The organism is Streptomyces sp. Z26 (assembly GCF_003665095.1).
Lineage (GTDB): Bacteria > Actinomycetota > Actinomycetes > Streptomycetales > Streptomycetaceae > Streptomyces > Streptomyces phytohabitans.
The window spans coordinates 877501-990959 of record NZ_RCHV01000002.1; the positions used below are offsets into that span (position 1 = coordinate 877501).

General features: G+C 74.5%; 102 protein-coding genes, 2 pseudogenes and 1 riboswitch (2 of these 105 only partly in view). Of the genes and pseudogenes, 42 read left to right on the top strand and 62 right to left on the bottom strand.

Annotated elements, in window-relative coordinates; translation table 11 throughout:
- Positions 1-219: the beginning of a DNA-3-methyladenine glycosylase gene (locus tag D7M15_RS03820; protein WP_121516182.1), read on the bottom strand. The gene continues 477 nt to the left of window position 1, outside the view; the window shows 219 of its 696 coding nt (coding positions 1-219); the start codon lies at positions 217-219; the stop codon falls past the left edge of the window.
- 127 nt (positions 220-346) lie between these two features.
- Here D7M15_RS03820 and D7M15_RS03825 point away from each other — a divergent pair, with 127 nt between their 5' ends.
- Entirely contained in the window at positions 347-1129 is a 783-nt protein-coding gene (locus D7M15_RS03825) for a sporulation protein (protein ID WP_121516183.1), read from the top strand.
- 138 nt (positions 1130-1267) lie between these two features.
- On the opposite strand, the gene D7M15_RS03830 is transcribed toward D7M15_RS03825, so the two are convergent.
- Complete coding sequence (locus D7M15_RS03830; RefSeq protein ID WP_121516184.1) at positions 1268-1699, bottom strand: barstar family protein; 432 nt, start codon at positions 1697-1699, stop codon at positions 1268-1270.
- Positions 1700-1972: 273 nt separating this feature from the next.
- Between D7M15_RS03830 and D7M15_RS03835 the strand changes: the two genes are divergently transcribed.
- Entirely contained in the window at positions 1973-2512 is a 540-nt protein-coding gene (locus tag D7M15_RS03835) for a YbhB/YbcL family Raf kinase inhibitor-like protein (protein ID WP_121516185.1), read from the top strand.
- Positions 2513-3014: 502 nt separating this feature from the next.
- Positions 3015-3596, top strand: a complete 582-nt coding sequence (locus tag D7M15_RS03840) for an HNH endonuclease (RefSeq protein WP_121516186.1) — start codon at positions 3015-3017, stop codon at positions 3594-3596.
- A gap of 87 nt (positions 3597-3683) precedes the next feature.
- Here the strand turns inward: D7M15_RS03840 and D7M15_RS03845 are convergent, their stop codons facing one another.
- The 4 genes from D7M15_RS03845 to D7M15_RS03860 form a co-directional block, all read right to left on the bottom strand.
- On the bottom strand, positions 3684-4451 hold the full coding sequence (locus D7M15_RS03845; protein WP_121516187.1) for a sulfite exporter TauE/SafE family protein: 768 nt from the start codon (positions 4449-4451) through the stop codon (positions 3684-3686).
- 120 nt (positions 4452-4571) lie between these two features.
- The gene (locus D7M15_RS03850) at positions 4572-5498 is read right to left on the bottom strand and encodes an SPFH domain-containing protein (protein WP_121516188.1); all 927 of its coding nucleotides are present in this window, start codon (positions 5496-5498) and stop codon (positions 4572-4574) included.
- 97 nt (positions 5499-5595) lie between these two features.
- Entirely contained in the window at positions 5596-6018 is a 423-nt protein-coding gene (locus D7M15_RS03855; protein ID WP_121516189.1) for an NfeD family protein, read from the bottom strand.
- A gap of 21 nt (positions 6019-6039) precedes the next feature.
- Positions 6040-6831 carry an ABC transporter ATP-binding protein gene (locus tag D7M15_RS03860; protein WP_121516190.1) on the bottom strand — a complete coding sequence of 264 codons (792 nt, stop codon included), beginning with the start codon at positions 6829-6831 and terminating at the stop codon, positions 6040-6042.
- Positions 6832-6951: 120 nt separating this feature from the next.
- Between D7M15_RS03860 and D7M15_RS03865 the strand changes: the two genes are divergently transcribed.
- Entirely contained in the window at positions 6952-7785 is an 834-nt protein-coding gene (locus tag D7M15_RS03865) for a hypothetical protein (protein ID WP_121516191.1), read from the top strand.
- A 156-nt stretch (positions 7786-7941) separates the two neighbouring features.
- Here D7M15_RS03865 and D7M15_RS03870 read toward each other — a convergent pair whose 3' ends face one another.
- From D7M15_RS03870 to D7M15_RS03890, 5 genes are all read right to left on the bottom strand, one after another.
- Positions 7942-8193, bottom strand: a complete 252-nt coding sequence (locus D7M15_RS03870) for a chaplin (protein WP_121516192.1) — start codon at positions 8191-8193, stop codon at positions 7942-7944.
- Positions 8194-8386: 193 nt separating this feature from the next.
- On the bottom strand, positions 8387-8629 hold the full coding sequence (locus tag D7M15_RS03875) for a chaplin (protein ID WP_121520168.1): 243 nt from the start codon (positions 8627-8629) through the stop codon (positions 8387-8389).
- A gap of 138 nt (positions 8630-8767) precedes the next feature.
- Entirely contained in the window at positions 8768-9412 is a 645-nt protein-coding gene (locus D7M15_RS03880) for a response regulator transcription factor (RefSeq protein WP_121516193.1), read from the bottom strand.
- Positions 9405-10544, bottom strand: a complete 1140-nt coding sequence (locus D7M15_RS03885; protein WP_121516194.1) for a GAF domain-containing sensor histidine kinase — start codon at positions 10542-10544, stop codon at positions 9405-9407. Before D7M15_RS03885 ends, D7M15_RS03880 begins: the two co-directional genes overlap by 8 nt.
- Positions 10545-10664: 120 nt before the next feature.
- Positions 10665-13373 carry an FHA domain-containing protein gene (locus tag D7M15_RS03890; RefSeq protein ID WP_121516195.1) on the bottom strand — a complete coding sequence of 903 codons (2709 nt, stop codon included), beginning with the start codon at positions 13371-13373 and terminating at the stop codon, positions 10665-10667.
- A 345-nt stretch (positions 13374-13718) separates the two neighbouring features.
- On the opposite strand from D7M15_RS03890, the gene serB reads away from it, so the two are divergent.
- Positions 13719-14939: a phosphoserine phosphatase SerB gene (gene serB / locus D7M15_RS03895; RefSeq protein ID WP_121516196.1), complete on the top strand. Its 1221-nt coding sequence runs from the start codon at positions 13719-13721 to the stop codon at positions 14937-14939.
- Positions 14940-15038: 99 nt separating this feature from the next.
- On the opposite strand, the gene D7M15_RS03900 is transcribed toward serB, so the two are convergent.
- The 4 genes from D7M15_RS03900 to D7M15_RS03910 all read right to left on the bottom strand — a co-directional run bounded on the left by D7M15_RS03900 (position 15039) and on the right by D7M15_RS03910 (position 17551).
- The gene (locus D7M15_RS03900) at positions 15039-15557 is read right to left on the bottom strand and encodes a histidine phosphatase family protein (protein ID WP_121516197.1); all 519 of its coding nucleotides are present in this window, start codon (positions 15555-15557) and stop codon (positions 15039-15041) included.
- Positions 15558-15684: 127 nt separating this feature from the next.
- A complete protein-coding gene (locus tag D7M15_RS03905) occupies positions 15685-15897 on the bottom strand; it encodes a hypothetical protein (RefSeq protein WP_121516198.1) in 213 nt (70 codons plus the stop codon).
- A gap of 183 nt (positions 15898-16080) precedes the next feature.
- Positions 16081-16197: an SGM_5486 family transporter-associated protein gene (locus D7M15_RS29340; protein ID WP_276314421.1), complete on the bottom strand. Its 117-nt coding sequence runs from the start codon at positions 16195-16197 to the stop codon at positions 16081-16083.
- A gap of 16 nt (positions 16198-16213) precedes the next feature.
- The gene (locus D7M15_RS03910; protein WP_121520170.1) at positions 16214-17551 is read right to left on the bottom strand and encodes an MFS transporter; all 1338 of its coding nucleotides are present in this window, start codon (positions 17549-17551) and stop codon (positions 16214-16216) included.
- A 105-nt stretch (positions 17552-17656) separates the two neighbouring features.
- Between D7M15_RS03910 and D7M15_RS03915 the strand changes: the two genes are divergently transcribed.
- Entirely contained in the window at positions 17657-18349 is a 693-nt protein-coding gene (locus tag D7M15_RS03915) for a FadR/GntR family transcriptional regulator (RefSeq protein WP_121516199.1), read from the top strand.
- Between the two features lie 51 nt (positions 18350-18400).
- On the opposite strand, the gene D7M15_RS03920 is transcribed toward D7M15_RS03915, so the two are convergent.
- From D7M15_RS03920 to D7M15_RS03935, 5 genes are all read right to left on the bottom strand, one after another.
- Complete coding sequence (locus tag D7M15_RS03920; protein WP_121516200.1) at positions 18401-19420, bottom strand: Gfo/Idh/MocA family oxidoreductase; 1020 nt, start codon at positions 19418-19420, stop codon at positions 18401-18403.
- Between the two features lie 115 nt (positions 19421-19535).
- A complete protein-coding gene (gene fabI / locus D7M15_RS03925; RefSeq protein ID WP_121516201.1) occupies positions 19536-20297 on the bottom strand; it encodes an enoyl-ACP reductase FabI in 762 nt (253 codons plus the stop codon).
- Positions 20298-20302: 5 nt separating this feature from the next.
- Positions 20303-21022, bottom strand: coding sequence for a 3-oxoacyl-[acyl-carrier-protein] reductase (gene fabG / locus D7M15_RS03930; protein WP_121516202.1), 720 nt, complete (start codon positions 21020-21022; stop codon positions 20303-20305).
- Positions 21023-21489: 467 nt separating this feature from the next.
- Positions 21490-21711, bottom strand: coding sequence for a helix-turn-helix transcriptional regulator (locus tag D7M15_RS29495; protein WP_346428783.1), 222 nt, complete (start codon positions 21709-21711; stop codon positions 21490-21492).
- A complete protein-coding gene (locus D7M15_RS03935) occupies positions 21611-24352 on the bottom strand; it encodes an ATP-binding protein (RefSeq protein ID WP_346428784.1) in 2742 nt (913 codons plus the stop codon). The genes D7M15_RS29495 and D7M15_RS03935 overlap by 101 nt, the downstream gene beginning before the upstream one ends.
- Positions 24353-24576: 224 nt before the next feature.
- Between D7M15_RS03935 and D7M15_RS03940 the strand changes: the two are divergent.
- Both D7M15_RS03940 and D7M15_RS03945 read left to right on the top strand, forming a co-directional pair.
- Positions 24577-25515 (top strand): annotated as a pseudogene (locus tag D7M15_RS03940) (MBL fold metallo-hydrolase).
- Positions 25512-27059: a carboxylesterase family protein gene (locus D7M15_RS03945; RefSeq protein WP_121516203.1), complete on the top strand. Its 1548-nt coding sequence runs from the start codon at positions 25512-25514 to the stop codon at positions 27057-27059. The pseudogene D7M15_RS03940 and the gene D7M15_RS03945 overlap by 4 nt, the downstream one beginning before the upstream one ends.
- 358 nt (positions 27060-27417) lie before the next feature.
- Here the strand turns inward: D7M15_RS03945 and D7M15_RS03950 are convergent, their stop codons facing one another.
- Entirely contained in the window at positions 27418-27909 is a 492-nt protein-coding gene (locus D7M15_RS03950) for an SRPBCC domain-containing protein (protein WP_121516204.1), read from the bottom strand.
- An 81-nt stretch (positions 27910-27990) separates the two neighbouring features.
- Positions 27991-28716, bottom strand: a complete 726-nt coding sequence (locus D7M15_RS03955; protein ID WP_121516205.1) for a class I SAM-dependent methyltransferase — start codon at positions 28714-28716, stop codon at positions 27991-27993.
- Positions 28717-28959: 243 nt separating this feature from the next.
- Here D7M15_RS03955 and D7M15_RS03960 point away from each other — a divergent pair, with 243 nt between their 5' ends.
- Together D7M15_RS03960 and D7M15_RS03965 are read left to right on the top strand one after the other, a co-directional pair.
- Positions 28960-30543, top strand: a complete 1584-nt coding sequence (locus tag D7M15_RS03960; RefSeq protein WP_121516206.1) for a TldD/PmbA family protein — start codon at positions 28960-28962, stop codon at positions 30541-30543.
- A complete protein-coding gene (locus D7M15_RS03965; RefSeq protein ID WP_121516207.1) occupies positions 30540-31922 on the top strand; it encodes a metallopeptidase TldD-related protein in 1383 nt (460 codons plus the stop codon). The genes D7M15_RS03960 and D7M15_RS03965 overlap by 4 nt, the downstream gene beginning before the upstream one ends.
- 171 nt (positions 31923-32093) lie before the next feature.
- Here D7M15_RS03965 and D7M15_RS03970 read toward each other — a convergent pair whose 3' ends face one another.
- Entirely contained in the window at positions 32094-32381 is a 288-nt protein-coding gene (locus D7M15_RS03970; RefSeq protein ID WP_121516208.1) for a GlsB/YeaQ/YmgE family stress response membrane protein, read from the bottom strand.
- Positions 32382-32618: 237 nt separating this feature from the next.
- On the opposite strand from D7M15_RS03970, the gene D7M15_RS03975 reads away from it, so the two are divergent.
- Complete coding sequence (locus tag D7M15_RS03975; protein ID WP_121520172.1) at positions 32619-33029, top strand: DUF3099 domain-containing protein; 411 nt, start codon at positions 32619-32621, stop codon at positions 33027-33029.
- Between the two features lie 184 nt (positions 33030-33213).
- Positions 33214-33453: a hypothetical protein gene (locus tag D7M15_RS03980; RefSeq protein WP_121516209.1), complete on the top strand. Its 240-nt coding sequence runs from the start codon at positions 33214-33216 to the stop codon at positions 33451-33453.
- A 105-nt stretch (positions 33454-33558) separates the two neighbouring features.
- On the opposite strand, the gene moaA is transcribed toward D7M15_RS03980, so the two are convergent.
- From moaA to D7M15_RS03995, 3 genes are all read right to left on the bottom strand, one after another.
- Positions 33559-34548: a GTP 3',8-cyclase MoaA gene (moaA, locus tag D7M15_RS03985; protein WP_121516210.1), complete on the bottom strand. Its 990-nt coding sequence runs from the start codon at positions 34546-34548 to the stop codon at positions 33559-33561.
- A gap of 168 nt (positions 34549-34716) precedes the next feature.
- The gene (locus D7M15_RS03990; RefSeq protein WP_121516211.1) at positions 34717-36342 is read right to left on the bottom strand and encodes a cation acetate symporter; all 1626 of its coding nucleotides are present in this window, start codon (positions 36340-36342) and stop codon (positions 34717-34719) included.
- Positions 36339-36686, bottom strand: coding sequence for a DUF485 domain-containing protein (locus D7M15_RS03995; protein WP_121516212.1), 348 nt, complete (start codon positions 36684-36686; stop codon positions 36339-36341). Before D7M15_RS03995 ends, D7M15_RS03990 begins: the two co-directional genes overlap by 4 nt.
- A 239-nt stretch (positions 36687-36925) precedes the next feature.
- On the opposite strand from D7M15_RS03995, the gene D7M15_RS04000 reads away from it, so the two are divergent.
- Positions 36926-38488, top strand: a complete 1563-nt coding sequence (locus D7M15_RS04000) for a S8 family serine peptidase (protein WP_121516213.1) — start codon at positions 36926-36928, stop codon at positions 38486-38488.
- Between the two features lie 27 nt (positions 38489-38515).
- Here D7M15_RS04000 and D7M15_RS04005 read toward each other — a convergent pair whose 3' ends face one another.
- Positions 38516-39505, bottom strand: a complete 990-nt coding sequence (locus D7M15_RS04005; protein ID WP_121516214.1) for a sterol desaturase family protein — start codon at positions 39503-39505, stop codon at positions 38516-38518.
- A gap of 277 nt (positions 39506-39782) precedes the next feature.
- Between D7M15_RS04005 and D7M15_RS04010 the strand changes: the two genes are divergently transcribed.
- The 3 genes from D7M15_RS04010 (at position 39783) to D7M15_RS04020 (ending at position 42567) form a co-directional block, all read left to right on the top strand.
- Positions 39783-40763 carry a DEDDh family exonuclease gene (locus D7M15_RS04010; RefSeq protein WP_121516215.1) on the top strand — a complete coding sequence of 327 codons (981 nt, stop codon included), beginning with the start codon at positions 39783-39785 and terminating at the stop codon, positions 40761-40763.
- Positions 40764-40795: 32 nt separating this feature from the next.
- Positions 40796-41722 (top strand): SURF1 family protein, encoded by a 927-nt coding sequence (locus D7M15_RS04015; RefSeq protein WP_121520174.1) that lies wholly within the window; start codon positions 40796-40798, stop codon positions 41720-41722.
- Positions 41723-41811: 89 nt separating this feature from the next.
- Complete coding sequence (locus tag D7M15_RS04020; RefSeq protein ID WP_121516216.1) at positions 41812-42567, top strand: SDR family oxidoreductase; 756 nt, start codon at positions 41812-41814, stop codon at positions 42565-42567.
- 120 nt (positions 42568-42687) lie between these two features.
- Here the strand turns inward: D7M15_RS04020 and amaP are convergent, their stop codons facing one another.
- From amaP to D7M15_RS04045, 5 genes are all read right to left on the bottom strand, one after another.
- Positions 42688-43293, bottom strand: coding sequence for an alkaline shock response membrane anchor protein AmaP (gene amaP, locus D7M15_RS04025; protein ID WP_206337452.1), 606 nt, complete (start codon positions 43291-43293; stop codon positions 42688-42690).
- A gap of 2 nt (positions 43294-43295) precedes the next feature.
- Positions 43296-43889, bottom strand: a complete 594-nt coding sequence (locus D7M15_RS04030; protein WP_240649571.1) for a DUF6286 domain-containing protein — start codon at positions 43887-43889, stop codon at positions 43296-43298.
- A 68-nt stretch (positions 43890-43957) separates the two neighbouring features.
- Positions 43958-44314 (bottom strand): hypothetical protein, encoded by a 357-nt coding sequence (locus D7M15_RS04035; protein WP_240649119.1) that lies wholly within the window; start codon positions 44312-44314, stop codon positions 43958-43960.
- 8 nt (positions 44315-44322) lie between these two features.
- Complete coding sequence (locus D7M15_RS04040) at positions 44323-44526, bottom strand: hypothetical protein (protein WP_121516219.1); 204 nt, start codon at positions 44524-44526, stop codon at positions 44323-44325.
- Positions 44527-44557: 31 nt separating this feature from the next.
- Positions 44558-45073: an Asp23/Gls24 family envelope stress response protein gene (locus D7M15_RS04045; RefSeq protein ID WP_121516220.1), complete on the bottom strand. Its 516-nt coding sequence runs from the start codon at positions 45071-45073 to the stop codon at positions 44558-44560.
- Positions 45074-45284: 211 nt separating this feature from the next.
- Between D7M15_RS04045 and D7M15_RS04050 the strand changes: the two genes are divergently transcribed.
- Positions 45285-46031, top strand: coding sequence for a hypothetical protein (locus D7M15_RS04050; protein ID WP_121516221.1), 747 nt, complete (start codon positions 45285-45287; stop codon positions 46029-46031).
- Here the strand turns inward: D7M15_RS04050 and D7M15_RS04055 are convergent.
- The 6 genes from D7M15_RS04055 to D7M15_RS04080 all read right to left on the bottom strand — a co-directional run bounded on the left by D7M15_RS04055 (position 46028) and on the right by D7M15_RS04080 (position 53195).
- Positions 46028-46813 (bottom strand): enoyl-CoA hydratase/isomerase family protein, encoded by a 786-nt coding sequence (locus D7M15_RS04055; RefSeq protein ID WP_121516222.1) that lies wholly within the window; start codon positions 46811-46813, stop codon positions 46028-46030. The two genes, D7M15_RS04050 and D7M15_RS04055, sit on opposite strands and share 4 nt — an antisense overlap.
- 73 nt (positions 46814-46886) lie before the next feature.
- Positions 46887-47108: a helix-turn-helix domain-containing protein gene (locus D7M15_RS04060; RefSeq protein ID WP_240649120.1), complete on the bottom strand. Its 222-nt coding sequence runs from the start codon at positions 47106-47108 to the stop codon at positions 46887-46889.
- Positions 47109-47526: 418 nt separating this feature from the next.
- Positions 47527-49125: an ABC-F family ATP-binding cassette domain-containing protein gene (locus D7M15_RS04065; protein WP_121516223.1), complete on the bottom strand. Its 1599-nt coding sequence runs from the start codon at positions 49123-49125 to the stop codon at positions 47527-47529.
- A 180-nt stretch (positions 49126-49305) separates the two neighbouring features.
- A complete protein-coding gene (locus D7M15_RS04070) occupies positions 49306-50763 on the bottom strand; it encodes a hypothetical protein (RefSeq protein ID WP_121516224.1) in 1458 nt (485 codons plus the stop codon).
- 359 nt (positions 50764-51122) lie between these two features.
- On the bottom strand, positions 51123-52349 hold the full coding sequence (locus D7M15_RS04075) for an alpha/beta fold hydrolase (protein ID WP_121516225.1): 1227 nt from the start codon (positions 52347-52349) through the stop codon (positions 51123-51125).
- A 168-nt stretch (positions 52350-52517) separates the two neighbouring features.
- Positions 52518-53195: a class II aldolase/adducin family protein gene (locus tag D7M15_RS04080; RefSeq protein WP_121516226.1), complete on the bottom strand. Its 678-nt coding sequence runs from the start codon at positions 53193-53195 to the stop codon at positions 52518-52520.
- Between the two features lie 184 nt (positions 53196-53379).
- Between D7M15_RS04080 and D7M15_RS04085 the strand changes: the two genes are divergently transcribed.
- From D7M15_RS04085 to cobC, 9 genes and pseudogenes are all read left to right on the top strand, one after another.
- On the top strand, positions 53380-54810 hold the full coding sequence (locus D7M15_RS04085) for an inorganic phosphate transporter (protein ID WP_121516227.1): 1431 nt from the start codon (positions 53380-53382) through the stop codon (positions 54808-54810).
- A 33-nt stretch (positions 54811-54843) separates the two neighbouring features.
- The gene (locus D7M15_RS04090; protein WP_121516228.1) at positions 54844-55056 is read left to right on the top strand and encodes a hypothetical protein; all 213 of its coding nucleotides are present in this window, start codon (positions 54844-54846) and stop codon (positions 55054-55056) included.
- Between the two features lie 305 nt (positions 55057-55361).
- A riboswitch (cobalamin riboswitch) is annotated at positions 55362-55491 on the top strand.
- Between the two features lie 148 nt (positions 55492-55639).
- On the top strand, positions 55640-56680 hold the full coding sequence (locus D7M15_RS04095) for a cobalamin biosynthesis protein (RefSeq protein WP_121516229.1): 1041 nt from the start codon (positions 55640-55642) through the stop codon (positions 56678-56680).
- Positions 56677-58266, top strand: a complete 1590-nt coding sequence (locus tag D7M15_RS04100) for a cobyric acid synthase (RefSeq protein ID WP_121516230.1) — start codon at positions 56677-56679, stop codon at positions 58264-58266. The genes D7M15_RS04095 and D7M15_RS04100 overlap by 4 nt, the downstream gene beginning before the upstream one ends.
- A 133-nt stretch (positions 58267-58399) precedes the next feature.
- Entirely contained in the window at positions 58400-60679 is a 2280-nt protein-coding gene (locus D7M15_RS04105) for a putative cobaltochelatase (RefSeq protein WP_121516231.1), read from the top strand.
- A complete protein-coding gene (gene cobO / locus D7M15_RS04110) occupies positions 60679-61278 on the top strand; it encodes a cob(I)yrinic acid a,c-diamide adenosyltransferase (protein WP_121516232.1) in 600 nt (199 codons plus the stop codon). The genes D7M15_RS04105 and cobO overlap by 1 nt, the downstream gene beginning before the upstream one ends.
- Before the next feature lie 100 nt (positions 61279-61378).
- Positions 61379-62827: a cobyrinate a,c-diamide synthase gene (locus tag D7M15_RS04115; RefSeq protein WP_121520180.1), complete on the top strand. Its 1449-nt coding sequence runs from the start codon at positions 61379-61381 to the stop codon at positions 62825-62827.
- Positions 62824-63501: pseudogene (locus tag D7M15_RS04120) on the top strand (cobalamin biosynthesis protein); the annotation flags it as partial. The gene D7M15_RS04115 and the pseudogene D7M15_RS04120, both read left to right, overlap by 4 nt.
- 244 nt (positions 63502-63745) lie before the next feature.
- The gene (gene cobC / locus D7M15_RS04125) at positions 63746-64807 is read left to right on the top strand and encodes an Rv2231c family pyridoxal phosphate-dependent protein CobC (RefSeq protein ID WP_240649572.1); all 1062 of its coding nucleotides are present in this window, start codon (positions 63746-63748) and stop codon (positions 64805-64807) included.
- Positions 64808-64947: 140 nt separating this feature from the next.
- On the opposite strand, the gene D7M15_RS04130 is transcribed toward cobC, so the two are convergent.
- Positions 64948-66051, bottom strand: a complete 1104-nt coding sequence (locus tag D7M15_RS04130; protein ID WP_121516234.1) for an amidohydrolase family protein — start codon at positions 66049-66051, stop codon at positions 64948-64950.
- 649 nt (positions 66052-66700) lie between these two features.
- Here D7M15_RS04130 and ectA point away from each other — a divergent pair.
- From ectA to thpD, 4 genes are all read left to right on the top strand, one after another.
- Positions 66701-67231, top strand: a complete 531-nt coding sequence (ectA, locus tag D7M15_RS04135; protein WP_121516235.1) for a diaminobutyrate acetyltransferase — start codon at positions 66701-66703, stop codon at positions 67229-67231.
- Between the two features lie 178 nt (positions 67232-67409).
- The gene (gene ectB, locus D7M15_RS04140) at positions 67410-68678 is read left to right on the top strand and encodes a diaminobutyrate--2-oxoglutarate transaminase (RefSeq protein ID WP_121516236.1); all 1269 of its coding nucleotides are present in this window, start codon (positions 67410-67412) and stop codon (positions 68676-68678) included.
- Between the two features lie 147 nt (positions 68679-68825).
- The gene (locus D7M15_RS04145) at positions 68826-69221 is read left to right on the top strand and encodes an ectoine synthase (protein ID WP_121516237.1); all 396 of its coding nucleotides are present in this window, start codon (positions 68826-68828) and stop codon (positions 69219-69221) included.
- Between the two features lie 83 nt (positions 69222-69304).
- Positions 69305-70204 (top strand): ectoine hydroxylase, encoded by a 900-nt coding sequence (gene thpD / locus D7M15_RS04150; RefSeq protein ID WP_121516238.1) that lies wholly within the window; start codon positions 69305-69307, stop codon positions 70202-70204.
- 113 nt (positions 70205-70317) lie between these two features.
- Here the strand turns inward: thpD and D7M15_RS04155 are convergent, their stop codons facing one another.
- On the bottom strand, positions 70318-71397 hold the full coding sequence (locus tag D7M15_RS04155) for an aminotransferase class V-fold PLP-dependent enzyme (RefSeq protein ID WP_240649121.1): 1080 nt from the start codon (positions 71395-71397) through the stop codon (positions 70318-70320).
- Between the two features lie 114 nt (positions 71398-71511).
- A complete protein-coding gene (locus D7M15_RS04160) occupies positions 71512-73056 on the bottom strand; it encodes an aldehyde dehydrogenase (NADP(+)) (protein ID WP_121516240.1) in 1545 nt (514 codons plus the stop codon).
- A 128-nt stretch (positions 73057-73184) separates the two neighbouring features.
- Here D7M15_RS04160 and D7M15_RS04165 point away from each other — a divergent pair, with 128 nt between their 5' ends.
- The 3 genes from D7M15_RS04165 to D7M15_RS04175 all read left to right on the top strand — a co-directional run bounded on the left by D7M15_RS04165 (position 73185) and on the right by D7M15_RS04175 (position 76770).
- The gene (locus tag D7M15_RS04165; protein ID WP_121516241.1) at positions 73185-73955 is read left to right on the top strand and encodes an IclR family transcriptional regulator; all 771 of its coding nucleotides are present in this window, start codon (positions 73185-73187) and stop codon (positions 73953-73955) included.
- A gap of 116 nt (positions 73956-74071) precedes the next feature.
- On the top strand, positions 74072-75331 hold the full coding sequence (locus D7M15_RS04170; protein WP_240649122.1) for a hypothetical protein: 1260 nt from the start codon (positions 74072-74074) through the stop codon (positions 75329-75331).
- Positions 75328-76770 carry a histidine kinase gene (locus D7M15_RS04175; RefSeq protein WP_121516242.1) on the top strand — a complete coding sequence of 481 codons (1443 nt, stop codon included), beginning with the start codon at positions 75328-75330 and terminating at the stop codon, positions 76768-76770. The genes D7M15_RS04170 and D7M15_RS04175 overlap by 4 nt, the downstream gene beginning before the upstream one ends.
- Before the next feature lie 27 nt (positions 76771-76797).
- Here D7M15_RS04175 and D7M15_RS04180 read toward each other — a convergent pair whose 3' ends face one another.
- The 3 genes from D7M15_RS04180 to D7M15_RS04190 form a co-directional block, all read right to left on the bottom strand.
- Complete coding sequence (locus tag D7M15_RS04180) at positions 76798-77358, bottom strand: carboxymuconolactone decarboxylase family protein (protein ID WP_121516243.1); 561 nt, start codon at positions 77356-77358, stop codon at positions 76798-76800.
- A 113-nt stretch (positions 77359-77471) separates the two neighbouring features.
- Positions 77472-78794 carry a hypothetical protein gene (locus D7M15_RS04185; protein ID WP_121516244.1) on the bottom strand — a complete coding sequence of 441 codons (1323 nt, stop codon included), beginning with the start codon at positions 78792-78794 and terminating at the stop codon, positions 77472-77474.
- Positions 78794-79816, bottom strand: coding sequence for a 5-dehydro-4-deoxyglucarate dehydratase (locus D7M15_RS04190; RefSeq protein ID WP_121516245.1), 1023 nt, complete (start codon positions 79814-79816; stop codon positions 78794-78796). The genes D7M15_RS04185 and D7M15_RS04190 overlap by 1 nt, the downstream gene beginning before the upstream one ends.
- 163 nt (positions 79817-79979) lie before the next feature.
- Here D7M15_RS04190 and D7M15_RS04195 point away from each other — a divergent pair, with 163 nt between their 5' ends.
- Positions 79980-80798 carry an NAD(P)-dependent oxidoreductase gene (locus tag D7M15_RS04195; protein ID WP_121516246.1) on the top strand — a complete coding sequence of 273 codons (819 nt, stop codon included), beginning with the start codon at positions 79980-79982 and terminating at the stop codon, positions 80796-80798.
- Here the strand turns inward: D7M15_RS04195 and D7M15_RS04200 are convergent.
- Positions 80795-82147, bottom strand: coding sequence for an MFS transporter (locus D7M15_RS04200; RefSeq protein ID WP_121516247.1), 1353 nt, complete (start codon positions 82145-82147; stop codon positions 80795-80797). The genes D7M15_RS04195 and D7M15_RS04200 overlap by 4 nt on opposite strands.
- 55 nt (positions 82148-82202) lie before the next feature.
- On the opposite strand from D7M15_RS04200, the gene D7M15_RS04205 reads away from it, so the two are divergent.
- The gene (locus D7M15_RS04205; protein WP_121516248.1) at positions 82203-82961 is read left to right on the top strand and encodes a helix-turn-helix transcriptional regulator; all 759 of its coding nucleotides are present in this window, start codon (positions 82203-82205) and stop codon (positions 82959-82961) included.
- A gap of 101 nt (positions 82962-83062) precedes the next feature.
- Positions 83063-84415 (top strand): TerD family protein, encoded by a 1353-nt coding sequence (locus D7M15_RS04210; RefSeq protein WP_165906355.1) that lies wholly within the window; start codon positions 83063-83065, stop codon positions 84413-84415.
- A gap of 133 nt (positions 84416-84548) precedes the next feature.
- Here D7M15_RS04210 and D7M15_RS04215 read toward each other — a convergent pair whose 3' ends face one another.
- Positions 84549-85619: an amidohydrolase family protein gene (locus D7M15_RS04215; RefSeq protein ID WP_121516250.1), complete on the bottom strand. Its 1071-nt coding sequence runs from the start codon at positions 85617-85619 to the stop codon at positions 84549-84551.
- 433 nt (positions 85620-86052) lie between these two features.
- Here D7M15_RS04215 and D7M15_RS04220 point away from each other — a divergent pair, with 433 nt between their 5' ends.
- Positions 86053-87342, top strand: coding sequence for an MFS transporter (locus D7M15_RS04220; protein ID WP_121516251.1), 1290 nt, complete (start codon positions 86053-86055; stop codon positions 87340-87342).
- A 32-nt stretch (positions 87343-87374) separates the two neighbouring features.
- Here the strand turns inward: D7M15_RS04220 and D7M15_RS04225 are convergent, their stop codons facing one another.
- The 4 genes from D7M15_RS04225 to D7M15_RS04240 all read right to left on the bottom strand — a co-directional run bounded on the left by D7M15_RS04225 (position 87375) and on the right by D7M15_RS04240 (position 92506).
- Positions 87375-88436 (bottom strand): MerR family transcriptional regulator, encoded by a 1062-nt coding sequence (locus tag D7M15_RS04225; protein ID WP_121516252.1) that lies wholly within the window; start codon positions 88434-88436, stop codon positions 87375-87377.
- A 46-nt stretch (positions 88437-88482) separates the two neighbouring features.
- Entirely contained in the window at positions 88483-89187 is a 705-nt protein-coding gene (locus D7M15_RS04230) for a HEAT repeat domain-containing protein (RefSeq protein ID WP_121516253.1), read from the bottom strand.
- A gap of 100 nt (positions 89188-89287) precedes the next feature.
- Entirely contained in the window at positions 89288-90766 is a 1479-nt protein-coding gene (locus D7M15_RS04235; RefSeq protein ID WP_121516254.1) for an alkaline phosphatase PhoX, read from the bottom strand.
- Positions 90767-91003: 237 nt separating this feature from the next.
- Positions 91004-92506 carry a hypothetical protein gene (locus tag D7M15_RS04240; RefSeq protein ID WP_121516255.1) on the bottom strand — a complete coding sequence of 501 codons (1503 nt, stop codon included), beginning with the start codon at positions 92504-92506 and terminating at the stop codon, positions 91004-91006.
- Between the two features lie 337 nt (positions 92507-92843).
- Here D7M15_RS04240 and D7M15_RS04245 point away from each other — a divergent pair, with 337 nt between their 5' ends.
- Positions 92844-94688, top strand: a complete 1845-nt coding sequence (locus D7M15_RS04245) for an endonuclease/exonuclease/phosphatase family protein (RefSeq protein WP_121516256.1) — start codon at positions 92844-92846, stop codon at positions 94686-94688.
- Positions 94689-94692: 4 nt separating this feature from the next.
- Here D7M15_RS04245 and D7M15_RS04250 read toward each other — a convergent pair whose 3' ends face one another.
- The 5 genes from D7M15_RS04250 to D7M15_RS04270 form a co-directional block, all read right to left on the bottom strand.
- Entirely contained in the window at positions 94693-95562 is an 870-nt protein-coding gene (locus tag D7M15_RS04250) for an EI24 domain-containing protein (protein WP_121516257.1), read from the bottom strand.
- Between the two features lie 291 nt (positions 95563-95853).
- On the bottom strand, positions 95854-96843 hold the full coding sequence (dapD, locus tag D7M15_RS04255; protein ID WP_121516258.1) for a 2,3,4,5-tetrahydropyridine-2,6-dicarboxylate N-succinyltransferase: 990 nt from the start codon (positions 96841-96843) through the stop codon (positions 95854-95856).
- An 84-nt stretch (positions 96844-96927) separates the two neighbouring features.
- On the bottom strand, positions 96928-97473 hold the full coding sequence (locus D7M15_RS04260; protein ID WP_121516259.1) for a TetR family transcriptional regulator: 546 nt from the start codon (positions 97471-97473) through the stop codon (positions 96928-96930).
- The gene (locus tag D7M15_RS04265) at positions 97473-97793 is read right to left on the bottom strand and encodes a multidrug efflux SMR transporter (RefSeq protein WP_121516260.1); all 321 of its coding nucleotides are present in this window, start codon (positions 97791-97793) and stop codon (positions 97473-97475) included. Before D7M15_RS04265 ends, D7M15_RS04260 begins: the two co-directional genes overlap by 1 nt.
- A 70-nt stretch (positions 97794-97863) precedes the next feature.
- Positions 97864-98850, bottom strand: a complete 987-nt coding sequence (locus D7M15_RS04270) for a helix-turn-helix transcriptional regulator (protein ID WP_240649123.1) — start codon at positions 98848-98850, stop codon at positions 97864-97866.
- Between the two features lie 197 nt (positions 98851-99047).
- Between D7M15_RS04270 and D7M15_RS28160 the strand changes: the two genes are divergently transcribed.
- The gene (locus D7M15_RS28160; RefSeq protein WP_127201710.1) at positions 99048-99248 is read left to right on the top strand and encodes a hypothetical protein; all 201 of its coding nucleotides are present in this window, start codon (positions 99048-99050) and stop codon (positions 99246-99248) included.
- A gap of 344 nt (positions 99249-99592) precedes the next feature.
- Positions 99593-101464: an AfsR/SARP family transcriptional regulator gene (locus tag D7M15_RS04275; protein WP_121516262.1), complete on the top strand. Its 1872-nt coding sequence runs from the start codon at positions 99593-99595 to the stop codon at positions 101462-101464.
- 73 nt (positions 101465-101537) lie between these two features.
- Here D7M15_RS04275 and D7M15_RS04280 read toward each other — a convergent pair whose 3' ends face one another.
- The 6 genes from D7M15_RS04280 to D7M15_RS04310 all read right to left on the bottom strand — a co-directional run bounded on the left by D7M15_RS04280 (position 101538) and on the right by D7M15_RS04310 (position 111424).
- The gene (locus tag D7M15_RS04280) at positions 101538-103367 is read right to left on the bottom strand and encodes an ABC transporter ATP-binding protein (RefSeq protein ID WP_121516263.1); all 1830 of its coding nucleotides are present in this window, start codon (positions 103365-103367) and stop codon (positions 101538-101540) included.
- The gene (locus D7M15_RS04285) at positions 103364-105316 is read right to left on the bottom strand and encodes an ABC transporter ATP-binding protein (RefSeq protein ID WP_165906192.1); all 1953 of its coding nucleotides are present in this window, start codon (positions 105314-105316) and stop codon (positions 103364-103366) included. The genes D7M15_RS04280 and D7M15_RS04285 overlap by 4 nt, the downstream gene beginning before the upstream one ends.
- Positions 105313-107340: a condensation domain-containing protein gene (locus D7M15_RS04295; protein ID WP_121516266.1), complete on the bottom strand. Its 2028-nt coding sequence runs from the start codon at positions 107338-107340 to the stop codon at positions 105313-105315. The genes D7M15_RS04285 and D7M15_RS04295 overlap by 4 nt, the downstream gene beginning before the upstream one ends.
- A 97-nt stretch (positions 107341-107437) precedes the next feature.
- Positions 107438-108640: an acyl-CoA dehydrogenase family protein gene (locus D7M15_RS04300; RefSeq protein ID WP_121516267.1), complete on the bottom strand. Its 1203-nt coding sequence runs from the start codon at positions 108638-108640 to the stop codon at positions 107438-107440.
- On the bottom strand, positions 108633-109895 hold the full coding sequence (locus D7M15_RS04305; protein WP_121516268.1) for a type III PLP-dependent enzyme: 1263 nt from the start codon (positions 109893-109895) through the stop codon (positions 108633-108635). Before D7M15_RS04305 ends, D7M15_RS04300 begins: the two co-directional genes overlap by 8 nt.
- Positions 109892-111424, bottom strand: coding sequence for an AMP-binding protein (locus tag D7M15_RS04310; RefSeq protein WP_240649124.1), 1533 nt, complete (start codon positions 111422-111424; stop codon positions 109892-109894). The genes D7M15_RS04305 and D7M15_RS04310 overlap by 4 nt, the downstream gene beginning before the upstream one ends.
- A gap of 920 nt (positions 111425-112344) precedes the next feature.
- On the opposite strand from D7M15_RS04310, the gene D7M15_RS28355 reads away from it, so the two are divergent.
- Together D7M15_RS28355 and D7M15_RS04320 are read left to right on the top strand one after the other, a co-directional pair.
- Positions 112345-112596: a phosphopantetheine-binding protein gene (locus tag D7M15_RS28355; protein ID WP_165906193.1), complete on the top strand. Its 252-nt coding sequence runs from the start codon at positions 112345-112347 to the stop codon at positions 112594-112596.
- Positions 112589-112960: an inorganic pyrophosphatase gene (locus D7M15_RS04320; protein WP_206337316.1), complete on the top strand. Its 372-nt coding sequence runs from the start codon at positions 112589-112591 to the stop codon at positions 112958-112960. The genes D7M15_RS28355 and D7M15_RS04320 overlap by 8 nt, the downstream gene beginning before the upstream one ends.
- Before the next feature lie 30 nt (positions 112961-112990).
- Here D7M15_RS04320 and D7M15_RS04325 read toward each other — a convergent pair whose 3' ends face one another.
- Positions 112991-113459, bottom strand: partial view of an aminotransferase class I/II-fold pyridoxal phosphate-dependent enzyme gene (locus D7M15_RS04325; protein ID WP_165906194.1) — the final stretch only. The gene runs 527 nt beyond the window's last position; the window shows 469 of its 996 coding nt (coding positions 528-996); its start codon lies beyond the right edge, outside the window — the gene reads right to left on this strand; its stop codon occupies positions 112991-112993.

Sequence of the window (113459 nt, forward strand, 5' to 3'; positions counted from 1 at the left end):
CGTCTTCCCCCGGTACGCGTGCGACCCGGGGTCGACCTCCCCGGCGTACGCCTCGACCTCCGTGAGTCGCACCTCGACCGGTCCGGCGGGTGTGGACCGTACGAGGACCCGCCCGAGGAGCTCCGGGGCGACGTGGAGGACGGGGCGGTCGAAGAAGGAGCGTGGGAGCGGGGTACGGCTGTCCGCGGGGTCCCGCGTACCGTGTCGGCCGTCGATCATGCCGCCGGAGCCTAGTGGAAGTGTGGAACCGCGGACGCGGCTACGGCGTTTGTTCAAGTCAAGGTGTGACCGCGGGGCGGTTCGCGTACGCGGTACGGATGCAGGGCTGACCCGGAGAGGGAAGAGCATGGGCTTCAAGAAGCTGCTTGCGAGCGTGGGTGCCGGAGGCGCCTCGGTGGAGACGGTGCTGACGGAGCCGAACGTGGCGCCGGGCGGCGTCGTCCAGGGCGAGGTGCGTATCCAGGGCGGGTCCGTGGCCCAGCAGATCGAGGGGCTCTCGGTGGGTCTCCAGGCCCATGTCGAGGTGGAGACGCAGGACAGCGAGTTCAAGCAGAACATCGTGTTCCACAAGCAGCAGCTTGGCGGTGCCTTCGAAGTGCAGCCGGGCGTGGTGCACGCGGTGCAGTTCGGGCTGGAGATCCCGTGGGAGACGCCGGTCACCATGTTCATGGGGCGGCAGCTGACGGGGATGAACATCGGGGTGGTGACGGAGCTGGCGATCGCCCGCGCCGTGGACTCGGGTGACCTCGACCCGGTGAACGTGCACCCGCTCCCGGCGCAGCAGGCGCTGCTCGACGCGTTCGGGGCGCTGGGCTTCCGCTTCAAGAGCGCCGACATGGAGAAGGGGCACATCCGCGGCACGCGGCAGAAGCTGCCCTTCTACCAGGAGATCGAGTTCTTCGCCCCGGAGCAGTACCGCGGGCTGAACGCCGTGGAGCTGAGCTTCGTGTCCGACGACCGCGAGATGGACGTCGTACTGGAGATGGACAAGAAGCCGGGTCTGTTCAGCGAGGGCAGCGACTCCTACCGCTCGTTCCGGATGAGCCTCGACGGCTACCAGAGCACCGACTGGGCGGCGTACCTCAACCAGTGGCTGGCGGAGGTCGGCGGCAAGCGCAACTGGTTCTGAGCACGCGGCGGCGCCGACGACAGGCGCCGTGCGTGCGGTACGTGCCGCACGCGGCCGACGGACGGGGTCCGCTCCCTGGGGGCGGGCCCCGTCCCGTGTCGTGCGCGGCGGGACGCCGGGCGGTGGTGCGGGTGCCCGTCAGCCCAGGAGGGCGGTGAGGGAGGCGTCCCGTACGGCCCAGTACCCGACGGCCGCGGTGAGGACCTCGGCCGCCTGGGCGGCGGTCTCGGGCGCGGCCTGTTCGAAGGCGGGCCAGCCGCTGGTTAGGATCAGGTAGCCGCCGGGCTCGCCCCACCACGACAGGTCGGTGAGGCAGTCGGCGAGGGCGTCCCAGTTGCGGCCGAACCAGTCGGGCAGTTCGAGGCCGGAGGCACAGGCGTCGAGGAAGCCCGCCTTGTCGGTGACGTCGCCGAGGTCCAGTACGGCCGCCTGCCAGTCCTCGGCCTGCGCGCGGAGCAGGGCGTCCGGGCCCACGGAGGGCACGCGGTACACACCGGGAGGGACGGTGCCGTCGAAGATGCCGCTCAGGCCGTCGTCGGGGAGTTCGGGCAGTTGCACAGGGCTGGTCACGTTTGCACCACCGCTTTTGTGGTCTCGTAGTGGTCAGTGGGCTGGGAGCGTCCGCCGCGTCCGCCACCCCGGCCGGTGACGGGCCGTCGGGTCGCGGCCGTCGGAGCCCGTACGGCGTCGGCGCACTCCCGCTCCTACCCGCGGCTCGGCGGCGGCAGCCGCGTCGCGGATGCGGGCGGTGTCCTGCCTAGCACCCGGTCATGCTGTCAGCCCGGCACTGCGCCGCTCGTTAGGCTGGCCGGTGCAGTGATTCGCACGACGAGGAGGACCGACGTGACCGAGCAGAAGCGCCGCCCGCTCCCGCACGACTTCCACCCGGAGGTGCCCGCGTTCACCGTGGTGAGCGACGAGGTGTCGGAGGGTCGCGGGCTGGCGTCCGCGCAGGTGTACGCGGAGGGGAACGTCTCTCCGCACCTCCGCTGGGAGGGCTTCCCGGCGGAGACCCGGAGCTTCGCCGTGACGTGTTTCGACCCGGACGCGCCGACCGGCAGCGGGTTCTGGCACTGGTCGGTGTTCGACATCCCCGCCGACGTGACGGAGCTGCCCACGGGCGCCGGCTCGGGTGACATGAAGGGGCTGCCCGCGGGCGCGACGCACGTACGGAACGACTACGGCACCCGGGACTTCGGGGGCGCGGCGCCGCCGCCCGGCGACGGGTCGCACCGCTACGTGTTCACCGTGTACGCGGTGGGCGTCGACGAGCTGGGTCCCGACGCGGACGCGTCGCCCGCGGTCGTCGGCTTCAACCTGCGTTTCAAGGCGCTGGCGCGCGCGCAGCTGGTGGGCGAGTACGAGGTGCCCGCCGAGGGCTGAACCGCCGGGCCGTCACGGGCGGGTGCCGCGAGGAGAGCCACGGGAAGAGCCGCGGCACCGCCTCAATGCGTTGCGCCGCCCGTGACGTCGCCCGCACCCTGTTCCCCGGGCGGTCGGCACCGCTGCGGCGGGGACGGCGGGGCGCCCGTGTCCGTGCCCCCGTCCGCCGGAGTCCAGCCTGGTGCCGGACGTCCGCGCCGACTGCCCCTTCGCGTACCCGCCGCTTCGCACGCCTGTCCGGCATGGGCCTCCGGCATGTTCCGTTCCGCCGCTCCCCCGCGTTCCGCTTCGCCACCGCCTTTCGACGCCTCTGCCCCCTACCTCCGGTGCCGGTACGGAATCGGCGGCGGTCCGTCCCTCCCCGTGGCGCCGCGCCCCGGTTCCGTTCCGGTTCGGCGCCGGACGAGATCGGGTAATTGCGTTGTTCGCGTGATCGGGCGGCGGCACAGTGGAGCCACCCCGTCAGCCGGACGGGGAACGACGGACCGGGGAGGTGGCGGGGATGCGCGAGACACTCGTCCTCAACGCGAGCTTTGAGCCGCTGTCGACAGTGGCGCTGCGGCGCGCGGTGGTGCTGGTCATGCAGGACAAGGCCGTCGTCGAACACGCGCACTCAGGGCTGCGGGTGCGCGCCGCGAACATCGACCTCCCGGTGCCGTTGGTGATCAGGCTCTGCCGGTACGTACGGGTGCCCTTCCGACAACGCGCGCCGTGGTCACGGCGGGGTGTGCTCGTACGGGACCAGCACCGGTGCGCGTACTGCGGGCGGCGGGCGACCACGGTCGACCACGTCGTGCCGCGTTCGCACGGCGGCGGGGACACCTGGCTCAACACGGTGGCGGCGTGCGCGCCGGACAACCACCGCAAGGCGGACCGTACGCCCGCGCAGGCGGGGATGCGGCTGCTGGTCAGACCGTTCGAGCCGACTCCGGCCGACGCGCTGCTGCTGGCGCTGCGCCTGCGGGACGGCGGGCCGCGCGACGGGGCGCGGGGTGACGGGTTCGGCGGCGCGGAGGCGCTGCCGGAGTGGCTGACCGTGCCGGGGCGCCCGCTGCCGGGGCCCGCGCCGGCGCCCGCGGCCTGACCCCGGGGGCGTACGGGCGCGGGCGTACGGGCTCACGCCAGGGGTGACGTACGGCGTGCTGACGGCGGGGGCGGACGGCTCCCGCCGTCAGCGCGCCACGAGTTGGACGATCGCCACGATGCCGACGGCGACGATGACGCCCCGCAGCGCGGCCGGTGGCAGCTTGCGCCCCAGCCGGGCGCCGATGACGCCGCCGACGGCCGAGCCGACGGCGATGAGCAGCACGGCCGTCCAGTCGAAGTCCGCGACGAAGAGGAAGACGACGGCCGCGGCGCCGTTGACCACCGCGCCGAGGACGTTCTTCACCGCGTTCAGGCGCTGGAGTCCCTCGTCGAGCAACAGGCCCATGAGGGCGATGTAGATGACGCCCTGGGCCGCGCCGAAGTAGCCCCCGTACGCGCTGGACAGCGCCATTCCGACGAGCAGCACCGGGCCGCCGTGCGGGCGGGGCGTACCGCCGTCGCGCGTACGGCGCTCCTGCACCGCCTTGGCGAGGCGGGGCTGCGCGACGACGAGGACGAGCGCGAGGCCGACGAGGACCGGCACGATCAGGTCGAACGCGCCGGACGGCAGCGTGACCAGCAGCAGCGCCCCGGCCATGCCGCCGACGAGGGCGACGCCGACGAGCCGGAGGACCAGGTCGCGCTGTCCGGTGAGTTCGCGGCGGTAGCCGATGGCGCCGCTGACGGAACCGGGTACGAGGCCGAGGGCGTTGGAGACGTTCGCGGTGACCGGCGGCAGGCCCACGGCCAGCAGCACGGGGAAGGTGACGAGCGTCCCGGAGCCCACCACGGAGTTCAGCCCGCCGGCGATCATGCCCGCCGCGCAGACGGCCACGGCCTCCCAGATGCCCACGTGTCAGCGCCCCTCGGATGTGGTTCGGTGCTCCGTGCACGCATCATGCCCGAGGGGCGTACGGACGGCGCGGCCGGGGTCGGGCCCCGGCCGCGCGTCAGGATCGGGCCGGGCGCCCGGTCAGTCGGCCTTGGTGAGACCGCCGCCGCTGTTGCCGCCGCCACCGCCGCCGCCCGGACGGAAGCCGTCGAGGGCGCCGCCGAGGCCCTTGAGCGCGTCGCCGATCTCGCTGGGCACGATCCAGAGCTTGTTGGCGTCGCCCTCGGCGATCTTCGGCAGCATCTGGAGGTACTGGTACGACAGCAGCTTCTGGTCCGGGTCACCCGCGTGGATCGACTCGAAGACCGTACGGATCGCCTGCGCCTCACCCTCGGCGCGCAGCGCCGCGGACTTGGACTCACCCTCGGCCCGCAGGATCGCGGACTGCTTCTCGCCCTCGGCGGTGAGGATGGCGGACTGCCGGACGCCCTCGGCCTGGAGGATCGCGGCGCGCTTGTCGCGGTCGGCGCGCATCTGCTTCTCCATCGAGTCCTGGATGGAGGTCGGCGGCTCGATCGCCTTCAGCTCGACGCGGTTGACGCGGATGCCCCACTTGCCGGTGGCCTCGTCGAGGACGCCGCGCAGGGCCGCGTTGATCTCCTCGCGGGAGGTGAGCGTCCGCTCCAGGTCCATGCCGCCGATGATGTTCCGGAGGGTGGTGACGGTGAGCTGCTCGATCGCCTGGATGTAGCTGGCGACCTCGTACGTGGCGGCGCGGGCGTCGGTCACCTGGTAGTAGATGACCGTGTCGATGTTCACCACCAGGTTGTCCTGCGTGATGACCGGCTGCGGTGGGAACGGCACGACCTGCTCGCGGAGGTCCACGCGGTTCCGGATGGTGTCGATGAACGGGACCACGATGTTCAGTCCGGCGTTCAGCGTGCGCGTGTAGCGCCCGAAGCGTTCGACGATGGCGGCGCTCGCCTGCGGGATGACCTGGATCGTTTTGATCAACGCGACGAAAACCAGAGCCACCAGGATGATCAGAACAATGATGATGGCGTCCATGGCCAAGCCCCCTGCGGATGGATGGAGTTGCGTTGTGGCGGTTCGCTCGGTGCGGCCGCTGCGCAAGAACCCTCTGTCGTCCGGCCGTTACCGGCCATCACATCACGACAGCCGTCGCGCCGTCGATCTCGGCCACGTCGACCTGTGCCCCCGGCTCGTACGCCGCGCCCGGGTCGAGTGCGCGCGCCGACCAGACCTCGCCCGCCAGTTTGATCCGGCCGCCCTGGCCGTCGACCCGTTCCAGTACGGTCGCCTGCCGTCCCTGGAGGGCGTCGACGCCGCTGCGGTGCACCGGCTGCCGGGCGGCGGAGCGTCTGGCCAACGGGCGTACGACGGCGATCAGCGCCGTCGACACGACGGCGAAGACGACGACCTGGACGACCAGCCCGCCACCGAGCCCCGCGACGACCGCCCCGGCCACGGCGCCCACCGCGAACATGCCGAACTCCGGCATGGCGGTGAGCACGAGCGGGATTCCCAACCCTGCGGCGGCGACCAGCCACCAGACCCATGCGTCCACGCCTCCATGGTAGGCGCGGGATCAGCTGAGCGGCAGACCCTGAGCGGTCCAGCGGTCGCCTCTGCGCTCGACGACGAGCGGCAGGCCGAAGCACACGGAGAGGTTACGGGGCGTCAGTTCGGTCTCCACGGGCCCCGCGGCGAGCACCCGCCCCTGACGGATCATCAGGACGTGCGTGAAGCCGGGCGGGATCTCCTCGACGTGGTGCGTCACCATCACCATGGAGGGCGCGTACGGGTCGCGGGCGAGCCGACCCAGGCGCCGTACGAGGTCCTCGCGGCCGCCGAGGTCGAGACCGGCGGCGGGCTCGTCGAGGAGCAGCAGTTCGGGGTCGGTCATCATGGCGCGGGCGATCATGGTGCGCTTCCGCTCGCCCTCGGAGAGGGTGCCGAACCTCCGGTCCAGGTAGTCGCTCATGCCGAGCCGGTCGAGGAACGCGAGGGCGCGCTCCTCGTCGACGGACTCGTAGCTCTCGTGCCAGCTCGCGGTCATGCCGTACGCGGCGGTGAGCACGGTCTCCAGCACGGTCTGCGTACGGGGCAGCTTCTCCGCGAGGGCGACACCCGCGATGCCGATGCGGGGCCGGAGTTCGAAGACGTCGACGGCGCCGAGGCGGTCCCCGAGGATGGTCGCGGTCCCGGTGCTGGGGAACAGGTAGCTGGAGGCGATGTTGAGCAGGGTCGTCTTCCCCGCGCCGTTGGGTCCGAGGATGACCCAGCGCTCGCCCTCCTTGACCGACCAGGAGACGTCGTCCACCAGAGCACGGCCCTCGCGGACCACGGATACGTCCACCAGCTCCAGTACATCGCTCATGAGCGCGCGTCTCCCATTGCAGTCGCAGCCGTCGTCTGTGCCTGCCGGCACAGTCCCCAGGGAAAACCTACGCCACACGGGCGGGAGCGCGTTCCCTAGGCCGTTCCTTAGGCTGGGGTCATGCTGGAGGAACCACGCGCGGGGCGGCTGGCCGCCTGGGGCAACGCCCTGCTGGCCGGGGAGGTGTCGCCCGACGAGGCGGCGGAACGGATCGTCGGCGACGACGACGTGCACCGGGTCGCCGGGCTGCCCGACGGCGCGGGCGGTGAGGAGCCGCCCGCGGGACTGACGTGGGCGCTGGGGCGGTTGCGCGCGCTGGGCGCGCGGGGGCTGCGGGTGGCGCTGCCCGCGCCGGGGCATCCGCTGGGGCTGAGCGGGCCGCCGGAGTTCAACTCGTGGGCCCTGGAGGCGGGTGAGGCCGTGCTCGTCGCCGGTGCCGCGCTCGGTCTGGTGCCGGAGGCGTACGAGGCGGGACCGGACGGCGGCGGGGTGCACCGGGACGACGTGCACACGGAGGTGGTGTGGCGCTGCCTGCCCGTACGGGAGGCGCCGCCCGCGGACGTGCCGTCGCTGTCCGAGGCGGAACGCGAACTGGCCGAGGCGATGCGGGACACCACGGAGCTGCTGACGCGGCTGGACGTGGCCGGGTCGGGGCCGGTGGCGGACGCGGCGCTGGCGGCGTACCGGGGGCGCGCGGAGGCCGGGCGGCGGCTGTTGGCGCCGGGCTATCCGGCGCGGGCGGTGCGGGTGCTGGAACTGGCCCAGCGGGTGGGCGCGTTGGTCGCCATCGCGCAGCAACGGGGCGGTGACGGGCGGGAGCACGGCGCGGCCGTGAGCGCGTCGGAGATCGCCGTACGGCAGGAGGCGCTGCGGCCGCTGGAGCGGACGGCGCGGCGGGCGCAGGTGGCGGCGTACAACGCGTACGCGGAGGAGTGGGAGCGCGGGCGGCCGTAGGGGCGTGCGCGGCGGGGCGCGGGCGTACGGGGGCGGCGCGGGGCGCGCGTACGGCGTCGGGGCGCGGGCGTACGGGCGGCGCGGGTGCGCGGACATGGCGGAGCCCCGCGCCCTTGGTGGCCGCGGGGCCCGTCGGTCATGACGACCTCGCCGAGGTCAGCTGTTGACGCACGTGTTCCCGAAGGTGGGGTTCAGCAGCCCGATCACGTCCACCGTGTTGGAGCACGCGTTCACCGGAACGTGCACGGGCACCTGCACCAGGTTGCCGGAGATGACACCGGGCGAACCGGCGGCGACGCCGTTGGCGTTGGCGCCGTCGATGCCGTGGGCGAGAGCGGAGCCGGCCGAGGCGCCAGCGGCGACACCAGCGGCAGCGAGGACCAGTGCGGCCTTCTTCGCGGTCTTCATCGGGTTGTTCCTCCTGTGTGGTCGGCGACTCCAGCAGCGGAGCCGCACGTTGAGCAACGCCCGACCGGCCCGCGCGGCACGGCAGTCGTACGGATGCCCCCCGTTCGGCGCACACGAAGGGCCCCGACCCACCCCGTGGAGGGGGTGGGTCGGGGCCCGGCAGCCCGGGTGCACGCGGTGCGTGCGGGGCGCGTCAGACGTTGGCGCAGTGGTTCCCGAACGCCGGGTTCAGCAGGCCGACGACGCTGACGGAGTTGCCGCAGATGTTGATCGGGATGTCGATCGGGATCTGGATCAGGTTGCCGGAGGCGACGCCGGGCGAGCCCACGGCCGTGCCCTGCGCGTCGGCGGAGGGGCCGTCGGTGGCGAGCGCCGAGCCGGCGCCGGCGAGGACGAGGCCCCCGGTCGCGATGGTGACGGCGGCGATCCTCTTCATCTTCTGCACTTTCCAAACCCTCCTCGTGAGCAGCCGCGGCCTGTTCACCGCGGCTCGCACGGAAGAACGTCACCGTGACGCCGTGGGATACGCCGCGTGGGTGAGGTGCACCCGACTGAACGAATATCGGCCCGGGGCTCAACCGGCCAGACCGTGCCGTACCGCCCAAAGCGCCGCCTGCGTACGGTCCGCGAGGTCGAGCTTCATCAGGATGTTCGACACGTGCGTCTTCACCGTCTTCTCCGAGAGGACGAGGGCCCGCGCGATCTCGCGGTTCGAGCGGCCGTCCGCGATCAGGCCCAGCACCTCCCGTTCCCGTTCGGTGAGCGCGGGGCCGCGGGCCGGGCCGCCGCTCTCGGCGTCCGGGAGCAGCGCCCCCGCCACCTCGGGCTGGAGCAGTACGTGTCCGGCGTGCACGGAGCGGATGGCGCCCGCGAGGGCGTCGGGGTCGATGTCCTTGTAGACGTAGCCGGTGGCGCCCGCCCGCAGCGCGGGGACGACGGTGCGCTGCTCGGTGAAGCTGGTGACGACCAGGACGCGGGCCGGGTTGGCCAGTTCGCGCAGCCGCCGGAGCGCCTCGACGCCGTCGGTGCCGGGCATCCTGATGTCCAACAGGACGACGTCCGGCCGGAGTTCCTCGGCGCGCGCCACGCCCTCGTCCCCGTCGGACGCCTCCCCGACGACCACGATGTCGTCCTGCACCTCCAGGAACGTGCGCAGCCCGCGCCGTACGACCTGGTGGTCGTCGACCAGCAGGACCCTGATCGGCTCCGGTTCAGCCACCGGGCACCTCCATCTCGATCGTCGTGCCCGCGCCGGGCGCCGAGTCCACCGTCAGCCGTCCGCCGACGCCGCCCGCCCGGTCCCGCATCGACACCAGTCCCAGGTGCCGCCCGGCCCGGCGAACGGCCGTCGGGTCGAATCCGGCCCCGTCGTCCGCCACGCGCAGTACGGCGCCGGTGCCGCTTCGGGCGAGGGTGACGGCGACGGTGCGGGCGGCGGCGTGCCGCAGGGCGTTGTGGAGGGCCTCCTGGGCGACCCGCAGCAGCGCCTCCTCCTGGGCGGAGGGCAGGGCGCGTACGCCGTCGCAGGCGAACGTGACGCGGGCCGAGTGCGCACGGTCCAGCACCTGGGCCTGCGAGCGCAGGGCGGCGACGAGGCCGTCCTCGTCGAGGGCGGCGGGGCGCAGTTCGACGACGGCGGCGCGCAGTTCGTCGGAGGCGTCGGCGGCGAGCCGGGCGACCTCGTGCAGTTCGGCCTTGGCGCGGTCCGGGTCGCGGTCGACGAGCGCGGCGGCGGCCTGGGCGGTGAGCCGCAGCGAGAACAGCTTCTGGGAGACGGCGTCGTGCAGTTCGTGCGCGATACGGGCGCGCTCCCCCGCGATGGTCAGCTCGCGGCTGCGTTCGTGGAGGCGGGCGTTGGTGAGGGCGAGTGCGGCGTGTTCGGCGAGGACGTACAGCAGGTCCTCGTCGGCGGCGGTGAAGCCGCACTCGCCGGACGCCCTCGGGCAGCGCTTGTTCGCCAGGAACAGCGCGCCGAGGATCTCGCCGTCGTCGGTGATCGGCATGCCGAGGAAGTCGGCGAGCGGCGGGTGCCGGGCGGGCCAGCCCTCGAAGCGCGGGTCGTCCCGTACGTCCGCGAGGCGCTGCGGGGTGCCCTCGTGCAGCATCGCGGCGAGGATGCCGTGCTGGCGGGGCAGCGGGCCGATGGCGCGCCACTGCTCGTCGCTGACGCCGTCCACGACGAACTGCGCGAAGCCGCCGTGGTCGTCGGGCACGCCGAGGGCGGCGTACTCGGCGTCGAGGACGTGGCGCGCGGAGGCGACGATCGTCTGGAGCACGTCGCGCACCTGGAGGTGGCGGTTCATCGCGAGCAGGGCCGCGCTGACGGCGGCCAGCCCGGTGCGGGGGACCATGGCGGCCACGCTACGGCGTCGGGGGCGGCCGCGGATCGGACCGGCGGCGCGCGGGGGCGGGACGGGGGACGTAGGTCCGCGGGCGTACGAGGGGCCTTCCCCGTACGCCCGCGGGGGCCGCTACTTCCGCATGACCTCCGGCTCGTGCCGCCGGAGCAGCTTGATGACGAGGAAGAGGCAGGCGACGCCGATCAGGATCAGCATGACCATGTCCAGCACATAGATCCCGCTGCTGTGCTCCCACAGGGGGTCGAGGTCGTTCCGCTTGTCCGGGTCCCAGGGCGGCATGACGTGCGCCAGGTCGATGGAGGCGCCCGCGGCGCCGACGGCCCAGCGGGACGGCATCAGGTACGCGATCTGCTCCACGCCCGGGGAGTTGTAGAGCTGGAACAGCGTGCCGGTGAAGACCACCTGCACGATCGCGAACATCACCAGCAGCGGCATGGTCTTCTCGGCCGTCTTCACCAGCGCGGAGATGACCAGCCCGAACGCCATGGACGTGAAGCCGAGCGCGACGACCGCGATGCCCATCTCCAGGGCGGGCGGCATGAACAGGCCCTCGTCCGGCATCTCGCGCGGGGCGAAGCCGATGCCGCAGATGATCAGTCCCTGGAAGGCCGTGATCACGCTGAGGACGATCACCTTGGACATCAGGTACGCGGAACGCGAGAGGCCGGTGGCCCGTTCGCGTTCGTAGATCACCCGTTCCTTGATCAGTTCACGTACGGAGTTGGCGGCGGCCGAGAAGCACATGCCGACGGCGATGATCATCAGGATGGGTCCGGCGGACGAGTTGAAGCTCGTCGGGTCCTTCGCGTGCAGCGCGCTCTGCCGGAAGCCGTAGTCCGACGGCATCAACGTGCTGACCACGCCGAGGACGACGGGCAGCAGCACCGTCAGCAGCAGGAAGCCCTTGTCGGACGCGATCACCGAGACGTAGCGCCGGATCAGCGTCCACAGCTGGGAGCCCCAGCTCTGCGGCTTCCGCACCCGGCTCGGGAGCTGCGGCATGATCTGCTGCGCCTGCGGCTCGACGGCGTCGATGTCCGCCGCGTACATCTGGTAGTGCTGCGAGCCCTGCCAGCGGCCCATCCAGTCGTAGTCGCGGTAGTTCTCGAAGGCGGAGAAGACGTCGGCCCAGGTGTCGTAACCGAAGAAGTTGAGCGCCTCCTCCGGCGGGCCGAAGTACGCGACGCCACCGCCCGGCGCCATCACCAACAGCTTGTCGCACAGCTGGAGTTCGGCCACGGAGTGGGTGACCACGAGGACCGTGCGGCCGTCGTCGGCCAGCCCGCGCAGCAGCTGCATCACGTCGCGGTCCATGCCCGGGTCGAGGCCCGACGTGGGCTCGTCCAGGAAGATCAGCGACGGCTTGGTGAGCAGCTCCAGGGCGACGGAGACGCGCTTGCGCTGGCCGCCGGAGAGGGAGGTGATCTTCTTGTCCGCGTGGATGTCGAGCTTCAGCTCGGCGAGGACCTCGTCGATCCGGGCGTTGCGCTCGGACTGCGCGACGTCGCCGGGGAAGCGGAGCCGGGCCGCGAAGCGCAGCGCCGTACGGACCGTCAACTCCTTGTGCAGGATGTCGTCCTGGGGCACGAGGCCGATGCGCTGGCGCAGTTCGGCGAAGTGCTTGTAGAGGTTCCGGTTGTCGTAGAGGACCTCGCCGATGTCGGCGGGGCGGTAGCCGGTGAGGGCGCGCAGCAGCGTCGACTTGCCGGAACCGGACGGGCCGATGACGGCGACGAGGGACTTCTCCGGGAGGCCGAAGGTGACGTTGTTGAGGATCACCTTGCCGTTGTCGACCTTGACGGTCAGATGGCGGGCCGAGAACGAGACCTCGCCGGTGTCGACGAACTCCTCCAGCCGGTCGCCCACCAGCCGGAACGAGGAGTGGCCGACGGAGACCGTGTCCTGCGGCGTGATGACGGCGGAACCGGACTTCGGGAGCGGCATCCCGTTCACGTAGGTGCCGTTGTGGCTGCCGAGGTCGTGGATCTCGAAGCGGCCGTCGGGCGAGGCGCGGAACTCCGCGTGGAGCCGGGACACCTGGAGGTCGGAGACGACCAGCTCGTTCTCCAGAGCACGGCCGATCCGCATCACGCGGCCGAGCGCGACCTGGTGGAACGTGGTCGGGCTGCGGTGGTCGCCGTGCGGCTGCTGAGGCGGCGCGCCACCCTGCTGCGGCATGTGCGGCTGCTGGTGCTGGTGCTGCGCCTGGCCCGGGTGCTGGGCCTGGTGGCCCGGGTGCTGCGGGTGGCCGTGCTGCGGGTGCTGGCCCTGCTGGGGCATGTGGTGCTGCGGCGCCTGGGGGGCCATCTGCTGCGGTGACTGCTGCCAGCCCGCCTGCGGCTGCTGCTGCCACCCGGCCTGCGGGGCCTGCGGCTGCCGCGCCGGGGGCTGGTACGGGTCCTGCCGCGGGTGCCGGCCCTGCTGCGGCGTCTGCTGCGGCTGCCCCTGGTGCGGCGGCGCCTGGTGGGTGACCTGGCCGGTCTGCGCGCTGTACGCGGCCGGCCCCGGTCCCGGCGCCGTACCCGAGAGGGCCATCCGGGGGCCGTCCGTGGCGTTCCCCAGGTGGACGTCCATCCCCGGGGCCAGTTCCAGCTGCTGGACCCGCTGCCCCCGCACGAACGTGCCGTTGGTGCTGCCGTGGTCCTCGATCAGCCAGGACTGCCCGCCCCAGCGCACCGTGGCGTGCCGCCACGAGACCCGGGCGTCCTCGATCACCACGTCGCCCTGCGGATCACGTCCCACGTGATACGCCCGGGACGGGTCGAGCGTCCAGGTTTGTCCGTTCAGTTCCAGTACGAGTTCCGGCACTCCATGCCCCACAAAATAGTCCCCCGAGTTGCCCCTTGCGAAGGGAGTCTAGGGAGGGTCGAACATCGCGGGGAACTATTCCAGGCTCCCCGCCGCGGCCGGTAGCCGACCCGGAGGCAGCGCCCCGGCCGGGCTCCCGGACGTCGACCGACGTCCCCGTGGGGGCCGCGGCGTCCCGGCCCCTTCGCACAGCAGCACGGCGGCCCTCGCCGCCGAGGGCGAACGATACGGAGCACCGCCCGCCCCCGTCCAGCTCGTTCGGCCCGCCGCCGGGCCCGCCACGGCCCCGTACGCTGCCGGTCCACCATGCGGCCCGCGCGGGAAACCTCGCGGGCGCGGCGTTATCTTGGGCCCACCATGACCTCACCACAGGCCATTCCCGGCGGACTCCCAGCAGACACCCCGACCGTCCTCGTCAAGATCTTCGGCAAGGACCGCCCCGGCATCACGGCCCGGCTGTTCGAGACGCTCGCCCCGTACGGAGTGGACGTGGTCGACATCGAGCAGCTCGTGACCCGTGGCCGCATCGTGCTGTGCGCCCTGGTGACGTCGCCGACGCACGGCGACGAGGGCGAGATGCGCGCCACCGTCCACTCGTGGGCCGAGTCGATGCGCCTGGAGGCGGAGATCATCTCCGGTAAGGGCGACAACCGGCCGCGCGGCACGGGCCGTTCGCACGTCACCGTCCTCGGGCACCCGCTCACCGCCGAGTCGACCGCGGCCATAGCGGCCGGGATCACGTCGCACGGCGGGAACATCGACCGTATCTTCCGGCTCGCCAAGTACCCCGTGACCGCGGTGGAGTTCGACGTGTCCGGCATCGCCACCGAGGCGCTGCGCACGACGCTCGCGCAGGAGGCGGCGCGGCACGGCGTGGACGTGGCCGTCGTCGCGTCCGGGCTGCAACGGCGCGCGCAGCGCCTCGTCGTGATGGACGTCGACTCCACGCTCATCCAGGACGAGGTGATCGAGCTGTTCGCCGCGCACGCCGGGTGCGAGGCGGAGGTCGCCGCGATCACCGAGCGGGCGATGCGCGGGGAGCTGGACTTCGAGCAGTCGCTGTACGCCCGCGTCGAACTGCTCGCCGGGCTCGACGCCTCCGTCGTCGACAAGGTGCGCGCGGAGATCCGGCTGACGCCCGGCGCCCGTACGCTCGTCCGCACCCTGAAGCGGCTCGGCTACCAGGTCGGCGTCGTCTCCGGCGGCTTCACCCAGGTCACCGACGCGCTCCAGGAGCACCTCGGGCTGGACTTCGCCTCCGCCAACACCCTGGAGATCGTGGACGGGAAGCTGACCGGCCGCGTCACCGGCGAGATCGTCGACCGGGCGGGCAAGGCGCGGCTGCTGCGGCGGTTCGCGGCGGAGGCCGGGGTGCCGCTGGTGCAGACGGTGGCCATCGGGGACGGCGCGAACGACCTGGACATGCTGAACGCCGCCGGGCTCGGCGTGGCCTTCAACGCCAAGCCGGTCGTACGGGAGGCCGCGCACACGGCCGTGTCGGTGCCGTTCCTGGACACCGTGCTGTACCTGCTGGGCGTCACGCGCGAGGAGGTCGAGGCGGCGGAGACCACGGGCTGACGCGAGAGGCTCACGCGCGACGGGCTGAGACGCGACGCGGCGGGCGGCGTACGGGAGTTCGTACGCCGCCCGCCGCGTCCGCGCGGGTCGGGCGCGCGGTCAGTCGTGCGGCGCCCAGTACGCGTCGAGGGAGCCGACCCCGGGCTCGACGGACTTCCACGGGCCGGTGAAGCGGACCACGGCCAGCGCCGAGGTCGGGAAGTCCCCCCGGGACAGGCGCTCCAGGGCGTCGCCGTCACCGCCGCCCGCGAGGACGTTCGCCACCGACTGCACGCCGGGGTTGTGGGCGACGACGAGGAGGTCCGTCACGTCGTTCGGCACCTCGTTGAGCACCGCGACGATCTCGCCGGTGGAGGCTTCGTAGAGCCGGTCCTCATAGACCGTGCGGGGCCGCTCCGGGAGCTGCGGGACGACCAGCTTCCAGGTCTCGCGGGTGCGGACCGCCGTGGAGCAGAGGGTGAGTTGGGGGGTGATGCCGTGCGCAGCGAGCCACTCACCGGCGGCCGGGGCCTCCTTGCGACCCCGGTCGGCGAGCGGGCGGTCGTGGTCGGCCACGTCGGGCCAGTCTGCCTTGGCATGCCGGAGAAGAACGATCCTGCGGGGCACGTCGACGCTCATGCGTCCAAGCTTCGCACGAAACGCGCCACCAGGCGCGGGCGGTTGGGAACACGTCCCGCACCGGGGGAACGGCCGCGGGGCGCGCGGCGGCCCGGGTCCCGGCACGGCGGGCCGGGGATGCGGGGGGTCAGCCGCGCAGCAGCTGCGCGGCGGTCGCCAGCAGGCGGGCGGCGGACTCGCCGTCCTTCGCCGCGCCGGACCCGCCGCCGTCGACGATCAGCGTGAGCAGCAGCGTGAAGGCGACCGCGGGCAGCGCGACGGCCCACCACGGCAGGCGCGCGCCACCGCCCTGGAGTGCCGAACGCCGCCGGGGCCGGGTGGTGTTCGCAAGTGCCGCCATGGGACTCGCCTCCGTGGTCACGTGATCTTCGAGCGGTGTCCTACGAAGTTACGGCGGGAGGAGGGGAGTTCCCATCCGGTGACCCACCCACTCGACCCTGAGCCGTACCCCCTAGGGGACGGTGGGGGAATCCCCACCACGGCGGGGCGGCAGGCGGGACACGGGGGCCGGGGCGGCCCGCGGTCAGGGCGCGGCGAGGGTGGCGACGACGCCGATCAGGACGAGGATGCCGAGGATCACGCCGAAGACCATCAGCAGCTTCCTCTGGCCGTCCTGCGGGTGGGGGTCGAGTACGGGCATGCGCCCAGTCTCGCACTCAGCGACCGTCCTCCACGCACCGGTCCCGACCGGCGACGACGCCCACGGCGATCTGCGCGAGCATCAGCCCGGTCATCAGGGCCAGCGACGCGTGCCAGCCGCCGGTGTGCTGCTGGAGGGCGCCCACGAGGAGCGGTCCGGGGATGGCCAGCAGGTAGCCGGTGCTCTGTGCGAACGCGGACAGCTTGACGACGCCCGCGCTGCTCCGCGAGCGCATCCCGATCATGGTGAGGACGAGCGGGAACGCGCAGTTGGAGACGCCCAGCAGCAGCACCCAGGCCCACGCGCCGCCGGACGGCGCGAACCACAGCCCGGCGTACCCGGAGAGCCCGCACACCCCCAACGCCACGACCAGCGGCCCCTGGTGGCTCATCCGGGCGGCGACCCGCGGCAGTACGAACGCCAGGGGCACGCCCATGCCCATCGTGACGGCGAGCATCAGGCCGGCCGTGGACGCGGCGACGCCCGCGTCGCGGAGGATCTGCGGGAGCCAGCCCATGGTGATGTACGCGGCGGACGCCTGCATGCCGAAGAAGACGCCGAGCGCCCAGGCGGTGGGCGACCTGGTGATGCGGAGGGCGGCGGGCTCCGTACGGTCGCCGGGACCCGTACGGCCCGAGCCGTGCGTCCGCCCCGCGCGCGCCCCGTGCCCCGTGCGCTCCCGGCCTCCGTCGCGGCGTTCGGCGCGGAACACCAGGGCCCAGGAGACCGTGGCGAGGACGCCGACGAGGGCCCAGGCGGCGAGGCCGACCCGCCAACTGCCGCCCAGCGCCTCGGTCATGGGGACGGTGACGGCGGCGGCCCCGGCGGTCCCCAGGGAGAGGCTCATCGAGTACAGGCCGGTCATGGAGCCGATCCGGTCCGGGAACCAGTGCTTCACGACGACCGGCATCAGCACGTTGGTGACCGCGATCCCGGCGAGCGCGACCGCGCTGGCCACCAGGAAGAGCACCGTGCCGTTCGCGAGCGACCGGGCCGCGAGGCCGACGGTGACGGTGGCCATGCCCGCGAGCACCACGGCCGTCGCGCCCCAGCGGCGGGCCAGCCGGGGCGCCTGACTGCCGAAGACGGCGAAGCACAGGGGCGGCACGGAGGTGAGGAGTCCGGCCACGGTGCCGTTCATGCCGAGGCCGTGCTGGACCTCCTCCAGCAGCGGGCCGAGCCCGGATATCGCGGGGCGGAGGTTGAGCGCGGCGAGCACCAGTCCGGCGACGACGAGCCGCCCGGTCCACCGGGACGCGCCGTTCTCCTTACCCGCGCCGCTCCCCGAACTCTCCGGGCCGGAGGCGGAGGACGGCGTTCTACGGGTGGTCACGAATTCCTCTGCCCTAGCCATGCCGCCCATCATAGAATCATGGGACGAATGAACGCCAGCGCGTTCCCGGCCCCCTCCTGCCCACGCACCTCCCTCATCCCGCGCCCCTCCCGCACCTGGAGTGCCATGCCCCTCAACTCGCCCCAGCGCTCCGCCCTCGCGGACCAGGTGATCGACGCGCTGCGGTCCCAGATCACCTCCGGCGACTGGCCCGTCGGCTCCCGCATCCCCACGGAACCGGAGCTGGTCGAGCAGCTGGGTGTGGCACGGAACACCGTGCGCGAGGCCGTACGGGCCCTGGCCCACAACGGGCTGCTGGACATCCGGCAGGGCTCGGGCACGTACGTCGTGGCGACGAGCGAGCTGGCCGGGGTGATGCAGCGCCGGTTCGCCGGGGCGGACCTCGGGCACGTCGCGGAACTGCGGACGGCGCTGGAGACCTCGGGGGCCCGGCTGGCCGCGCGGCGCCGTACGGAGGCCGACATGGCGCAGCTGGAGTCGCTGCTCGCGCGGCGGGAGGCGGCCTGGGAGTCGGGCGACGCGGAACGCTTCGTGGAGGCCGACGTCAGCCTGCACCTCGCGGTCGTCGCGGCCTCCCACAACGACGTGCTGACCGCCGTCTACTCCGACCTCGGGCACGTCCTGCGGGACTTCCTGCGCAGCGACGTCGGCGAGGAGCTGCGCCCCGAGGACCACATGGACCACGCCCGGATGGTGCGGGCCATCCGCGACGGCGACGCCGAGGCCGCCGCCCGCGAGGCGGGCTCGCACACCCGGCAGCGCGGCTGCGGCGTACGGCCGCCCGCGCCCGCCGGGTGACGGCCGCGCCGCACCGGGTCGCGCCGACCGTACGCCGCCGACCCGTACGCCTCAGCCCCGCCGCTCCCGTACGTCCGCCACCGCCACCGGCCGCCCCGTACGGCGCGACAGGTCGCACGCCTCCGCCACGTACAGCGCCTCCAGCGCGTCCGCGACCGTGCACGGGCTCTCCGCCCGGCCCGCCGCGACGTCCACGAAGGCGGCCAGTTCGGCGGCGTACGCGGCGCGGAAGCGTTCCATGAACGTCGCGTACGGCTCCGCCCGCAGCCACGACAGCTCCGCCTCCGCCGTCGGCAGCGCCGCGTGGTCGTCCAGCCCGACGACACGGGTGCCCGCCGAGCCGCAGACCTCCAGGCGCACGTCGTGGCCCGCGCCGTTGTAGCGGGTCGCGGTGACGGTGGCGAGGACGCCGTCGTCGAGACGGAGGAGGGCGGCGCAGGTGTCGACGTCGTCGCCGTCGCGGAAGAACGCGTCACCGCGGTTGGCACCCATCGCGAAGACGGTGTCGACCTCGCGGCCGGTGAGCCAGCGCAGCACGTCGAAGTCGTGGATGGAGCAGTCCCGGAACAGCCCGCCGGAGGTGGGGATGTACGCGGCGGGCGGCGGCGTACGGTCCGAGGTGCACGCCCGCAGCGTGTGCAGCCAGCCCAGCTCGCCGGAGCGCAGCGCGGCGCGCGCCGCGCGGTAGCCGCGGTCGAAGCGGCGCTGGAAGCCGACCTGCACGGGCGGGGCGCCGGGGGTCGCGGCCCGCGCGGCGACGCCGAGCGTGCCGGGCACGTCGAGGGCGACCGGCTTCTCGCAGAACACGGGCAGCCCCGCGTCCAACGCCCGGTGCAGCAGCGGGGCGTGCGCGCCGGTCGCCGCGGCGATCACGACGCCGTCCGGCCCGGCCGCGTACAGCCCGTCGACGCCGGGCGCCGCCACGACACCCGCGCCCAGCCGGTCGGCGAGCGCGTGCGCGCGGGCCGTGTCGGCGTCCGCGACGAGCACCTCGGTCACGCCGGGCGTCGCCCGCAGCGTGGCCGCGTGGAGGGCGCCGATGCGCCCGGTGCCGATCAGGCCGATACGCACGGCGGGGGCTCCTCCCGGGGTGGCGGCGCGGCGCCCGCCCGGTCCCGCGTACGGGAACGGGCCGGGCACCGCCGTACGGTGCGGGTCGGGTACGCGCGGGTCGGGCGCCCGCGGGTCAGGCGCCCATCATGTGCACGCCGCCGTCGACGTGCAGCACCTCGCCCGTCGTCTTCGGGAAGAAGTCCGACAGCAGGCCGACGACGCCACGAGCGGTCGGCTCGGGATCGGCCAGGTCCCAGCCGATCGGCGCGCGGTGGTTCCAGACGTCCGCCAACTGCTCGAAGCCGGGAATGGAGTTCGCGGCCATAGTCTTGATGGGACCGGCCGACACGAGGTTGCAGCGCACGTTGCGGGCGCCGAGGTCGCGGGCGAGGTACCGGTTGGTGGACTCCAGGGCGGCCTTGGCGACGCCCATCCAGTTGTACTTCGGCCAGGCGAACTGGGCGTCGAAGGTCAACCCGACCACCGAGCCACCGCTCGGCATCAGTGGCAAACAGGCAAGGGAGAGGGACTTGAGAGAATACGCGGAGACCTCGACCGCCTTGCCGACGTCCTCCCACTCCGCCTCCAGGAAATTGAACGCGCCCTGCGGTCCGAAAGCGATGGAATGCACGACGCCGTCCAGGCCGTCGACGTGCTCACGCACCTTGTCGGCCAGGCCGTTCAACTGCTCCTTGTTCGTGACGTCCAGCTCGATGACCGGGGCGGGTTTGGGCAATCGCTTCGCGATCCGCTCGACGAGGGTAAGGCGACCGAAGCCGGTCAGAACGACCTCGGCGCCCTCGTTCTGGGCCACCTTGGCGGCTTCGAAGGCGATGGATTGCTCGGTGATGACGCCGGTGACGAGGATGCGCTTGCCGGCGAGGATTCCGCTCATGACGTTCAGTGACCCATGCCCAATCCGCCGTCCACGGGGAGGACGGCTCCAGTGATGTACGCGGCTTCGTCGGACGCGAGGAAGCGCACCGAGGAGGCGATCTCCGCGGGCTGCGCATAACGTTCCAACGGGACCTGCTTGACGATGCGTTCGCGCTGCTCGTCGGTGAGGACCTTCGTCATGTCGGTATCGACGAAGCCCGGCGCGACGACGTTGCAGGTGATGTTCCGGGAGCCCAGCTCACGGGCGACGGAACGGGCGAAACCCACCAACCCGGCCTTGGACGCGGCGTAGTTGGCCTGCCCGGCCGAGCCCGACAGGCCGACGACGGAGGAGATGAGGACGACCCGGCCCTTGCGGGCGCGCAGCATCGCGCGCGTCGCGCGCTTCACGACGCGGAAGGTGCCGGTGAGGTTGGTCTCCAGCACGGAGCCGAAGTCCTCCTCCGACATGCGGAGCAGCAACTGGTCGCGGGTGACACCGGCGTTGGCGACCAGCACCTCGACCGCGCCCTGCTTCTCCTCGACCTCCTTGAAACAGCGCTCCACCTGCTCGGTCTCGGTGATGTCGCACCGGACCGCGTGGCAGCCCAGCTTCGCCAGTTCCTCGGGCGGCTCACCGGTGCGGTAGGTGACGGCGACCTTGTCGCCCGCCTCGGCGAAGGCGCGGGCGATGGCGAGACCGATGCCGCGGTTTCCTCCGGTGACGAGTACCGACCGGCTCAAGGCGGGACCACCTTCTTTCGTAGAAGACGCACCCGTGCGAGGTGCACTTGTGCACGGGGTGCAGGTAAGGGCCGCCGACACGCGTACCGCAGGCAACGGCCTCCCGTCGAAAACTACCGGTTGACCGGCCGTTTCGGATACCGGGGCACGGACAGCACGCCGCAGCGGACGCTGTGGGGTTCCCACAGGGCAGCAGTGGGGACAGGTGACAGTGCCTGCGAGCCTCGGAGGAAAAGCAACCGTACTCGACAGCGCACACCTGAACACGCGCCACACCCGGGTCGGCGAACACCCCGTCCCGCGGGGCGTCATGGGGTGCAGGTCTCGAAGGGCAACCGATCAGGCGCCCGCCGGTGTCCAGCCACCCGCGTCGTGCCTGCGGCCGGCGCGAAGTGTTCGGGGGCCGTGCGGGATGATGGCCCACACGGCGGGTGCCGGCGGCACGCCAAGGTCCGGACCGGCGGTCGTCAGAGCGGTGCCGGACGGCCGTCGACCAGGTCGCGCAACTGCGCGCGGGCGGTGACCCCCAGCTTGGGGAAGCTGCGGTAGAGATGCGAACCGATCGTGCGCGGCGAGAGGTAGAGCTTCTCACCGATCTCCCGGTTGGTCAGGCCCCGTGCGGCGAGCGCGACGATCTCCCGCTGCTGCGGGGAGAGTTCGGCCAGCGCGTCGGGCCGCGCGTCCGGCACGTCGACGCCCGCAGCGCGCGACTCCGCACGGGTGCGTTCCACCCAGGGGCGCGCCCCCAACCGTACGAAGGTCTCCAGCGCGGCGGCGAGCAGGGGCCGCGCCTCGGTGATGCGCCGCTGCCGCCGCAACCATTCCGCCAGGTCCAGCTGCGTCTGGGCATACTCGAACGGCCACTGCTCCGGGCCGGTCGGGGCGAGCGCGGCACGGAGGTGTATCTCGGCTCCGGCCGGGGACGCCAGGAGCCCGCGCGCGGGCGAGCAGCGCGCGCAGCCTGGGCGAGGCGCTGGGCCCGCCGGTGTCCGCCGGCCTTCCGGTGCCGAAGCGCCGGGCGGCGCGCTCGACGATCGCGGCCGCCTGGGCGCGGTGCGCCTCGTGGCCGCTGCGGACGGCGGCGGAGGCGAGGTCGGCGAGGGCCGGGTACGACGCGTGGTGGTGCAGGGGCGCGCCGTCGGCGGTGAAGACCGCGCGGAGTTGATCGTACGCGGTGTCGTACGCGCCCTCCGCGGCCGCCGCGGCGGCCAGGGCACGGCGTACGTAGACGGCCACCGAGCGGCTCTCACCCGGGTCGACCAGCGCGAGTGCGTCGGCGGCACGGGCACGGGCGGCGGCGATGTCGCCGCGGAACGCCAACACCGCCGCGTCGACCGCGGCGGCGCACGCCTCCGCGTGGTCCAGGCCGACCGCCGTCGCGTTCGCGGTCATCCGGCGGCAGAGCTCGCGCGCCCGGTCCCAGCGGCCCTGCTCCGCGTACGCCCATGCCGCGGCGCCGCCCAGACCCTCGGGCAGTGCGCCGCGCACCCGCCAGCCCTCCTCTGCCTCGTCGAAGGCGCGCACCGCGCGCGGTGTCTCGTCCACGAGCCAGGCGAGGATCGCGAGGGCGGTGAGGTGTTCGGGCCGCTGCCCGGCGGACGCGAACAGCTCCGGCAGTCGGGGTACCAGAGCGGTCCGGTGCTCGTACGGATCCGTCACCACGGCGATCCAGACCTGTGGCCAGCCGTACGGGTCGGCCCGCTCTCCCTCGCCGCACAGACGGTGCAGGAGGTGCCGGACGTGCTGCCGCCGACGGTCGTCCCCGGAGTAGAAACCGACGACGGCCGCGGCAGCGAGCAGGTCGAGAGCGGCGCCCGGTTGGTCGGCGGCCCACCGTTCGGCGGCTCCGGCGAGGCGCGCGAAAGCCGTGCCGTGGTGCGGGGTGAACGCGGCCAGCCGGCCGGCGTGCAGCGCGGCGGCGGCCGAGAGGGCCCCGTCATCGGTGCGTCGGCGGACGGCGTCCGCCAGCTCGTCGACCCAGGCGAGGTCACCGGTGAGGACGGCGTCGGAGGCCGCGGCGACCAGCAGGCGCGCGCCGTCGGCCCGTTCGGGCGCGAGCTCCGCCGCGCGCTGAAGCGCCCGCGCGGCAGCAGCATACCCACCGCGGCGCCGGGCACGGTCGGCGCTCTCCTCCAAGGCGGCGGCGACCCGCGCGTCTGGGCCGTCCGCGGCAGCGGCGAGGTGCCAGGCGCACCGGTCCGGCTCACGGCGCAGTGCCCCGGCGAGCGCCCGGTGCGCCGCTCGGCGGGCCGGAGCGGGAGCGGCGTGGTACACGGCGGACCGCATGAGCGGGTGCCGGAAGCGGACGCGGCCGCCCCCCGCGCGCACCAGCCCGGCCGCCTCGGCCGGTGCCCACACCGGGTCGTCGCCGCCGGGCGGACCCGGGCGTACGGCGCCGTCGTCGGCGGCGTCCGCTGCCGCCAGGAGCAGCAGCGCGTCGGTGGTGGCCGCGGGGAGCCCGACCAGTCGACCGGCGAGCACATGCTCCACGTGTTCGGCGAGGGGCAGCGGCCCGGCGTACGGGGCGCCCCCGGGCGGTTCCCCGGCTCCGGCGAGGATGGTGAGGGCGAGCGGGTTGCCGCGGGCCTGGTCGAGCACGCGGGTACGGAGCCGACCGGCGGGCGACTGCGGCTGCAGGTCGAGCAGGCGGTCAGCGGCGGCCGGGTCCAACGGGCCGAGGACGAGCGGTGGCTGGCGGGCGCCCAGGTCCGGCAGGGGCTCGCCCGTACGGACCCCGGCGAGGACCGTGACCGGTTCGGCGTCCAGCCTCCGAGCGGCGAAGGCGAGGGCATCCAGGGAGGCGTGGTCGAGCCACTGGGCGTCGTCCAGGGCGAGCAGCAGCGGGGCCCGGTCGGACAGGTCGGACAGGAGGGTGAGCACGGCGAGCCCGACGAGCATGCGGTCGGGCGGTTCCGGCGCATCCCCCCGGCCGAACACGGCGGCGAGAGCGGCGCGCTGACGCCCGGACAGAAGCCTGAGGCTGCCAGGCTCCCCCAGTCCTCCCCGGTTGCCCGTGCCCCACGGCACGCGCCACAGCAGCTGATGCAGTCCGGAGTACGCGAGCGGCGCCTCCGCCTCGCTCCCGACCGCCCGCAACACCTGTACGCCGCGCCCCTCCGCCCGCCGTACGGCGGCGTCCAGCAGCGCGCTCTTGCCCGCGCCCGCGTCGCCCGCGAGTACGAGGACGCGTTCCGCCGGAGGCAGCCCGTCGACCGCGCGGTGAAGGCGCTCCAACTCGCCGTCACGGCCGACGAGCCCGTCCACGGGGACATCCTCGCGGACCGCGCGGGCGGCCGGCGACGTACGGGCGACCGCCGCGTACTCGTCCACGACACCTCCAGATCCCCTGACCGGGCCCCGCCGGTCCACGTGCTCCGGCCAGGCTACCGGCGTCGGAGGGAACGGCCCACGCCCGTACGTGGCACGCGCCCGGTGCGACCGCCCGCGGTGCAGTCGTCTGACGGATACCGGACGCGCTCCCCGTCGGCCTACCTACCAGGAAGGCGCGCGGAACCGCGGGAGGCGCGGTCCGCCGGACCCATGGAGGAGCAATCATGGACCAGATCACGCTCGGGGACGTCACGGTCACCCGGGTACAGGAGTACTACGGGCCCGTCGGCCTGACGTAGGGAACGTTCTTCCCGGACGTGACGCAGGAGGAGTGGGAGGCGAACGCCGACTGGCTCGTCCCGGACTTCCTCGACCCCGTGACTCACGTCGTCAACGCCGCGATCCAGACCTGGGTGCTGCGCAGCGGGGATCGGACGATCCTCGTGGACACCGGTGTCGGGAACCACAAGGAGCGCCCGTACGCGCCGGTCTGGAGCCGACTCGACACGGACTTCCTGGACAACCTCGCGCGGGCCGGTGTCCAGCCCGAGGACGTGGACCTCGTGGTCAACACCCATCTCCACGTCGACCATGTCGGCTGGAACACCCGGCTGGAGGGCCGCAGCTGGGTGCCGACCTTCCCTCATGCCACGTACCTGATCCCGAAGGACGACTTCGACTTCTGGAATCCGCTCAACGGCCACGATCCGGGGCGAGGACGCGGCAACCAGAACGTCTTCGAGGACAGCGTCGCCCCCGTGTACGAGGCCGGGCAGGTGCTCCTGTGGGAGGACGGCCACAGGATCGACCGCGACCTGTGGCTCGAACCCGCACCAGGGCACACCCCCGGATCGGCGGTGCTGAAGCTGGACTCGGGAGGCGACCGGGCCGTGTTCGTCGGCGACCTGCTGCACAGCCCGGCGCAGATCGTGGCACCGGACGCGAACAGCTGCTTCTGCGAGGACCCGGCCGGTGCCCGCGCCACCCGCCGCAGGCTCCTGGGCTGGGCCGCTGACCGGAACGCGCTGCTCGTACCGGCGCACCTCGGCGGGCACGGCGCCGCCGAAGTCGCCCGCGAGGGCAACCGGTTCGCGATCCGGGAGTGGGCGCCGTTCGCGCCGTACACCCCGGCCGGCGCCACGGCAGAGGGAGTGGGCGCGTGAACGGGCGCGGACCCGTGGTGGCCACGGAGTCGGGGGCCGTGCGCGGCCTGCGTCCGGCCGACACCGCCGTGTTCCGGAACATCCCGTACGCCGCCCCTCCCACCGGTGCCGCACGCTTCGCCGCCCCGCGCCCTCACGCACGGTGGGACGGCGTACGGGACGCCACCGCGCCGGGCCCGAACGCGCCGCAGGGCACCCGCTCGCTCGGCCGGATCGACATGTCGCCCTACTTCGGCGGCGGCTGGCACCGAGGCGACGACTACCTCACCGTCGACGTGCACACCCCGGCGACGGCCGACGGCGGTTTGCCCGTCATGGTGTTCGTGCACGGGGGCGGATTCGTGTCCGGCTCGACGCGGGCACCGCTGTACGACGGCAGCGCCTTCGCCCGGGACGGCGTCGTGCTGGTGACTCTCAACTACCGCCTCGGGGCGGCCGGTTTTCTCGACGTGCGCGGGGCGCCCGCGAACCGCGGCCTGCTGGACGTCGTCGCCGCGCTGCGCTGGGTACGCGCGAACATCGGCGCGTTCGGCGGCGACCCGGACCGCGTGACGCTGTTCGGCCAGTCGGCCGGTGCCACCCTCGTCGCCGCCGCGCTCGCCGCACCGGACGCCGCGGGGTTGTTCCGACGGGCGATCGTCCAGAGCGGCAGCGGGCTGGGCGCGTTCTCTCCGGAGCAGGCCGCCCGGGTCACGGCGGCGGTGGCGGGCGCGCTGGGAATCGCGTCCGGACGGGAGCCGCGCTTCGAGGACTTCGCGGAGCTGCCGGACGCACGCCTCGTCGAGGCGGCGGGCCAGGTGGCGGGCATCGACCTACGGACCCTGACGCACACCGACCCGCTGGCCGGGCTCAGCCCGTTCGCTCCGGTCCTCGGCACGCAGCCGGCGGAGGCCGTCGCCGTGGGGCGGGGAAACGGAGTGGATCTGCTGATCGGCACCAACTCCGAGGAGGGCAACCTCTACCTGGTGCCCTCCGGCGCGTACGCGGCCTCGACGGAGGCGGACGTCCTCACTACGGCCGCCCGGTCGCACCCGGACCCGGCGGCCCTGGTGGCGGCGTACCGCACGGCACGCCCCGGGGCCTCGCACGGGGCGCTGCGGGCCGCCGTGCTGGGCGACGCGCTGTTCGGCGCGGGGACCTGGGCGCTGGCCTCGGCTCACGCCGGCCGGCGGGGACGGAGGCGGGTCACGGAGCCACGACCGGCCGAGGCAGGTGACACGAGGGCCGGGGCGACCTTCCGCTACGAGTTCACCTGGCGGTCGCCGGCGCTCGGCGGCGCGTTGGGCGCCACGCACGGCACAGAGCTGCCGTTCGTCTTCGACGTCACGCACCTACCGGAGCTGCGGGGCGAGAACGCGCTGCTCGGGCCGGGGGAGCCTCCGCGGGAGCTGGCCGCCCGGATGCACGCCGCCTGGGTGCGGTTCGCCGCGAGCGGCAACCCGGGCTGGGCGGCGTACGACGACGACCGGCGGACGACGATGCGCATCGGCGCGGAATGGGGTCTGGCCGACGACCCTTACGGTGCGGAACGGCGGGCGTGGTAGCGCTGACCGAGCCTTCGGGGCGGCGGGGCTGAGAGGGGTGACGGACCCGGGTCTCGCCGCCGACCTGCCGATGCGGTGCGTCGGCGGCGAGACCCGTCTCCTCGTTGGACGACTGCCGTACTTCAGTGGCTGAGTGGCACTTCAGTGGCTGATCGGGCACAGCGCTCGGTGCTCCGGATGTCCGTGGGCGGGACGGGAACACCGGAACGCAGACGTCCGGTGCGCCGGCGCGGGGCCGGCCGGCCCGTGGGGCGCCTGACCGTGATGGTCACTGACCTCGGCGCTCCGCGAACCTGGTTACTGCGGGTGTTGCTCGGTACTACCTGTACTACCTGGAGATTTGCGACCCGAACAGGCGTCAGCCCAGCTTGGGCGCGAGCTCCGCGAGGCGGTCGATCTGCTCGATGAGGGCCTTCGGCATGCCGTACTCGATGGCGCCGTCGAGAGCCTCGGCCGAAACGACCTGGATCTCGTACTTCAGCGTGGTCTTGCCGCCGTTGTCCACCAGGATGATGGTCTCCGTGGCCTCGTTGCTCTGGGGGTCGCTGGAGGAGACGGACGTGCGAACGATCTTCTCGTTCTCCACGATCTCCTTGAACTCACCGCTCAGCACGACGTCGCTGCCCTGCTCGGCGGCGGGGGTGACGGACCACTTGCCGCCGACCTTCACGTCGTTCTCGCCGACCTTGGCCGTCGTGTTGCGCGGGCCCATCCAGGACGGGATGTGCTCGGCGGACGTGAGCGCCGCCCAGACAGCGGAGCGGGGCGCGTCGATCGGACGCTCCAGCTTCAGCTGGGTCCCCTCGGCGGTCAGGGTGGTGGTGTCGTCGCCGAGGTTACGTATCGTCATCGGTACTTGCTCCTTCAGAATTGTTTGGTCCGACGGGACGGACCCAGTCTTACCAGCAAATCCAAGGTCATCCACTAGATGTCAGACTCTCGGCCGTCGAACCTTGACCGTGTTGTCCGTACGCGTACCGGTCTGCCCGTCGGGACTCGGCTGAATTCGTTCGTAGTTCTCGCAGCGGAGCACCTCCCAGACCCCTTCCGGGAGTTCGAGTCCCGCGAGCACCTCCTCCGGCGCGGGGAAGCGGATGCCGGGCCGCGGGTCGGGGTCCCAGGAGGGCCGGCCGGAGTGCCCGACGACGAGCAGCACCCCGCCGGGCGCGACGGCCGTGACCGCGGAACGCAGGATGCGGGCGCCCGGCATGTCGTCGTAGCTGTGCAGGAAGTGCGCCGAGACGAGGTCGAACTCGCCCTCCGGGAAGGTCTGTCCGAGGTCGTGCCGCTGCCAGTCCAGCCGCTCCGCCGGTACGCCCGCCTCGGCCGCGTGCCGGGCGGCGCGTTCGAGGGCGACCGACGAGAAGTCGGCGGCGGTCACGTGCCAGCCGCGCCGGGCCAGCCAGATGGCGTCGCCGCCCTCGCCGCACCCGAGGTCGAGGGCGCGGCCGGGAGCCAGGTCGGCGGTCTCCCGGACGAGCGCGGTGTTCGGTTCGCCGCTCCAGACGCGGTCGCTGTCGCGGTAGCGGGTGTCCCACTGCTCGGCGTTCGTGAGGCCGTGGTGCCCGCGACCGCCATCGTGTCCCCGATCGCCGTCGTGCCCCCGACTCCCCTGCGCGGCCCGCCCGTCGTCCCGTGGTTCCCGCTGTCCGTCCATCGTCCTGCCCCTGTCGCCTGCGGATACGTGACGCCGCGCCGTACGTGCCGACTGCCCGTACGGCCCGGTCCGATCCATCGTCGGGCGGCCCGGACGGTGCGACAAACCCCGTTGCCGTACCGGCAAAACGCGGGCCGGGGAAACCCTCGGCCGGGGTGCGGGCCGTGTGGAATCATCCGAGGCCGGGCCGTCACCGCAGCAGCGTCACGACAGGGGCCTGGCCGTCACGACAGGGAGGCGCCCATGGCGCAGACGCAGGGGCATCCGCAGGGCCGTCCGCAGGCGCACGGGCCGACTCCGCCGCACGCGCACGAGGTCGATCCGGCGTTCCTCGCCCTCCCGTTGCGCGCGCTCGCGGACGCCGCCCTCGCGCGCGCCAAGGCCCTCGGCGCGGAGCACGCCGACTTCCGGCTGGAGCGCGTGCGCGGCGCCACCTGGCGCCTGCGGGACGCCCGTACGGGCGGCGGCTCGGACACCACCGACGCGGGTTACGCCGTACGCGTCGTGCACCGCGGCGCCTGGGGCTTCGCCTCCGGCGTCGACCTCACGATGGACGCGGCGGCGCGGGTCGCGACCCGGGCCGTGGAGATGGCGAAGCTGTCGGCGCGGGTGATCGCGGCCGCGCGGTCGGACGAGCGGGTGGAGCTGGCCGACGAGCCGTCGCACGGTGAACGGACGTGGGTGTCGTCGTACGAGGTGGACCCGTTCGACGTGCCGGACGCGGAGAAGACGGGGCTGCTGGCGGAGTGGAGCGCGCGGCTGCTGCGCGCCGACGGGGTCAGCCACGTGGACGCGACGCTGATGACCGTGCGGGAGAACAAGTTCTACGCCGACACCTCCGGCACCGTCACCACCCAGCAGCGCGTCCGCGTCCACCCGCAGCTCACCGCCGTGTCGGTGGCCGACGACGGCGCCTTCGACTCGATGCGCACGCTCGCGCCGCCGGTCGGCCGCGGCTGGGAGTACCTGCGGGGCACGGGCTGGGACTGGGACGCCGAACTGGCGGCGATCCCCGGCCATCTCGCGGAGAAGATGCGGGCGCCGAGCGTCGAACCGGGCACGTACGACCTCGTGGTGGAGCCTTCGAATCTATGGCTGACGATCCACGAGTCCGTCGGCCACGCGACCGAACTGGACCGCGCGCTGGGCTACGAGGCGGCGTACGCGGGCACCTCGTTCGCCACCTTCGACCGGCTCGGCACGCTCCGCTACGGCTCGGAGCTGATGAACGTCACCGGTGACCGCACCACCGAACACGGCCTGGCCACCGTCGGGTTCGACGACGAGGGCGTCGAGGCCCAGTCCTGGGACCTCGTACGCAACGGCACCCTCGTCGGCTACCAGCTCGACCGGCGCATCGCGAAGCTCACCGGTCTCGGCCGCTCCAACGGCTGCGCCTACGCGGACTCCCCCGGCCACGTCCCGGTGCAGCGGATGGCGAACGTGTCGCTGCTGCCCGCACCGGAGGGCGACCCGTCCGTCGACGACCTGATCGGCGGGGTGGAGGACGGCGTGTACGTGGTGGGCGACCGGTCCTGGTCGATCGACATGCAGCGCCACAACTTCCAGTTCACCGCCCAGCGCTTCCACCGGATCAGGAACGGGAAGCTCGCCGGACAGCTCCGCGACGTCGCGTACCAGGCCACCACCACCGATTTCTGGGGCTCCATGGACGCCGTGGGCGGCCCCGGGACGTACGTGCTCGGCGGCGCGTTCAACTGCGGCAAGGCGCAGCCCGGCCAGGTCGCCGCCGTCTCGCACGGCTGCCCCGCGGCGCGCTTCCGCGGCGTGAACATCCTCAACACCACCCAGGAGGCCGGGCGATGAGCGAGCCGCACGAGATCGTCGAACGGGCGCTGGAGCTGTCCCGCGCGGACGGCTGCGTGGTGATCGCGCAGGAGCGGTCGACGGCGAACCTGCGGTGGGCGGCCAACGCCCTGACCACGAACGGCGTCACGCAGGGCCGGTCCCTGACGGTCGTCGCCACGGTCGCGGGTCGGGAGGGCACCGCGTCGGGCGTGGTGTCGCGGTCGGCGGTCACGGCGGACGAACTGGAGCCGCTGGTACGGGCGGCGGAGGAGGCGGCGCGTACGGGCGGACCGGCCGAGGACGCGCGGCCGCTGGTGTCGGGCGTACCGGAGTCGGCGGAGTTCGCGGCGGCACCGGCGGGGACGTCGCCGGAGGTGTACGCGTCGTTCGCGCCCGCCCTCGGGGAGTGCTTCGCGCGGGCGGGCGCGGAGGGGCGGGAGCTGTTCGGCTTCGCGCACCACGAGGTGGTCTCCACGTACCTCGGCACGTCCACCGGGCTGCGGCTGCGGCACGACCAGCCGACCGGCACGGTCGAGCTGAACGCCAAGTCGGAGGGGCGTACGCGGTCCGCGTGGGCCGGGCGCCACACGCGGGACTTCACCGACGTCGACCCGGCCGCGCTGGACGCGGAGCTGACCCGCCGCCTCGGCTGGGCCGCCCGGCAGGTGGAGCTGCCCGCCGGGCGGTACGAGACGCTGCTGCCGCCGACGGCCGTCGCGGACCTGCTGATCTACCAGTTGTGGTCGTCGGGGGCGCGGGACGCGGCGGAGGGCCGCACGGTCTTCAGCCGCCCCGGCGGGCGTACGCGCGTGGGCGAGCGGCTGTCCGGGCTGCCGCTGACGCTGCGCAGCGACCCGTCGGCGCCGGGGCTGGAGTGCGCGCCGTTCGTGGTGGCGCACGAGTCGGGGGACGACGCGTCCGTCTTCGACAACGGGCTGCCGCTGACGGCCACCGACTGGGTGCGCGACGGCGAACTGGCGCACCTGCCCACGACCCGGCACAGCGCGGAGCTGACCGGCCTGCCGGTGGCGCCGACGGTGGACAACCTGGTGCTGGACGGCGGCGGCACCGCTTCGCTGGACGAGATGGTCGCGGGCACCCGGCGCGGGCTGCTGCTGACCTGCCTCTGGTACATCCGCGAGGTCGACCCGGCGACGCTGCTGCTGACGGGGCTGACCCGGGACGGCGTCTACCTGGTGGAGGACGGCGAGGTGACGGGCGCCGTGAACAACTTCCGCTTCAACGAGTCGCCCGTCGACCTCCTCGGCCGCGTCACGGAGGCCGGGCGGAGCGAGCGGACGCTGCCGCGCGAGTGGTCCGACTGGTTCACGCGCGCCTCGATGCCCGCGCTGCGGGTGCCGGACTTCAACATGAGCTCGGTCAGCCCGGGGGTCTGACGGCGGCGTACGGCCGTACGGGCGGCCCCCTGCGGGCGCGTACGGCCACGGCTGGGTCCCCGTGGCGCCGGGGGCGCGTACGGGCCGGGAGCGGCGCGCGTACGGCCGCGGGGGCGCACGCGCGCGGGGCGGCACCGGATGTCCTCCGGCACCGCCCCGCGCGGGGGCCGCTCAGGTCCCGCGGGTCGCGCGTTTGCCCTTTCCCTTGACCATCGCCCACAGGGGCGTGCCGATGCCGACCACCACCACCGCGCCCACCAGTTGCAGCACGTGCCGCATCCAGTCGATGCCCTTGGTGTCGTCGACGCCCACCCAGCCCGCCACGGCGTTGCCCAGGACACTGCCCAGGATGCCGAAGATCGCGGTCAGCCAGATCGGGATGTCCTGTTTGCCCGGCAGGATGGCCCGGGCGAGGACGCCCAGCACCAGACCGACCAGGATCGCCCACAACCAGTTCATGTCTCGCCTCCGAGTTCCGGTGGGCCTCGCGCGCACCCACGGTGTACGTGCGCGTCCCTCGCCAGTGTCGTACGAACGGGCCTACGTCGCATGGTGGAGACGCGCCTACGCCGTGGGGCGCAGCTGTGTCACGCCCTCGTGGGGTCCGACCCGCTGGCCGCCGGGACGTTCCGGCGGCGTACCGTGGAGGGGTCCGGCGACGTCCTGTGACCGGCGCGGCAGCGGGTGGTGGAAGCGATGCGGAAGCAGCGGGAACCGGAGGTCTTCCGGATCACCGGAGCACGCCAGGGGCTGGCGGACGACGTCCGCGCCCGGCAGCGCCGTTACGTCGTCTCCATGCTGGTCCGCACCGCCGCCGTCCTCGCGACGGTCCTGCTGTGGAACGTGCAGCGCCCGCTGGCCGTGGTGACGTTGGTGCTCGGCGCGGGTCTGCCGTACGTCGCGGTGGTGATCGCCAACGCGGGCCGGGAGAACGCCCCTTCGCTCCCGTCGACGTACGTACCCGCTCCCGTACGCCCGGCGCTGGACGGCGTCCGGCACCAAGCGGAACCGGAGCGGGAGGAGCCCCTGCGGGGGCGGACCGACGGCCCGCGACACGCGGACGGGCCCGGGGAGCGGCCCAACACCCCTCCGGACGAACGACGTTGAGCTGGGGCTGAGCAGAAAGCTCAGGAAAAGCTCAGAGTAATAGTGCAGTTCCGGTGCACCGCGCCGGGTCTCGCGTGCCATACTTCTGGGGCGCTCCGCATCCCCCGTCGGAGCGACGGACCGACGCCGGGCGGCTCCCCCCGTGGCTGCCCGGCGTCGCCATGTGCACGGGCGCGGGTGTTGGATGGGTGACGTGATCCCCTCAGCAGACCCCGACTCCCCGATCTGTTCCGCCAAGGGCTGCCGTGCGCCCGCCCGCTGGGTCCTCGCCTGGAACAACCCCAAGCTGCACACGCCGGACCGGCGCAAGACATGGGTGGCGTGCGACGAGCACCGCGAGCACCTGTCGTCGTTCCTCGGGATGCGCGGCTTCCTCAAGGACGTGGTGCCGCTCGCCGAGTGGGAGCAGGGGGAAGACGGCTGAACGGGGGCGGCGGTACGGCCGGGCGGGCCCGACGGGGACCGCCGCCGCACTCCCGCCGCTCCCCCGCCGCTCCTCCGGCGCCGAGCGGCTCCGACCGGCGCCGGCTCAGCCGCCGATGGCCGACATGGGCCGGTCCGGCTGGACGAACGACGGGTCGTCGATGCCCGCCCCCGCCTTCTTGCCCCACATGGCGACCTCCCAGCGGCGCGCCAGCTCGGCGTCGCTCGCACCGTCCCGCAGGGCGCCGCGCAGGTCGGACTCCTCGCGGGCGAAGAGGCAGGTGCGCACCTGCCCGTCGGCCGTGAGCCGGGTGCGGTCGCAGGCGCCGCAGAACGGGCGCGTGACGGACGCGATGACGCCGACACGGTGCGGACCGCCGTCCACGACCCAGCGCTCGGCGGGCGACGAGCCGCGCTCGTCCTCGCCCTCGGGGGTGAGCGTGAAGCGGGTGCGCAGGGACTCCAGGATGTCACCGGCGGTGATCATGCCGTCGCGCTGCCAGCCGTGCTGGGCGTCCAGCGGCATCTGCTCGATGAAGCGCAGCTCGTACTCGTGCTCCATGGCCCAGGCGAGCAGGTCGGGCGCCTCGTCGTCGTTGAGCCCCGGCATCAGCACCGAGTTGACCTTGACGGGGGTCAGCCCGGCGGCGCGGGCCGCGGCCATGCCGCGCAGCACGTCGGCGTGGCGCTTGCGGCGGGTCATCCGCTGGAACACCTCGGGGCGCAGGGTGTCGAGCGAGACGTTGACACGGTCGAGCCCGGCGGCGTGCAGCGCCTCCGCCGTACGCTCCAGGCCGATGCCGTTCGTCGTGAGGGATATCCGGGGGCGCGGCTCCAGCGCCGCGCAGCGCTCGACGATGCCGACCAGGCCGGGCCGGAGCAGCGGCTCACCGCCGGTGAAGCGCACCTCCTCGACGCCGAGCCGGGTCACGGCGACGTGGACGAGCCGGACGATCTCGTCGTCCGTGAGCAGGTCCGGCTTGGCGAGCCACTGGAGGCCCTCCTCCGGCATGCAGTACGTGCAGCGCAGGTTGCAACGGTCGGTGAGCGACACGCGCAGATCGGTGGCGACGCGGCCGTAGGTGTCGAGCAGCATGCTGGCGGCCTTCCCACGATTGCCTCAAGTCCTTTGAAGCGTACGGGACCGCACCGACATTCAACAGGCTGTTGAATTCACGTACGCGCGGCACCGCCCCGCACCGGCGGGTACGCGCAGGGGGCGCGGGCCACGGGCCCGCGCCCCCTTCCCGGTGGTACGGCGCGGTCAGTGCGCGCCCTTGCCCGTCAGGGAACGCACCTCCAGCTCCGCGTACTTCGAGCCGTCCGGGTCCTCCGGCGCGGACAGCACCGTGCCCAGCCAGCCGAGCAGGAAGCCCAGCGGGATGGAGATCAGGCCCGGGTTGCTGAGCGGGAACCACTGGAAGTCCACGCCGGAGAACATCGAGGACTCCTCGCCGGAGACGACCGGCGAGAAGAACACGAGGAACACGGACGAGAACAGGCCGCCGTAGATCGACCAGAGCGAGCCCCGCGTGTTGAACCGTTTCCAGAAGAGGCTGTAGAGCAGCGTCGGCAGGTTCGCCGACGCGGCGACCGCGAAGGCGAGGGCCACCAGGAAGGCGACGTTCAGCTTCCCGGCGAAGATGCCGAGCACGATCGCCACCGCGCCGATCGCCACGGCCGCCAGCCGCGCGGCCCGTACCTCCTCCTTCTCCGTGGCGTTGCCCCGGCGGATCACGTTCGCGTACAGGTCGTGCGCGAACGACGACGAGGACGCCAGCGTCAGCCCCGCGACCACCGCGAGGATGGTGGCGAAGGCGACCGCGGAGATCAGTGCGAGCAGCGTCGCGCCTCCGGTCGAGTCGGCGCCGCCGCCGATCTCCTGGGCGAGCAGGGGTGCGGCGGTGTTGCCCGCGGCGTCGGACTCGGTGATCTCCTTCGGGGTCAGCAGCGCGGCGGCGCCGAAGCCGAGGGCGATGGTCATCAGGTAGAAGACGCCGATGATGCCGATGGCCCAGTTCACCGACTTACGGGCGACCTTCGCGGTCGGCACCGTGTAGAAGCGCACGAGGATGTGCGGCAGTCCGGCGGTGCCGAGGACCAGGGCCATGCCCAACGAGATGAAGTCGATCTTCGAGGTGGTGGTGACGCCGTACTTGAGGCCCGGTTCGAGGAAGGCGGCGCCCTTCCCGCTGTTGTCGGCCGCGGCGCCGAGCAGGCTGGAGATGTTGAAGTTGTACTTGGCCATCACCAGGATCGTGATCAGCAGGGTGCCCGCGATCAGCAGGCACGCCTTGATCATCTGCACCCAGGTGGTGCCCTTCATGCCGCCGATGGTGACGTAGAGGATCATCACGATGCCGACGATCGCCACGATGACGTTCTTGCCGACGTCCCCCGACACCCCGAGCAGCAGGGCGACCAGCGCACCGGCGCCGACCATCTGCGCCAGCAGGTAGAAGATGGACACCACGATCGTGGACACGCCCGCGGCCGTACGCACCGGGCGCTGCCGCATGCGGTACGCGAGGACGTCGCCCATGGTGAACCGGCCGGAGTTGCGCAGCGGTTCGGCCACCAGCAGCAGGGCGATGAGCCAGGCGACGAGGAAGCCGATCGAGTAGAGGAACCCGTCGTAGCCGGAGAGGGCGATGAGTCCGGCGATGCCCAGGAAGGACGCCGCCGACATGTAGTCGCCGGAGATCGCCAGCCCGTTCTGGAAGCCGGTGAACGAGCGCCCGCCCGCGTAGAAGTCGGTGGCGTCCTTCGTACGCCGTCCGGCCCAGACGGTGACGCCGAGGGTGGCGGCGACGAAGACGGAGAACAGCGTGATGATCAGGGTGCGGTGCTCGCCGGCGTCGTCGGCGGCCAGCTGTACGAGGGAGCTCACGCCTCTTCCTCCAGACGCTTCTTGATGGCCTCGGCCTTCGGGTCGATCCTGTCCGCGGCGTGCCGCGAGTACCACCAGGCGATCAGGAACGTGCTCACGAACTGGGCGATCCCGAAGACGAAGGCGATGTTGACGTTGCCGACGACCTTCGTGCCCATGAAGTCGCCCGCGTAGTTGGACAGCAGGACGTAGAGGAAGTACCAGACGACGAACCCGACGGTGACGGGGAAGGCGAACGAGCGGTGAGCCCGGCGCAGTTCACCGAACTCGGCGCTCTGTTGCACCTCCGTGTAGTTCCGGCCCGCGGGTGGACCGGAGCTCGCTTCCTGTGGCGCGGTGCCCACGGCGACTCCAGACAGATCCAGACAGAGGAATGAGGGGCGACAGTATGGCGTGGATCACATCCAGCCGTACCGTCCGCGCATCGTAAAGGGGCGGCGCCGCGCAGAACAGGGGGCGGTAGTTGAAAAGCGGAGGAGCCTGAGTGATTCCGCCGCGTTTGCCGGACTCCCATTGCTGACCAGTACACATCAGGGTTAACTTCCGTCATCTCTAGGCACATACGAACGGACATGGAGAATCCATGGACTCACAGCCCTACAGACGGCGGCGCGCCCTCGTGCTGCCGCTCGGACTGGCGCTCACGGCGAGCCTCGCCGTACTGCCCGGTGTCAGCACGGCCCTCGCGCAGGACACCTCGGACACCGCGGCCGCCGACGGCGAACAGCTCAGCTACGTCGTCAACACCGACACGGACGCCGCCACCCTCAAGCGGGTCAAGAAGGCCGTCAAGGCGGCCGACGGCACCGTCGTCACCACGCACAAGAAGATCGGCGTCGTCGTCGCCCACTCCGCCAACCCGGAGTTCGGCGAGACCCTGCGCGCGGTCGAGGGCGTCGACTCCGCGGGCGCGACCCGTACGGCGCCGCTGGCCTCCGCGTCCACCACGGACGTGGGCAAGCCGGAGTACCTCAAGGACCCGGAGGGCACGGCCGCGAAGCTGGCCGCGAAGAACGGGCAGACCGCGCGCGCGGGTGCCGCCGCGGGCAAGAAGGAGCCGCTGGAGTCCCTCCAGTGGGACATCCCGGCGATCAAGGCCGACAAGGCGCACCGGGTCAGCCAGGGCAGCAAGAAGGTCACCGTCGCGGTCATCGACACCGGCGTGGACGACACCCACCCCGACCTGAAGCCGAACTTCGCGGCGAACCAGTCCGCGAGCTGCGTCGGCGGCACGCCCGACACCAGCAAGGGCGCGTGGCGCCCGTACGAGGAGGGCGGCAGCTACCACGGCACGCACGTCGCGGGCACCGTCGCGGCGCCCCGCAACGACGTGGGCATCACGGGTGTCGCGCCCGGCACCAAGGTGGCGTCCATCAAGGTGTCGGAGCAGGAGACCAGCCTGTTCTACGCGGAGGCCGTCGTCTGCGCGTTCACCTTCGCCGCCGACCACGGCGTCGAGGTGACCAACAACAGCTACTACACGGACCCGTGGCTCTACAACTGCCCGGACCAGGCCGACCAGGCGGCGATAGCCGAGGCCGTCGGACGCGCGGCCAAGTACGCGGAGAAGAAGGGCGTGCTCAACGTCGCGTCCGCGGGCAACTCCAGCCACGACCTCGCCGCGGACGAGATCCTCGACGACTCCAGCCCGAACGACACCACCCCGGCGGAGCGGACCATCGACCCGGCCGAGTGCCTGGACGTGCCCGCGCAGCTGCCGGGCGTCGTCACGGTGTCGGCGACCGGCTCGGACGCGCTGAAGTCGTACTACTCCAACTACGGCGCGGACGTCATCGACGTCGCGGCGCCGGGCGGCGACCGCTACCAGGTGCCGGGCGGTGACGCCAAGAACGGCGGCATCCTCTCCACCATGCCGGGCGGCGACTACGCCTACCTCCAGGGCACCTCGATGGCCGGTCCGCACGTCGCGGGCGTGGCCGCCCTGGTCAAGGCGCAGCACCCGAAGGCGACGCCGCAGGAGATCCAGTGGCGCCTCAAGGCGTGGGCGGACAACCCCGGTTGCCCGACCGAGCCGTACGACCCCGACGGTGACGGCGAGGTCGACGCGGAGTGCGCGGGCCACGCCAAGATCAACAGCTTCTACGGCTACGGCATCGTGGACGCGCTGGACGCCGTGAAGAAGTGACCACGGCACCGCACTGACACGGGGGCGCTACGGCGTCTCCGCGACGGCCGGTCCCTCCGCCCTCCCGGCGGACGGACCGGCCGTCGGCGGTTCCGGGGACGGCCGCCGCGGGGACGGCGCCTCCACGGCGCGCGGCTCCGCGAGGGGCGCCGCGCCGGGCCCGCCCGCGGCACCCGCCACCGCCGTCGCGGGCTGCCAGCCGGGGCCGCGCAGCACCCGCCCGAAGCGCTCCGACCAGCTGCCCGCGGCGCGCAGGTCGCGCCCGATGGCCGCGTACTCGTGGGTGGCGACGCGCAGCGGGTTGTACGTGTCGATGTTCTTCGTCAGCCCGAAGCGGCAGCTCTCCGTCTCCGGCGTGAACGAGCCGAACATCCGGTCCCACACGATGAGGATGCCGCCGAAGTTCCGGTCCAGGTAACCGCCCTGGGAGGCGTGGTGCACGCGGTGGTGCGAGGGGGTGTTGAACACGTACTCGAAGGCCGGGTGCAGCTTCCCGATCCGCTCGGTGTGTATCCAGAACTGGTAGACGAGGTTCACCGAGGACAGGAACGCGAGCGCCGCCGGGTGCACGCCGAGGACGATCAGCGGCAGGTAGAACGGCCAGACGCTGAGGCTCGTCCAGGGCTGCCGGAGCGCGGTGGTGAGGTTGAACTTCCGGCTGGAGTGGTGCACCACGTGGCACGCCCACAGGATGCGGATGACGTGGTGTCCGCGGTGCGACCAGTAGTAGCAGAAGTCCTGCGCGAGCAGCATCAGCGCGAGCGTCCACCACGTGACGGGGATCTCCAGCGGCGTCAGCTCGTAGACGGCCGCGTAGATCGCCACGATCGGGATCTTCCAGATCACGTCGAACACGAGGCTGCCGAGCCCCATCGTGACACTCGTGGTGGCGTCCCTGGTCTCGTAGCCGGCGGCGTCCTCGTCGGGGTGGAAGTGGTAGCTGACCATCTCGACCACACCGAGCAGCACGAACGCGGGGATCGACCACAGGACGACGTCAGGAAGGTTCACGGTCATGCCAGCACGGTAAGCGGGCGGACGGCCGGGGAACAGGGGTTGTTACTCATAAGTAAGAAACGGTTCGGGGTGGCCGCCCCCGACCGGCTCCCCCGCCCGACTCCCCCCGGCCCGCTCCCCCGCCCCTCCGCGACACGCGGGACCGTACGCGCCCCACGTACGCGCGCCGGGCCCCTTCCGCCCGGCGCCCGTGGGCACTTGCGCGCCGGAGCCCGCAACACCGCGCGCGGAGCGGGCAGTCGGGCGCTGTCAGTGGTGGCCCGTATCCTTCTGGACCATGCTCGAAGACCAGACGGCACGTCACAAAGAGGGGGCTGCGGGAGCGCGCATTCCCGCGCAGCCGTTCGCTGTTGACGCCGAAGAGGACCACCGCGCCCCCTGGCCCTCGGGCTACCCCGAGGGATACGCGGTGGTCGACGTGGAGACCACCGGGCTCGCGCCGGGCGACCGCATAGTCTCCGCCGGTGTCTACCAACTGGACGCCAGGGGCGCCGTGGAGGACCACTGGTACACCCCGGTCAACCCGCTGCGCGACCCCGGCCCCACGTGGATCCACGGCCTGACCGCCGAAGTGCTCGCCGACGCCCCGCTGTTCACCGACATCGCCGACGACTTCGCGGACCGGCTGCGCGGCCGCGTGCTGGTCGCGCACAACGCGCTGTTCGACTGGTCGATGATCGCCCGGGAGTACACCCGCGCCCAGCGCACCGCGCCCGTACGGCAGCGGCTGTGCACCATCGCGCTCTCCAAGGAGCTGGCGCTCCCGCTGCCCAACCACAAGCTGGAGTCGCTCGCCGCGCACTACGGCGTGACGCAGCGCCGCGCGCACCACGCGCTGGACGACGCGCGGGTGCTGGCCGAGACGTTCCGGCCGAGCCTGCACACGGCCGCGCGGCGCGGCATCCGACTGCCGCTGCTGGCCTGCCAGCACGCGCACGGCGGCTGGCACGTGTCGCGGAAGCGCCCGCCGTGCCCGTACCCGAACCCGGGGCGGTACGAGCCGGGCGGGCCGCTCGTGCAGGGCATGCGGGTGGCGATCTCCGGGGACACCTCGGTGGAGCGGGAGCGGCTGGAGGACCAGGCCATCGACGCCGGGCTGCACATCGCGACCAGCGTCTCGCGGCTCACCAGCCTCGTCGTCACCAACGACCCGGACGCGATCACGTCGAAGATCGTGAAGGCGCGGGCGTACGGCACGCCGGTCCTCGACGAAGCGGCGTTCACGCACCTGCTGCGGGACGTGGCCCCCGCGGCGTAGCGGCGGGGGCGGTGGGGGTAACGTCGATCGGCGTGTACCGCTTCCTGTTGTCCCGGCAGTGGGTGTGCCTCACCCTCCTCGGCCTCGCGCTGATCCCCGCGATGATCGAGCTGGGGTTCTGGCAGCTCCACCGGCACGAGGCACGGGTCGCGCACAACGACCTGATCTCCGCCAGCCTCTCCGCCCCCGCCGTCCCGGTCACCGAACTGACCGGTACCGACCGGGGCCCCGACGACGACGTACGGTTCCGCACGGTGACGGCGCAGGGCACGTACGACACGGCGCACGAGGTCGTCGTACGGCAGCGCACCGCGTCCGACTCCCAGTCCATCGGCTACTTCGTGGTCACCCCGCTCGTCCGGGCGGACGGCACGGCCGTCCTGGTCAACCGCGGCTGGATCGCGGCGGGCGGCGACCTGACCCGCTTCCCGAAGGTGCCCGCGGCGCCCGAGGGGCGCGTCACCGTCACCGGGCGCATGATGGCGGACGAGACGACGGCGAGCAGCGGCATCAAGGACAAGCCGGGGCTGCCCGACCGCCAGGTGATGCTGATCAACGGCGAGCGGCAGGCGGAGGCGCTGGGCCGGCCGGTGCTCCGCGGGTACGTACAACTGACGGAGACCGCGCCCGAGCCGCGCGGCGAGCAGCCGGAGCGGCTGCCGGAGCCGGACCACGGCAGCATCGGGCCGCACATGGCGTACGCCGTGCAGTGGTGGCTGTTCACCGCGGCGGTGCCGGTCGGCTGGGGGATCCTCGTCCGGCGCGAGCTGGGCGACCGGCGTGCGGCCCTGGCCGCCGGGGACCCGCCCGACGCGGGTGGGCCGGGCGGCGGCGGGCCCGACGGACCGGCGCCGGGGACGGACCCGGCACCGGCCACCGACGCGGACGCCGACGCGGGTGAGGCAGCGGACGCGGCGCCCGCGCGGCCCGACCGGGACCGGGCCGCCGTCGGGGACTGAGGCCCCGCGCACCCGCACCGCGTCCGCCACCGCGCACGACGACCACGTACCGAACACGACGCACCGAACACGACGAGAAGGGGCACCGCATGGACCTCGGCCTGAAGGACCGCGTCCACATCGTCACCGGCGCCACCCGCGGCCTCGGCTTCGCCGCCGCCCGCGCGCTCACCGACGACGGCGCCAGGGTGCTGCTCACCGGCCGTACGGAGCGGGCGGCGGCCGACGCCGCCGCCCGCCTCGGCCCGAACGCCGCCGGGGTTGCCGCCGACAACGCCGACCCCGGCACCGCCGCCCGCCTCGTCGAGACGGCACGCGACCGCTTCGGGCGCCTCGACGGCGTACTGATCAGCGTCGGCGGCCCGCCCGCGGGCCCCAACGAGGCGATCACCGACGCGCAGTGGCAGACCGCCTTCGAGTCCGTGTTCCTCGGTGCCGTACGGCTCGCCCGCACCGCCGCGGCCGAGCTGGGCGAGGGCGGTGTGATCGGCCTGGTGCTGTCCGCCTCCGTGTACGAGCCGATCGCCGGGCTCGCCGTCTCCAACGGCCTGCGCCCCGGCCTCGCGGGCTTCGCCAAGACCCTGGCCGACGAGGTCGGCCCGCGCGGCATCCGCGTCGTCGGGCTGCTGCCGTCCCGTATCGACACCGACCGGGTGCGCGAGCTGGACGCGCTCTCCGGCGACGCGGACGCCGCCCGCGAACGGCAGTCCGCCGCCATCCCGTTGCGGCGCTACGGGACGCCGGAGGAGTTCGGGCGCACGGCCGCGTTCCTGCTCTCCCCCGCCGCCTCGTACCTCACCGGCGTGATGCTCCCGGTCGACGGCGGCGCCGCGCGCGGCTTCTGACGCACGCGGCTTCCGACGCACGCGGCTTCCGACGCACGCGGTTTCCGACGCGCGTGCCGTGGGACACGCGCCCCTCACCGGTACGCCCCTCACCCGCGCGTGCCCCGCGCACGGGACTCCTCAGCTGACGCGTTCCGCCCGGTGCCGTACGGACCGCAGCCGCACCTCCGCCGGGAGCGCGGCGAGCCCCGCCGAGTCCCGCGCGTGCGCCAGCGCCTCCGTACGCAGCCGGTCCAGCGCCTCCACCGGCTCCGCGTGCGCGGCCAGCGCGAGCGTCACCCGCGCGCGCGGCTCCGTACGCCGCCCGCTCAGTGCCACGCGCGCGCGGTCGACGCCGGTCAGGCTCTCCGCCTCGGCGGCCAGTACGCCCTCCAGCGCCCGCCCGCGCAGCAGCGCGCCCTCGCCGTCGCCGCTCTCCACCAGCACCTCGCCCAGCCTGCGCTGCCGCAGTTGGGCGACGAGCCACCACAGCAGCAGCACGAGCAGCAGGCCCAGCACCGCGAGAACGGTCGGCCACCACCAGTCCTCCGCGCGCCACCGGGTCCGGTCGGCGTCGGCCAGCAGCACGTCGTCGGGGGCGGACCAGCGCCAGCGGGACCCGAGGTCGTAACCCCAGCGGCGCTGGAGGTCGAGGCCCCCGGCGAGCGCCGCGAGACCCGCGGCGAGCAGCAGCAGACCGGCCAGCCCGGTCAGTACGCGGTTGACGACCCGCAGCACGGCACCCACCGTCATCTCCTTCCCCCTCGCCGGACGGCCACGGACAGCGCGGGCTGGCGTACCAGTCCCAGCTGCCCGATCCCGTCCTCCAGCGCCATGTCCAGGTCCCCGCGCACCTCGTCCAGGTCGCGGAAGTGCGCCTCGGCACGCGCGCGGACGCGGCGGCGGCCGACCCGGACCCGTACGGACCGCACCCCGGGCACCTCCATCGCGCGGTCCCGCAGGACGAGCGCGGCGGCGGACCGCTCCAGCGCGGCACGTACGTCCCCGGTGTCCGTACGCATCGTCAGCAGGCCGCGCAGCCCCGGCGTCACGGCCAGCGCCAGCAGCCACAACCCCAGCAGCACGGCGGCGCAGGCACCGACCCGTACCCACACGTCGTCCAGCGGCCTGGTCGCCAGCTCGTCGGCGAGCGTACGGCGCCAGGCCATGGCCGGGCGGTCGGCCCGTACGGACAGCAGGTCGTAGAGCAGCAGCCCGACCGCCCCCAGCAGCAGCACCGCGACGACCCCCGCGGGCACCCGGCGCGCCGACCAGAAGCGGTCGGCGCGGGTGCCGCGCGGCTGGGTGGAGGCGTACGCGGCGGTGGACGCGGACTGCTCCAGCGGGTCGTCGGGCGGGGGTGCCTGTTCCAGCGTGGGGGCGCGCTGGGTGTCGTCGCTGCCGTGGTCGCTCACCGGAGCCTCCCGAGGGCCTCGCCGTCCAGGTGCGGGGAGTGCAGCCGCTCGACTCCCACGGCCACTTCCGGCACTTCCATGCCGACCAATTCCCTTACCCGCAAAGCGACATGCCGACGCACCGCGCCGCACTGCGCCCCGATGTCGGAGGGATAGCCGAGGGTCAGGGAGACCCGGACCCGGGCGGCGTTCCCCCGTACGGCGACGGACGCCGACGGGGCCGCCCGCCCGCCGCCGCGCCCCGGCCCGGCCGCTTCCGGACCGGAGCGCAGCGCCTCCCGCGCGGCCTGCGCCGCGACCTTCTCGACCACCCGGTCCGCGATACGGAGCGCGCCGCGCCCGTCCGCGGCCACGGACCCGGTCACCGCGGGCGGCGGCGGCCGTCGCCCCCGCCGCCGCCCGGCCGGAGGAAGTCGCCCAACTCCAGGTCGCCCTCCAGCACCCGCCCCGCGACGAACCCGACGGCGCCGAGCGCCGCCACCAGCAGGAAGGCCCCGAAGCCGCCGAAGTATCCGGCGAAGCCCAACGCCATCCCTGCGATCAAGCCGACCACGGCCATGCTCATGCTGCGCTCCTCCACTCGTGGGGGCTCGACGCTACTGGAGCGCCGGTCTGCCCGACCCGTCGTCGTCGTCCTCCTCGTCCGGCAACTTCACGTCGCTGACGGAGATGTTCACCTCGACCACCTCCAGGCCGGTCATGCGCTCGGTCGCGGCGATCACGTTCTCGCGTACGGAACGGGTGACGTCGGTGATCGAGACGCCGTACTCCACGACGATCTCCAGGTCCAGGGCCGTCTGCACCTCCCCGACCTCCGCCTTCACGCCCCGCGCCACCGACTTGGTGCCGCCGGGCACCCGGTCGCGTACGGCGCCGAAGGTACGGGCCAGGCCGCTGCCCATGGCGTGCACGCCGACGACGTCGCGGGCGGCGAGTCCGGCGATCTTCTCGACGACGCCGTCGTCGATGGTCGTACGGCCGCGGTCGGCGGGACCGCGGTCGGCGTAGGCTCCCTGCTCGTCGGAACCGCCGAGGTTCTTCCTGGTGTTGAGGTCGGAGGCCGTGGCGGAGCTGCCGCTCTCCGTGGCCTTGCGCTGTGCGGTCTCGGACATGGCGTCACCTCTCTGAGAGGCTTTCGGGGACATGGAACGGCCTGCCGCTCCGTCGCCCACGCTAGGGTCGCCCGGCCGCCCGCGCCCCGGCACCGGGCGCCGTACGGGTGACGCGCGCCGCGTACGGGCCCGTGGTGGGGCAGGCTGCGGGGCAGCACCAGGAACTCCGGGCCGAGGGGTCCGGAGGGGTGACCGGAAGAGGAGCGCGCCCATGACCGCCGAATCGCTGGCCGAGGCCGTACGCCGCCGACTCGACCTCGGCAGGCTGCTGCCGCTGGGCGACGCCGACGACACGGCGTGGATCGCCGAGTCCGCCGCGGTCGGCGCCCTGCGGCGGGCAGCCGCGGAGGTGCGCGGCGTGGTCCCGGGTACGTTCCGGCTCGCGCTGGCCGACCCGGACGGCGCCGTGCGGCGGGCGGTGCCCGCGCCGCCGAGCGGGCTGCCGTACGGGCCGCTGCGGCTGGAGGCGGAGTACGCGGCGGCCGCGGACGAGCCGCTGCCGGAGGTGTCGGAGCGGCTGCGTACGGCGCTGGCGCGGGCCGCGGACGTACGGCTCGGGTTGCCCGTACGGACGGTGGACCTGCGGATCACGGCGCTGCTGGACGGGGCGCCGGGCGCCGGGGCGTACGAGGAGGCGGAGAAGGAAGCGGCGTACTGCCGCGCGGACGGCGCGGTCGCGGCGGCGGTCGCCGCGGTGCCCGGCGTGGCGGGGCTCGTCGCGGCGCTGGCGCCGGGCGGGGTGACGACCGGGGGCGGCGGTGCGGACGGCACGGACGGCGACCGGGCGGCGCGCCACACGCAGGTGGAGATCGCCGTGGCCGACGGCCGCCGCGCCCTGGACGTGGCCCGTGCGGCGGGCACCGCCGCCGGGAACGCGGCGGCCGGTCCCGGCGGCGCCCCCGCCACCGCCGCCGTACTGGTCGCGGCGGTCGACGCGGGCCGTGAGAGCGCCGGTTAGTCCGCGAGGCCCGCCAGGTCGCGCAACCGGCGCCCCTGCGCCTCGCGTTCGGCGGCCCGCTGCTCCTCCTCCGTACGGTCGGCGGCGCCCGCGAGGAGCGCCTTCGTCTCGACGACCGCGTCCCGGGGCGCGGCGAGGATCGCGGCGGCCAGGTCGGTGACGGCGCCGTCCAGTTCGTCGCCCTTGACGACGAGGTTGGCCAGCCCGGTGCGTTCGGCCTCGGCCGCGTGGACGAAGCGGCCGGTCACGCAGATCTCCAGGGCGCGCGCGTAGCCGACGAGTCGGGTGAGCGGCGCGGTGCCGGTGAGGTCGGGCACCAGGCCGAGGCTGGTCTCGCGCATGGCGAACTGCGCGTCGTCCGCGCACACCCGCAGGTCGCAGGCGAGGGCGAGTTGGAAGCCGGCGCCGATGGCGTGGCCCTGGACGGCGGCGATGGTGACGAGGTCGGGGCGGCGCCACCAGGTGAACGCGCGCTGGTACGTGGCGATGGTGGCGTCCAGTTCCGCGTCGGAGCCCTTCGCCATCGCCAGGAACGACGGTTCGCCGTCGAAGCCCTCGGGCGTGAACGCCTGCCGGTCGAGCCCGGCGGAGAACGAGGCGCCCTGGGCGCGCAGCACGACGACCCGTACGTCGCCCGGCAGCAGACGTCCGGCCTCGTCCAGCGCCCGCCACATGGCGGGGGTCTGGGCGTTGCGCTTGGCGGGATGGGCGAGCGTGACCGTGGCCACGGCGCCGTCCACGTCGAGCAGCACGCCGTCCTTGTCGAGCAGCGGCTCGGTCATCGGGCATCCTCCGGTGGTTACTCAGCAGTTGTACCGAAGAGTAACCACCGGCGCGGACCGCCGGGAAGCCCCGTCAGGACGAAGCGGTCTTCTTGCCCCTCGTCGCTCCGCCACGCCCCCGCAGGGCGACACCGGACTCGCTGAGCATCCGGTGGACGAAGCCGTACGAGCGGCCGGTCTCCTCGGCCAGCGCCCGGATGCTCGCACCGGAGTCGTACTTCTTCTTGAGGTCTGCCGCGAGCTTCTCGCGCGCAGCGCCGGTCACCCGGCTGCCCTTCTTCAGAGTCTCGGCCACCCGTGCCTCCTCGTGGGAAGTGCGCTCTGTGACTCTCATGATCACCCCTAGGCCCCCATCTGGCCACCCATTCGGCAAGGTCGTCGCAAGTCGACCGGACGCCGGGTGCCCGTGTCCGGACGGCGCCGCAGGGTGACCGGACCGGCGCGGATTCTGGCGCTCCTCCGGCACGTTTCGCGAAACCCCAGGTCAACGGGGTGCGCCCGACGGCGGCCCGCGACGGCCCGTACCCCTGGCAGATCAGGGCGCGTACGGAGAGTGGCCGCGCCGTGGTACGAGCCGTTCTCACTCAGATGCGGGACCCGGCGGTGGGCCGAATGATCCAGTACGGAGTGATCACGCGCCGACGGGGGTCACGCGGGCGGGCGGCTCCGCGCGGAGACGGAGCCCCGAGCCCGGCGCGGAGCCGCCCCACCGGTCAGGCGAGCGCCACCAGGTCCGCGTAGTCCTGGCCCCACAGGTCCTCGACGCCGTCGGGCAGCAGGATGATCCGCTCCGGCTGGAGGGCGTCGACGGCGCCCTCGTCGTGCGTGACGAGGACGACGGCGCCGGTGAACGTGTGCAGCGCGCCGAGGATCTCCTCGCGGCTGGCGGGGTCGAGGTTGTTCGTCGGCTCGTCGAGGAGCAGCACGTTGGCGGACGAGACGACGAGGGTGGCGAGCGCCAGCCGGGTCTTCTCACCGCCGGACAGGACCCGGGCGGGCTTGTCGACGTCGTCGCCGGAGAACAGGAACGAGCCGAGCGTCTTGCGGATCGCCACCAGGTCCATGTCGGGCGCCGACGACCGCATGTTCTCCAGGACGGTACGGTCCGGGTCGAGCGTCTCGTGCTCCTGCGCGTAGTACCCGAGCTTCAGCCCGTGTCCCGGCTCGACCTTCCCGGTGTCCGGTTCCTCGACCCCGGCCAGCAGCCGGAGCAGCGTGGTCTTGCCCGCGCCGTTGAGGCCGAGGATGACGACGCGGGAGCCGCGGTCGATGGCCAGGTTGACGTCGGTGAAGATCTCCAGCGAGCCGTACGACTTGGACAGCCCGTCCGCCATCAGCGGCGTCTTGCCGCAGGGCGCGGGGTCGGGGAAGCGGAGCTTGGCGACCTTGTCCTGCTGCCGCTCGGCCTCCAGGCCGGACAGCAGCTTCTCGGCGCGGCGGGCCATGTTCTGCGCGGCGACGGCCTTGGTGGCCTTGGCGCGCATCTTGTCGGCCTGCTGGTTGAGGGAGGCGGCCTTCTTCTCGGCGTTGGCGCGCTCGCGCCTGCGGCGCCGCTCGTCGGCCTCGCGCTGGTCGATGTACTGCTTCCAGCCCATGTTGTAGACGTCGATCCGGGCACGGTTCGCGTCGAGGTAGAAGACGCGGTTGACGACGGTCTCGACCAGGTTGATGTCGTGGGAGATCACGATGAGCCCGCCGCGGTACGTGCGGAGGAAGTCCCGCAGCCACACGACGGAGTCCGCGTCGAGGTGGTTCGTCGGCTCGTCGAGCAGCAGGGTGTCCGCGTCGGAGAAGAGGATGCGGGCCAGCTCCACGCGGCGGCGCTGGCCGCCGGACAGGGTGTGCAGCGGCTGCCCCAGCACCCGGTCGGGCAGCCCGAGGCTGGCGGCGATGGTGGCGGCCTCGGCCTCGGCGGCGTACCCGCCCTTGGTGAGGAACTCCGTCTCCAGGCGCTCGTACTTGCGCATGGCGCGCTCGCGGGTGGCGCCCTGGCCGTTCGCCATCCGGTCCTCGTTCTCCCGCATCTTGCGGATGACGGCGTCGAGGCCGCGTGCGGCGAGGATGCGGTCGCGGGCCAGCACGTCGAGGTCGCCGGTACGGGGGTCCTGCGGGAGGTAGCCGACCTCGCCGCTGCGGCTGATGGTCCCCGCGGCGGGCACGCCCTCGCCCGCGAGGCACTTGGTGAGGGTGGTCTTGCCGGCGCCGTTGCGGCCGACGAGGCCGACGCGGTCGCCGGCGGCGATCCGGAAGTCGGCGGTCTCGATGAGGACACGGGCGCCGGCGCGCAGCTCAAGGCGGGAGGCGGTGATCACGGTCAGGGCTCCAAGGCGGGAAGGGGTGACGTACGTACGACGGATGAGCGGGCGAAGACGTACGGACGCCTAATGCACGAGGAGATGAGCCATGACCCCAGTCTAACGGCGGCGCGCAAGTCGGTTTTCCGGCGGCCGCCCCGCCCCGGCGGAGGCCGGAGTGGGGGGCGGCTACGCGCGTCACACGCCCTCGGGATCCCCCGTGTGCACCTGGAACGCGGCTCTGCGCACCGCCTTGGCCAGCGCCGGGTCGGGGTGCGCGGCGGCGAGGGCGACGAGCACCTGCACCGTACGGGGATGGCCGGTGGCCCGTACCTCGTCCAGCAGGTCCGGCACCGAGCCCTGCACCGCGGTGTCGAGGTGGTCGACGAGCAGCCGCCCCTCCCCGTGGTCGGTGACGGCCGCGGCGGTGTCGACCCACAGCCAGGTGGCCTCCTCGCGGGTGAGCACGCCGGAGGCGCCGCCCGCCAGCTCCTCGGGGTCGGCGCCCTCCAGCTCGGCGAGCCAGAGCAGGGCGTACGGGCGGAGCGTCGGCTCGTACGCGGCGGCCCGTACGTCCGGCTCCGCCGGGGAGCCGACCACGCGCAGCGCCTCGAAGGCGAGGCCGCGGATGAGGGCGTCCTCGCCGCGCGCGGCCTCCAGCAGTTCGCTGACGGCGGGCCCGGTGGGCCGGGCGGCGAGCCAGGCGCGGCACTCGGCGCGGGACGGGCCGGGGGTGAGCTGCGCGCAGCCGCGCAGCATGTCCTCGGCGGACTGCTCGATGTTGCCCGCGGGGCTCTGGGCGGCGACGCAGATCTGCTCCAGCTTGGTCCACACCGCCCAGTTCCCCAGGGGGGTGAGCGCGGCGGTGGGGACCGTACGCGTCTCGCGGGCGCCCGCCGGGTCGCGCGCCTCGGCGGGGTCGCGGGCGTCACAGCGGGTGAGGGCGCCGACCGAGGCGAGGCCGTCGAGGGCCCAGCCGAGGAGGGCGGGCAGCGAGGTGTCGGTGTCGGGGGTGCCGGACAGGTCGGCGCCCGACTCGCGTTCGCTGCGCAGCTCGGTGATGCGCTGGGCCAGCATGTCGTGCAGCGCGGGCAGCGTGACCGGGCCCGACGACAGGTGCAGCAGCGACAGCAACTGCGGCATGGCCACGACGACCTCGCCGACGAGCACCGGGTCGGCGGCGTCGGCCGGGGTGGGCCGGGCCAGGGACCAGGCGTCGAAGAGGCCGACCCAGCCGCGCAGCACGGCGGCGTCGTCACGCTCCCAGGCGCGCAGCCGCCAGCCGGGTCTCGCCGTGTCGCCGTGCACCTCGACGAGCCCGGCGAGCCGGGCCCGGTCCCAGTCGGCGCGCACCTGCGCGGGGGTGCGGCGCAGCTCCTCGGCGGCCCGTTCGAAGGCGTCGGAGGTGGGCACGGCCGCGGTGTGCGGCTCGTCGGCGACCCAGCGGGCCATCCGTACGGCGCTGCCGAGCACGGCCCTGGCCTGCCGGGCCAGTGCGGCGGGCGACGGGGTGCCCTCGGGCGGCCTGGGCGCGGACGAACCGTGCGCGGGCCAGGCCCGGCTGCGGGCCGCCTCGGTCACGGTGCGGCGCGCGGCGGCGATGGGTCGTCGGGGTACGAGGCGCAGTCGGGTGTCTCGCGGTGTACGGGACGTCACAGGAGCAGTCTTCATGGTGCGGGGCGAAAATCCCAAACGGGGGTCGCCCCCGGCTCACTTGCGGCGGCCGACGCCCCCGCCCCGGGCCGCCCCGCGCCGTGTTCCCGCGCCCCGTGCCGCCCCGCGCCGGGGCGCGCGCCCCGCCGGTGTCCCGGCGGGGCGTCCGCGTGCGGGCGGACGGGGTACGAGACGGCGTGCGCCGGACACCGTAGAGGTGTCTCCGCGCCAGGGTGCCGTCGCCGGGGCGTGGTAAGGGGCGGGCCCGGCGGGAGGCACCGTACGGGCGCGGGGCGGGCGGCCGAAGTGCCGTACGCCGGGCGGCGGGTGCCGGGTGACGGGTGACGGGTGGCGGGTGCCGGTCACATGACGGAGGTGAGGAAGCGGCGGAGCACCTCCTCGTACGCGGCGGGGTCGACGTTCCACATCGCCGCGTGCCGGGCGTCCGGCACCCCGTGGAAGGACACCAGGTGGGGGTGGCGGCGGGCGAGTTCGCGGGAGTGCTCCCAGGGGGCGACGGTGTCGTCCGGGCCGTGCACGACGAGGGTGGGCACGGTGGGGCGGGCGGGGCCGTGGGGCGCGTCCGGGCCGCCGCCGGTGGGGAGTTCGCCGTCCGCGCGGAGGGCGACGCGGCCCTCGGCGGCCCGTACGGCCAGCGGGAGCAGCGCGCGCGGCGTGCCGCGGGCGGCGGCCAGGGCGCGCAGGGTGGCGCGGCGGTCCAGCACGGGCGAGTCCAGGACGAGGCCGCTGACGTGCTGGCGGAGCGGCGATTCGGCGGCGGCGCGCAACGCCATGTACGCGCCGGTGGACCAGCCGTACAGCACGACGCGGTCGGCGCCGTAGCGCACGGCGTAGCGGAGGGCGGCGTCCACGTCGCGCCACTCGGTGTCGCCGAGGTGGCCGACGCCGTTGGCGGGGCGGGGCGCGCCGCTGTCGCCCCGGTACGCGAGGGCGAGGACGGGGAGCTGCTGCCCGTGCAGGAACGGCAGGACGTTCAGGGCCTGTTCGACGGTGGTGCCGAGTCCGTGCACGGCGATCACCCAGGTGTCGCGGCGGCCGGGGACGAACCAGCCGGGCAGGGTGCCGGTCTCGCCGGGGACGTCGACGTCGACGTGGTCGATGCCCAGCGCCTCGCGGGGGTCACCGACGTGCACGAGCGGCGTGAGCCGGACCTTCGCGCCCGGCCGCAGGTCGCCGTAGGTGACGCGCTCCAGCCGCCGTACGGTCGTGTCCACCGCGGCGTCGTCGGGCGGGTCGGCCGGTTCGGGGCCGACGACGGCGTGGCAGCCGCGCCCGTACAGCCCGTACGTGCCGGGGAGCCGGGCGGTGAGGGAACGGGTGAGGGCGATGTCGCCGGAGTGGTGGGCGTCGTCCGGCGCGGGGTCGCCGTCCGCTCCGGGTGACCAGAGGGTGAACGAGTGCACGGTGAGCGGCGGGTCCGCGAACCCGGCGGGCACGGGGGGCCGCCCGCGGCGGGCGCGGGTGGGCCGCAGGGCGGCGTCGGCGGCGTACCGCCCGGCGGCGGCCGCCGCGGCCGCCGCGCCCAGCGCGGTGGTGGCGGTCAGGGCCGCGGTCGTCTTGAGGCGCATCCTGCCAAGTGTCGGGCCCAGGCGGCCCGGCGGCCAGTGGCGGACGGTGGGCGGGTGACCGGCGCGGGGGGGCGTACGGGCGGCGCGCTCCCGTACGCGTCGGTCCGTGGTCGTCACGTCGGCGGCGCCGGGTACGTGGGGCGTCGGCCGGGGGCGGTCCGTGAGGCGTCAGCCGGTGGGGCGGCGGTCCGCCCGCTGCCCGTAGCCGCGCAGGGCGGCGGCCACCCGGTCCAGTTCCTCCGGCGGCAGCAGGTGCGGCGTACGTCCCGGGACGGACGAGGCCGTGAGCCAGACGCGGCACATCCACTCCAACTGCGCGGTGCGGTCGTACGCCTGGTCCAGGCCGGTGCCGTACGTGACGGTGCCGTGGTTCCGGAGGAGGCAGCCGCTGCGGTCGCGGAGCGCGTGGAGCATGTGGGCGGCCAGCTCGTCGGTGCCGTACGTGGCGTACGGCGCGACGCGCACCGGGCCGCCGAGCGCGGCCGTCATGTAGTGGACGGCGGGGAGTTCGTCGACGAGCGTGGAGACGGCGGTGGCGTGGACGGCGTGCGTGTGCACGACGGCGGTGGCGTCCGTGGCGCGGTAGACGGCGAGGTGCATGGGGAGTTCGCTGGTCGGGCGGAGCCGTCCGGCCACGGGGCGGCCGTCGAGGTCGACGGCGCACAGGTCGTCGGGGCCGAGCCGGTCGTACGGGACGCCGGTGGGGGTGACGAGGACGGTGTCGTGGACGCGCACCGAGACGTTGCCGGAGGTGCCCACCACGAGGCCCTCGGTCACGGTCCTCCGGGCGGTGTCCACCAACTCCCGCCAGGCACAAGCCTGTTCGTCGTTCCGCGTGGTCTCCATCGCGCACCTCCAGCCCCGAACCCTAGCGCGAACCACACGTGCACCGGCTGTGACGCATCGTGATGTTCTCCTCACAAGACGCCTCGGGGAGTGACACTCCGAAGCCCGCCCGAATTCACCTCCCGTTCACTCGCGATCTTTAGGTTCACGACGTCATCTCCCCTCGACTGATTGCGCCGGGTGAATGGAACACATCACGCTTCTCATCGGGATCGTGATCGTCACGGCCTTGGTGTTCGACTTTACGAACGGCTTCCACGACACGGCCAACGCCATGGCCACCACCATCTCCACCGGCGCCCTCAGACCGAAGACCGCGGTGGCGATGTCCGCGGTCCTCAACCTGATCGGCGCGTTCGTGTCGGTCGAGGTCGCGAAGACCATCTCCTCCGGACTGATCGACGAGGACTCCGGGATCAAACCCGAGGTCATCTTCGCCGCGCTGGTCGGCGCCATCGTCTGGAACATGCTGACGTGGCTCGCGGGGCTCCCCTCCAGCTCGTCGCACGCCCTGATGGGCGGCCTGCTCGGCGCGACCGCCGCCTCCGTCGGCTTCGGCGCCGTCAACGGTGACGTCGTCGTCATGAAGGTGCTCATACCCGCGCTCGCCGCGCCGCTCGTGGCCGGTGTGGCCGCGATGTTCGCGACGCGGCTGTCGTACGCCATGACGCGCAACGCCGACGAGGCGCGGACCGCGAAGGGCTACCGCGCCGGGCAGATCACCTCCGCCGCGCTCGTCTCCCTCGCCCACGGCACGAACGACGCGCAGAAGACGATGGGCGTCATCACCCTCGCGCTGATCTCCGGCGGGGCCCTCGGCGCCGACGCGGACCCGCCGATGTGGGTGGTCGTGGCGGCCGGTACGGCGATCGCGCTCGGCACGTACCTCGGCGGCTGGCGCATCATCCGCACCATGGGCAAGGGCATCACCGACATCCAGCCGCCGCAGGGCTTCGCGGCGCAGACGAGCGCCGCCGCGACGATCCTCGCGTCGTCGCACATCGGCTTCTCGCTCTCCACCACGCACGTCTGCTCCGGCGCCGTCATGGGCTCCGGTCTCGGCCGCAAGGGCGGCGTCGTGCGCTGGTCCACGGCGGGCCGGATGGCGGTCGGCTGGGGGCTGACGATCCCGGCGGCGGCGCTGGTCGCGGCGCTCGCCGCGGTGGTGGCCGAGCAGGGCGACTGGGGCGTGACGGTCGTCGCCGTCCTCGCCCTCGCCGTCTGCGGCGGCATCTGGCTGGCCTCCCGGCGGGAGCCGGTCGACCACACCAACGTCAACGACGTGCCCGGCGCCACCCCGGTCCCCGGCGCGCCGACCGCCGACGCGCCGCAGGGCGTCGTCACCGCGGCGCTCCGGTCGGTCGCGCCGCCGCCCCCGGCGGGCGCCCGCCGCTCCGGCGAGGACGCGGCCACGACGGCCGCCCCGGCCGGTGACGCGTCGGACGACGACGCGGGCACGGCCCCGGCGGGGACGGCGCCGGACGGTGCCGCCGAGGGCACCATCCCCCGGCAGGCGACCGGGGGTTCGGGTCCCGCGGGTCTCTCCGGTACGGGCGCCCCGGGCGCCGGTGCGCGGGGTGCCGACGCGCGGCCCGCGGCCTCCAGCCTCTCCTGACCGTCTCCGACCTCTCCCTGTTAGGACGCACGCATGGACATCGACTGGGCCGCACTCGGCGAGGTCTTCGGCATAAGCCTGGTGGCGACCGTCGGGCTGGTGGGCGTGTTCACGCTCGGCATCCTCGGTTCCTCCTCGCCCGCCGGGGGCGGGGGCGCCACCACGCTGGCGCGCACCGGCGCGTACGCCTGCTTCGCGCTGTGCGCCGCCGCCGTGGCGTTCGGCATCTACCTCATCGCCGCCTGACCGGGCCCACCCGCCCGGTGCCGTGATTCCCGGCCCGTCGTCCCCCCGGGGGGCGGCGGGCCGGTGTCGTAGGCGCGGCGCCGCCGGGTGGGCGGACCGCGAACTCCCCCGGGCGCGCCGCGAGTTGACCCCGGCGGTACGGCCCGTGCGGCGCACCGGCCCCCCGGCGGCGGCGCGGACCACGGCGGGGCGGTCGCGGTGGGCGTCCCCGTGTGCCTGCTCACACTCTCCCGCCGCAGGTCAGGGCCCAGTTGACGGTCACCGGCGCGCGTGGTGGACTGCCCGCGTTGCCGAACGGCGGCAGGAGAGGAAGCCGGTGCGAGTCCGGCGCGGTCCCGCCACTGTCACCGGGGAGCGTCCCCCAACCCAGTTGTCACGGCCCGGAGTTCGGGCTGGAAGGCCGGAGCGGACGCCGATCCGGGAGCCAGGAGACTCTCACCGCCGGACACGTCGAGCCAGGGCGCGGACCCTGAGTGAGGACACACCCATGCCCGGCTTTCCCTGCGCCCAGCCACCCGGCTCCCCCACGGCCACCGCGTACGCGCACGCGGTGCGCGCCGCCGCCCCGTACGCGCGCTGAGCGGTGCGGACCGCACGCGCCCACACGTACGGCGCGGCCCTCGGCTTCCTCGCCGACCTGCTGCTGGCCGACCCCCGGCGCGGCCACCCCGTGGCCGCCTTCGGGCGGGCCGCCGGGCGGCTGGAACGCGCCCTGTGGCGCGACCACCGCGGCGCCGGGGCGCTGCACACGGCGCTCTGCGTCGGCGGCGCAGCCGGGACGGCCGCGGCGGCGACGGCGCTGACCCGACCGTCACCGGGGCGGGACCCGGGGCGGGACGCCGGTGGCGTGGCCGCGCGGGAGGTGCCGTACGCCGCGCTGACCGCCGCCGTCACCTGGACCGTGCTCGGCGGTACGTCCCTGGCCCGCGAGGCGGCGGCCGTCGGCGCCGCGCTCGACGCGGGCGACCTGGCGGGGGCCAGGCGGCGGCTGCCGCACCTGTGCGGCCGCGACCCGTACGCGCTGGACGCCGACGGGATCGCGCGCGCGGTGGTGGAGTCCGTCGCCGAGAACACCTCGGACGCCGTCGTCGGCGCCCTCGTGTGGGGCGCGGTCGCGGGCGTGCCGGGGATGGCGGCGTTCCGCGCCGCGAACACGCTGGACGCGATGGTCGGCCACCGGTCGCCCGCGTACCTCCGCTTCGGCTGGGCCGCCGCCCGCCTCGACGACGTGCTCGGCTGGCCCGGCGCCCGGCTGACCGCCGCGCTGGCCGCCCTCGCGGGCCCGGACCCGCGCGGCGCGGCGCGCGCGTGGCGCGCGGACGCCGGGGCGCACCCGAGCCCCAACGCGGGGCCCGTGGAGGCGGCGTTCGCGGGCGCGCTGGGCCTGCGGCTGGGCGGCACGCTGTCGTACGGGGGGCGCGTCGAGCACCGTCCGGTGCTCAACCCGGGCGGGCGGGCGCCCGTTCCGGCGGACGTGGCCCGTGCCGTACGGCTGTCCCGGCGGGTGAACGCGCTCGCGCTGGCCGTGACGCTCACCGCGCGCGCGGCGGCGTTCTCCGCGTCCGCGGCACGTACCGAGACGGCGGGCGGCCGGGAGCGGCCCCCGGGGAAGGGGGCACGGTGAGCGGCGCGCTGCTGGTCGCGGGCACCACGTCGGACGCCGGGAAGAGCGTGGTCACGGCGGGGATCTGCCGCTGGCTGGCCCGGCGGGGGGTGAAGGTCGCGCCGTTCAAGGCGCAGAACATGTCCCTCAACTCGTACGTCACCCGGGACGGCGCCGAGATCGGCCGCGCCCAGGCCATGCAGGCCGCCGCCGCGCGCGTGGAGCCCAGCGCGCTGATGAACCCGGTGCTCCTCAAGCCCGGCGGCGACCGTACGAGTCAGGTCGTGCTGCTGGGCAGGGCGGTGGGGGAGATGAGCGCGCGCGGGTACTTCGGCCGTACGGACGGCGAGGGCCGTACGGACGGCGCGCACGCGGGGGACGAGACGCACGCGGGGGACGGTCGTCGCGCCCTGCTGGAGACCGTCACCGACTGCCTCGCCACGCTGCGCGCCACCCACGACGCGGTGATCTGCGAGGGCGCGGGCAGCCCCGCCGAGATCAACCTGCGCCGTACCGACATCGTCAACATGGGTCTCGCGCGCGCGGCGCGCGTCCCGGTCGTCGTGGTGGGCGACATCGACCGGGGCGGTGTCTTCGCCTCGTTCTTCGGCACCACGGCGCTGCTCGCCGCCGAGGACCAGGAGCTGGTCGCGGGCTACCTGGTGAACAAGTTCCGCGGCGACGTCTCCCTCCTCCGCCCCGGCCTGGACACCCTGGAACGGCTCACCGGGCGGCCGACGCTGGGCGTGCTGCCGTACGCGCACGGGCTCGGCATCGACGAGGAGGACGGGCTGCGCCTGTCGCTGCGCGGCACCGTGCGGGAGAGCGCGTCCGGCGCGCCGTACGGCGCGGACGTGCTGCGCGTGGCGGTCCTGCCGGTACCGCTGATGTCGAACTTCACGGACGTGGACGCCCTCGCCGCCGAACCGGGCGTCGCCGTCCGCTTCACCGACCGGCCGGAGGAACTGGCCGACGCCGACCTGGTGGTGCTGCCCGGCACCCGGGGCACGGTGCGCGCCCTCGCGTGGCTGCGCGAGCGCGGGCTGGCGGCGGCGGTGTGCGCGCGGGCCGCCGAGGGCCGCCCGGTGCTCGGCGTCTGCGGCGGCTACCAGCTGCTGGGCGAACGCATCGAGGACGACGTCGAGTCACGCGCGGGCGTCGTACCGGGCCTCGGACTGCTGCCCGTACGCGTCCGGTTCGCCGCGGCGAAGACCCTGGCGCGTCCCGTCGGTACGGCCCTGGGCGAACGGGTCGAGGGCTACGAGATCCACCACGGCGTGGCCGAGGTGCTCGGCGGCGAACCGTTCCTCGCGGACGCGGAGGGCCGTCCGGCGGACGGCTGCCGGTCCGGCGCGGTGTGGGGCACGCACTGGCACGGCTCGCTGGAGAGCGACGGTTTCCGGCGCGCGTTCCTGCGGCGGGTGGCGGCGGACGCCGGGCGGGCGTTCGTGCCCGCGCCGGACACGGAGTTCGCCGCCTTGCGCGAGGAGCAGTTGGAGCGCCTCGGCGACCTGATCGAGGAGCACGCCGACACCGACGCGCTGCTGCGGCTGATCGAACGGGGGGCGCCGCCGGGTCTGCCGTTCGTGCCGCCCGGGGTGCCGTGAGCACGGCCGCGCCCACAGCGCGCAGCCCCCGCCGCGCGCACCCGCACCCGCACCCGCACCCGCACCCCCGCCCGTACCCGACCGCCCGTACGGGGCACCTCCCGTACGACGCACCCCGAGGAGCCGCAGCGACGTGAGCACCCCCTACCCCTTCACCGCCCTCGTGGGAATGCCGGACCTCCGGCTGGGCCTGCTGCTCAACGCGGTGCACCCGGCCATCGGCGGTCTCCTCGTACGCGGGGAGAAGGGCACGGCGAAGTCCACCGCCGTACGCGCGCTCGCCGCGCTGCTGCCCCGGTTGGACGCCGTACCCGGCTGCCGGTTCTCCTGCGACCCGGCCGCCCCAGACCCGGGCTGCCCGGACGGGCCGCACGCGCCCGCGCCGGAGACGGCGGGCCCGGCGAGCACGGGCGCCGTCGGCACGTCGCGCCCGGCGCGGATGGTCGAACTCCCCGTCGGCGCCTCCGAGGACCGCCTCGTCGGCGCGCTGGACATCGAGCGCGCGCTGTCCGAGGGCGTGAAGGCGTTCGAGCCCGGCCTGCTGGCGGAGGCGCACCGCGGCGTGCTCTACGTCGACGAGGTCAACCTCCTCCACGACCACCTGGTGGACCTGCTGCTGGACGCCGCCGCGATGGGCGCCTCGTACGTGGAGCGCGAGGGCGTGTCCGTACGGCACGCGGCGCGCTTCCTGCTCGTCGGCACGATGAACCCGGAGGAGGGCGAGCTGCGGCCGCAGCTTCTGGACCGCTTCGGGCTGACCGTGGAGGTGGCGGCGTCGCGGGAGACGGACGAGCGGGTGGAGGTCGTACGGCGGCGGCTGGCGTACGACGCGGACCCGGACGGCTTCGCCGCGCGCTGGACCGACGACGAGGAGGCGCTGCGGGCGCGCGTCGCCGCCGCGCGCGCGGTGCTGCCCGACGTACGGCTCGGTGACGCGGCGCTGCGGCAGATCGCCGCGACGTGTGCCGCGTTCGAGGTGGACGGGATGCGGGCGGACATCGTGATGGCGCGTACGGCGAGCGCGCTGGCGGCGTGGGCGGGCCGTACGGAGGTGCTGGCGGAGGACGTACGGCAGGCGGCGCTGCTGGCGCTGCCGCACCGGCGGCGGCGGAACCCGTTCGACGCGCCCGGCCTGGACGAGGACAAGCTGGACGAGGTCCTGCGCGAGAACGCGGGCGAGGACAGCGGGGGCGGCGACGACGGGCCGGAGGACGACCCGGACCCGGAGGACCCCGGGCCGCCGCCGTCCGGCCCGGAGGACGGGCCGGACGGCCCGGACGGGCGGCCGGAGGACGGCACGGACGGCGGCCCCGGCGACGGCGGCCCGGACGGCGGCGCCCCGCCGGGCCCGCCCCCGGAGCGGCGGGACCCGGCGGACGCGCGGGACCGTACCGACGCGCCCGACGACCCCGGCGCGGGCCCGGCGCCCGCCCCCGGCGGGGCGCCCGAACAGCCGGCGGCACGCGCCGCCGACCCGTTCCGCACCCGGACGCTGACCGTCCCCGGCCTAGGCGAGGGCGCGGCGGGCCGCCGCTCGCGCGCCCGTACGGCGCACGGCCGCACCACGGGCGCCCGCCGCCCGCACGGCGCGCTCGGCAAGCTGCACCTGGCGGCGACCGTACGGGCGGCGGCGCCGCACCAGCACGCGCGCGGGCGTACGGGCAGCGGGCTGGTCGTACGCCGCGACGACCTGCGGGAGGCGGTGCGCGAGGGGCGGGAGAGCAACCTCGTGCTGTTCGCGGTCGACGCCTCCGGGTCGATGGCCGCCCGGCAGCGGATGAGCGCCGTGAAGGGCGCCGTGCTGTCGCTCCTGCTCGACGCCTACCAGCGGCGGGACAAGGTGGGCCTGGTGACGTTCCGCGGCGCGGACGCCGCCCTCGCGCTGCCGCCCACGTCGTCGGTGGAGGCGGCCGCCGCCCGCCTGGAGTCGCTGCCCACGGGCGGCCGCACCCCGCTGGCCGCCGGGCTGCTCAGGTCGCGCGAGGTGCTGCGGATCGAGCGGCTGCGCGACCCGTCGCGCCGCCCCCTGCTCGTCGTGGTGACCGACGGGCGCGCGACGGGCGGCGCGAGTCCGCTGCCGCGCGCGCGGCACGCGGCGGACCTGCTGGCGGCGGACGGCACGGCGGCGGTCGTCGTGGACTGCGAGTCGGGTCCCGTACGGCTGGGCCTGGCCGCCGAGTTGGCGCTCCGGCTGGGCGGCGGCCCCGCCGTGACCCTCGACGAGTTGCGCGCGGACGCGGTGTCGGACCTGGTGCGGGACGTCCGTACGGCGGGCGGCGCCCGTACGGCGGCGGCGCGGGGCGGTACGGCGGCACGACGGGCCGGGGACGCCGTACGGGGCGGGGGCTCCGTACGGCCCGGCGGGACGGAGGACGGAACGAGTGCCGTACGCGGCGGGAAGAGGACGGCCTGATGCCGAAGGGACAGCCGGAGACCGTACCGGAGGACGGGCTCACCACCCGGCAGCGCCGGAACCGGCCGCTGCTGGCGGTGCACACGGGCACGGGCAAGGGCAAGTCGACGGCGGCCTTCGGGCTGGCGCTGCGCGCCTGGAACCAGGGGTGGCCGATCGGGGTGTTCCAGTTCGTGAAGTCGGCGCGCTGGAAGGTCGGTGAGGAACGCGCGCTGCGCGTCCTGGGCGCCTCCGGCGAGGGCGGCACCGTCGACTGGCACAAGATGGGCGAGGGCTGGTCCTGGATCCAGCGCGACGCCGAGCTGGGCAACGAGGAGGCGGCGCGCGAGGGTTGGGCGCAGATCAGGCGGGACCTGGCGGCGGAGACGTACCGGCTGTACGTGCTCGACGAGTTCGCGTACGCCCTGCACTGGGGCTGGCTCGACACGGCCGAGGTGGTCTCCGTGCTGCGGGACCGGCCGGGCACCCAGCACGTCGTCGTCACCGGGCGCAACGCGCCGCCCGAACTGCTCGACGCCGCCGACCTGGTGACGGAGATGACGAAGGTGAAGCACCCGATGGACGCGGGCCAGAAGGGCCAGCGGGGCATCGAGTGGTGACCACCGGCGGGAGCGGCGGGCCGCGCCGGGCGACCGGCGGCGTCGGCGACGGCGACGGCGACGGCGACGGCGACGGCGACGGGAGTGGGGTACGGCCGTGCTGACGGACATACCGCGGCTCGTCGTCGCGGCGCCCGCGTCGAACAGCGGCAAGACGGCCGTCGCGACGGGCCTGATGGCGGCGTTCGCGGAGCGCGGCACGGCGGTGTCGCCGCACAAGGTCGGCCCCGACTACATCGACCCCGGCTACCACACGCTCGCCACCGGCCGCCCCGGGCGCAACCTGGACGCGTTCCTGTGCGGCCCGGAACGCGTCGCGCCGCTGTTCCTGCACGGCGCCGCCGGAGCCGAACTGGCCGTCGTCGAGGGCGTGATGGGCCTCTACGACGGCGCCAGCGGCGAGGGCGAGCTGGCGTCGACCGCGCACGTGGCGAAGCTGCTGCGGGCGCCCGTGGTGCTCGTCGTGGACGCCTCGGCGCAGTCCCGGTCCGTGGCCGCGCTGGTGCACGGCTTCGCGTCCTGGGACCCGGAGGTGCGCGTCGCGGGCGTGATCCTCAACAAGCTCGGCTCCGCGCGGCACGAGGAGCTGCTGCGCGCGGCGCTCGACGAGTCCGGTGTGCCGGTGCTGGGCGCGCTGCGCCGCGAGGCGGCGCTCCGTACGCCGAGCCGCCACCTCGGACTCGTACCGCAGGCCGAACGGGGCGACGAGGCGCGGCAGATGGTGGCGGCGCTGGCGGCCCGCGTACGGGAGGGCTGCGACCTGGACGCCCTCCTCGCGCTGGCGCGCACCGCGCCGCCGCTGGCGGGCGCGGCCTGGGACCCGGCGCGGGAGGTGGCGGCGGACGCGGGCGCGACGGACCGGGGCGCGACGCCGGACGGGCCGGGCGCGGGGCGGCGGCCGGTGGTCGCGGTGGCGGGCGGCGCGGCGTTCACCTTCTCGTACGCCGAGCACGCCGAACTGCTGGGCGCGGCGGGCGCGGACGTCGTCACCTTCGACCCGCTGCGCGACGAACGGCTCCCCGAGGGCACCGGCGGCCTGGTCGTCGGCGGCGGGTTCCCCGAGGTGCACGCGGCGCAGCTGGCGGAGAACGCGCCGCTGCGCGCCGCCGTCGCCGCCTTCACCGGGCCCGTGGCGGCGGAGTGCGCCGGACTGCTGTACCTGGCGCGGGAGTTGGACGGCGCGCCCATGTGCGGCGTGCTGGACGCCACCGGCCGGATGACGGACCGGCTGACGCTCGGCTACCGCGCCGCCGTCGCCGTGGGCGACAGCGTGCTGGCGGCCGAGGGCACGCGCGTGCACGGGCACGAGTTCCACCGCACGGTCCTCGAACCGGGCGCGGGGCGCACGCCCGCGTGGGGGCTCGTACGGCCGGAACGGCGCACGGAGGGCTTCGTGCAGGGCGGCGTGCACGCCTCGTACCTGCACGTGCACTGGGCCTCGGAGCCGGGGATGGCGCGGCGCTTCGCGGCGCGGTGCGCGGGCCCGGCGGAGGCGGCCCGGACGAAGGCGGTCCGCGCGGCGCGGGGCGCGGCCGGGGGCGCGCGGTGAACGACGCGGCGCCGGGCCCGTGCGGCGCGCTCCCCTGGCCCGCCGAGGGCGCCGTCACGGAGGTGGCGCGGGCGGTACGGGAGGGGCTGCCGGTACGGCTGCGGGCCGAGGCGGGCTGGCCGGGCGCGGGCACGCTGCCGCCGCACGTGCGCGCGACGGTGCCGCCCGGCACCGCGCACACGCTCCGGGTCACCGACCGGACCGTGCCGCTGGGCCCGTACGGGGCGGCGCTGCGGCCACCGTCGCTGACGGTGGGGGTCGGCGCGCGGCCCGGCGTGTCCGCCGCCGAGGTCGTCGAGCTGGTCGAACGGGCCCTCGCCGACGCCGAGTTGTCGTACGCCTCCGTGACCGCCCTGGCCACCGTGGCGGTTCGGGCGGACGAACCGGGGCTGCTGGGCGCGGCCGCGCGGTTCGGCGTACCGCTGCGGGCGTACCCGGCGGACGTGCTCGCGGCCGTACGGGTGCCGGGCGCCCCGTCGGCCGCCGCGCGCGCGGCGGTCGGCACGCCGTCCGTCGCGGAGGCGGCGGCGCTGCACGCCGCGCGCGCGGTACCGCCGAAGGCCCCGCCGCCCGCACCGTACGGGCCCGAACTGCCCGTGCCCAAGCGGCTGTCCGCGCCCCACGGGCGTACGGCCCGTGCCACGGCGGCCGTGGCTCGGCGCCCTCCGGCGGGATGGCCGGTGCCGACGGGACGGGGCGTGTGGGGACGCCGGCACCCGGAGCGCGCCGAGACCCCCGCGCCCGCCGCACACCCCGCACGCCCCGCACACCCCGGAAGCCCGGAGCCGTACGAGGGGCCGCGACGGCGGCCGGACGGGAGCCCCCGTGACACCCCCGCCTGACCACCCGGCGCGCGCCGCCCACGCCCCCGGGCCACCGGCCGGACCCTCGGCCGACGAGCCCACCGGGCCGGACCTCCTGCGGCACCACGGCGACGCCGAGGTGCGCGGCGCGGGCGCCGACCTGACCGACCTGGCGGTGAACGTACGCGCGGGCACCCCGCCCGCCTGGCTCACCGCCCGTATCGCCGCGTCGCTCGGCACCCTGGCGGCCTACCCGGACGGGCGCGCCGCACGGCGCGCGGTGGCGGCGCGGCACGGGCTGCCCGAGGAGTGCGTGCTGCTGACGGCGGGTGCGGCGGAGGCGTTCGTGCTGCTGGCCCGCGCGCTGCGGGCCACGGCACCCGCCGTCGTGCACCCGCAGTTCACCGAGCCGGAGGCGGCGCTGCGCGACGCGGGCCACACCGTACGGCGCGTGCTGCTCGACGCGGACGACGGCTTCCGGCTCGACCCCGGCGCCGTCCCCGACGCGGCCGACCTGGTGGTGGTCGGGAACCCGACCAACCCGACGTCCGTGCTGCACCCCGCCGGGACGCTCGAGTCGCTGGCGCGCGAGGGGCGCACGCTGGTGGTGGACGAGGCGTTCATGGACGCCGTACCGGACGAGCGCGAGACGCTCGCCCCCCTCGTCACGACGCTGCCGGGGCGGGTCGCCGTACTGCGCAGCCTGACCAAGACCTGGGGGCTGGCCGGGCTCCGCGTCGGCTACGTGCTGTCCGACCCCGACACCGTCGCCGCCCTCGGCGCACACCAGCCGCTGTGGCCGGTCTCCACCCCGGCGCTGGTGGCGGCCGAGGCGTGCTGCGCCCCCGACGCGCTCGCCGAAGCGGCGCGCGCGGCGCGGCAGTACGCCGCCGACCGCGCGCATCTGCTGGCCCGGCTGCGGGAGTTCGCGGGCGCGGGGCTGCGGGTGGTGGAACCGGCGGAGGCGCCGTTCCTGCTGGTACGCCACTCACGGGCCACCGCGCTGCGGCTCCGGCTGCGGGAGGCGGGCTTCGCGCTGCGCAGGGGCGACACCTTCCCAGGGCTCGGCCCGGAGTGGCTGCGGCTGGCCGTACGGGACCGGGCGACGACGGACGCGCTCGCGGCGGCCCTCGCGGCGGCGGGCGGCCTGGCACGGGACACGCCGGGAGGCGCCTGAGCGCGGCCTGACGAGGAGCGCGGCCTGACGGCGGCCCGAGGACGGCCCGCGCCGGAACGGCGTCAAGCGCGCGCCGACCCGAACCGTCCCCCGTACGGCGGAACTTCCGGTCCCGTACACGCCTCGCGGAAACGCATCCCCTACCGCACGATCCGCCCGCGCAGCACCACCCGCCGCGGCCCGGCCAGCACCCGTACGTCCGCGCGCGGGTCCTCCTCGTACACCAGCAGGTCGGCGGGGGCGCCCTCCTCCAGCCCGGGGCGGCCCAGCCACTCGCGCGCGCCCCAGGTCGCGGCGGACAGCGCCGCGCGCGCGGGGATGCCCGCCCTCACCAGCTCGGCGACCTCGTCCGCGACGAGACCGTGGGCGAGCGAACCGCCCGCGTCCGTACCGACGTAGACGGGGACACCCGCGTCGTAGGCGGCCCGCACCGTGTCGTAGCGGCGGGCGTGCAGCTGCCGCATGTGCGCGGACCAGCGCGGGTACTTGGCCTCGCCGGCCGCCGCGAGCCGCGGGAACGTGTCGATGTTCACCAGCGTCGGCACGATGGCCACGCCGCGCTCCGCGAACAGCGGGACGGTCTCCTCCGTCAGCCCGGTGGCGTGCTCGACGCAGTCGATGCCCGCCTCCACCAGGTCGCGCAGCGAGTCCTCCGCGAAGCAGTGCGCGGTGACGCGCGCGCCCTCCGCGTGCGCCGCCTCGATGCCCTCCTCCACGGCCCAGCGCGGCCAGCAGGCCGTCAGGTCGCCCACCTCGCGGTCGATCCAGTCCCCCACGAACTTGACCCAGCCGTCGCCGCGCCGCGCCTCCTGACGGGCGTACGCGGCGAGGTCGCCGGGCTCGATCTCGTGCGCGTAGTTGCGGATGTACCGCTGCGTACGGGCGATGTGGCGGCCCGCCCTGATGATCCGCGGCAGGTCCTCGCGGTCGTCGATCCACCGGGTGTCGGACGGCGAACCGGCGTCCCGCAGCAGCAGCGTCCCGGCCTCCCGGTCCCCCAGCGCCTGCTTCTCGCTGATCGCGGCGTCGACCGGGCCGTGCATGTCGAGGCCGACGTGGCAGTGCGCGTCGACCAGGCCGGGCAGCACCCAGCCGGTCAGCACGGTGGTGGCGTGCCCGTACGCGGCGGCGGGCGGCGGCTCGTACGTGATGCGGCCGTCGGCCACCCACAGCTCGCCGCGTACGTCGTCGGGGCCCGCCAGCACCCGGCCCTTGATGTGGAGAAGTCCGCCGTCACCGCTCATGGGCGCACTGTACGAGTGCGGGCGGGCGTCCCGGGAGCCCGCCCCGGGCGGCGGGCGGGCGCCCTCCGCGACGGCGGCGGAACGTACGGCGCGTGGCGTACGGGCGGCCGAGAGGCGGTGCGCAGAAGGCGTGCGGGGGACGGCGGGGACACGGTGGGACGCGGAATTCACCGCGCGTGTGCGGCGGGCACACGACGCGTGCACGGAGCGGATTCGACGGCTTCCGGAACGCGATCACCGCGTCTTTCCCGGTGAATGCCGGGGCGGTCTTCGTCGGGGATCTTGATTCACCCCGGATTGACTTGCGCAGCGTTTATCCCGTAGAGCTGCCTGCAATCTTCTTCCCGGTTTCCCGGTTCTCAAACGCCGAGATTTCGCGGACTTCCATCAGCCCGAATCCTGGCGTCCGGCGCAGTCGTTATGGCACTGTGACAGACTCCACGGGCCCCTCGACTTGCCCGGGAAAATCAGGACATGACACCGGAAAACCCCGCCACACGGTCCGGGGGCGGCACCTCGCGCGATAACACACCTTCCCCTTCCGTGTAACCCCTTCCGACGATGCGTTTTCCGTTTCTCCTAGGTAAATTTAATTCCCATGACCGCCGCACAAGCAGACCATGCAGGTGCCCCGAGAGACTCACTGGAAATGCCGGAGGGACTGAAGCTCGACTCCCCACGTGTGGAGGACGGAGCCGCATTGTGGCGCATCGCCCGCGACTCCCGGACGCTCGATCTCAACTCCTCCTACAGCTACCTCCTGTGGTGTCGCGACTTCGCCGACACCTCCGTGGTGGCCCGCACCGAGGACGGCTCCCCCGTCGGTTTCATCACCGGCTACCTGCGTCCACGGCAGCCCCGGACCCTGCTGGTCTGGCAGGTCGCCGTCGACGAGGCGCAGCGCGGTCGCGGACTCGCCGCGGCGATGCTGGACGGACTGTCCCTCCGCACGGCCCGTGAGCTGGGCGTCGAGGGCATCGAGACGACGGTCACCCCGGACAACGCCCCCTCCAACCGGCTGTTCACCTCCTACGCCGAGCGCCACTCCGCCCCGCTGGAGCGCACCGTCCTGTTCGACGGCGGGGTGTTCCCCGAGAGCGGCCACGAGCCCGAGGTGCTGTACCGGATCGGCCCCGTCCCTTCACTGGCGGAGCCACGCGACGACACCGCCGGGTACTGACCGGCGGACACGTCCGAGCGGACGGTCCGGCACCGCGTACGCACGGTCGCGTACGCGCCGCCCGTACGGCCACGAGCCGAGAGCACGCCGAAAGGACGGGGCGCGATGGAGCGCATTCCCGCACCGACGACTCCCCCCAGACCTCTCTCCACGTGAACCTCACTCCCAGGAGCATGCTGTGACCATCACCCAGCCCGATCTGAGTGTCTTCGAGACCGTCGAGTCGGAGGTGCGCAGCTACTGCCGTGGCTGGCCCACCATCTTCGACCGCGCCCAGGGCGCCCACATGTACGACGAGGACGGCCACACGTACCTCGACTTCTTCGCCGGCGCCGGGACGCTCAACTACGGCCACAACAACCCCGTGCTCAAGCGCGCGCTCCTGGACTACCTGGAACGGGACGGCGTCACGCACGGTCTGGACATGTCGACCACGGCGAAGCGGGCGTTCCTGGAGACCTTCCAGGAGACGGTCCTCAAGCCGCGGGAGATGGACCACAAGGTCATGTTCCCGGGCCCGACCGGCACCAACGCGGTCGAGGCGGCGCTGAAACTGGCCCGCAAGGTCAAGGGCCGCGAGTCCATCGTGTCGTTCACGAACGCCTTCCACGGCATGTCCCTGGGCTCCCTCGCGGTGACCGGCAACGCGTTCAAGCGCGCCGGGGCGGGCATCCCGCTGGTGCACGGCACCCCGATGCCGTTCGACGACTACCTGGACGGCGCGACGCCGGACTTCATCTGGTTCGAGCGGCTGCTGGAGGACCAGGGCTCCGGGCTGAACAAGCCCGCCGCCGTCATCGTCGAGACGGTGCAGGGCGAGGGCGGCATCAACGTCGCGCGCGCCTCCTGGCTGCGCGCGCTGTCGGAGCTGTGCGAGCGGCACGACATGCTGCTGATCGTCGACGACATCCAGATGGGCTGCGGCCGTACGGGCGCCTTCTTCTCCTTCGAGGAGGCGGGCATCAAGCCGGACATCATCACGCTGTCGAAGTCCATCGGCGGCTACGGACTGCCGCTCGCGCTGACGCTGTTCAAGCCGGAGCTGGACATCTGGGAGCCGGGCGAGCACAACGGCACGTTCCGCGGCAACAACCCGGCGTTCGTGACGGCGACCGCGGCGCTCCGTACGTACTGGACCGACGGCCAGATGGAGAAGCAGACCATCGCCCGCGGCGAGCAGGTCGAGACGGCGCTGCGCGCCATCGCGGTCGAGCACGCCGACGACATCGCCGCCCACCGCGGGCGCGGCCTGGTGTGGGGCGTCGAGTTCCACGACAAGGAGCGGGCCGGTGCCATCGCCAAGCGCGCGTTCGAGCTGGGGCTGCTGATCGAGACGTCCGGCCCGCAGAGCGAGGTCGTCAAGCTGCTGCCGTCGCTGACGATCACCCCCGAGGAGCTGGACGAGGGTCTGCGTATCCTCGCCCGAGCGGTGCGCGAGACCGCCTAGCCACCCGATTCCCGGCCCGTCCCGCCACCCGCGGGGCGGGCCGCCCCCTTGGCCCGGCACGCCTCCCACCGGGGGGCGGGGCCACCGACTACCCCGGGCGGATACGGGGAACCCCGAGAAGACAGCAGAGCAGAAAGGCAGTACGCAGTGATCGTTCGTTCGTTCCAGGACATCGAGGGCACCGACCGCGACATCACGTCCGCCACGGGCACCTGGCGCAGCAAGCGCATCGTGCTCGCGAAGGAGCGTGTCGGCTTCTCCCTGCACGAGACCACGCTCTACGCGGGCACCGAGACCTTCATGTGGTACGCGAACCACATCGAGGCCGTGCTCTGCGTGGAGGGCGAGGCCGAGCTGACCAACGAGGAGACCGGCGAGAAGCACCTGATCGGGCCGGGGACCATGTACCTCCTCGACGGGCACGAGAAGCACACGGTGCGCCCGAAGTCCGACTTCCGCGTCATCTGCGTGTTCAACCCGCCGGTGACCGGCCGGGAGGACCACGACGAGAACGGCGTCTACCCGCTGCTCACCGAGGACTGACCCGACGGCCGCGCGCCCCCGGCGGGCGCGCGGCCCACCCGCCCCACGCCAGGGCCCGTACGAGAGGAGAGGAAGGCACCACCATGACCATCGCACCCGGACGCACCGCCGACCTGTACCCGACGCGCGGAACCACCGAGGTGGCCACGCCGCGACTGGACCCCGTGGTGTGGTCCGCCCCGGAAGCGCCGGGGCCCCTCGGGGCCACGGACCTGGCAGCTTTCGAACGGGACGGTTTCCTGTCCATGGAGCGGCTGATCACCCCGGACGAGGTGGAGCTGTACCGGCGGGAGCTGGAGCGGCTGACCTCCGACCCCGACGTACGGGACGACCCGCGCGCGATCACCGAGCCGTCGTCGCGCGAGATCCGTACCGTGTTCGAGGTGCACGACCTGAGCGAGGTCTTCGGCGCCCTGGTGCGGGACCCGCGCCTGGTGGGCCGGGCCCGGCAGATCCTCGGCTCCGACGTGTACGTGCACCAGTCGCGGATCAACGTCAAGCCGGGCTTCGGCGCGAGCGGCTTCTACTGGCACTCCGACTTCGAGACGTGGCACGCGGAGGACGGGCTGCCGCACATGCGGACCGTCTCCGTCTCGATCGCGCTGACCGAGAACCACGACACCAACGGCGGCCTGATGATCATGCCAGGTTCGCACCGCACGTTCCTGGGCTGCTCGGGCGAGACGCCCGCGGACAACTACAAGAAGTCGCTCCAGATGCAGGACGCGGGCACGCCGTCCGACGAGTCGCTGACGAAGTTCGCCGAGGAGCACGGCATCGAGCTGTTCACGGGCCCGGCCGGTTCGGCGACCTGGTTCGACTGCAACTGCATGCACGGCAGCGGCGACAACATCACGCCGTTCCCGCGCAGCAACGTCTTCATCGTGTTCAACAGCGTGGAGAACGAGGCCGTCGAGCCCTTCGCCGCGCCGGTCCGCCGTCCCTCGTACATCGGGGCGCGCGACTTCACGCCGGTGGGGTAGGGGCTTCCCGGGCCGCAGCGTACGGCCGGGGCGCGGGGTGCCGCGTCCCGGCCGTACGGGCGTCGCGGGCCGTACGCGTGTCGCGGGCCGTACGGGCGTCGCGGGCCCCGGGCTCAGCTCCCGGCCAGGACCGCCAGCAGCCGGTCCACGTCCGCCTCCGTGTTGTAGAGATGGAAGGCGGCGCGCAGGTTCCCCGCCCGTACGGACGCCTCGACGCCCGCCGCCTTCAGCCGTTCCGCGGCGGCGCCCTGGCCGGGCAGGGCCACGATCGGGGAGCGGGCTTCGACCGGGGTCAGCCCCAGCTCCCGCGCCCCGGCGCGGCAGCGGTCGGCCAGCGCCAGGTCGTACGCCCCGATGCGCTCCGTGCCCAGCTCCTCGACGAGGGCGAAGGAGTGCTCGGCGGCGAGGTACGCGAGGAAGGCCGGGCGCTCGTCGAACCGGCGGGCGCTGTGCGCGAGTTGGGCGATCGGCCCGTAGCAGCTGTTCCACGGCTCCTCGCCCGCGACCCAGCCGGAGTGGTAGGCCACCAGCTCGTCCGGGCCGAGGTCGCCAGGCACGACGAGCAGCGAGACGCCGTGCGGGCACATCAGCCACTTGTACGAGCCGCACAGCAGGTAGTCGTAGTGCCGCGGGTCGGGGGTGAGCCAGCCCATGGCCTGCGTCGCGTCGACGACGATCCGCGGGCCGCCGCGTTCCCGCCCGGCGTCCGGCTGCGCGTCGGCGGCGGCGCGCAGCGCGGCCAGGTCGGCCACCCGCCCGTCGGCGGACTGGACGGCGCTGACCGCGACGAGCGCCGTCTGCGGGCCGACCGCCTCGGCCAGCTTCTCCAGCGGCGCGCTGCGCAGCTTGAGGTCGGTGCGCACGGCGAACGGGTTGACCAGGGAGCTGAAGTCGTCGTCCGCGATGAGGACCTCGGCGCCGGAGGGCAGCGCGCGGGCGATGAGTCCGGCGTGGGTGGCGACGGAGTTGCCCGCGGCGACGCGGTCCACCGGCACCCCGGCGAGGCGGGCGAACCCGGCGCGGGCGGCGGCGAGGGCCGCGAAGTTGCCGTCCGGCCCCACCCGCCCGTACGCCCCGTCGTCGGCGGCGGCCTTGAGCGCCTTCGCCGTGCGCAGCGGCAGCAGGCCGGTGGAGGCCGTGTTGAGGTACGTCTTCGTCAGCGGCGCGAACTCCGCGCCTCCCAGGCTCGTCATGGCGCCAGCTTCCTGCGGACGGAAACCCCTGTCCATGGCGAATTTCCGTTCCGTTTCCCCAAGGCGCCCTTATCCCCGCTGGTCAGCGGGGGTACGGCGGGAACGCGGGCCGGATCAACCCGTACGGAGCCGGTCCACGCGGCGGGGCAGTCCCAGCGGGTTGGCCTCGCGCAGCTCCGGCGGAAGCAACGGTTCCGGGGTGTCCTGGTACGTGACCGGCCGCAGCCAGCGCTCGATGGCGGTGGCGCCGACCGACGTCGTGGGCGTGGTGGTCGCCGGGTACGGGCCGCCGTGCTGCTGCGCGGGCGCGACGGCCACGCCGGTCGGCCAGCCGTTCACCAGCACCCGCCCGGCGAGCCCGGTGAGCCGCCGGAGCAGCGCGGCGCCGCGCGCGCCCGGGTCCGTACCGGCCGCCTCCGCCGTACCGAGGTGCACGGTCGCGGTGAGGTTGCCGCCGAGGGCGCCGAGGACGGCGGCGGCCTCGTCGTCGTCCTGGTGGCGGACGACGACGGTGACGGGTCCGAAGCACTCCTCCAGCAGCAGCCGGTGCGGCCCGTCCGCGACGAGTTTCGCGGCGGGCACGGTGAGGAAGCCCGCGCCGATCGCGTTCCCGCCGTCCTCGTCGGGGCGTACGGCCACGGGGGTCCCGACGCCGTCCAGCTCCGCGCGCGCGGCGACGCCCTCCAGGAACGCCACCAGCATCCCGGCGTCCAGCATCGGCCCCGGCGGCACCGCCGCGACCTGCCCGGCGAGCGCGTCGACGAGGCGGTCACCGGCATCGCCCACGGGCACGAGGACCAGGCCGGGCTTGGTGCAGAACTGGCCGCTGCCCAGCGTCATCGACCCCGCCAGCCCGCCGCCGATCTCCTCGGCGCGCTCCGCCGCGGCGTCCGCGGTGACCACCACCGGGTTGAGCGAGCCGAGTTCGCCGTGGAAGGGGATGGGCACCGGGCGGGCGGCGGCCGCGTCGAAGAGGGCGCGCCCGCCCCGTACCGAGCCGGTGAAGCCCGCGGCGGCGACCAGCGGATGGCGTACCAGCTCGACGCCCGCCTCGAAGCCGTGCACGACGGCGACGGTGCCCTTCGGCAGCCCCGCGCGCGCGGCGGCGCGGCGCAGCGCCGCCGCGCACAGCTCGGACGTCGCGGGGTGGTCCGGGTGCGCCTTGACGACGACGGGGCAGCCTGCGGCGAGGGCGCTGGCGGTGTCGCCGCCGGGCACGGAGAAGGCGAGCGGGAAGTTGCTGGCGCCGTAGACGGCGACGACGCCGAGCGGGATCTTGTAGCGGCGCAGGTCGGGGCAGGGCGGGGTGGCCGAGGGGTCGGGGTGGTCGATGACGACGCCGAGGTAGCCGCCGTCCGTCACCTCGTCGGCGAACGCGCGCAGTTGGGCCGTCGTACGGCTCAGCTCTCCGCCGAGCCGTGTCTCTCCGAGGGCGCTCTCGGCGTCGGCGGTGCGCACGATCTCCGCGCGCGCGGCCTCCAGTTCGTCGGCGGCGGCGCCCAGCAGGTCGATCCGCGCGGCGCGGTCGGTGAGGGCGTCACGCGCGGCGTGCGCGGCGCGTACGGCGGCGTCGACCCCGGCCGGGCCGGTCTCGACGCCCACCTGTTCGCGCTGCTTTCCCGTACGGGGGTCGACGCTCCACACTGGTGCTGCTGCCACGGGGCACGTTCCTTCCGCTCGCCGGGGCCTGTCACCCGGGATCGCCTGTTCGGTATGCTGAACACCGTCTGCGTGAGTGAATGCCGTACGGGGACTCTAGAGCGGCGTGATCAGAGGGGTCAAGGACGATGTCAGCTGCCGAGACGGGTGGTTCGCAGGTCAAGTCGGCGGTACGGACCGTGGAGCTGCTGGAGTTCTTCGCCGGGCGGCCCGGCATGCACTCGCTGGCCGCCGTGCAGGAGAACGTCGGCTACCCCAAGTCCAGCCTCTACATGCTGCTGCGCACCCTCGTCGACCTCGGCTGGGTCGAGACCGACTCCACCGGCACGCGGTACGGCATCGGGGTGCGCGCTCTGCTCGTCGGCACCTCGTACATCGACGGGGACGAGGCCGTCGCCGCCGCCCGCCCCACCCTCGACCGGCTCTCCGACGACACCACCGAGACCATCCACCTGGCCCGCCTCGACGGCACCAACGTCGTCTACCTGGCCACCCGCCAGTCGCAGCACTACCTGCGCCCGTTCACCCGCGTCGGACGGCGGCTGCCCGCGCACTCCACCTCGCTCGGCAAGGCGCTGCTCGCGACGTACACCGACGAGCAGGTGCGCAAGCTGCTGCCGGAGGAACTGCCGTCGCTCACGGAGCACACCCTCACGGACCGCGAGCAGCTGATCGAGGAGCTGCGGGTCGTACGGGAGCAGGGGTACGCGGTGGACCGCGAGGAGAACACGCTGGGGCTGCGGTGCTTCGGCATCGCCATCCCGTACCGCACCCCCGCGCGCGACGCCGTCAGCTGCTCGGTGCCCGTCGCGCGGCTGACGCCCGCGCACGAACAGCTCATCAAGGACGCGCTGTTCGACGCGCGGGACCGGCTGGCGCTGGCGACGCGCCGTCTCTGACACCGCCTCTGACACCGTCTCGGAAGCCGCCTCCGACGCCGTCTCCCCCGTGCGGCGGAGACGGATCGACGTACGGGCGGACGTACGGGCACCGCGGCGCGCGGGAGCGTGGCCGTATGACACCCACACCCACGAAGACCCGTGTGCGGGGCGCGCGCGGGCGCGGCGCACGCGACCTGGTCTGCCTCGTCACCGTCCTGTCCTGCCTCCCGTACCTCACCCTCAAGGCCGTCTGGATCTGCGGCGGCGAAGTCGGCATCCCGGCCGGGAGCGTCCTCCTCGACCCCGACCACGCGGGGGTCATGCGCGCCGCGAACGCCCTCACCCTCCTGATGGACGCCGCCGTCATCGCCCTCGCCCTGCTCTTCACCCGGCCCTGGGGCCGCCGCGCGCCGGTCTGGCTGCCGGTGCTGCCCGCCTGGCTGGCCACCGGCCTGCTCGCGCCGATCGTCGTCGGCCTCCCCCTGACACTGGGGCTCGACGCGGCGGGCGCGGGCGGCGCGGCGGGTGAACAGGCCGCGGAGGACGGGCGGTTCCTCGCGGACTGGGTGTTCGGCCTGGTCTACGGCGGGTTCACGGTGCAGGCGCTGGCGCTGGGCGCGCTGTTCGTGCCGTACGTACGGGAACGCTGGGGGCACCTGTGGCGCGGCCGTACGGGCGACCTGCGGCACGGTGCCACCGGTCCGGCGCTCCGGGCGGCGGCGCTGGGCGCGCTGCTGCTGTCCCTGCTGCCGCTGACGACGAACGCGCTGTGGGCGGGCGGCGCGACCGTCGGGCTGAGCGCGGGCGCGGCGGCGGACGCGGGAGCCGGGCTGTACGCGCGTTCCGCCGGGAACGTGCTGTTCCTGCTGGCCGCCGTCGGCGGGCTGCTGGCACTGGCCCGCCCGCGCGGCCGGAGGGGCGGTGGCGCGGGCGGGGGCACGGACCGCGCCGGGGGTACGGCCGGGGGCGGCGGGGTGCGGTTGGCGGTGCCCCTCGGGTTGGCCTGGACCGGGTCGGGCGCCACGGCCTGCTGGGGCGGCTGGATGATGCTCGGCGCGCTGGCCGTCGGGGAGGCGGCGGAACGGCCGACCCCCCTGATGAGCCTCACCTACGCTGTGCAGATGACCGTCGGATTGGTCGTCGTGACGGCCGGGGCGCACCTCCTCGCGGAGCGCGCGGCACAGTCGCCGGAACCGTTTTCGGCGTCCGCGCGCGCGGAGGGCGGGAACGGCGCGGACGGGGAGCGGAGAACGGAGCCGGGCACGGACCCGCGCGACGGGTGGCGCGCGGCGGGCGCGGGCACCGGAACGGTCACCCTCCGGCAGCCGATCGCCTCCGCGCGCGCGGAGACCGTTCCGCACGGTGCGGGCGGCGGCGTACGGCGCACCGGATGACGTTCCGCGCCCCGCTCGCGGCCCCCGCGCGCGTCCTGGCCCGCTCCCTGGGTCGGCGCGCGCGGCTGCGCTGGGCGCACCAACTCCTCGGCGGCGCGCTCCTCATGCCGTACTTCCTGCTGCTGACGTCGCTCCTCCCGCTGGTGCTGCCCGCCGCCTCGGACCCGCTGAGCGACCTGGGCACGCAGTTCGTCGCGTACGGACTGTCCCTGCCGCTGGTCGCCGTGACCGGGCTGCTGTTCCCCCTCGTGCGGACGCTGGAGACGTACGCGGCGCAGTCCCTCTGCGCGGTCCCGGCGACCGCGCTCGCCCGGGGGCCCGCCGGGTCGTGGGCGGCGCGGCGGCGTACGGCGGGCTGGTTCGCGCTGCACCTGGGTACGGGCGCGCTGGTCAGCGGGATGAGCCTGGCCGTACCGCCGATGGCGACGGTGCTGCTGCTCGTACCCTTCGTCCCCGCGCCGCGGGCACCGCGCTGGTGGGAGCCGTGGACGAGCCTGCTGGCCGGGCCGTGGCTGTGGACGGCGCCGCTGATCGGCGCCGCCCTGCTGGCCGGTACGGTCACGGCGGCGTACGGCGCGGGCGCGCTGTGCGCGCGGTGGGCGCCCGTACTGCTCGGCCCGACGCCCGCCGACCGGCTCGCCGCCGCCGAGGAGCGCGCGGCGGTCCTGGCGGCGCGCAACCGGCTCGCCCGCGAGCTGCACGACTCGGTCGGGCACGCGCTGAGCGCGGTCACCCTCCAGGCCGGGGCGGCGCGGCGGGTGCTGGACACGGACCCCGACTTCGCGCGCGAGGCGCTGCACGCCATCGAGGAGACCGCGCGCGAGGCCGTCGCGGAACTCGACTCGGTGCTAGGCGTGCTCCGCGAGGAGCACACCGACGGCGACGGGCACACCGGCAGCGGCGGGGAGGCGGGCCCGTCGGGCGGCTCCCCGCGCCCGGCGACGGGCGGGCGGCGGCCCGCGCCCGTGCTGGGCGACGGACTCGGCGGGCTGCTCCAGCGCGTGCGTACGGCGGGGGTGCCCGTCGAGCGGACCGGCGCGGACGACGGGGTGCTGCGCGCCCTGCCCCCGCACACCGCGCGCGAGGGGTACCGCATCACGCAGGAGGGCCTGAGCAACGTCCTGCGGCACGCGCCCGGACAGCGGGCGCACGTCCATCTGTCGGTGGACGCGCGGGAGTTGCGCGTCACGGTGACGAACGCGCCGTCCGCCACTCCCCCGTACGGCACGCGCGCTCCCGCCCCGGCGGGCGCGGGACAGGCGGCGGGTGGTGGCGGACGGGGGCTGCGCGGGATCGCCGAACGGGCGGTGCTGCTCGGCGGCTCGGCCGAGGCGGGCCCGTACGAGGGCGGCTGGCGGCTCACCGCCCGGCTGCCCCTCGGCGGGGACGAGGGCTCCGGGGCGGGCGACGGGACGACGGCGCGCGGGACCGGACCGTAGCGGCACCGGCCCCGCCCGCCCCGCGGCTCAGACGGCGCGCGGCGGCACCTCGCACCGGTCGGAGAAGCCCTGGCCGACCAGGCCGAGCGCGGCGTTGACGCGGGAACGCTGGTTCTCCACGGCGGCCATCATGACCAGCTCCATGAAGGCGGGTTCACCGAGGCGGGCCACCAGTTCGGCGGCCAGCTCGTCGGTGACGGTCGGCACGGTCTCCGTCATGGCGTCCGCGAACCGCAGCACCAGCAGTTCCAGTTCGTCGAACTCGCCGGTGTGCTCGCGCCACCGCGGCACGTACTGGATCTTCTCCATCGGGAGCCCCTGCTCCGCCGCCTCCCAGTGCCCGAAGTCCACGCACCAGGAGCAGCCGATACGGGCCGCGACGGCGAGCACCGCCAGCGTCTTCAGCCCCTGGTCCAGCTCGTCCCAGCCCGCGAGGCGCTGTTCGAAGCGGGCGCCGTCGCGCAGCAGCCGGGAGTGGTGCCCCATGGCGCCGACGGGGTCGAGGACCTCGCCGAACCTGCGCCGGGAGTACCACGCGGCGAGCCGTACGGTCAGGGTGCGCGGGGGGTCGAGAGAGATGCGGGCCATGGTCGTCCTCCTTCGGGAGCGTCTTCACCCCCTGGACGGACGGGCGCCGGGGAACGTGACATGCCGTACGCGTCCAGCCGCGCCCCCGCCCCGTGCCGTCCCGCGCCGTCAGCTCAGCCGATCCGGCTCAGGGCGTCCCGTACCCGTACGAGGTCGCGGTCGGAGGCCAGACCCGCGTGGTACAGGCGGAGTTCGTGCGCGCCGAGGGCGCGCGCGTGCGCGGCGTCCTCGGCCAGCGTGTGCGGGGAGCCGCCCATGCCCGCGACGACGGGGAGGTTCGCGGCGACCGTCACGGCGTCGGTGCCCGTGCCGTGCGTACCGTCCGCGCCGAGCACGCCGTCCGTACGGCCGTCGTTCACCCCTGTTCCGCCCTCCCTCCGCACCGTTCCGTCCGCCCTCCGCGCGCGGGCCGCGACCGCGCGCGCGTACGGCGCCAGCACCGCCGTACGGGCCTCCGCCCCGCCCGCGCAGGGCACCACGACGCCGTCGGCGTGCGCCAGCACGTCGTCCGGTCGGGTGCCCGCGTTGGCGCCGCACTTGTGGGCGCCCGGCTGCGCGTGCAGCAGCACGCGGAAACGCGTCGCGCCCTCCGCGCGCGCGGACGCCCGTACGGCCGCCACCGTCTCCCGCTGGAACCGGGAGGCGGCGCCGTCGCGCCAGGCGGCCACCGCCGACGCCCGTTCCGCGCCCAGCAGTTCGGCCACCGCCGCCCACTCCCCCGCCGCCGTGTCCGCGCGCGGCTCGGGCGCCCCGTGCCACAGGGGCGCGAGCGCGCGCCGTACGGCGTCGGCCAGGTCGTCCGGGTCGGCGTCGCCCTCCGCGTAGCCGGAGCGGCAGGCGGCGCAGAAGCAGAGGGACATCAGCTGCTCGGTGACCGGCCCCGGCGGCATCCCGCCGATCTTGTCGTGCGCGTGCAGGTGCGCCAGTCCGTACCAGCCGCAGGACTCCAGTTCCGTCCCGCGCGCCCCCGGACGTACGGCCGCCTCGGCGGCGAGCGCGGCCGCGTACGCCCGCACGTCGGACCGGGCGACGCACGGCGCCCAGGGGTAGCGGTCGCCGTACGCGTTGCGGACGCTGGTGTGCGGATGCTCCTCGCCCAGCCGGGAGTTGTGCGCCAGCACCACCCAGGAGTGCACCTCCAGCCCGGCGCCGGTGAGCGCGCGGGCGGCGTCCCCGAAGGGGTCGCGGGTGTCCATCCACTCCTGCGCGTACGGGCGGAGCGCGCGGCCGTCCCAGCGCGCGGGGTCCGCCGGGTACAGCACGGCGGAGTGCCGGGCGGTGACGACGCGGGTACGCGGGTGGCGCGGGGTGAGCGCGCGGGTGGAGTGGTAGGCGGAGGCGAGGGTGACCTGCCGTACGCCGAGGTCGGCGAGGCGGCGCGGGGCGTCGGGGTCACCGACCACGTCCCACGGGTAGAGGAAGGCGGCGGCGCGCATCAGGCCGCCCCGGTCCCGCCGGTGGGCTCCGCCGCGCCGACCAGCCCTCGGCCGTGCTCCATCAGCGCGGCCAGCTCCGCCACGTGCGCCGCGCTCGGCTCGGTCAGCGGCGGCCGTACGCCGCCGACGTCCAGGCCCCGCAGGCGTACGCCCGCCTTGACGAGCGAGACGGCGTAGCCGGGGCGCTTGTTGCGCAGCTCGACGAGGGGCCGGAAGAAGCCGTCGAGGAGCCGGGTGACGGTGGCCGCGCCCGCGCCACCCGCGTCCACCACGCCGTCCGCACCGTCCGCGTCGAGCGCGCGGTGGAAGGCGAGGGCGACCTCGGGCGCGAAGCAGAAGGCGGCGGAGGAGTAGAGGCGGACGCCGACGCCGCGGTAGGCGGGAACGGTGAGTTCGGCGGTCGGCAGGCCGTTGAAGTAGCGGAACGGGTCGTCGGGCCGTGCCGTACGGACCGCGCTGACGATCCGCTGCATCAGGTCGAGGTCCCCGAGGCCGTCCTTCAGACCGATCACGTTCGGCACCGCCGCCAGCTCGACGACGGTCTCGGGGGTGAGGACGGCGTTGTCCCGCTGGTAGACGACGAGGTCGAGGTCGGTGGCGGCGGCCAGCGCGCGGTAGTGCGCCAGCAGTCCTTCCTGCGAGGGCGTCAGAAGGTACGGCGGCAGGACCAGCAGGCCGTCCGCGCCCGCCTCCTCGGCCAGCCGCGCGAACTCCACGGCGAGCGCCGTCCCGTACCCGGCGCCCGCAACCACCGGCACCCGCCCCGCGACCTCCTCGACGGCCGCCGCGACGCACCGGCGGAACTCGCCGGGTGACAGCGCGTGGAACTCGCCCGTGCCGCAGCACGCGAACACCGCCCCGGCGCCCGCCTCGACGCCCTGCCGCACATGGGCGCGGAACACCTCCTCGTCGACGCCGCCGTCCGGGCCGTAGGGCGTGACGGGGAAGAACAGCAGGCCGTCCAGGCGCGCGGCCAGCGGCGGCACGGGAGCGGACTCGGACGTCGGGTCGGGGAAGGACATCGGCGCTCCCGGAGGTGGACACGTACCGCATGTACACGTTTATGATTGGCATCCATATTTCTGAACACTCACGCTAAGCCACGCGTTTCTCACCGGTCAAGGGCGCGACGCGCCGCGCGGACCGGCGCGGCCCGCACCGCCCGGAGCGACGAACGGAGACCTGATGCCCGCTCCCCGCACCCTCCTGCTCACCGGCGCCGCGGGCGGACTCGGCACGCTGATGCGGGAGTTGCTGCCCGCGTACGGCTACGAGCTGCGGCTGTTCGACGTACGCCCGGTCGACGGCGCCCCCGACGCGATCACCGCCGACCTCAACGACACGGCGGCGCTGCGCGAGGCCGTACGCGGCACCGACGCCGTGCTGCACCTGGCGGGCATCTCGCTGGAGGCGTCGTTCGAGCAGATCCTCGCGGCGAACATCCAGGGCACGTACGCGCTGTACGAGGCCGTGCGCCAGGAGGGCGTCCCCCGCGTCGTGTTCGCGTCCTCCAACCACGCCGTGGGCTTCACCCCCCGCCCGCCGCACCCGCGCGGCGACGTCCCGCTGATCCCCACGGACACACCACGCCGCCCGGACACGTTCTACGGGCTGTCCAAGTCGTTCGGCGAGGACCTCGCGCAGCTCTACTGGGACCTGCACGGCGTCGAGACCGTCTCCGTACGCATCGGCTCCTGCTTCCCCGAACCCACCACCGTCCGGATGCTCTCCCTCTGGATGAGCCCGGCGGACGGCGCGCGGCTCTTCCACGCGGCGCTGACGGCGGACGACGTACGGCACACCACCGTCTACGGCTCCTCCGCCAACACCCGCCTGTGGTGGGACCTCTCGTCCGCGCGCGCGCTGGGCTACGCACCGAGGGACGACTCGGAGCCGTACGCCGCGCGGCTGCTCGCGGAGGAGGGCGAACCCGACCCGGCCGACCCCGAACACGCCCACGTGGGCGGGCACTTCTGCACCCGCCCACCGCGGTGGCCGCACTAAGCGGTGCCCTCCGCCCCGCTCCCGGGGCCCGGGGCGTCGGCCGCCGGAGCGGTCTCGTACGTCCAGAAGGGCCGTACGAGCAGCGCACCGGCGAGGACGACGACCAGGCACAGCAGCGCGCTGCCCGTCCACGCCAGTTGGAGCCCGACCGCCGACGCCATCACCCCCGCGCGCAGCCCGCCCAGCCGGGGGCCGCCCGCGACCACGACCGTGAAGACGCCCTGGAGGCGGCCGCGCAGGGCGTCGGGCGCGTAGGTCTGGAGGATCGTCTGCCGGTACACGGAGCTGACCAGGTCGGCGGCGCCCGCGACGGCCAGCAGGGCGACGGCGGCGTACAGCTCGTGCACCGTGCCCGCCAGGGCGATGGCCGCCGCCCACACGGTGACCGCCAACGCCAGCGCCCGGCCCTGGCGGCGCACCCGCCCGACCCACCCGCTGAACAGCCCGGCGGCGACGGAGCCCACCGCTATCGCCGAGTACAGCGGCCCCACCCCGCCGCCGAAACGCGCCTCCGCCGCCTCCGGGAACAGCACGGTGGGCATGGCCAGCGTCATCGCCGCGATGTCCACCGCGAACGACATCCACAGCACCGGGGCGGCCGAGATGAACCGCAGCCCGTCGACGACCGCGCGCACCCCGCCCGTACGGCCGCCCGCCCCGGCGGGGGCGACGGGCGGGAGGCGCAGGGCCGAGTACAGCAGCAGGGAGAACAGGAGGGCGTCGGCGCCGTACGCCCAGGAGTAGCCGTGCGGGAGGGAGACCAGCAGACCGGCGATCAGCGGCCCGGCGACCTGCCCGACGTTGCCCGCGGTGAAGTACAGGGTGTTCGCCGCGGGCACCAGGTGCGTGGGCACGATGCGCGGGATGATCGCGCCCCGCGCGGCGGACGAGACGGCGAACGCGCCGCCCTGCACGGCGACGAGGGCGAGCAGCAGCGGTACGGACCGCACGTCCGCGAGTGCCTGGAGCAGCAGCCCGAGCGTCGTCGCCCAGGTGACGGACGCCGACACCAGATACAGCGCGCGGCGGTCGAACCGGTCCGCCAGCGCGCCCCCGTACAGGCCGAACACCACGAGCGGCAGCAGCCCCGCGAACCCGGTCAGGCCGACGGACAACGACGAGTGCGACAGGTCGTACACCTGGATCGGGATGGTGACCGTCGTGACCATGGCGCCGATGTACGCCGCGCTCTGCCCGATCAGCAGCCGCCGGAAGACGGGGTGCGCGAACGGGCGGGTGTCCAGGGCGACTCCGCGCAGCCCGGAGGCGAACCGTCCCTTGCGCGGGGGCGGCGCGGGCGCGACGGAGGGCGGGTCGGACGGTGCGGGGGTACGGGGGGTGCCGGGCATGGCCCCCACGCTCGCAGAGCCGGGGGGTGTACCGCTTCCGTTAATCTGCCGTCCCATGTCGCAGAACAGCCAGCCGGAGGAGACGGCCGCACCCCGGAACGGCACCCACGCCCACCTCGCGGGCGAGGTCATCGGCCGCCACCGGCACGGCTACCACCAGCTGCTGTACGTCAGCGCCGGTGTCCTCGCGGTCCGGACGGGCGAGAGGTCCTGGGTCGCGTCCCGGGCGCGGGCCGTCTGGATCCCCGCGGGCACCTGGCACCAGCACCGCGTCCACGGGCGCAGCTCGGTGCACACGCTCGGCTTCGCCGTCGAGGACACGCTGCTGCGGTCCGAGGAACCGGTGGTGGTGTCCGTGGACGCGCTCGCCCGTGAACTCATCATCGCGTGCAGCGAACCGTCCCTCCCCCCGCCCGAGGCCCGCCGCCTGCGCGCCGTGCTGCGCGACCGGCTGCGCCGCGCGCCCGTGGAGCCGTTGACGCTGCCCGTGGCCGACGACGTCCGGCTGCGCCGGGCCTGCGCGCTGGTGGTCGACGACCTGCGGCAGCCCCGTACCACCGGCTGGCTCGCGCGGCGGGTCGGCGCGAGCGAACGGACGCTGGCGCGGCTGTTCCGTACGGAGTTCGGCATGACGTATCCGCAGTGGCGGACGAACGTACGGGTGTTCCACGCCATGGTGCTGCTGGCCGAGGGGGCCGACGTGAGCGAGGCGGGGCGGCGCTGCGGGTGGGCCACGGCGAGCGCGTTCATCGACACGTTCAGCCGGACGACGGGACGGACGCCGGGGACGTACCGCATCGGGCCGGGTGCGTAGGGGCGGAGGGCCTGGGCGGGGTCTCCGGGCGGGGCGCGGCGGCGGGCGCTCGGCAAAGGAACCGTAAACCGCGACCGTTCGTTACCCCGGTCATGACTGCAATGACCCCTGGCTCGAACCTTCCGCTGACCGCCGCGAGGGTGGCGGTGGAGGTGACCGCACCGGTCCGGCTCGACGTGTCCGGCCTGCTGGTCGCCGCCGACGGCAAGGTCCGGTCCGACGCCGACTTCGTGTTCTACAACCAGCCGAGCGGCCCCGGCGTGACGCACAGCGGCGGCGCCGCCGACACGATCACGGTGGACACCGCGGCCGTTCCCGCCGACATCGAGAAGGTCGTGGTCACCGCGAGCCTCGACGGGGGCGCCGCCTTCGCGGGCACCGAGCCGACCGCCACGGTCCGCGACGCGGGGTCGCAAGCGGTCGTCGCCACGTTCACGCCGCCGCGACTGGGGAACGAGACGGCGCTGGTCGTGGTGGAGGTCTACCGGCGGAACGGCGCCTGGAAGGTGCGCGCGGTCGGCCAGGGGTACGCGAACGGACTGGGCGGTATCGCCGCCGACTTCGGGGTGGACGTGGCCGAGGAGCCCGCCGCCGCGCCCCAGGCACCGCCCGCGCCCGCGGCACCGCAGGCGCCTCCGGCCCCGCCCGCGCCGCAGGCACCTTCGGCTCCGCAGGCGCCCTCCCCCTCGTTCCCGCCGTCCGTGCACCAGGCGCCGACCGTCCCGCAGATGCCGGGCGCCCCGTCGGCACCCTCCCCCTCGTTCCCCTCGGTCCCGCCCATGCCGCCCGGCCCGGCCCCGGCGGCACCGAGCGCGCCGTCCGCCCCCTCGGCGCCGTCCGCGCCGTCCGCACCCGGCGCCCCGGGCGCTCCCGGCGGGAAGATCAACCTCGACAAGGGCCGGGTCAACCTCCAGAAGAACCAGACGGTCTCGCTGGTCAAGGGCGGCCGCCCGATGCTCTCCTCCGTACGGATGGGCCTCGGTTGGGAGCCCGCGTTCCGCTCGAAGGACATCGACCTCGACGCGTCGGTCATCGCGTACGACGCCAACCGCAAGAAGGTCGACGCCTGTTACTTCGGCAAACTGGCCATTCTCAACGGCGTCATCCAGCACTCCGGCGACAACCTCACGGGCGAGGGCGCGGGCGACGACGAGGCGATCACCGTCCACCTCGGTGACCTCCCGCAGCAGGTCTCTGGCCTGGTCTTCACCGTGAACTCCTTCTCAGGGCAGAAGTTCACGGACGTCGCCAAGGCGTACTGCCGCCTCCTCGACGCGGCCAGCGGCCAGGAGCTGGTGCGCTTCGACCTGACCAACGCCGAACCGCGCACCGGCGTTCTCATGTGCAAGTTGATTCGGCAGTTCTCCGGCGAGTGGGAGATGACGGCCCTCGGGGAGTACGTCGACTCCCGCACGGTCCGCGGCATGGTCAAGCCGGGCGGCGCGGCGCTCTGACGGACGAGCCCGCCGACCACGCCCCCGTGTGCCGCTCCCCCTTCCGGCGGGAGCGGCGCACGGGGCGCGGGCACCGGCGCGGACGCTCCCGGCGGCGCGCCGGGGCACCGGCCGCCGCCGGACGTCCGCGCGGTCAGGCGGGGCAGACGCGCGGTGCCTCGTCCGGCAGGTCGAGGAGGTCGAAGTAGCTCTGGCCGAGGGCGATGTCGCGGAAGGCGTCGTCGTCCAGGTGCCGGTTGATGCGGCTGGTGACCTCCAGCTCCGTCTTGTAGACGCCGAAGTCCTTGTCGCGGGACGCGACGAAGTCCGTGCCGGGGAGCACCCGGTCGGAGTGCGCGTTGAGGAACGGCACGTAGTGCTTCCGCGCCTCGGGCCGGGAGAAGTACAGGTCCTCCAGGACGCGCCAGCTGATGTCGGCGCCGAAGTTCGGGTGCTGCCACATGAGGCGTTCCAGGATGGCGACGTGCGCGGCGGGGCCCATGGTGGACAGCTCCTTGGACAGCCCCATGTGCGCCCACACGATCCGGTTGTCCGGGTAGCGCTCCAACACCTCCTCCATCAGCGGGAGGTAGGCGGTGTGGTCCCGGTCGCTGCCGAGGTCGGAGTGGATCGTCAGCGGGATGTCCCGTTCCCGCAGCTCCGCCATGAACGGTGCCCAGGCGGCGATGTCGGCCTTGTCCGCCGGTTCGTGGCCGTTCTTGAGCAGCGCCTGCTTGATCAGGTTCACCTCACCCATCCAGCGGAAGCGGCCCGGGTACTCCTCCTCCAGCAGCCGCATGCGGTCCAGCACGTCGCCCGGGTTCGCGAGGTCGGGGAAGGTCATGGAGAGCGTGAGCTGTACGTCGTCGGGGGTCTGCGCCAGCAGGGCACGGGCGTTGGCGAAGTCGTTCTTCATGCTGGGGGTGACCGGCGTACCCGGGCAGTCGAGGTAGTAGGTGCACGACGAGTCGGCGGGGAGGGTCTGCCCGATGCCGTACATGTTGGCGTAGCGGACGCCCGTCTTCCGCAGGTAGCCGACGAGTTCACGGAAGGGGATCTCCTCGCCCCCGAACGGGCGGAAGTGCAGGTGGCTGTCGACGACGGAGGTGTACGGCTGCCGCTCCCGGTCGAAGCAGCCGGGGTCGGCGGGCGCCGCGACGGCCGGGGAGGCGGTCAGGGCGGAGAGGGCCAGGAGGGAACCGCACAGGGCGGACTTCCGGTTCATGCGTACTCCGTGAAGAGCCGGCGGCGATTCCGCCGGGGGCGCTGGGCGCGGGGCGGTGGACGCCGGACAGTGTCACGTCGCGTCCCGTACGGCACCAGTCGCCCGGACGGGGGACGGGGCGCCCACCTGGCGTCCGCCGCGCGGGCGCGGCACCGCGCGCGCGGGGGTGGGCGCGGGGACCGCCGTCACCGTGATTCACCCGACGGGGGTACCACCCACGGGTGAGCGCGCGCCCGCGCGGCCCCGTCTCCCGTGGGACAACGGCCGGTTGCGCCCGCGCGCCCGCCGGTTGTTTGCCCCCGAGGGGCCGGGCTCGCTTGGATGCTTCCCGTCGCGCCGGGAGGGAGAAGGCGGCGCGTGCGCGGCCCACCGGTACGCCGGTACGTACGCCGGACCGCGCGGTGCGTACGTACGGGAGCCGGGGGCGTCGGGGATGCGGAGCGGGCAGCGGCTGGGGCGGGACTTCGGCTGGCTGTGGGGCGCGTACGGGACGAGCGCGCTCGGCACGTGGCTGGCCTTCGGCGCGTTCCCGCTGATCGCCGTCCAGGTGCTGGGCTCCGGGCCCGCCGAGGTGGCCGCGCTCGCCTCGGTGGGGGCGGCGGCGGGCGCGGCGCTCGCGGTGCCGCTCGGGCCGTGGGTGGAGTTCCGGCGGAAGCGGCCGGTGCTGGTCGGCACGGACCTGGTGCGCTGTGCGGCGCTGCTGACGGTGCCCGTCGCGTACGCGCTGGGGACGCTGACGTTCCTCCAGCTGCTGCTGGTCTCCGTGGTGACGGCGGCGGCCGACATCACGTTCCGGGCGGCGTCCGGCGCGTACCTCAAGACGCTGCTGCCGCCCGGTGACCTGCTGACCGCCAACTCCCGCCTGGAGTCCACGACATGGGCCACCACCGTCGTCGGGCCGCCACTGGGCGGCGCCGCCGTCGGCCTCCTCGGCCCGGTGGCGACGGTGGCGGCGGACGCAGCCGGCCACCTGGTGTCGGCCCTGTGCCTCCGCGCGACGAGCGGCGCCGAACCCCGGCCCGTACGGGAGCGGAACGGAGCGACGGCGCGGGCCGGGGGGCTGGTCGACGGCTGGCGGTACGTGCTGCGGGACCCCGCGCTACGCCCGCTGCTCCTCAACACCGCCCTCTTCAACGCCCTGGTGATGGCCGCCCAACCGCTGCTGGCCGTGCTGATGCTGGGGCAGCTCGGCTTCGCGCCGTGGCAGTACGGGCTGGCCTTCGCCGCGCCCTCCGTCTGCGGGCTGCTGGGGGCGCGGCTGGCCCGGCCGCTCACCGCGCGCTTCGGACAGCACCGGGTGCTGGCCGTGTCGGGAGCGCTGCGCGCGGTCTGGCCGCTGGGCCTCGCGTTCGTCGGGCCGGGCACCGGCGGGCTGCTGCTGGTGATCGGCGTCGAGGCGGGCCTGATCCTGTGCTGCGCGGTCTTCAACCCCGTGCAGGCGACGTTCCGGCTGGAACGTACCGCCCCCGACCGGGTCGCCCGTACGCTCACGGCCTGGGCGGTGACGACGCGGGCGGCGACCGCGCTGCTGACGGCCGTCTGGGGCGTGCTCGGCGGCCTGTGGGGCGCGCGTACGGCCCTCGGCCTGGCCGGGGTGCTCCTGCTGGCCACCCCGCTGCTGCTCCCCCGCCGGGCGGCGACCGCCGCCGGGGCGCCGACCGGCGACGCCGGGGGTGCCACGGCGGGGGCCGGGGCGACCGGCCGCCCGGAGCGGCGCGGCTAGCGTACGGTCGCGCGCGGTGGACGTACGGCCGCTCACTCCGCGCCGTGCAGCCGCAGCAGGTACGTCGCGGTCAGGGCCACGGCCGGGTCGCCGTCCCGCGCCAGTTCGCGCAGCACGCGGGACGCGACCGGGCCGGGTACGGCCGCGAGCGACTGGGCCAGGCGGCCGCGGGCGGGCGCGTCGGGCGGGCCGCCGTCGAGCCGGGCGAGGCGGGCGGCGAGCGCCGCCGCGATGCGGTCGGCGGCCGCCGTGTCGCGTGCCAGTACGCCGAGGACGTCGGCCGCGTCGGTGTCGTTGCGCCCCGCCACGATCATGTCGAGGAGGACGTCGAGGAGCGCCGGGTCGTCCGGGCCGTCCGCCCCGTGCGCGCCGAGGGCCAGGGCGGCGTACGCGCGGACCGCGTCGTCCGGGTGCGCGAGCGCCTCCCGCAGGTGGGCGGCGGCTGCCGCGCCGGGCAGTTCGGCGAGGGACCGCACGGCGCGTTCCCGTACCGCCGCCTCCGGCGAGTCCAGGCCCTCCGCGAGCAGCGCCGCGCCCCCGTCCCCACCGCCGCCGGTCCCGACCCCGTCACCGGCGTCCGCGCGAGCGAGCGCCCAGCGCAGCGCCCCCGCGACGCTCGCGTCCGTCTCACGCAACACCGCCTCGACCAGGGCCTCCACCGGGACCGGTACGCCGTCGGCGGTGGAGAGCGCCGCGCGCTGGCGGTCCTCGGGGCTGTGCGAACGCAGCGCCTGGAGCAGCGCGACGACCTGGAGCACGTCCTCCCAGTCGGCGGGGTCGGCGGCGTCGATACGGCGGAGCCGCGTGAGGAGTTCGGTCTCGGCGGCGACCCGGTCGCGCGTACGGCGGATGAGGTCGTCGAGGAGCGCCGCGGGTGTGAAGCCGGGCCCGTCGAGGGCGCGGCCGATCTCCCGCAGCGGCAGCCCCAGCGAGCGCAGGCTCTCGATGTGGAAGATCCGCCGGATGTCCTCGCCCGCGTACTCGCGGTAGCCGGAGCCCGTACGGCCCGAAGGGCGCAGCAGCCCCAACTCCTCGTAGTGCCGCAGCATCCGGGCACTGACCCCGGACCGCCGGGCCACCTCACCGATCAGCACGTCCCCGCGTCCCTCCCCTCCGGGCCCCGCCCGTCCCCGCCCACCGTCACCCGTCCCCGGCGCCGCCGAGGGCCACGACACGCTTGGCCTCCTCGACCGCGTGGCCGAATCCGGCGTCCGGGTCGTGCAGCAGCCGCGTCGTGGCGAGCGCGTGCGCCCGTACGTCCTGGCTCCCGGCCCCCGCCGCGGCGTCCAGCGCCGGGGCCGCGGCGTCGCCGAGGGCGACCAGCGCCCGGCTGAGGCTCAGCCGCGTCTCCCGCCCGCCGCGCCCCAGTTGGGTGGCCAGCTCCGTGGCGAGCGCGGGCTCCGCGCCCTCGGGTACGAGGACGACGGCGGCCCGCCAGGCGCTCCGCGCGACCTCGTCCGCCGGGTCGGTCAGCAGCTCCCGCGTGAGCGCGGGCCACGCCCGCCGGTCACCGAGCTTGGACAGGGTGTGCAGCGCCTGGCTCCGTGCCTGTACGCGCTTGGAGCGGACCTCGCGGAGCAGCGCCGGGAGCGTGGTGTCCACCGGGTGGCGGGTGAGCGCCCAGGTCAGCATGTCGCGTACGAGGAACTCCGGTTCCGTGGCGCACCGTTCGAGCAGCGGTTCCACGAGGTGCGGGCCCGGCGCCGTACCGGCCGCGAGGGCGGCCCGCAGCCGTACGGACGCGTCGCCGCCCGCCAGCGCCCGTACGGCGTCGGCCTCCGTTTCCGTACGCCCGCCCGCGCCCGTACGCGTGCCTGTCTCCGTGTGCTGTCCCGTGTCCGTCATCGAGACCACCTCCTCGGAAGAGGAGTGAAGACCCTGCCACCGTGTGAAGGTCAACCGCGGCCACCGACGGGACCGCCGGGCGGTACGGGCGGGCGGGCCCTCAGCGTCGGGGCTGGCGTCGCCAGGGGCCCGTGATCGCCAGCATGATGCCCGGCGTCTGGATGTTCGCGAAGAGGGTGCGGCCGTCGTCCGAGAAGCAGACGCCGGTGAACTCGCTGTACTCCGGCTCCTCCTCCGTGCCGAGGTTCAGCTCGTTGCGCGCCAGCGGGTACGTCTCGCCGCTGTCCGCCGCGCCGAAGAGGTGCTGGTGCCCCTCGCCGTCCGTGGCGAGGACCAGGCCGCCGTACGGGGAGACGGTGATGTTGTCGGGACCGTCCAGGCCGTCCGGCCGGTCGGGGTCGGCGTTGACCGCGAGCAGCACCTTGAGGGTGACGGTGCGCCGCTTCGGGTCGTAGAACCAGACCTGCCCGTCGTGCGGGCGGCCGGGGCTGTCCTCGGCGCGGGCGTAGGAGGACACGAAGTACGCGCCGCCGTCGCCCCACCACATGCCCTCCAGCTTGCGGGCGCGGGTGACCTCGTGGTCGGCGAACTGCTCGCGGATCGGGGTCTCGCGGGCGTCGCGGTCGGCGACGTCCACCCAGTCCACGCCGTACACGACGCCCGTCCTGGTGGTGAACGACAGGTCCTCGACGAAGCGGCCGCCGGAGTCGAAGCACTTCATGGCCTGGAGCGTGCCCGCGTCGTCCGCGAGGCCGCGCAGGCGGCCGCGGCCGTGCCGGAAGCCGGACGGCGGGGTCCAGCGGTAGAAGAGGCCGTTCGGCTCGTCGGCGTCCTCGGTGAGGTAGAGGTGGCCGCGGCGGGTGTCGACGACGACGGCCTCGTGGTCGAAGCGGCCCAGGGCCTTGACGGGCTTGGGGTCGCGGTTGGCGCGGCGGTCGTGCGGGTCGACCTCGAAGACGTAGCCGTGGTCCTTGGTCATGCCGTTCTCACCGGCGAGGTCCGTGTTCTCCTCGCAGGTCAGCCAGGTGCCCCAGGGGGTGCTGCCGCCCGCGCAGTTCTGCGCGGTGCCCGCGATGCCGACCCACTCGGTGACGTGGTCGCCGTGCTTGGAGACCTCCACGACGGTGCAGCCGCCGGGCGCGGCCGGGTCGTAGACGAGGCCGTCGACGAGCGGCACGGGGTGCTCCCACTCGTCGCGCGGGCCGCTCAGCTCGTGGTTGTTGACCAGCAGGGTGGCGCCGCGCGGGCCCGCGAACGTCGCCGTGCCGTCGTGGTTCGACGGGGTGGTCTCCCCGGACTCCAGCGTGGTGACGCCGGAGCGGGTGAGGACGCGGTACGAGAAGCCCGCGGGCAGCGCGAGGAGGCCGTCCGGGTCGGGCAGCAGCGGCCCGTAGCCCAGCTCGGGCCGGTGGTGGCCGTGCCCGTGCCCGCCGCCGTGCGCGTCCCCGGGGCGCCCCGCGCCCCGGTCCGCCGCGAGCGCGCCGGGCGCGCTGCCCAGCACGCCCGCGCTGCCGACGATGGCGACGCCCGCGCCGGTGACGGCGGAACGCCTCGCGAAGTCCCTGCGGCTGATCGGCATGTCTCTGCGGCCTCTCCCGTACGGCTGGCGTACGCGCTCGTCCCGTACGGCTCGCGTACGCGCTCAAGGGTGGTGACGGCGCACACACTGCTGCCCCCGGGCGAACCGGAGCTGAACTCCGCCTGACGGGAAGCCGTACGACGCGCCGCCGTACGGAGCCGGCACGGGGCGCGGGTACGGGTCGCGGGCACGGGGGCACGTACGGGCCGCGTGTACGGCCGGGGCCGCACGGGCGCGTCAGCCCGCCTGCGACCGGGCCTTGAACGCCGCCTTGCGCGCCTCCTTGGCCGCCCGCTTGTCCGGGTGGATGCGGCCCATCGCCTCCAGCACGTCGGCGGTCGACGGGTGGTCCACCTGCCAGGCGCGGTCGAAGAAACCGGTGTGCTGGTCGACCAACCCCCTCACCAGCTCCTGGAGTTCGTCCGGCTCACCCGCCGTGGCCAGCTGCGCGGCGAGGGTGTCGACGGTCAGCCAGAAGACCATCTCCTCGTCCGGCGGCGGCACGTCCCGCGCGCCGTTCTCCACCAGCCAGACGCGGGCCAGGCCGCCCAGCTCGCGGTCGTCCAGCACCTCCCGCAGCGCCGGTTCCGCGTCCGCGCCCGCGAGGGACAGCGCCTGCTGGCAGGCGAGCCGCCGGGCGGGGGCCGCGGGGTCCTGGCCGCGTGCGGCGGTGAGGAGTTCACGGGCGGCGCCGGGCACCGTACGGGCCGCGAGCCACCGCTCGAACTCCTGCCGCGCGCTCTCCTCCGGGAACGACGGCACCGTGTCGAGCAGCGTCGCCGCGTCCTCCCCGGCCAGGTCGCCGACGAGCGGCGCCTCGATACCGGCGGCCAGCAGCCGCTGCCGTACGCCGTACAGGCCGAGGGCGGTCAGCCGCACCATGCCGTAGCGGGAGACGTCCTCGTCGTCCGGCTCCTCGGGCAGCTCGCCCTCCGACTCCTGGGTGAGGGCCTCGTCCACCGGCTGGTACTCGACCATGCCGGTCGGCGCCAGGACGCGGAACTGCTCGTCGAGCCGCATCATCGCGGACGACACGCTCTCCAGCACCTCGTCGGTCGGCTCGTCCATGTCGTCCGGTACCAGCATCGACGCGGCCAGCACCGGCAGCGGGACCATCGAACCGTCGGCCACGGCCGGGTCGGTGGCGGCCAGCAGGTAGAGGTTGCCGAGCGCGCCGTCGAGGAAGTCGCCCTCGGCCTCGGCGTCGTACTCCAGCGCGTCGAGGTCGACGGCCCGCGGGTCGAGGTCGCCGTCCGGACCGACGGCGCCCTCGAGGTCCCCGACGAGGTCCTCCAGGCTGGGCGTCGCGGCGTCCTCCAGGACGCTCTCCAGCCCGTCGGACCAGACCTCCAGCACGTCGGCCGGTCCGCTGCCGCCCGCGAAGCGCTTCAACTCCTCGCCCGCGGCGGCCGTTCCGACGGGCTCGTCGCTGTCCAGGGTGGGCTCCGCGCCCTCGTCCTCCTCGACCTCCAGCAGCCCGGTGTCGAGGGCCAGGTGCCACGCCTCGGCCGCGTGGTACGGGCCGTCCTCGTCGTCGTCGCCCAGCCCCAGCAGCTCCGCGGCCTCCTTGAGCTGCCCGCCGAGGAGTTCGCCGCCCGCCCCCACGCGGATGCCGTCGCCCGCCCAGCGGGCCAGCAGCACGGCACGCGCGAACAGCGGCGCGGCCAGCGCGTCCCGGGCCAGTTCGGCCTCGGAGGGCAGCCGTACGGGCGGCATGGTGGGACTCTCGTCACCGTGCATGGAGGGGGGCTCCTCAGTGGAACGCGGATGGTGCGGTGTCCCAGCCTAAGGGCCCGTCCGGCGGGCGTACGCCGCTCCGCCGGGGCCGGTGGGGGCACCGCGCGCGGCGGTGTCCGCGTACGGGCCCGCGGCGTGCGGGGACGTGCCGCGCGTTCGTCCGCGCGTGGCCCGGCGTACGCCCGCCGTGTCTTGACAACGCCCGGGGGCTCCGGGAGTTTTACGCGCGTAGAAGCGGACCCGCGCCCGGCGGCCGGCCCGGGCGCCCGCCCGGCCCCGTGCCGGGGTCGGCGCGCGCCCGGGTCCGCCGCCCGGCCAGACTCCCCGTCCGGAGGACCCCTTGACCACCCGTCACCACGCGGCGCTCTGCGCCCTCACCGTCGCCGCGCTCACGTCGACGCTGCTCACCGTCCCGGCCGCGACCGCGGCGACCGCCGGGGCGGACGACGCCCCGGAGCGGGTCCGGATACACGACGTGCAGGGCACCACCCGCACGTCCCCGTACGAGGGTCAGGCCGTCGCGGAGGTGCCGGGCGTCGTCACGGGCGTGCGCGCGTACGGCTCGAAGGGCTTCTGGATGCAGGACCCGCGCCCGGACCGCTCGGCGGCCACCAGCGAGGGCCTGTTCGTCTACACCGGCTCGGCGCCGACCGTGCGCCCCGGCGACTCGGTGCTGGTGTCGGGCACCGTCGCGGAGTACGTCCCCGGCGGCGCGGACTCCGCGCACCAGTCCGTCACGCAGCTCTCCGACCCGGAGGTCCGGGTGGTGTCGTCGGGCGACCCGCTCCCCCGCGCCGTACGGCTGGACTCCGCCGCGCTCCCCGAGGCGTACGCGCCGACGGGCGACCCGGCGGACGGCGGCTCGATCGACGGGCTGGAGCTGCGCCCGGAGCGGTACGCGCTGGACCGCTTCGAGTCCCTGGAGGGCATGGACGTCCGGGTGTCGGACGCCCGCGTGGTCGGCCCCAGCACGCAGCACGCCGAGCTGTGGGTGACGGTGAAGCCGTGGCAGAACCCGACGGCGCGCGGCGGCACGCGCTACGGCTCGTACGACGCGGAGAACTCCGGCCGCCTGAAGGTCGAGAGCCTCACGCCGCTCGCGGAGGAGCCGTTCCCCACGGCCGACGTCGGGGACCGGCTGGCCGGGACCACGGCGGGCCCGCTGGACTACGACGAGTTCGGCGGCTACCTCGTGGCCGCGCGCGAGCTGGGCACCGTACGGAACGGCGGGCTGGAGCGGGAGCGTACGCGGAAGCAGCGGGACGGCGAACTGGCCGTCGCCGCCTACAACGTGGAGAACCTCGACCCCTCCGACGACCAGGCGAAGTTCGACCGGCTGGCGAAGGGCGTCGTACGGGACCTCGCGTCGCCCGACGTCCTCGCGCTGGAGGAGATCCAGGACGACAGCGGACCGACCGACGACGGGACGGTCACCTCGGACGCCACGGCCCGCAGGCTGACGGACGCGATCGCGGCGGCGGGCGGCCCGCGCTACGAGTGGCGGGGCGTCGACCCGGAGGACGGCGCGGACGGCGGCGAGCCGGGCGGCAACATCCGCAACGTGTTCCTCTTCGACCCCGCCCGGGTCTCCTTCACCGACCGGCCCGGCGGCGACGCGACGACCCCGGTGGAGGCGGTCGAGCGGCGCGGCCACGCGGCGCTCAGCCACTCGCCGGGGCGGGTCGCGCCGGCGGACGGCGCGTGGGAGGACAGCCGGAAGCCGCTGGCGGGCGAGTTCCGCTTCCGCGGGCGGCCGGTGGTCGTCGTCGCCAACCACTTCGCGTCGAAGGGCGGCGACCAGCCGCTGGCCGGGCGGGTGCAGCCGCCCGCGCGCTCCTCGGAGGAGCAGCGGGTGCGGCAGGCGCGGCTGGTGAACGCGTTCGTGAAGGACGTGCTCGCGGTGGAGCGCAAGGCGCGGGTGGTGGTGCTCGGTGACGTCAACGACTTCGAGTTCTCACCCGCCGCCGACGCCCTCACCGAAGGGGGCGCGCTGCGCGGCGCCGCCGCGTCGCTCCCGCCGTGGGAGCGGTACACGTACCTCTTCCAGGGCAACTCGCAGGTGCTCGACCAGACGCTGGTCACCCCCGGCGTACGGCGCTTCGACTACGACGTGGTGCACACGAACGCCGAGTTCGCGGACCAGGCCAGCGACCACGACCCGCAGGTGCTCCGCTTCCGGCCGTGAGCCGTCACGGCGCGCCCGGCCCGGAGGAGTACGCGTCCGGGCCGGGGGTGCCGTACGGGCCGGGCGTGCCGGGGCCGGGGGGGCCGTACGCGTCCGGGGTGCCGTACGGGGTGCCCGGCGGCGGGCCCGTGGGAAGCCGCTCCTCCAGCACGTCCCGTACGAGCAGGGCCGCGCCCGCCACCGCGCCCGGCATCAGCAGCACCGCGACGAACGGCAGCAGGAACGCCAGCGCCAGCGGGGCGCCGAAGGCGACCGCGAGGGTGCGGCGGCCTCGCAGCAGCCGCAGGCGTTCGCGGACGGGCACGTCGCGGCGCTGCATGGCGACCGAGGTGAGTTCCAGGGTGAGGAAGAAGCCGGAGACGCAGATCCCGAGCACCGGGATCACCGTCTGCCCGACGACGGGGACGAAGCCGAGGAAGAACAGCGGGACGGTGAACAGCAACGCGCGGTACAGCACGTACACGCTGTCGCACAGCGACTGCCACAACTCCCGCCACAGCGGCCGGTCCACGCCGGGCGGGCAGCCGCCCTCGGACTCCTCGACCTCCTCGGACAGCTTCTCGTAGAACGGGTCGCCGATCAGCAGCGTGACGGCGGTGAAGGTGAGAACCGCGAGGAGCAGCGCGCTCAGCCAGAGCAGCACGGCGAAGACGTTCCGCAGGACCGACCGCCAGGGCGAGCCCCAGTCGTCCGCGAAGGGCGTGGCCCAGGCCGCGAAGTCGTCCGCCCAGAAGGCGAGTCCGGTCAGCGCGGCGGCGTACAGCGCGAACGCCAGCAGCGCGGGCAGCAGTCCGAAGCCGAACCAGCGGAGGTGCCCGCCGATCCAGCGCTGGCCACGCCCCAAGTACCGCAGCCCCACAGCGAGATCACCCATGGCGGCACACTACCGCCGCGGCGCGTACGCCTCCGCCGCAGGCCCGCCGCGGGCGTCGCCGCTACGGGAGCCTGGACGCGGGACCGTGTTCTGGGGGCGGTTTCCGCGTCCAGACCCGCCTGCCGCTGGAGGTGACCCCGTGACTGTACGTGTCGTACCGGCGGATGAACAGGCAGTGGTACGTGGTGGTTTCCGCGTGATTCCCGACGCCGAACCGGGCCTGGGCGTGGCCGGGGGACTGCGGACGGTGAGGAAGCGGCCGTCCTGTTCCGGACCGGCTGCCCGCGCGGCTCAGTCGTTGGCGTGCAGCGCGTCGTTGAGGCCGCCCCAGGAGCCGGTGCGCTGGAGCGCCTCGACGGTGCCGGTGGTGGAGTTGCGGCGGAAGAGGAGGTTGTGGGCGCCGGACAGTTCCAGCGCCTTGACCACGTCGCCGTCGGGCAGCGTCACGCGCGTACCGGCCGTGACGTACAGGCCCGCCTCCACGACGCAGTCGTCGCCCAGCGAGATGCCGATACCGGCCTCGGCGCCGAGCAGGCAGCGCTCCCCGATGGAGATGACCTGCTTGCCGCCGCCGGAGAGCGTGCCCATGATCGAGGAGCCGCCGCCGATGTCGGAGCCGTCCCCGACGACGACGCCCGCGGTGATCCGGCCCTCCACCATGGAGGTGCCGAGCGTGCCCGCGTTGAAGTTGCAGAAGCCCTCGTGCATCACGGTGGTGCCCGCCGCCAGGTGCGCGCCGAGCCGTACGCGGTCCGCGTCCGCGATGCGTACGCCGCCGGGCACCACGTAGTCCGTCATGCGCGGGAACTTGTCGACGCTCGTCACGCTCAGCTGCGCGCCGCTCGCGCGGGCCGCCAGCCGCGCGCGCTCGACGCCGTCGGCCGGTACGGGACCGAGGGTGGTCCAGGCGACGTTGGCGAGCAGCCCGAACATGCCCTCCAGGCTCTGCCCGTGGGGGCGTACGAGCCGGTGGCTGAGCAGGTGCAGCCGGAGGTACACGTCGTGCGCGTCGAGCGGCTTGTCGTCCAGGGAGCCGATGACCGTGCGCACGGCGACGACCTCCACGCCGCGGCGCGGGTCGGGCCCCAGCGCCTTCGGGGCGTCGGCGCCCAGCAGTTCGGCGGCGCGCTCGGCGGTCAGCCGCTCGGTCCCGGCCGGTTCGGCGGCGTCGGCCAGCGCGGGGGCCGGGTACCAGGTGTCGAGGACGGTGCCGTCGTCGGCGACGGTGGCGAGCCCGGCGGCGACGGCGCCGGTCGTACGGGTGCGGGGTGCGTCGGTCATGACGTGCACGCTAACCGGCGGGCGCGGGCGCTGGCGAACCGGCCCGCCCCGGTGCGGGCCGGGCCGGTCCGGGCGGCGGGCGGGTCACACCGGCGCGGCGAGGCCGTCCACGAGCGCGCGGACCTCGGCGGGCACCACCGGCCGGTCCGTCAGGAGGAGTTGGAGCATCAGCCCGTCCAGCAGCACGGTCAGGGCGCGGGCGCGGGCCGCGTCGCCGGTGCGGCGGCGCAGCAGCTCCGTGAGCGCGTCCAGGCACCCGGCGGCGATGGGCCGGAGGCCGGGGTGGTGCAGGGCGGCGAGGTACAGCTCGTACTCCAGCCGGGCCCGGGTGCGGTCGCCGGACAGGGAGTCGGTGACGAAGCGAACGACCTCCTCACCGAGCGGTAGGTCCGGGTCGACGGCCTCCACCCAGCGTTCGACGGTGGCCAGCCACTCGTCGCTGACCTGCCCGAGGGCGGCGACGAGCAGGTCGTCGCGGGACGCGAAGTGGTACGAGGTGGAGCCCAGCGGCACGTCGGCCTCGGCGGCGACCCGGCGGTGGCTCAGACCCGCGACGCCGTCCCGGGCCACGACCCGGATCGCCGCGTCGATGATCCGCTGGCGGCGCTCCGGGTCGTAGCGGCGGCCCATCAGTGGGCCCCGCCGAGGTTGAGCACGACGACGCCCGCGATCACCAGCAGCAGCCCGAGGATCTTCGCGGTGGTCACGGCCTCCCCGATGAAGACCATGCCGATGGCGGCGACGGCGGCGGTCCCGGCGCCGGACCAGATGGCGTACGCCGTGCCGACGGACATCGTCTTGAGGGTCTGGGCCAGCAGCGCGAAGGCCACGACGTAGCCGACGACCGTGCCGAGGGAGGGCCAGAGGCGGGTGAAGCCGTCGCTGTACTTCATCGCCGTCGTGCCGAGGATCTCGGCGAGTATCGCGCTCCCGAGCATCACGTAGACCATGTGGACGACCGTACACAACGATGCGTACGACCGTCCACACCGGCCTCCGGGATCCCCCGACCGTCCCCGGTCAGGGCGCGCGCTGCTCGACCTCCGGCGGCGCGGACGCCCCGACGACGCCGTTGAGAGCAGCGGTGACACCGGCCTGGAAGCGACTGGTGGCGTTCAACTCGTCCATGATCTCGGCGATGTGCCGCCGCACCGTGCGCAGCGACATGCCCAGCCGACGGGCGACGGTCTCGTCCTTGAGGCCGGTGGCGAGCAGGCGCAGGATCGTCTCGTTCACCTGGCGTGAGACCTGCTCGAGGCCCTCGCTGGCGGCGTCCACGAACGGGGTGGCGGAGTCCCAGGTCTGCTCGAAGACGTCGCAGAGGTAGCCGACGGTGTCGGGCTCCCGTATGACGACGGCACCCCAGGACTCGTCCTGCAACGGGATGAAGGCGCTCGCGCGGTCGAAGACGATCAGCCGACCGAACAGCGCGTGCGCGGTGCGGTATTGGCCTCCGAGGGCGGAGGCGGCGGCGACGTACGCCTGGCTCGGAGCGTGGAAACGGGCCGTGTGGTGGTAGAGGGTGCGGATACTGACGCCGCGTTCGAGGAGCCGGCGGTCACGGGTGATCGCCTCCTGCATCGCCTCCGGCACGCGATGACCGCCGCCGGGCTGGGAGCTGATCATCTCGGTCCGGCAGTCCTCGGAGGCCCGGTTCAGCGTGGCACGCACATCCTCCAGGGTGTCGATCACCTCGAACGCGCGGGCGTCCGGAGGGCGGTGCTCCTCGTAGGACGGCCGAAAGCTGGACAACTCCTCCTCGTAGAGAGCCACTTGGTACTGGCTCTGGCGAATGCGGGCCTCACTCGGGGCGGACAGCCGGGCGAGGGCGGCCTCCGGGGCCCGGGCGAAGCCGACGGCGGGATCGACCGGCGACCGGTAGACGAGGTGCGCGTCGAGCAGGCGCTGGACGCTTTCGGCCACTTCCTGCCGGGAGGTGCCTAATTCCGCCGCCGCGGCGTCCGCGCTCAACGAGCGATGGCGCAGGACCCAGGTGTAGACCGCCACGTCGACCTCCCTCAACCGCCCAGCGCGCGAGGAGATCTGACCGAAATCCCACATTTTGTTTCTCTGACACCTTACTGCCACGCAACTTGCTGAAGGGTAGGCGGCCTGGAGCAGACACAACTGGTCAACCATTCTAAATGGTGCGCCCACACCATCGTTCACGGGTGTTTCCACCGCACTCCCGCAGGAAGCGACACATGACACGTTCGACGCTCCGCCGCTGGATCACGGCTGCCACCCCTGCCGCCCTGGCAGTCGTCCTGTCCCTCTACGCGCCGACCTCGTCCGTCGCCGCACCGCGGTCGACGCAGCCGGGCGCGAGCTCGGCGCCGTCGTCGGAGACGCAGTCCCATCGCGGCAACAGCTGCGACGGGGACAGCTCCTGGGGCGGCCGCTGAGCCATGTTCCCCGGGGACGGTGGACCTCCGGGCCTCCCGTCCCGGTTCCCCCGTCCCCGGATCCCGGCTGTCCCCCGACGTCGCGAAGGGGCGGTGCGCCGTCCCGGCGCAGGCCGTTCCCGCACCTCCGATGGGCCGCGCGAGCGCGAGGCCCCGCACCGCGAGGACGGCTGGCGCCCCGCCCGCTCCGTACCCGCGCACGGCTCCGTGGCGGCGGGTGACTGGCGCCGCCTCGAGGTGCCACGTGCCGGCTCGGGCGTCCCGGCACGGACGGTACGGGCTCCCCACGGGAGTGGCGGATCACCGTTCCGACGCTGACGCAGCTTCTCTCCCAGGAGGTTGGATTGATCCCAGGGCTCGGATTCGACGTACTCGGCGAGGTGCGCGCCCATCGGGACGGCAGAGAGCTGCCCCGGCTCGGGGCACCCCAGCAGCAGGGCACGCTGCTGGTGCTCCTCCTGCTCGCGGGACAGGCCGTGTCGATGAGCCAGCTCGTCCGGGCGCTCTGGGGCGAGGACCCTCCCGCCGCGGCCGTACGCAGCATCCGGACCCACATCTGGCGGCTGCGCGGACTCCTGGGCGGCGACGGGGCACCCGCCCGCGAACTGGTCTCCGTCGGTGACGGCTACCGCCTGGACATCGACGCGTCCGCCGTGGACGCGAACCGCGCGGAGTCGGCGTGGAAGAAGGCGGCGCGGCTGCGGCTCGCCGGGCAGTCCGAAGCGGCCGGCGACCTCCTCGACGGGGCCATCGAACTGTGGCGCGGCGACCCGCTCGCCGGAGTGCCGGGCCCCTTCGCCGAACGGCAGCGCGACAGGCTCTCCGAACTGCGCCTGACGATGGTCGAGGAACAGCTGGAACTCGATCTCACCCGCGGCCGCCACCAGACGACCGTCCTACGCCTCCGCGAACTGGCCGACGCGTACCCCCTGCGCGAGCGGCTGCACGGCCTGCTGATGCGGGCCCTGTACCTGGCCGGCCGCCAGACCGACGCCCTCGCCGTGTTCAGCGCCGCCCGCACCCTGCTGGTGGAGGAGTACGGCCTGGAGCCCGGTCCGCAGCTGACGGAACTCCACCAGCGCATCCTGCGGGGGGACCCCCGCCTGGCGGCGGCCGTCGCGACGCCGGCACCCCCGCCGCCCGGCCCCGCACGCCTGGTGCCCGCCCAACTGCCGCCCGACCTGCCCGACTTCACCGGGCGAAGGGCCGAGGTCGACGAGTTGTGCGCGCTGCTGACCGGGAACCGCGGCAGTGCGCCGCCCGTCGTCTCGCTCACCGGCATGTGCGGCGTCGGCAAGAGCGCCCTGGCCGTGCACGTGGCGCACCGGGTGCGGGACGCCTATCCCGACGGCCAGCTGTTCTGCGGCCTACGGGGCACTGGCGACCGCCCCGCGCGCAGCGGTGAGGTGCTGGCGGGGTTCCTGTCCGCGCTCGGCGTGGAGTCGGTACCAGCCGGAACGGCGGCCCGCTGCCGGATGTTCCGTTCCCTGCTCGACGGCAGGCGGATGCTCCTGCTGCTCGATGACGCGCGCGACGCGGACCAGGTGCGGAACCTGCTGCCGGGGTCGCCCAGTTGCGCCGTGGTGGTCACCCACCGCACGCGGCTGGCCGGGCTGCCGGTCAGCCGCCAGCTGGGACTGCGGGGCTTCGACCACCGGGAGTCGCTGGAACTGCTCGGCCGGACCCTCGGAAGGCGTCGGCTCGACCGCGAGCCCGACGAGGCGTCGCTCCTCACCCGTACCTGCGGCGGACTGCCGCTCGCGCTCCGCGTCCTGGCGAGCCGCCTGGCGGCCCGGCCGGACTGGTCCCTCGCCGCGATGGCCGAACGTCTCGGAGACGAGCGGCGCACCGTCGCGGAACTGCGTGCGGGCGAACTCGCCGTGGGCGGCGCCCTGGAGCCCGGGTACCGCCGCCTGCCGCCGGATCAGGCGCGCGCCCTGCGGCTGCTCGCGGCGGGCACGGGCGAGCGCATCACGGTCTCCGCCGCCGCGACGTTGCTCCGCACGGACCGGTGCGCGGCGGAGTCCCTCCTCGAAGGGCTCGCGGACGCGGCGCTGCTGGAGCCCTCCACGGTGGGCAGCTACACCATCCATCCCCTGGTGCGCTGCTTCGCCCGCCATCACGCGCGGGCGGAGGCCGTGGCGAAGCTCCGTACGGCGCCCACCCCGTCCGCCGCCCCGCGTCGGGCCGGGCTCGCCGTGGCCCGGCCGAAGTGACGGCGGCAGGCGCGGCGGACAGCGGGGCCCGCCGCGCGGCACCACCACCGCCGAGGGCACCGGACTCCCCGGTTCACCGGAGGTCCTCCTCCTGGTAGGCCGCGGCCTGGGTCGTGTAGGACTCCGCGTAGCGTCCGCCCGCCGCCATCAGCTCGGTGTGGGTGCCCTGTTCGGCGACGCGCCCGCCGTCCAGGACCACGATGTGGTCGGCTCCGCGCACGGTCGAGAAGCGGTGCGAGACCAGGAGGGTGATGCGGCCGGGGTCCGCCCGCGCCTGGCGCGTGAACACCTCGTACAGCTCGTGCTCGGCCAGCGGGTCGAGAGCGGCCGTCGGTTCGTCGAGGACGAGCAGCAGCGGATGGCGGCGCATCAGGGCGCGGGCCAGCGCGAGGCGCTGCCACTGTCCCTGGGAGAGTTCCACTCCCCCGTAGATCGTGCCCAGTTGGGTGTCCAGACCGTCGGGCAACCGGTCGACGATCGGGGCGGCCCCCGCCTCGCGCACCGCGCGGGCGACCTCCTCCCGGTCGTCCATCGCCTCCGGCTCGCCGATCCCGACGGTGTGGCGGACCGGCAGCTGGAAGCGGAAGAAGTCCTGGAAAGCGCCGGTGAGGTGGCCGCGCCAGGCGGCGCCGTCCACCTCGTCCAGGGGTACGCCGCCGACCGTGATCCTTCCCGCGGTGGGCGCGTACATCCCGCTCAACAGCTTGACCAGGGTGGACTTGCCGGCGCCGTTCACACCGACCAGGGCGACCGCGGCTCCGGGCCGGAGCGTGAGGTTCACCCCCGACAGGGCCGGCTCGCGCGCCCCGGGGTAGGTGAAGGCGAGGTCGCGCACCTGGATGCCGTGCTCCGGCGCCCGCGGGACGGGGCGGGTGCCGGTGGGCCGCTGCCGGCGGGCGTAGGCCAGCAGCCACAGGTAGTGGTCGGTGGTGTCGCCCGCCTCGGCGACACGGGAGAAGCCGTCGACGGTGCCGCGGATCTGGGAGCGCAGCTGGGTGCCGAGCGTGATGACCAGCATGAGGTCGCCGAGGGAGGCCGCGTCCCGGGAGACCAACGAGACGGTGAGCACCAGGGCGCCGATGAACCCGGCCGCGTAGCAGACCCAGCCGGTGAGCTGCCAGCCGATCGCGCGGAGCCGGGCCCTGAGGACGACGGTGGCCACACGGGTGCGGGCGGAGTGGGCGGTCTCGTCCAGTACGGCCCCGGCTCCGGTGAGATAGATCTCCTTGCCCGTTTCAGGTGTCAGGAACATGCGGTGCACCCGGTCCTCCAGGCGCTGCTCCTCGGCCGTAGCGGCACGAGCCGCGGCCAGACCGTGCCGGGCCCGTTTGGCCGCCCACAACGGCGGGAGCGCCAGCAGCGCCAGTACGGCGAGGGCCGGATGGACACCGGCCAGGAGCCACACCGACAGTCCGGCGCTGAGCACCCCGATCGCGGTGTCCGACAGGGACCAGCAGGAACCGGCGAGCGCAGCGGTGTGGCGGCGCAGCAGTTCCAGTCGGTTGAGGTAGTCGGGACGTTCGAGGTGTTCGAGGGTGGGGAGGGAGGCGGAGGCGGTGAGGATCTCCCGGTTCACCTCCAGGTCCACGCGATCGGTGAGGTCGTGCTGGTAGTTGTAGCGGACGCGGTTGCCCGCCGCGGCGGTGACGTGGGCGGCGACCCCCAGCAGCACCGCCGGGGCCAGCGCGCCCGGCAGCCCTCCCCCGGAGCCCTGCACCGCGTCGACCACCCAGCGCTGGCTCAGGCCCGTCGCCGCGACGGCGCCCGTCTGGGCGAGGGAGAGGCCGAGGACCACGCTCACCACGAGCGGGTCGATGCGCCAGGACAGCGCGAAGGTGTGGCGTGCGGTGCGCAGGGTGCCGGCCCCGGGTACCGCCGCGCCTTCCGGGCTCCTGGCGCTCATCGTGGGGCTCCCCTCTCGCCGGTACGGTGCCGGGTGTCGGTGAAACGGGCGGCCTGGAGCCTGAAGAGGCGGGCGTACTCGCCGTCGGCGTCCAGCAGTTGGCGGTGGGTGCCCTGTTCGGTGACCCGCCCGGCCTCCAGCAGGGCGATGCGGTCCGCCTGGCGCACCGTCGACAGGCGGTGGGAGATGAGCACCACCGTCGCCCCGCTGATCTCGGCGACGACCCGACGGTAGAAGTCGGCCTCCGCGTGGACGTCCAGGTGGGCCGTCGGCTCGTCCAGGACGAGCAGGTCGCGGCCGTGCTCGACGGCGAAGACGGCGCGCGCGATCGCGACGCGCTGCCACTGGCCGCCGGAGAGGTCCGTGCCGCCGGCGCGGTCGGCGCTGAGCACGGTGTCGTAACCGTCGGGTCCCCGCTCGGCGAGGGTGTCGATGCCAGCGCGACGCGCGGCGGCACGGATCCCTTCCTCGTCGTGGCGGTGCTCGGGCGCCGAGAGCGCGATGTTGTCGGCGAGCGAGAGCGGATAGCGGTTGAACTCCTGGAAGACGACCGCGACGCGCGCGCGCCAGGCAGCCGCTCCCGCCTCGTTCAGCAGCTCGCCGTCCACCCGCAGCCGACCGGCGGTCGGCAGGTAGAGCCCGGCGAACAGTTTGATCAGGGTGGTCTTGCCGGCGCCGTTGTGCCCGACCAGTGCCAGGACCTCGCCGCGGCGGACCGTCAGGTCGAGGCCGTCGACGACCCGGTGCCGCCCTGCGGGGTACGTGAAGACGAGCCCCTCGGCGCTCAGCTCCGCCGGACCGCGCCTCTCCACGGCGGCGGCCGGTGCACCGGCCCGGCGGTGAACGGCACCGGCACCGGGCGGGCCTCCGGTCCCTCCGTGGGCGGCGTCCAGCCGTTCCATCGCACGCACCGCCCCGAGGCCGTACTCGATGTCGAAGGCCTCGCGCCCCATGGAGGCGATCTGGAAGACGTTCCACGCGGCAACGATCACGGCCATCAGGTCGCCGGCGGGAAGGTCGCCGCGTGCGGCGGCCCACCCCGGCAGCAGCAGCGCCGACCCGGCAGCGACCGCCGCCAGCAGGGCGATCCACCCCTGCTGGCGCAGGATCTCCCGGCGGGTCGACCAGATCGTCTCCGCCCAGTCCAGCAGTTCGCGGGTACGCCGCCGGACCACCCAGTCGTGCAGGCCGAAGAGACGGACCTCCTTGGCCGCGGGCCCGGTCGAGGCCACGTCGCTCCAGTACTCCGCCCGGCGCCGCATGCCCTCGCGCTCGTCGCGCACGTCCGCCAGGTGCACCCACCAGCGTCGGATCAGCGCCCGGTTGACGAGGCAGACCAGCAGCAGGACGACGGCCAGAGCCGGGGAGAAGGCCAGGGCGACCACGGCGGCGGAGCCCAGCGCCCCCAGGAAGCGGAAGCAGAGGCGGAGTTGGCCCACCGCCGCGGTGCCCGGTGACCGGACCCGGCCCTCACCGACGTCCGAGGCGCGGGCGGCGTCGTCGGCGAAGGCCGGGTCCTCCAGATGCGCCATGGTCGGCGGCGCCACGGCCAGGCGGCGTACGCGGCGGCGCATACGGGCGTCGACGCGCCCGGCGGTGTACTGCTCCAAGGCCCTGCCCACGGAGGTGAGGATCTCGTCGGCCACCAGCAGCGCGGAGAGGGAGGCCAGCGGCCACGTCACCTCCGACGCGGTCACCCGTCCGGTGGCGGCGCCGGTGAGCCCGGTCACCAGCCAACCGGTGCCCGTCGCGGTGAGGGCGGGCACCGCTGCCGTCCACAGGTGGACGAGAACGAGGAGGGCGCTGACGTGCCGCTCGGCGGCGGCCAGCCGCAGAAGGCCGACACGGTCGCCGAGCAAGGACCACGAAGCCGTCCACCAGCGCGCCCGCCGGTCCGTGGTCGTCGCGGGGCCGCCCGGCGGGAACGGCGGGGACGTGTCGGCACTCATCGGTCCGCGCACTCCCGGTCCGAGCACTCCCGGTCCGCGCACTCCCGGTGCGGGACGCAGAGTGCTGCCGCGACGCGTAGCGGCCAGGGCCCCAGCAGGTCGTCCGGAGTGGGCCCGGCGTACCCCAGCAGCGCGAGTCGGCGCACCACTGCCGGGGCGAGGACAGCGGTGCCGCCCTGCCGCGCGTACGGAAGGTCCAGGTCGACGGGGGTGTCGCCCAGAGCGACGGACAGGGCCTTCGTCAGCGCCCGGTCGGCCGCCCCCCGGTCGGAACCGCGGCGGTCGACAGCGACCGCGCGGGGCTCGGCGGCGGGCGGCGGGGGCCCGGGGTCCGGCAGCTCGTCCTGCCAGACGAACTCGTGCGGGCAGACGAGGTCCACGTCCTCCCGGAGCGCGGACAGGACGCGGTTCCGCACCTCCGTCTGCAGGCTCGGCCTGCCGACGAGCCGGGCGACGAGGACCCGTTCGCCCGCCGCGCGGTCCACGACGCCGACCGAGGCGGCCTCGACGCCCTCGACCGTGCGGATCAGCCGCGTCAGTTCGGCCGTGTTCACCCAGCTGGGACCGACGCGGGCCCAGCCCTCCCCGTACCGGGCGGTCGGGAGCCCGAACCGCTCGGCCGCCTCCGAGACCGTCACCCGCGCGAGGTCCGGCTGGTCCGCCCAAGCGACGAGGAACTCCTCCATTCCGGCCAGCAGGCTCCCGATCCGGCGCTGCTCGATCACCGTACGGTGGGCGATGAGGTCCAGAACCGCCTCCCCGTCGCTCGGGTAGCTCCTCAAACTGAGGTCCGTGTACTCGTCGCGCCACAGGCACTCGCGCTCTTCCACCCGGGTGGGGCGGGCGGGCGTGCCGGGGCCCTCCAGGACCTTCTCGAACCGGCTGCTGAAGTTCACGAGCGTGCCGAGCCGGATCGCGTGGCCCCGCCGCGCCTCGACGCGGGCTTTCAGGTCCCGGAACCGCAGGTACGGGTACCGCGCGTGCCTGGCCCCCGCGAGTGTGCGGTTCTCGGTCTCGGCCACCAGTTCACCGATGGCGGTGTCCGGCGCGGGGTTCACGCAGACCAGCGCCTCCTGGAAGAAGCAGCCGACCGAACGCTCGAGGCCCCGGAAGCGGTTGGAGAAGTTGGTCTTGAAGACGGTTCTGGGGTTTCCGGACAGCACGGCGACGGCCACCGCGAACAGCGCGGAGACACGTACGGACACGCTCGGCCCCGCGTCCCCGTGCATCTTCCTCAGCGCCGACAGGAGCCGGGAGGAGTGGAGGGAGAACCGCAGGTAGTGGCTCCCGGCCTCGGCGTGCAGACCCTTGCCGGCCGTGGAGCGGAATCCCGGGAACTGCGCCGCGGGCGCGGCGGACAGGACGTCCTCGCAGTAGCGCAGGGCCCTGCCGCTCCGGGCGTCCCACGCCCCCGAGTCCTGCTCCCGCGCGACCTCGGCCGGCTGCGGGCTCTCCGTACCCCGCCCGGCGGTGCTCGCGGTGGCCCCGCCCGACGGGGGCAGCCCGAGGTACCCCTCCAGGTCCGCCCGCAGGACGGGGAGGCTCATCCCGTCCGCCGCCATGTGGTTCAGCAGCAGGACGAGCGTTCTCGCGCGCTGCCCCACCACCGTGTACCCCAGGCGCAGCGGAAGGTCCGCCGCCTGGTCCATGGGAGGGTCGAAGAGGGCGCGGAACACCGCCTCGACGTCCTCCGGTTCGTCGCCGTCCCGGCGGAACGGGGCAGGGGTGTCGAACTCCGCAAGGATCGACTGGTACGGGACGCCGGAGCGGTCCGTCGGACAGACGGTGCGCAACGCCTCGTGCCGGAGCATCAGTCGCCGCACCGCTCCGGGAATCGAACCTTCGGGGACGCCTCTCCCCGGGAGGCGGACGGTGAGGGGGATCTTCGCGCTGTCGACGACGGGGAACGGGAGGTGGTACTGGTACCAGTACGGCTCCTGGGACCACAGGAGAGGCGCCCGGGACTCCTCGGCGGAGGACGGCGTGTGCGGGTCCCCGCACACCGGGGCGTGCCGCTGCGTCATGGTGCTCCTTCCAGCAGGAGGGGTGGCCGCGGGGAACCGCGCCGTTCGCCGGGCGCGCTCCCGCTTCCGCGGCCGTACGCGTCCGCCCCGGGCGGGTTCACAGCAGCGTCACGCCGCGGTCGACGAGACACAGCGCGCCGTTGGCGGTCCACAGCCGGTCGTTGGAGTGGTTCAGCGCGGCCGAGCGCAGATCCCGCAGCGTCCGCTCCAGCGGTACGGGCGAGTCCGCGCCGTACCCGACCGTCAGACCGGCGAGCTGCACCATGCGGTCGACCGCCTGGTAGGTCAGCTCGGAGGCCGCCACCTTCAGGGAGTTGAGGTGGATCTGCACGTCGGCGGCGTCCGGCCGGGACCCGTCGGCGCGCACCCGCTCCACCTCCCGGAGCACCCCGCCGAGGTAGCCGCTGACCAGTTCCAGGTCGAGCCTGGTCCGGCCGAGGCGCTCGCGCACCAGCGGGGAGGAGAGGCGGTCGCGCTGCTCCCTGCTGAGCCAGCGCACCAGGGCGGAGAACGAGGAGCGGGCGGCGCCGAGCCAGCAGGCGCTCCAGAGCAGGTGTCCCACCGGGGCCATGCTGTCCAGGGCGACCTCACGGAAGCCGCCGGACGGACCGACGACCTGGTCCGTGGGCACCGTACCGGAGAGGGTGAGCGCCCCGCTGGCCGTACCGCGCATGCCGAGGGTGTTCCAGCCCCCGGTCGTCTCGACCGTGAGCGCGGCGCGGTCCGCGTAGACCAGGCTGACCGCGTGCTCCTCCGCGTCGGCCGCCTCGCGCATGGTGACCAGGAACCCGTCGGCGTACTCCCCTCCGGTGACCACCGGGGCCTCGCGCCGCAGCAGCAGCTCCTCCCCGGACCCGCGCTCCAGGGCGTCGGCCGCGGAGAACAGGTGGCCCCCGGTGGCCTTGCCCGTGGTGACGGACGCCAGGTACACCTCCCCGGCGGCCACCCGGGGCAGCAGGTCCGCGGCCAGCCGTGGGCCGGCGTGCCGGACCAGGACGTCGACCTGTTGGCAGTGCATCGCCCAGATCATCGCCGTGGACAGGCAGCCCCCGGCGAGGCGCTGGGCCGTCCCGACCAGGTCGGCCAGTCCACGTCCCGGCCCTCCGTGGCGGCGGGGCACCGGGAGGCCGAGGCAGCCCGCGCCGCGCAGGGCGGCGAGGTTCTCCACGGGGAAGCGCGCGGCGCGGTCGACGTCCGCGGCGTTGGCGGCCAGCAGGGCGACGAGCGCGTCCGGACCGTCCTGCGCGCCGCCGTCACGGGCGGCTCGGGCGGGGGCGGGGCGGGGGCGGGAGTCAGACACGTGGAGCCACTTCCTCCGAGTTCACGACCAGACGGCGGGCACCGCGGACACGGGGGCCGTCGACGACGACCTCGACCGGCCCGGGATGGCTGAGGAACCCGAGCAGGCTGGCGGTCGGGCCGTAGGCGCCGGTGTTGGGCACGGCCAGCAACTGGCCCGGTCGCGGACCGACCAGACGCGTCGAGGCGCTGAGCACGTCGAGCGGGGTGCAGAGCGGGCCGGCCAGCGTCACCTCCGTCTCCTCGCCGTCGCCGCTCCCGCCGACGGTGAGGGGCCGGGCGCCGGGCGACATCAGACGGCCGAGACCGGTCATCCCGCCGAGCACGTGCACCCCGGCGTCCAGGACCACGAAGGTCCGGCCGCCCGACGACTTGACATCGAGGACCCTGGTGAGCAGCGTGCCGGCGGCGGCCGTCAGGTAGCGGCCCGACTCGAAGAGGATGCGCGGCCTGCCCCGGCGCCAGCCCGGGAACGTCGCGTCCAGCCCGCTCGCGAGGCCCGCGGCGAGGTCCGGATGGCGGACCAGCGCGCCCGGCCGGGCCATGGGCGCGGGAAAGCCACCGCCGAGGGCGAGCAGGCGCGGCGTGAAGTCCGCCATGTCGCAGACGAGACGGACGGCGGCGACGGCGTTGTGGAACTCCTGGAGCAGTGCGGCGGGGTCCTCGACGTTGGTGGCGCTGAAGGTGTGCGTGCCCACGGGGCGGGCTCGGCCGCGGGCCCGCAGGAGTGCGGCGACCGCCTCCGTGTCGGCCAGCTCGGTGCCGAACGCGGTGGGCCGCCCGGTCATGCGCAGGGCGCCGCGGGCGCTGCCGCGGGGGAGGTTGAGCCGCACGAGGTACTCGGCGTCGGTACCCGTACGTTCGCAGGCGTCGGCCAGCCGGTCCCGGTCGACCAGCGACTCCACCGAGAAGCGGCGCACCCCGGCGGTCAGGGCCTCGACGAGTTGCCGGAGGTTCTTGCCCGGCCCGGTGTACACGACCTCCTCCGGCGGGCAACCGGCGGCGAGGGCGGCGGCGAGCTCGCCGGACGAACTGACCTCCGCGCCGTCGACGTCGGCGAGGAGTCGGCCGACGACGTCCGGGTGCGGGTTCGCCTTCAGCGAGTACACGAGTCCGCTGGGGGTGGGGAGGTCCGCGGTGAGAGCCACGGCCGCGGAACCGACCGCTGCGAGGTCGTAGACGTACGCGGGGGTGCCGTACTCCCGGGCGATCCGGCTGAGCAGTTCGGGTGCCCCGGCGAGACCGGGCCGGCTCATCGTGGCCGCCCCGCCGTGCGCGGCGCCGTACGCAGTGCCGCGCGGTCCACCTTGCCGTGAGCCGTACGGGGCAGCTCCGCCAGCACGACGCAGCGGTCCGGCGCCCGCGCGGCACCGATGCGCTCCACCAGCGCGCGCAGCACCTCGGGGGCGGTGAGATCGGTGGCCACCCAGACGGTCAGCACGCCGTCGGCAGCGGGCGGCGCCGCAGCGGCCGACCGCACCCCCGGAACGTCCAGCAGGGCCGTCTCCAGCTCCAGGGTGCTCATCCGCCAGCCGCGGTGCTTGAAGAGGTCGTCGTTCCTGCCGAGGAAGTAGAGCCGCCCGTCCGCGTCGAGACGACCGGTGTCGCCCGTCCAGACGGCCGTGCCGTCGCCGTCCGGGGCCGGGGCGAAGCGGCGCGCGGTCTCCTCGGGGGCGTTGTGGTAGCCGGCCATCACGTGCGGACCGGCCGACACGATCTGACCGGCGGTGCCCGGCGGTCGTGGACGACCGCGTTCGTCCACGACGAACAGCCGGGTGCCCGGCAGAGCCCGGCCGACCGTACCCGGGTACGCCAGGTCCTCGTCGGGGTCGGCCGCGGTGACGCGCTTGCACTCGGTCATCCCGTACATGCACACCAGGGCGCTGCCGGGGAACGCGGCGCGGACCCGCGCGGCGTCCGCGCCGACGAGGGCGGCGCCGGTGTTGGTCAGCAGCCGGACCCGGGTGGGACGCGGGTCGCGCTCCGCGAGCCGCGCGAGCACGGCGCCGAGAGCGGGCACCAGGGGGAGCACGGTGACGCCGGCCTCCCGCAGCCGGGCCGTCTCGCCGGCCGACAACTCCCCCGGCGGCACGACCAGTTCGGCGCCGGCCAGCGCGCAGAGGAACAACTGGTAGAGCCCGTAGTCGAAGGAGAGCGGCAGCCGGTTCCAGACGACGTCCTCCGGCCGGTAGGCGAGGCGTTCGGCGATGGCGCGGGCGGCGAAGACCACGGCCCGGTGCGGGCAGACGATGCCCTTGGGGCGTCCGGTGGACCCCGAGGTGTAGAGCAGCAGCGCCTCGCCGGACGGTGCCGCCGCGGACCGGGTGTCCGGTACGGCGGCGGGGCGGGGTCCGTCGCGCAGCAGCGCGGGGGCACGGACGACGGTGGCGCCGCCGACGGGCGGGGCTGGCGCGTCGTCGTCGGCCACGACCAACACCGGCTGCGCGTCGTCCAGCAGGTGGGACAGCTCGAACCGGCTGCTCTCCGGACGCGCCGGGATGAGGGAGCAGCCGGCTCGCAGCACGCCGAAGAGCAGTGCGGCGAACTCCCGTCCGGGCCGCAGTACCGAGAGCACCCTGCCGCCGGGCTCGACGCCGTGCTCGGCGAGGTTCCGCGCGACCCTCCGGCTGGCCGCGGAGAGACGGCTCCAGGTCCAGGAGCCGGCGGCGTCCCGTACGGCGGGGCGTCCGCCGTACAACCGGGCGGCCCGGTCGAGGACGGCCACCAGATCGGCGGCCCCGGTCGGGGCCACAGCGGGGGTGCCGGGCCCGCGGTCCGCGGTCACCCGCCCTCACCGCCCGGCCGGGGCGGCGGATGGTGGGGACCGCCGAGCGCCGTCCCGCCGTGCCCGTCCGGCCGTACCGCGCGGCCATCGGCCGGTGCGCGGGTCCGGCCGGTGGCTCGGGCGGCGGGCGGGTCCGCGGGGCCGTCGGCCCGTGCGGGTGCGGCGTGGTCCCGGGCGGAGTTCCGCACCTCTTTCGCACCTACGGGAATGAACCTGACCCCGTAATTCGGCACGGCGTCAAGTTTCTTCAACACCCTGGTTCTCTCCACCGCGCACTCCGATATTACAGCTGGACCCCTGACTGTCACACATCGGAATTCGGATGTGTGCGTGCACGAATTCCCGGCGGGAGCACCTCGCTCCGTCGCCCACAATCTAGGGCGGGCAGATATACGTCCGATCTTCGATCGATCAGCGCTCCGGCCCGGAGTGCGCGGAGCGCTCGGGGTCCCCACCACCCGCGGCGGTACGCCCCCGAACCCGCCGGCCGCCGGGCCGCGCGCACCGCGGCGAGGAGGAGGTGTGCCGGTGCACCGACTCCGGCCCGTACGCGCCCCGTTGCCCGACCGGTGGTCGCCCCTCATACGCCGGCCGGGCCGCGCCCGGCGTGGCGCGAAGCGCGCGCCCGCCGCCGCCGCGAGGGAGGAGCCTCCGGCCGCACGGCAGCGGCGGAGAGGGGAGCAGCCCCGCCAGCGGTGGAGCGACTCCCCCCCCGCACCGATTTCCGCCCCGACGGTCGCAGCGCGTACGGTGTCCGCCCGACCCGCCCCTCCGAGGATTCCGGTGCGCCACTCGTCCGGTCGGGCGCCACGGGAATGGCGCGCCCCTTTTCCGTGGTCTCCCCGTACGACTCGGCACCGGAACGACAGAATGTATTCTGCGACGGTCCGATGCGTCACCGGAATGCGAAAGGCACCCCCATGGACAGGCGTGAGATCGCCGATATCGTGCGCGCACGGATCGGTGAACTTCTCGACCACCCCCGCACCATCGAGGAGGGGGACATCCTCTCCCACCACGGCCTCAACTCGCTGCTCGGCGTGGAGCTGACGCTCCGCGTCGAGGAGGAGTTCGACATCGCCTTCGAGGATGACGAACTCAACGTCGAGAACTTCGAGACGCTGCGGAACATCACCGACCTGGTGGCCGGGAAGGTGGCCGTCCGTGGCTGAGCAGGAGCGTGGGGAGATCGGCGGGGCGGACTTCTTCGCCCGCCTCGACGGGCTGGTCGCCTCGGCGGAGCTCGTCATCGACCGGCCGAGGGACTCGCGCCATCCGCGGGTCCCCGAGGCCGTCTACCCGGTCGACTACGGGTATCTCGACGGGACCACCGGCGGCGACGGCGACGGGGTCGACGTCTTCGCGGGCGACGCGTCGGAAGCGGGCGTGGTCGGCGTGTTCCTGACCGCCGACCCCGTCAAGCGCGATGTGGAGGTGAAGATCCTGCTGAACTGCTCAGCCCAGGAGGTCGAGCAGGTGCACCGGTTGCTCAACGGCGTGCTCGAGATCGGCGGCCTGCTGGTGCCCCGCCGGTAGGGCCGGGTGACCGCGGCCCCGGGCTCCGCCTCAGGGCCCGGCCCCCTCCTGCCGCGGCAGCGGCCCGGCCCGGTGGGCCTCCGCGTACGGAAGGAGGTCGAGCCCGCGGTGGTCGCAGTCGGCCGGACAGCCCAGGAAGCACAGGCGCACCGTTCCGGCCGGGGCACCGAAGTCCCGTCCGTCGCCGACACGCAACGCGTGCCCGTGGCGTAGGTGGTCCACCGGCTCCTCCACGTCGAGTCGCAGCAGCACGCTGGCGCCGCCGTGCCGCGGGGCGCCGGAGACGGCAGCGGCGTGGGCGGTGAGCGCCGCCACTGTTCGGCAGCGGTCGAGCAGCCGTGAGAGGCCCCCGTCGGCGGCGAAGCGGGCCCAGGCCCGTTGCCAGACCGCCGGCGGGGCGGCGGCGCGCAGATGCGCCTCGACCGGCGGCGGCACCGTGTCACCGTGCAGCCACCCCAACCGGGCCCACGGCCCGGCGGCCTTGGCCATCGACCCGACG

Coding starts and splice junctions, on each gene's coding strand:
- D7M15_RS03825 (WP_121516183.1), top strand. CDS start 347: ATGGGCTTCAAGAAGCTGCTTGCGAGCGTGGGTGCCGGAGGCGCCTCG.
- D7M15_RS03840 (WP_121516186.1), top strand. CDS start 3,015: ATGCGCGAGACACTCGTCCTCAACGCGAGCTTTGAGCCGCTGTCGACA.
- D7M15_RS03850 (WP_121516188.1), bottom strand. CDS start 5,498: ATGGACGCCATCATCATTGTTCTGATCATCCTGGTGGCTCTGGTTTTC.
- D7M15_RS03860 (WP_121516190.1), bottom strand. CDS start 6,831: ATGAGCGATGTACTGGAGCTGGTGGACGTATCCGTGGTCCGCGAGGGC.
- D7M15_RS03865 (WP_121516191.1), top strand. CDS start 6,952: ATGCTGGAGGAACCACGCGCGGGGCGGCTGGCCGCCTGGGGCAACGCC.
- D7M15_RS03870 (WP_121516192.1), bottom strand. CDS start 8,193: ATGAAGACCGCGAAGAAGGCCGCACTGGTCCTCGCTGCCGCTGGTGTC.
- D7M15_RS03875 (WP_121520168.1), bottom strand. CDS start 8,629: ATGAAGAGGATCGCCGCCGTCACCATCGCGACCGGGGGCCTCGTCCTC.
- D7M15_RS03885 (WP_121516194.1), bottom strand. CDS start 10,544: ATGGTCCCCCGCACCGGGCTGGCCGCCGTCAGCGCGGCCCTGCTCGCG.
- serB (WP_121516196.1), top strand. CDS start 13,719: ATGACCTCACCACAGGCCATTCCCGGCGGACTCCCAGCAGACACCCCG.
- D7M15_RS03900 (WP_121516197.1), bottom strand. CDS start 15,557: ATGAGCGTCGACGTGCCCCGCAGGATCGTTCTTCTCCGGCATGCCAAG.
- D7M15_RS03905 (WP_121516198.1), bottom strand. CDS start 15,897: ATGGCGGCACTTGCGAACACCACCCGGCCCCGGCGGCGTTCGGCACTC.
- D7M15_RS29340 (WP_276314421.1), bottom strand. CDS start 16,197: ATGCCCGTACTCGACCCCCACCCGCAGGACGGCCAGAGGAAGCTGCTG.
- D7M15_RS03910 (WP_121520170.1), bottom strand. CDS start 17,551: ATGGCTAGGGCAGAGGAATTCGTGACCACCCGTAGAACGCCGTCCTCC.
- D7M15_RS03915 (WP_121516199.1), top strand. CDS start 17,657: ATGCCCCTCAACTCGCCCCAGCGCTCCGCCCTCGCGGACCAGGTGATC.
- fabI (WP_121516201.1), bottom strand. CDS start 20,297: ATGAGCGGAATCCTCGCCGGCAAGCGCATCCTCGTCACCGGCGTCATC.
- D7M15_RS03950 (WP_121516204.1), bottom strand. CDS start 27,909: ATGACGATACGTAACCTCGGCGACGACACCACCACCCTGACCGCCGAG.
- D7M15_RS03955 (WP_121516205.1), bottom strand. CDS start 28,716: ATGGACGGACAGCGGGAACCACGGGACGACGGGCGGGCCGCGCAGGGG.
- D7M15_RS03960 (WP_121516206.1), top strand. CDS start 28,960: ATGGCGCAGACGCAGGGGCATCCGCAGGGCCGTCCGCAGGCGCACGGG.
- D7M15_RS03965 (WP_121516207.1), top strand. CDS start 30,540: ATGAGCGAGCCGCACGAGATCGTCGAACGGGCGCTGGAGCTGTCCCGC.
- D7M15_RS03970 (WP_121516208.1), bottom strand. CDS start 32,381: ATGAACTGGTTGTGGGCGATCCTGGTCGGTCTGGTGCTGGGCGTCCTC.
- D7M15_RS03975 (WP_121520172.1), top strand. CDS start 32,619: ATGCGGAAGCAGCGGGAACCGGAGGTCTTCCGGATCACCGGAGCACGC.
- D7M15_RS03980 (WP_121516209.1), top strand. CDS start 33,214: ATGGGTGACGTGATCCCCTCAGCAGACCCCGACTCCCCGATCTGTTCC.
- moaA (WP_121516210.1), bottom strand. CDS start 34,548: ATGCTGCTCGACACCTACGGCCGCGTCGCCACCGATCTGCGCGTGTCG.
- D7M15_RS04000 (WP_121516213.1), top strand. CDS start 36,926: ATGGACTCACAGCCCTACAGACGGCGGCGCGCCCTCGTGCTGCCGCTC.
- D7M15_RS04005 (WP_121516214.1), bottom strand. CDS start 39,505: ATGACCGTGAACCTTCCTGACGTCGTCCTGTGGTCGATCCCCGCGTTC.
- D7M15_RS04010 (WP_121516215.1), top strand. CDS start 39,783: ATGCTCGAAGACCAGACGGCACGTCACAAAGAGGGGGCTGCGGGAGCG.
- D7M15_RS04020 (WP_121516216.1), top strand. CDS start 41,812: ATGGACCTCGGCCTGAAGGACCGCGTCCACATCGTCACCGGCGCCACC.
- D7M15_RS04040 (WP_121516219.1), bottom strand. CDS start 44,526: ATGAGCATGGCCGTGGTCGGCTTGATCGCAGGGATGGCGTTGGGCTTC.
- D7M15_RS04045 (WP_121516220.1), bottom strand. CDS start 45,073: ATGTCCGAGACCGCACAGCGCAAGGCCACGGAGAGCGGCAGCTCCGCC.
- D7M15_RS04050 (WP_121516221.1), top strand. CDS start 45,285: ATGACCGCCGAATCGCTGGCCGAGGCCGTACGCCGCCGACTCGACCTC.
- D7M15_RS04055 (WP_121516222.1), bottom strand. CDS start 46,813: ATGACCGAGCCGCTGCTCGACAAGGACGGCGTGCTGCTCGACGTGGAC.
- D7M15_RS04075 (WP_121516225.1), bottom strand. CDS start 52,349: ATGCGCCTCAAGACGACCGCGGCCCTGACCGCCACCACCGCGCTGGGC.
- D7M15_RS04080 (WP_121516226.1), bottom strand. CDS start 53,195: ATGGAGACCACGCGGAACGACGAACAGGCTTGTGCCTGGCGGGAGTTG.
- D7M15_RS04085 (WP_121516227.1), top strand. CDS start 53,380: ATGGAACACATCACGCTTCTCATCGGGATCGTGATCGTCACGGCCTTG.
- D7M15_RS04090 (WP_121516228.1), top strand. CDS start 54,844: ATGGACATCGACTGGGCCGCACTCGGCGAGGTCTTCGGCATAAGCCTG.
- cobO (WP_121516232.1), top strand. CDS start 60,679: ATGCCGAAGGGACAGCCGGAGACCGTACCGGAGGACGGGCTCACCACC.
- D7M15_RS04130 (WP_121516234.1), bottom strand. CDS start 66,051: ATGAGCGGTGACGGCGGACTTCTCCACATCAAGGGCCGGGTGCTGGCG.
- ectA (WP_121516235.1), top strand. CDS start 66,701: ATGCCGGAGGGACTGAAGCTCGACTCCCCACGTGTGGAGGACGGAGCC.
- thpD (WP_121516238.1), top strand. CDS start 69,305: ATGACCATCGCACCCGGACGCACCGCCGACCTGTACCCGACGCGCGGA.
- D7M15_RS04155 (WP_240649121.1), bottom strand. CDS start 71,397: ATGACGAGCCTGGGAGGCGCGGAGTTCGCGCCGCTGACGAAGACGTAC.
- D7M15_RS04165 (WP_121516241.1), top strand. CDS start 73,185: ATGTCAGCTGCCGAGACGGGTGGTTCGCAGGTCAAGTCGGCGGTACGG.
- D7M15_RS04170 (WP_240649122.1), top strand. CDS start 74,072: ATGACACCCACACCCACGAAGACCCGTGTGCGGGGCGCGCGCGGGCGC.
- D7M15_RS04175 (WP_121516242.1), top strand. CDS start 75,328: ATGACGTTCCGCGCCCCGCTCGCGGCCCCCGCGCGCGTCCTGGCCCGC.
- D7M15_RS04180 (WP_121516243.1), bottom strand. CDS start 77,358: ATGGCCCGCATCTCTCTCGACCCCCCGCGCACCCTGACCGTACGGCTC.
- D7M15_RS04185 (WP_121516244.1), bottom strand. CDS start 78,794: ATGCGCGCCGCCGCCTTCCTCTACCCGTGGGACGTGGTCGGTGACCCC.
- D7M15_RS04190 (WP_121516245.1), bottom strand. CDS start 79,816: ATGTCCTTCCCCGACCCGACGTCCGAGTCCGCTCCCGTGCCGCCGCTG.
- D7M15_RS04195 (WP_121516246.1), top strand. CDS start 79,980: ATGCCCGCTCCCCGCACCCTCCTGCTCACCGGCGCCGCGGGCGGACTC.
- D7M15_RS04200 (WP_121516247.1), bottom strand. CDS start 82,147: ATGCCCGGCACCCCCCGTACCCCCGCACCGTCCGACCCGCCCTCCGTC.
- D7M15_RS04205 (WP_121516248.1), top strand. CDS start 82,203: ATGTCGCAGAACAGCCAGCCGGAGGAGACGGCCGCACCCCGGAACGGC.
- D7M15_RS04210 (WP_165906355.1), top strand. CDS start 83,063: ATGACCCCTGGCTCGAACCTTCCGCTGACCGCCGCGAGGGTGGCGGTG.
- D7M15_RS04215 (WP_121516250.1), bottom strand. CDS start 85,619: ATGAACCGGAAGTCCGCCCTGTGCGGTTCCCTCCTGGCCCTCTCCGCC.
- D7M15_RS04220 (WP_121516251.1), top strand. CDS start 86,053: ATGCGGAGCGGGCAGCGGCTGGGGCGGGACTTCGGCTGGCTGTGGGGC.
- D7M15_RS04230 (WP_121516253.1), bottom strand. CDS start 89,187: ATGACGGACACGGGACAGCACACGGAGACAGGCACGCGTACGGGCGCG.
- D7M15_RS04235 (WP_121516254.1), bottom strand. CDS start 90,766: ATGCCGATCAGCCGCAGGGACTTCGCGAGGCGTTCCGCCGTCACCGGC.
- D7M15_RS04240 (WP_121516255.1), bottom strand. CDS start 92,506: ATGCACGGTGACGAGAGTCCCACCATGCCGCCCGTACGGCTGCCCTCC.
- D7M15_RS04250 (WP_121516257.1), bottom strand. CDS start 95,562: ATGGGTGATCTCGCTGTGGGGCTGCGGTACTTGGGGCGTGGCCAGCGC.
- dapD (WP_121516258.1), bottom strand. CDS start 96,843: ATGACCGACGCACCCCGCACCCGTACGACCGGCGCCGTCGCCGCCGGG.
- D7M15_RS04260 (WP_121516259.1), bottom strand. CDS start 97,473: ATGGGCCGCCGCTACGACCCGGAGCGCCGCCAGCGGATCATCGACGCG.
- D7M15_RS04265 (WP_121516260.1), bottom strand. CDS start 97,793: ATGGTCTACGTGATGCTCGGGAGCGCGATACTCGCCGAGATCCTCGGC.
- D7M15_RS28160 (WP_127201710.1), top strand. CDS start 99,048: ATGACACGTTCGACGCTCCGCCGCTGGATCACGGCTGCCACCCCTGCC.
- D7M15_RS04280 (WP_121516263.1), bottom strand. CDS start 103,367: ATGAGCGCCAGGAGCCCGGAAGGCGCGGCGGTACCCGGGGCCGGCACC.
- D7M15_RS04285 (WP_165906192.1), bottom strand. CDS start 105,316: ATGAGTGCCGACACGTCCCCGCCGTTCCCGCCGGGCGGCCCCGCGACG.
- D7M15_RS04295 (WP_121516266.1), bottom strand. CDS start 107,340: ATGACGCAGCGGCACGCCCCGGTGTGCGGGGACCCGCACACGCCGTCC.
- D7M15_RS04305 (WP_121516268.1), bottom strand. CDS start 109,895: ATGAGCCGGCCCGGTCTCGCCGGGGCACCCGAACTGCTCAGCCGGATC.
- D7M15_RS28355 (WP_165906193.1), top strand. CDS start 112,345: ATGGACAGGCGTGAGATCGCCGATATCGTGCGCGCACGGATCGGTGAA.